General features: G+C 70.0%; 103 protein-coding genes (1 of these 103 only partly in view). 35 read left to right on the forward strand and 68 right to left on the reverse strand.

Annotated features, from left to right (window positions below; all coding sequences use genetic code 11):
• Positions 1–48: 48 nt before the first annotated feature.
• The 5 genes from gnd to GGR04_RS01665 all read right to left on the reverse strand — a co-directional run bounded on the left by gnd (position 49) and on the right by GGR04_RS01665 (position 5112).
• A complete protein-coding gene (gnd, locus tag GGR04_RS01645) occupies positions 49–1485 on the reverse strand; it encodes an NADP-dependent phosphogluconate dehydrogenase (RefSeq protein ID WP_183197197.1) in 1437 nt (478 codons plus the stop codon).
• Between the two features lie 128 nt (positions 1486–1613).
• On the reverse strand, positions 1614–2456 hold the full coding sequence (fghA, locus tag GGR04_RS01650) for an S-formylglutathione hydrolase (protein WP_183197199.1): 843 nt from the start codon (positions 2454–2456) through the stop codon (positions 1614–1616).
• Between the two features lie 43 nt (positions 2457–2499).
• Positions 2500–2970, reverse strand: a complete 471-nt coding sequence (locus tag GGR04_RS01655; protein ID WP_183197201.1) for a GNAT family N-acetyltransferase — start codon at positions 2968–2970, stop codon at positions 2500–2502.
• Positions 2971–2978: 8 nt separating this feature from the next.
• Complete coding sequence (locus GGR04_RS01660) at positions 2979–4091, reverse strand: S-(hydroxymethyl)glutathione dehydrogenase/class III alcohol dehydrogenase (protein WP_183197203.1); 1113 nt, start codon at positions 4089–4091, stop codon at positions 2979–2981.
• Positions 4092–4218: 127 nt separating this feature from the next.
• Complete coding sequence (locus tag GGR04_RS01665; RefSeq protein WP_183197205.1) at positions 4219–5112, reverse strand: glucosamine kinase nucleotide-binding domain-containing protein; 894 nt, start codon at positions 5110–5112, stop codon at positions 4219–4221.
• Positions 5113–5351: 239 nt separating this feature from the next.
• Between GGR04_RS01665 and GGR04_RS01670 the strand changes: the two genes are divergently transcribed.
• Entirely contained in the window at positions 5352–5837 is a 486-nt protein-coding gene (locus tag GGR04_RS01670) for a phosphatase domain-containing putative toxin (RefSeq protein ID WP_183197207.1), read from the forward strand.
• A gap of 21 nt (positions 5838–5858) precedes the next feature.
• Here GGR04_RS01670 and GGR04_RS01675 read toward each other — a convergent pair whose 3' ends face one another.
• The 8 genes from GGR04_RS01675 to GGR04_RS23820 form a co-directional block, all read right to left on the reverse strand.
• Entirely contained in the window at positions 5859–7193 is a 1335-nt protein-coding gene (locus GGR04_RS01675) for a c-type cytochrome (protein WP_183197210.1), read from the reverse strand.
• Positions 7190–7891, reverse strand: coding sequence for a cytochrome c oxidase assembly protein (locus GGR04_RS01680; protein WP_312857381.1), 702 nt, complete (start codon positions 7889–7891; stop codon positions 7190–7192). The genes GGR04_RS01675 and GGR04_RS01680 overlap by 4 nt, the downstream gene beginning before the upstream one ends.
• Entirely contained in the window at positions 7888–8268 is a 381-nt protein-coding gene (locus GGR04_RS01685; RefSeq protein ID WP_183197212.1) for a transmembrane prediction, read from the reverse strand. The genes GGR04_RS01680 and GGR04_RS01685 overlap by 4 nt, the downstream gene beginning before the upstream one ends.
• A 7-nt stretch (positions 8269–8275) precedes the next feature.
• Complete coding sequence (ctaD, locus tag GGR04_RS01690; protein ID WP_183198978.1) at positions 8276–10804, reverse strand: cytochrome c oxidase subunit I; 2529 nt, start codon at positions 10802–10804, stop codon at positions 8276–8278.
• Between the two features lie 23 nt (positions 10805–10827).
• A complete protein-coding gene (locus tag GGR04_RS01695; protein ID WP_183197214.1) occupies positions 10828–11880 on the reverse strand; it encodes a cytochrome c oxidase subunit II in 1053 nt (350 codons plus the stop codon).
• A 253-nt stretch (positions 11881–12133) separates the two neighbouring features.
• Positions 12134–15670, reverse strand: a complete 3537-nt coding sequence (locus GGR04_RS01700; protein WP_312857382.1) for an error-prone DNA polymerase — start codon at positions 15668–15670, stop codon at positions 12134–12136.
• On the reverse strand, positions 15667–17301 hold the full coding sequence (locus GGR04_RS01705) for a Y-family DNA polymerase (RefSeq protein WP_312857409.1): 1635 nt from the start codon (positions 17299–17301) through the stop codon (positions 15667–15669). Before GGR04_RS01705 ends, GGR04_RS01700 begins: the two co-directional genes overlap by 4 nt.
• Positions 17282–18370, reverse strand: a complete 1089-nt coding sequence (locus tag GGR04_RS23820) for an ImuA family protein (protein WP_246392616.1) — start codon at positions 18368–18370, stop codon at positions 17282–17284. Before GGR04_RS23820 ends, GGR04_RS01705 begins: the two co-directional genes overlap by 20 nt.
• Before the next feature lie 297 nt (positions 18371–18667).
• Between GGR04_RS23820 and GGR04_RS01710 the strand changes: the two genes are divergently transcribed.
• Positions 18668–19090: a metallopeptidase family protein gene (locus tag GGR04_RS01710; RefSeq protein WP_183197218.1), complete on the forward strand. Its 423-nt coding sequence runs from the start codon at positions 18668–18670 to the stop codon at positions 19088–19090.
• A 9-nt stretch (positions 19091–19099) separates the two neighbouring features.
• Here GGR04_RS01710 and GGR04_RS01715 read toward each other — a convergent pair whose 3' ends face one another.
• The 3 genes from GGR04_RS01715 to GGR04_RS01725 all read right to left on the reverse strand — a co-directional run bounded on the left by GGR04_RS01715 (position 19100) and on the right by GGR04_RS01725 (position 21019).
• Positions 19100–19804: a TIGR02117 family protein gene (locus tag GGR04_RS01715; RefSeq protein WP_312857383.1), complete on the reverse strand. Its 705-nt coding sequence runs from the start codon at positions 19802–19804 to the stop codon at positions 19100–19102.
• 112 nt (positions 19805–19916) lie between these two features.
• Positions 19917–20123: a DUF1737 domain-containing protein gene (locus tag GGR04_RS01720; protein WP_183197220.1), complete on the reverse strand. Its 207-nt coding sequence runs from the start codon at positions 20121–20123 to the stop codon at positions 19917–19919.
• Positions 20120–21019, reverse strand: coding sequence for an HpcH/HpaI aldolase/citrate lyase family protein (locus tag GGR04_RS01725; protein WP_183197221.1), 900 nt, complete (start codon positions 21017–21019; stop codon positions 20120–20122). Before GGR04_RS01725 ends, GGR04_RS01720 begins: the two co-directional genes overlap by 4 nt.
• Before the next feature lie 162 nt (positions 21020–21181).
• Between GGR04_RS01725 and leuD the strand changes: the two genes are divergently transcribed.
• Positions 21182–21787, forward strand: coding sequence for a 3-isopropylmalate dehydratase small subunit (gene leuD / locus GGR04_RS01730; RefSeq protein WP_183197223.1), 606 nt, complete (start codon positions 21182–21184; stop codon positions 21785–21787).
• Between the two features lie 11 nt (positions 21788–21798).
• Entirely contained in the window at positions 21799–22197 is a 399-nt protein-coding gene (locus GGR04_RS01735; RefSeq protein WP_183197225.1) for a RidA family protein, read from the forward strand.
• Between the two features lie 65 nt (positions 22198–22262).
• Here the strand turns inward: GGR04_RS01735 and GGR04_RS01740 are convergent, their stop codons facing one another.
• Positions 22263–24359: a HAMP domain-containing methyl-accepting chemotaxis protein gene (locus tag GGR04_RS01740; RefSeq protein WP_246392618.1), complete on the reverse strand. Its 2097-nt coding sequence runs from the start codon at positions 24357–24359 to the stop codon at positions 22263–22265.
• 358 nt (positions 24360–24717) lie between these two features.
• Between GGR04_RS01740 and leuB the strand changes: the two genes are divergently transcribed.
• Complete coding sequence (gene leuB, locus GGR04_RS01745; protein ID WP_183197227.1) at positions 24718–25833, forward strand: 3-isopropylmalate dehydrogenase; 1116 nt, start codon at positions 24718–24720, stop codon at positions 25831–25833.
• A gap of 88 nt (positions 25834–25921) precedes the next feature.
• Here leuB and GGR04_RS01750 read toward each other — a convergent pair whose 3' ends face one another.
• On the reverse strand, positions 25922–27577 hold the full coding sequence (locus tag GGR04_RS01750) for an MFS transporter (protein ID WP_183197229.1): 1656 nt from the start codon (positions 27575–27577) through the stop codon (positions 25922–25924).
• 655 nt (positions 27578–28232) lie between these two features.
• Here GGR04_RS01750 and GGR04_RS01755 point away from each other — a divergent pair.
• On the forward strand, positions 28233–29264 hold the full coding sequence (locus tag GGR04_RS01755; protein WP_183197231.1) for an aspartate-semialdehyde dehydrogenase: 1032 nt from the start codon (positions 28233–28235) through the stop codon (positions 29262–29264).
• Positions 29265–29326: 62 nt separating this feature from the next.
• Here the strand turns inward: GGR04_RS01755 and GGR04_RS01760 are convergent, their stop codons facing one another.
• Positions 29327–31960: an AAA family ATPase gene (locus GGR04_RS01760; protein WP_183197233.1), complete on the reverse strand. Its 2634-nt coding sequence runs from the start codon at positions 31958–31960 to the stop codon at positions 29327–29329.
• A 5-nt stretch (positions 31961–31965) separates the two neighbouring features.
• Entirely contained in the window at positions 31966–33090 is a 1125-nt protein-coding gene (locus tag GGR04_RS01765) for a metallophosphoesterase family protein (protein WP_183197235.1), read from the reverse strand.
• 202 nt (positions 33091–33292) lie between these two features.
• Between GGR04_RS01765 and ku the strand changes: the two genes are divergently transcribed.
• The 3 genes from ku (at position 33293) to GGR04_RS01780 (ending at position 38104) form a co-directional block, all read left to right on the forward strand.
• On the forward strand, positions 33293–34225 hold the full coding sequence (ku, locus tag GGR04_RS01770; protein ID WP_183197237.1) for a non-homologous end joining protein Ku: 933 nt from the start codon (positions 33293–33295) through the stop codon (positions 34223–34225).
• Positions 34226–34232: 7 nt separating this feature from the next.
• Positions 34233–36932, forward strand: coding sequence for a DNA ligase D (ligD, locus tag GGR04_RS01775; protein ID WP_183197239.1), 2700 nt, complete (start codon positions 34233–34235; stop codon positions 36930–36932).
• A gap of 71 nt (positions 36933–37003) precedes the next feature.
• Complete coding sequence (locus GGR04_RS01780; protein ID WP_183197241.1) at positions 37004–38104, forward strand: pyridoxal phosphate-dependent aminotransferase; 1101 nt, start codon at positions 37004–37006, stop codon at positions 38102–38104.
• A gap of 6 nt (positions 38105–38110) precedes the next feature.
• Here the strand turns inward: GGR04_RS01780 and GGR04_RS01785 are convergent, their stop codons facing one another.
• Positions 38111–38383 (reverse strand): hypothetical protein, encoded by a 273-nt coding sequence (locus tag GGR04_RS01785; RefSeq protein ID WP_210291604.1) that lies wholly within the window; start codon positions 38381–38383, stop codon positions 38111–38113.
• A 339-nt stretch (positions 38384–38722) separates the two neighbouring features.
• Between GGR04_RS01785 and GGR04_RS01790 the strand changes: the two genes are divergently transcribed.
• From GGR04_RS01790 to GGR04_RS01800, 3 genes are all read left to right on the forward strand, one after another.
• The gene (locus GGR04_RS01790; RefSeq protein ID WP_183197243.1) at positions 38723–39070 is read left to right on the forward strand and encodes a DUF2147 domain-containing protein; all 348 of its coding nucleotides are present in this window, start codon (positions 38723–38725) and stop codon (positions 39068–39070) included.
• 235 nt (positions 39071–39305) lie between these two features.
• Positions 39306–39644 (forward strand): DUF2147 domain-containing protein, encoded by a 339-nt coding sequence (locus tag GGR04_RS01795; RefSeq protein WP_183197245.1) that lies wholly within the window; start codon positions 39306–39308, stop codon positions 39642–39644.
• Positions 39645–40115: 471 nt separating this feature from the next.
• Positions 40116–41333, forward strand: a complete 1218-nt coding sequence (locus tag GGR04_RS01800) for a porin (RefSeq protein WP_183197247.1) — start codon at positions 40116–40118, stop codon at positions 41331–41333.
• A gap of 175 nt (positions 41334–41508) precedes the next feature.
• Here the strand turns inward: GGR04_RS01800 and GGR04_RS01805 are convergent, their stop codons facing one another.
• A complete protein-coding gene (locus tag GGR04_RS01805; RefSeq protein WP_183197249.1) occupies positions 41509–42216 on the reverse strand; it encodes a glutathione S-transferase family protein in 708 nt (235 codons plus the stop codon).
• Between the two features lie 155 nt (positions 42217–42371).
• On the opposite strand from GGR04_RS01805, the gene GGR04_RS01810 reads away from it, so the two are divergent.
• From GGR04_RS01810 to GGR04_RS01820, 3 genes are all read left to right on the forward strand, one after another.
• The gene (locus GGR04_RS01810; RefSeq protein WP_183197251.1) at positions 42372–42530 is read left to right on the forward strand and encodes a hypothetical protein; all 159 of its coding nucleotides are present in this window, start codon (positions 42372–42374) and stop codon (positions 42528–42530) included.
• Positions 42531–42643: 113 nt separating this feature from the next.
• Complete coding sequence (locus GGR04_RS01815; protein ID WP_246392737.1) at positions 42644–44104, forward strand: AMP nucleosidase; 1461 nt, start codon at positions 42644–42646, stop codon at positions 44102–44104.
• Positions 44105–44109: 5 nt separating this feature from the next.
• Complete coding sequence (locus tag GGR04_RS01820) at positions 44110–45123, forward strand: endonuclease/exonuclease/phosphatase family protein (protein ID WP_183197255.1); 1014 nt, start codon at positions 44110–44112, stop codon at positions 45121–45123.
• Between the two features lie 212 nt (positions 45124–45335).
• Here GGR04_RS01820 and GGR04_RS01825 read toward each other — a convergent pair whose 3' ends face one another.
• Positions 45336–46994 carry an electron transfer flavoprotein-ubiquinone oxidoreductase gene (locus GGR04_RS01825; RefSeq protein ID WP_183197257.1) on the reverse strand — a complete coding sequence of 553 codons (1659 nt, stop codon included), beginning with the start codon at positions 46992–46994 and terminating at the stop codon, positions 45336–45338.
• Positions 46995–47220: 226 nt separating this feature from the next.
• Here GGR04_RS01825 and GGR04_RS01830 point away from each other — a divergent pair, with 226 nt between their 5' ends.
• Together GGR04_RS01830 and GGR04_RS01835 are read left to right on the forward strand one after the other, a co-directional pair.
• A complete protein-coding gene (locus GGR04_RS01830; RefSeq protein ID WP_183197259.1) occupies positions 47221–48126 on the forward strand; it encodes a uracil-DNA glycosylase in 906 nt (301 codons plus the stop codon).
• A gap of 123 nt (positions 48127–48249) precedes the next feature.
• Complete coding sequence (locus GGR04_RS01835) at positions 48250–49515, forward strand: MFS transporter (RefSeq protein WP_183197262.1); 1266 nt, start codon at positions 48250–48252, stop codon at positions 49513–49515.
• Between the two features lie 64 nt (positions 49516–49579).
• Here the strand turns inward: GGR04_RS01835 and GGR04_RS01840 are convergent, their stop codons facing one another.
• On the reverse strand, positions 49580–50524 hold the full coding sequence (locus GGR04_RS01840) for a DMT family transporter (RefSeq protein WP_246392620.1): 945 nt from the start codon (positions 50522–50524) through the stop codon (positions 49580–49582).
• Between the two features lie 237 nt (positions 50525–50761).
• On the opposite strand from GGR04_RS01840, the gene pepN reads away from it, so the two are divergent.
• Positions 50762–53404, forward strand: a complete 2643-nt coding sequence (gene pepN / locus GGR04_RS01845; protein WP_183197263.1) for an aminopeptidase N — start codon at positions 50762–50764, stop codon at positions 53402–53404.
• 207 nt (positions 53405–53611) lie between these two features.
• Positions 53612–55960 carry a PAS domain-containing sensor histidine kinase gene (locus GGR04_RS01850; RefSeq protein ID WP_183197265.1) on the forward strand — a complete coding sequence of 783 codons (2349 nt, stop codon included), beginning with the start codon at positions 53612–53614 and terminating at the stop codon, positions 55958–55960.
• Between the two features lie 13 nt (positions 55961–55973).
• Here GGR04_RS01850 and GGR04_RS01855 read toward each other — a convergent pair whose 3' ends face one another.
• The 32 genes from GGR04_RS01855 to GGR04_RS02010 form a co-directional block, all read right to left on the reverse strand.
• A complete protein-coding gene (locus tag GGR04_RS01855) occupies positions 55974–58955 on the reverse strand; it encodes a bifunctional [glutamine synthetase] adenylyltransferase/[glutamine synthetase]-adenylyl-L-tyrosine phosphorylase (RefSeq protein ID WP_183197267.1) in 2982 nt (993 codons plus the stop codon).
• Positions 58930–60360 (reverse strand): sensor histidine kinase, encoded by a 1431-nt coding sequence (locus GGR04_RS01860; RefSeq protein WP_183197269.1) that lies wholly within the window; start codon positions 60358–60360, stop codon positions 58930–58932. The genes GGR04_RS01855 and GGR04_RS01860 overlap by 26 nt, the downstream gene beginning before the upstream one ends.
• A gap of 6 nt (positions 60361–60366) precedes the next feature.
• Positions 60367–61080, reverse strand: coding sequence for a response regulator transcription factor (locus tag GGR04_RS01865; RefSeq protein ID WP_183197272.1), 714 nt, complete (start codon positions 61078–61080; stop codon positions 60367–60369).
• Between the two features lie 78 nt (positions 61081–61158).
• A complete protein-coding gene (locus GGR04_RS01870; protein WP_183197274.1) occupies positions 61159–62682 on the reverse strand; it encodes a Do family serine endopeptidase in 1524 nt (507 codons plus the stop codon).
• A gap of 101 nt (positions 62683–62783) precedes the next feature.
• Positions 62784–63284, reverse strand: coding sequence for a cytochrome c-type biogenesis protein (locus GGR04_RS01875; RefSeq protein WP_183197276.1), 501 nt, complete (start codon positions 63282–63284; stop codon positions 62784–62786).
• Positions 63281–65266, reverse strand: coding sequence for a heme lyase CcmF/NrfE family subunit (locus GGR04_RS01880; RefSeq protein ID WP_183197278.1), 1986 nt, complete (start codon positions 65264–65266; stop codon positions 63281–63283). The genes GGR04_RS01875 and GGR04_RS01880 overlap by 4 nt, the downstream gene beginning before the upstream one ends.
• Entirely contained in the window at positions 65263–65742 is a 480-nt protein-coding gene (gene ccmE, locus GGR04_RS01885) for a cytochrome c maturation protein CcmE (protein WP_183197280.1), read from the reverse strand. The genes GGR04_RS01880 and ccmE overlap by 4 nt, the downstream gene beginning before the upstream one ends.
• Positions 65739–66899 (reverse strand): c-type cytochrome biogenesis protein CcmI, encoded by a 1161-nt coding sequence (gene ccmI, locus GGR04_RS01890; RefSeq protein WP_183197282.1) that lies wholly within the window; start codon positions 66897–66899, stop codon positions 65739–65741. Before ccmI ends, ccmE begins: the two co-directional genes overlap by 4 nt.
• Before the next feature lie 120 nt (positions 66900–67019).
• On the reverse strand, positions 67020–67427 hold the full coding sequence (locus tag GGR04_RS01895) for a hypothetical protein (RefSeq protein ID WP_183197284.1): 408 nt from the start codon (positions 67425–67427) through the stop codon (positions 67020–67022).
• A gap of 61 nt (positions 67428–67488) precedes the next feature.
• On the reverse strand, positions 67489–68877 hold the full coding sequence (locus GGR04_RS01900; protein WP_183197286.1) for an ATP-binding protein: 1389 nt from the start codon (positions 68875–68877) through the stop codon (positions 67489–67491).
• 30 nt (positions 68878–68907) lie between these two features.
• Positions 68908–69570 (reverse strand): response regulator transcription factor, encoded by a 663-nt coding sequence (locus GGR04_RS01905; RefSeq protein WP_183197288.1) that lies wholly within the window; start codon positions 69568–69570, stop codon positions 68908–68910.
• 43 nt (positions 69571–69613) lie between these two features.
• Positions 69614–69922: a hypothetical protein gene (locus GGR04_RS01910; RefSeq protein ID WP_183197289.1), complete on the reverse strand. Its 309-nt coding sequence runs from the start codon at positions 69920–69922 to the stop codon at positions 69614–69616.
• Between the two features lie 89 nt (positions 69923–70011).
• A complete protein-coding gene (locus GGR04_RS01915; RefSeq protein WP_183197292.1) occupies positions 70012–70218 on the reverse strand; it encodes a hypothetical protein in 207 nt (68 codons plus the stop codon).
• Between the two features lie 43 nt (positions 70219–70261).
• Complete coding sequence (locus GGR04_RS01920) at positions 70262–74161, reverse strand: baseplate multidomain protein megatron (RefSeq protein WP_183197294.1); 3900 nt, start codon at positions 74159–74161, stop codon at positions 70262–70264.
• Between the two features lie 3 nt (positions 74162–74164).
• Positions 74165–74605, reverse strand: coding sequence for an NlpC/P60 family protein (locus GGR04_RS01925; protein ID WP_183197296.1), 441 nt, complete (start codon positions 74603–74605; stop codon positions 74165–74167).
• Positions 74605–75480, reverse strand: coding sequence for a phage/gene transfer agent baseplate hub protein (locus GGR04_RS01930; protein WP_183197298.1), 876 nt, complete (start codon positions 75478–75480; stop codon positions 74605–74607). The genes GGR04_RS01925 and GGR04_RS01930 overlap by 1 nt, the downstream gene beginning before the upstream one ends.
• On the reverse strand, positions 75477–76109 hold the full coding sequence (locus GGR04_RS01935; protein WP_183197300.1) for a DUF2460 domain-containing protein: 633 nt from the start codon (positions 76107–76109) through the stop codon (positions 75477–75479). The genes GGR04_RS01930 and GGR04_RS01935 overlap by 4 nt, the downstream gene beginning before the upstream one ends.
• Before the next feature lie 66 nt (positions 76110–76175).
• Complete coding sequence (locus GGR04_RS01940) at positions 76176–76742, reverse strand: phage tail tape measure protein (protein WP_376769820.1); 567 nt, start codon at positions 76740–76742, stop codon at positions 76176–76178.
• 17 nt (positions 76743–76759) lie between these two features.
• On the reverse strand, positions 76760–76990 hold the full coding sequence (locus GGR04_RS01945) for a rcc01693 family protein (protein WP_183197303.1): 231 nt from the start codon (positions 76988–76990) through the stop codon (positions 76760–76762).
• Positions 76987–77331 (reverse strand): gene transfer agent family protein, encoded by a 345-nt coding sequence (locus tag GGR04_RS01950; RefSeq protein ID WP_183197305.1) that lies wholly within the window; start codon positions 77329–77331, stop codon positions 76987–76989. Before GGR04_RS01950 ends, GGR04_RS01945 begins: the two co-directional genes overlap by 4 nt.
• Positions 77331–77744, reverse strand: coding sequence for a phage major tail protein, TP901-1 family (locus GGR04_RS01955; protein ID WP_183197308.1), 414 nt, complete (start codon positions 77742–77744; stop codon positions 77331–77333). The genes GGR04_RS01950 and GGR04_RS01955 overlap by 1 nt, the downstream gene beginning before the upstream one ends.
• Positions 77745–77848: 104 nt before the next feature.
• Complete coding sequence (locus GGR04_RS01960; protein ID WP_312857384.1) at positions 77849–78313, reverse strand: DUF3168 domain-containing protein; 465 nt, start codon at positions 78311–78313, stop codon at positions 77849–77851.
• Between the two features lie 34 nt (positions 78314–78347).
• Entirely contained in the window at positions 78348–78497 is a 150-nt protein-coding gene (locus tag GGR04_RS01965; RefSeq protein WP_183197309.1) for a hypothetical protein, read from the reverse strand.
• A 35-nt stretch (positions 78498–78532) separates the two neighbouring features.
• Positions 78533–78865, reverse strand: coding sequence for a phage head closure protein (locus GGR04_RS01970; protein ID WP_183197312.1), 333 nt, complete (start codon positions 78863–78865; stop codon positions 78533–78535).
• Entirely contained in the window at positions 78865–79416 is a 552-nt protein-coding gene (locus GGR04_RS01975; protein ID WP_183197314.1) for a head-tail connector protein, read from the reverse strand. Before GGR04_RS01975 ends, GGR04_RS01970 begins: the two co-directional genes overlap by 1 nt.
• 84 nt (positions 79417–79500) lie before the next feature.
• Positions 79501–80769 (reverse strand): phage major capsid protein, encoded by a 1269-nt coding sequence (locus tag GGR04_RS01980; RefSeq protein WP_183197316.1) that lies wholly within the window; start codon positions 80767–80769, stop codon positions 79501–79503.
• 30 nt (positions 80770–80799) lie between these two features.
• Positions 80800–81336, reverse strand: coding sequence for an HK97 family phage prohead protease (locus GGR04_RS01985; protein WP_183197318.1), 537 nt, complete (start codon positions 81334–81336; stop codon positions 80800–80802).
• Positions 81333–81719, reverse strand: a complete 387-nt coding sequence (locus GGR04_RS01990) for a DUF6107 family protein (RefSeq protein ID WP_183197319.1) — start codon at positions 81717–81719, stop codon at positions 81333–81335. The genes GGR04_RS01985 and GGR04_RS01990 overlap by 4 nt, the downstream gene beginning before the upstream one ends.
• 23 nt (positions 81720–81742) lie before the next feature.
• Positions 81743–82966 carry a phage portal protein gene (locus GGR04_RS01995; RefSeq protein ID WP_183197321.1) on the reverse strand — a complete coding sequence of 408 codons (1224 nt, stop codon included), beginning with the start codon at positions 82964–82966 and terminating at the stop codon, positions 81743–81745.
• Between the two features lie 33 nt (positions 82967–82999).
• Positions 83000–84220 (reverse strand): DNA-packaging protein, encoded by a 1221-nt coding sequence (locus GGR04_RS02000; protein WP_183198985.1) that lies wholly within the window; start codon positions 84218–84220, stop codon positions 83000–83002.
• A 95-nt stretch (positions 84221–84315) separates the two neighbouring features.
• Positions 84316–84702, reverse strand: coding sequence for a hypothetical protein (locus GGR04_RS02005; protein ID WP_183197323.1), 387 nt, complete (start codon positions 84700–84702; stop codon positions 84316–84318).
• Between the two features lie 111 nt (positions 84703–84813).
• Positions 84814–85326, reverse strand: coding sequence for a YcgN family cysteine cluster protein (locus tag GGR04_RS02010; protein WP_183197325.1), 513 nt, complete (start codon positions 85324–85326; stop codon positions 84814–84816).
• Positions 85327–85487: 161 nt separating this feature from the next.
• Between GGR04_RS02010 and GGR04_RS02015 the strand changes: the two genes are divergently transcribed.
• The 3 genes from GGR04_RS02015 to GGR04_RS02025 all read left to right on the forward strand — a co-directional run bounded on the left by GGR04_RS02015 (position 85488) and on the right by GGR04_RS02025 (position 88925).
• Positions 85488–87680 (forward strand): transglycosylase domain-containing protein, encoded by a 2193-nt coding sequence (locus GGR04_RS02015; RefSeq protein WP_376769821.1) that lies wholly within the window; start codon positions 85488–85490, stop codon positions 87678–87680.
• A 65-nt stretch (positions 87681–87745) separates the two neighbouring features.
• On the forward strand, positions 87746–88333 hold the full coding sequence (locus tag GGR04_RS02020) for a DUF1214 domain-containing protein (RefSeq protein WP_183197329.1): 588 nt from the start codon (positions 87746–87748) through the stop codon (positions 88331–88333).
• Positions 88326–88925: a DUF1254 domain-containing protein gene (locus GGR04_RS02025; RefSeq protein ID WP_183197331.1), complete on the forward strand. Its 600-nt coding sequence runs from the start codon at positions 88326–88328 to the stop codon at positions 88923–88925. Before GGR04_RS02020 ends, GGR04_RS02025 begins: the two co-directional genes overlap by 8 nt.
• 39 nt (positions 88926–88964) lie before the next feature.
• Here GGR04_RS02025 and GGR04_RS02030 read toward each other — a convergent pair whose 3' ends face one another.
• Entirely contained in the window at positions 88965–89153 is a 189-nt protein-coding gene (locus GGR04_RS02030; RefSeq protein ID WP_183197333.1) for a hypothetical protein, read from the reverse strand.
• A gap of 276 nt (positions 89154–89429) precedes the next feature.
• Here GGR04_RS02030 and GGR04_RS02035 point away from each other — a divergent pair, with 276 nt between their 5' ends.
• Positions 89430–90488, forward strand: coding sequence for a hypothetical protein (locus GGR04_RS02035; RefSeq protein ID WP_183197335.1), 1059 nt, complete (start codon positions 89430–89432; stop codon positions 90486–90488).
• 19 nt (positions 90489–90507) lie between these two features.
• Here GGR04_RS02035 and GGR04_RS02040 read toward each other — a convergent pair whose 3' ends face one another.
• From GGR04_RS02040 to GGR04_RS02050, 3 genes are read right to left on the reverse strand one after another with little or no spacing between them, the layout of a single operon-like run.
• A complete protein-coding gene (locus GGR04_RS02040) occupies positions 90508–90843 on the reverse strand; it encodes a DUF1491 family protein (protein ID WP_183197337.1) in 336 nt (111 codons plus the stop codon).
• An 18-nt stretch (positions 90844–90861) separates the two neighbouring features.
• Positions 90862–91593 (reverse strand): peptidoglycan-binding domain-containing protein, encoded by a 732-nt coding sequence (locus tag GGR04_RS02045; protein ID WP_183197339.1) that lies wholly within the window; start codon positions 91591–91593, stop codon positions 90862–90864.
• A gap of 13 nt (positions 91594–91606) precedes the next feature.
• Complete coding sequence (locus tag GGR04_RS02050) at positions 91607–93289, reverse strand: sensor histidine kinase (protein WP_183197341.1); 1683 nt, start codon at positions 93287–93289, stop codon at positions 91607–91609.
• 433 nt (positions 93290–93722) lie between these two features.
• On the opposite strand from GGR04_RS02050, the gene GGR04_RS02055 reads away from it, so the two are divergent.
• The gene (locus GGR04_RS02055; RefSeq protein WP_183197343.1) at positions 93723–94211 is read left to right on the forward strand and encodes a DUF5330 domain-containing protein; all 489 of its coding nucleotides are present in this window, start codon (positions 93723–93725) and stop codon (positions 94209–94211) included.
• An 80-nt stretch (positions 94212–94291) separates the two neighbouring features.
• A complete protein-coding gene (locus GGR04_RS02060; protein WP_183197344.1) occupies positions 94292–94714 on the forward strand; it encodes a SufE family protein in 423 nt (140 codons plus the stop codon).
• 42 nt (positions 94715–94756) lie between these two features.
• Here the strand turns inward: GGR04_RS02060 and GGR04_RS02065 are convergent, their stop codons facing one another.
• Both GGR04_RS02065 and GGR04_RS02070 read right to left on the reverse strand, forming a co-directional pair.
• A complete protein-coding gene (locus GGR04_RS02065) occupies positions 94757–95230 on the reverse strand; it encodes a DUF6456 domain-containing protein (protein ID WP_183197347.1) in 474 nt (157 codons plus the stop codon).
• A 2-nt stretch (positions 95231–95232) separates the two neighbouring features.
• On the reverse strand, positions 95233–95646 hold the full coding sequence (locus tag GGR04_RS02070; RefSeq protein ID WP_183197349.1) for a helix-turn-helix domain-containing protein: 414 nt from the start codon (positions 95644–95646) through the stop codon (positions 95233–95235).
• A 207-nt stretch (positions 95647–95853) separates the two neighbouring features.
• Between GGR04_RS02070 and GGR04_RS02075 the strand changes: the two genes are divergently transcribed.
• Positions 95854–96315, forward strand: coding sequence for a hypothetical protein (locus GGR04_RS02075; RefSeq protein ID WP_183197350.1), 462 nt, complete (start codon positions 95854–95856; stop codon positions 96313–96315).
• Here the strand turns inward: GGR04_RS02075 and GGR04_RS02080 are convergent.
• A complete protein-coding gene (locus GGR04_RS02080; RefSeq protein WP_183197352.1) occupies positions 96285–96944 on the reverse strand; it encodes a TetR family transcriptional regulator in 660 nt (219 codons plus the stop codon). The genes GGR04_RS02075 and GGR04_RS02080 overlap by 31 nt on opposite strands.
• Positions 96945–97038: 94 nt before the next feature.
• Between GGR04_RS02080 and GGR04_RS02085 the strand changes: the two genes are divergently transcribed.
• Together GGR04_RS02085 and GGR04_RS02090 are read left to right on the forward strand one after the other, a co-directional pair.
• Positions 97039–98244, forward strand: a complete 1206-nt coding sequence (locus GGR04_RS02085; protein ID WP_183197355.1) for an efflux RND transporter periplasmic adaptor subunit — start codon at positions 97039–97041, stop codon at positions 98242–98244.
• Positions 98241–101402, forward strand: coding sequence for an efflux RND transporter permease subunit (locus GGR04_RS02090; RefSeq protein ID WP_183197357.1), 3162 nt, complete (start codon positions 98241–98243; stop codon positions 101400–101402). Before GGR04_RS02085 ends, GGR04_RS02090 begins: the two co-directional genes overlap by 4 nt.
• Before the next feature lie 54 nt (positions 101403–101456).
• On the opposite strand, the gene GGR04_RS02095 is transcribed toward GGR04_RS02090, so the two are convergent.
• The 3 genes from GGR04_RS02095 to GGR04_RS02105 form a co-directional block, all read right to left on the reverse strand.
• A complete protein-coding gene (locus GGR04_RS02095) occupies positions 101457–101663 on the reverse strand; it encodes a TOBE domain-containing protein (protein ID WP_183197359.1) in 207 nt (68 codons plus the stop codon).
• Positions 101664–101785: 122 nt separating this feature from the next.
• Positions 101786–102547, reverse strand: coding sequence for an inositol monophosphatase family protein (locus GGR04_RS02100; RefSeq protein ID WP_183197361.1), 762 nt, complete (start codon positions 102545–102547; stop codon positions 101786–101788).
• Positions 102544–103422, reverse strand: coding sequence for a glycerophosphodiester phosphodiesterase family protein (locus tag GGR04_RS02105; protein ID WP_183197363.1), 879 nt, complete (start codon positions 103420–103422; stop codon positions 102544–102546). Before GGR04_RS02105 ends, GGR04_RS02100 begins: the two co-directional genes overlap by 4 nt.
• Before the next feature lie 304 nt (positions 103423–103726).
• On the opposite strand from GGR04_RS02105, the gene GGR04_RS02110 reads away from it, so the two are divergent.
• The 5 genes from GGR04_RS02110 (at position 103727) to GGR04_RS02130 (ending at position 109017) form a co-directional block, all read left to right on the forward strand.
• A complete protein-coding gene (locus GGR04_RS02110) occupies positions 103727–105073 on the forward strand; it encodes an extracellular solute-binding protein (RefSeq protein WP_183197365.1) in 1347 nt (448 codons plus the stop codon).
• Between the two features lie 76 nt (positions 105074–105149).
• On the forward strand, positions 105150–106034 hold the full coding sequence (locus GGR04_RS02115; protein WP_183197367.1) for a carbohydrate ABC transporter permease: 885 nt from the start codon (positions 105150–105152) through the stop codon (positions 106032–106034).
• Between the two features lie 7 nt (positions 106035–106041).
• On the forward strand, positions 106042–106956 hold the full coding sequence (locus GGR04_RS02120; protein WP_183197370.1) for an ABC transporter permease subunit: 915 nt from the start codon (positions 106042–106044) through the stop codon (positions 106954–106956).
• A gap of 10 nt (positions 106957–106966) precedes the next feature.
• Positions 106967–108079 (forward strand): sn-glycerol-3-phosphate ABC transporter ATP-binding protein UgpC, encoded by a 1113-nt coding sequence (gene ugpC / locus GGR04_RS02125; protein ID WP_183197372.1) that lies wholly within the window; start codon positions 106967–106969, stop codon positions 108077–108079.
• Between the two features lie 14 nt (positions 108080–108093).
• On the forward strand, positions 108094–109017 hold the full coding sequence (locus tag GGR04_RS02130; protein ID WP_183197374.1) for a TIM barrel protein: 924 nt from the start codon (positions 108094–108096) through the stop codon (positions 109015–109017).
• Between the two features lie 40 nt (positions 109018–109057).
• On the opposite strand, the gene GGR04_RS02135 is transcribed toward GGR04_RS02130, so the two are convergent.
• Positions 109058–110299: a putative DNA modification/repair radical SAM protein gene (locus GGR04_RS02135; RefSeq protein ID WP_183197376.1), complete on the reverse strand. Its 1242-nt coding sequence runs from the start codon at positions 110297–110299 to the stop codon at positions 109058–109060.
• Between the two features lie 183 nt (positions 110300–110482).
• On the opposite strand from GGR04_RS02135, the gene GGR04_RS02140 reads away from it, so the two are divergent.
• Both GGR04_RS02140 and GGR04_RS02145 read left to right on the forward strand, forming a co-directional pair.
• Positions 110483–110893 carry a BA14K family protein gene (locus GGR04_RS02140; protein ID WP_183197378.1) on the forward strand — a complete coding sequence of 137 codons (411 nt, stop codon included), beginning with the start codon at positions 110483–110485 and terminating at the stop codon, positions 110891–110893.
• 550 nt (positions 110894–111443) lie between these two features.
• Positions 111444–111944: a BA14K family protein gene (locus GGR04_RS02145; RefSeq protein WP_183197380.1), complete on the forward strand. Its 501-nt coding sequence runs from the start codon at positions 111444–111446 to the stop codon at positions 111942–111944.
• 341 nt (positions 111945–112285) lie between these two features.
• On the opposite strand, the gene GGR04_RS02150 is transcribed toward GGR04_RS02145, so the two are convergent.
• A protein-coding gene (locus tag GGR04_RS02150) for an FAD binding domain-containing protein (protein ID WP_183197381.1) crosses the window boundary here: on the reverse strand, positions 112286–112903 show its 3' portion. It continues 186 nt past the right edge of the window; only the last 618 of its 804 coding nucleotides appear in the window; its start codon lies off the right edge, out of view; the stop codon is at positions 112286–112288.

The raw sequence follows: 112903 nt of genomic DNA on the forward strand, positions 1-112903 counted from the left end.
GTCCGGGATCGACCGACGACTTGCCGGTCGATCGCTTCTTTGGCCGTATCAGCCGACGGCGGGCCACTTGTGGTGGAACGTGCCCTCGCGGTCGAGGCGCTTGAACGTGTGGGCGCCGAAGAGGTCGCGCTGGGCCTGCGTGAGGTTGGTGGTGCCGCGGGCCCGGCGGTAGTCGTCGAAATAGGCGAGCGCGGCCGAGAGCGCGGGCACCGGCAGGCCGGCGAGCACGGCCTTCGCGACGACGCGGCGCAGCGAGGCCTGCCCCTCTTCCACCAGCGTCTTGAAGCTCGGCGCCAGGAGGAGGTTCACCACCTCGCCGCCGCCGGCCTCGTAGGCCTGCGTGATGTCGTCGAGGAAGCGCGAGCGGATGATGCAGCCGGCGCGCCAGATGCGCGCGATCTCGCCGAGCGGCAGGTTCCAGCCGAACTCCTTCGAGGCCTCCGCCATCGTGGCGTAGCCCTGCGCGTAGGCGATCAGCTTGGCGGTCTCCAGCGCCGCCTCCAGCTCCTTTAGGCCATCGGCGTCGGCGTGGAATTCGGCGCGCGCCGTCGCGACGGCACCGAAGAGCTTGGCGGCCTCCGCGCGCTCGGAGCGGCGCGAGGAGATGCCGCGCGCTGAGACGGCGGCCTCCAGCGTGGTGGCGCCGATGCCGAGCTTCTGCGCCTCGATCACCGACCAGCGCCCGGTGCCCTTCTGCCCGGCCTCGTCGACGATGACGTCGACCATCGGCTTGCCGGTCTCGGGGTCGGTCTCGGCCAGCGTCACAGCCGAGATCTCGACGAGGTAGGACGAGAGGCCGCGCGTGTTCCAGTCGGCGAAGATGTCGGCCATCTCGCCGGCCTTCAGCCCGACGCCGTCGCGCAGGATGCCGTAGATCTCGGCGATCATCTGCATGTCGGCGTATTCGATGCCGTTGTGGATGGTCTTGACGAAATGCCCGGCGCCGCCCGTGCCCAGCCAGTCGACGCAAGGGGTGCCGTCGTACTTGGCGGAGATCGGCTCGAGCAGCGGCTTGAGGCGCTCCCACACGGCCTCGTCGCCGCCCACCATGATGGAGGGCCCATGGCGCGCGCCCTCTTCGCCGCCCGAGACGCCCATACCGACGAAGTGAATGCCAGTGTCCTTCACGGCCGCGTCGCGGCGCACCGTGTCGTTGAAGTCGGCATTGCCGGCGTCGATGAGGATGTCGCCCTTGTCGAGATGCGGCAGCACCAGCGCCATCTGCTCGTCCACCGGCTGGCCGGCATTGACCATGAGCACGACGACGCGAGGGCTCTTCAGCGTCGAGATGAACTGCTCGATCGTGTCGGTGGGCACAAGGCGCTCGGCGAGCGCCGGGTTGTCGTCGCGCACCCCGTAGGCCTTGGCCACCGTGCGGTTGAAGAGGGCCACCGTGAAGGCGCCGTTGTCGGCGAAGTTGAGGGCGAGGTTCGCGCCCATCGTGCCCATGCCGAGGACGCCGAGGTCCGCCTGTCCGTCACTCATGCCCGTCTCCCCCTGTGGCGCCCGCTCGGCCTGCGCATGGCGCGGACTCGGGGGGCCTTCATCGTCGGTGGCTAGCGATAGCCGCTCGCGAAACGGTTGAAAAGGCGGCGCGCGCCGCCCTTCCCGCCTTAGCGGTGCAGATGCCCCGCATGGTAGGCGACGTGATCTCCCATGAAGGTCGAGATGAAGTTGTAGGAGTGGTCGTAGCCCTCGCGCATGTTGAGGGTCAGGCGGATGCCGGCCTTCTCGCAGGCGTCGCGCAGCAGCGTCGGGCGGAGCCCCGTGTCGAGGAACTCGTCGGCCGTGCCCTGGTCGACGTAGAATTCCGGGTAGCGCCGCCCGTCCTGAATCAGCAGCGTCGCGTCGTATTCGCGCTGCGCCTTGGAGCCGACGCCGAGATACTTGTCGAACGCGCCCTTCGACCAGTCGGCCGTGGTCGGCTGCACGATGGGCGCGAGGGCCGAGGCGCTGCGGTAGCGATCGGGGTTCTTCAGCACGATCGTCAGCGCGCCATGGCCGCCCATCGAGTGGCCCATGATCGACTGGCGGCGCATGTCGGCCGGAAAGTGCGTCGCGAGATAGCCCGGCAGTTCGTCGGTGACGTAGGAATACATGCGATAGTTCGCGGCATAGGGCTCGCGCGTCGCATCGAGATAGAAGCCGGCGCCCGAGCCGAACTGCCAGTTGCCGGCCTCGTCGGGCACGCCGGCGCCGCGCGGGCTGGTGTCGGGCAGCACGATCATCACGCCGTGTTCGGCGGCGGCCTTGCGATACTCGGCCTTGTCCATCGCGTTCTGGTGCGAGCAGGTGAGGCCCGACAGATACCAGAGCACGGGCACGCGGCCGGTCTCGGCCTGCGGCGGCGTGAAGACCGCGAAGGTCATTACCGTGTCGGTGGAGCGCGAGTGGTGGCGGTAGACGCCCTGCGTGCCGCCATGGGCCTTGGAGGAGGAGACGATATCGAGCGGCATCGGAGAAACATCCTTGTTCGGTCGGGAGGTCCGGGTCGTCGGGTCAGGCCGCCACGGAGGCGGCCCGACGCATGTCGACATGCGCGATGTCGTCTTCCAGATAGGCGTCGGAGACCGAGGTGAAGCCGTGGCGCCCGTAGAATGACGCGAGATGGGCCTGCGCCGAGAGATCGACGGCGCTCGCGGGCCAGCGCTCCGTGCAGAGGCGCAGCGCCTCCGCCATCAGCCGGTGGCCGAGGCCGGCGCCGCGAAAGGCACGGGCCGTCGCCACGCGGCCGATCCGCGCCGCGCCGCCCGAAGCCTCGGGCGCGAAGACCCGCAGGCATCCGGCCAGCTCGCCATCGATCTCGCAGAGCAGATGCAGCGCGGCGGGGTCGCGCCCGTCGATCTCGGCGAAGGCGCAGGCCTGCTCGACCACGAACACGTCCGCGCGCAGCTTCAGAAGATCGCGAACCTCCCGGCCACCGAGCGCATCGAACGCGGCCCAGCGCCAGGTTTCCCCCGCCCGGTCCACGGCGCGGCTCAGTAGACCACGACGGAGCGGATCGACTTGCCCTCGTGCATCAGGTCGAAGGCGGTGTTGATCTCGTCGAGCGGCATCGTGTGGGTGATGAGGTCGTCGATGTTGATCTTGCCGTCCATGTACCAGTCGACGATGCGGGGCACGTCGGTGCGCCCGCGCGCGCCGCCGAAGGCCGTGCCCTTCCAGACGCGGCCGGTGACGAGCTGGAACGGGCGCGTCGAGATTTCCTTGCCGGCCTCGGCCACGCCGATGACGATCGACTCGCCCCAGCCGCGATGGCAGCATTCCAGCGCCTGGCGCATCACGTCGGTGTTGCCGGTGGCGTCGAACGAGAAGTCGGCGCCGCCTCCGGTCAGATCCTGGATCGCCTGCACCACCTTGTCGCTACCGATTTCCTTAGGGTTGACGAAGTCGGTCATGCCGAACTTGCGGGCCATCTCTTGCCTTGCGGGATTGACGTCGACGCCGATGATCTTGCCCGCGCCCACCATCCGCGCGCCTTGGAGCACGTTGAGCCCGATGCCGCCGAGGCCGAAGACCACGACGTTGGCGCCCGGCCAGACCTTGGCGGTGTAGATCACCGCGCCGATGCCGGTGGTGACGCCGCAGCCGATGTAGCAGATCTTGTCGAAGGGAGCGTCCTCGCGCACCTTGGCCACCGCGATCTCGGGCAGCACGGTGAAGTTCGAGAAGGTCGAGCAGCCCATGTAGTGGAAGACGGTGGATTCGTCGCAGCGGAAGCGCGACGTGCCGTCGGGCATCACGCCCTGCCCCTGCGTCGAGCGGATGGCAGTGCAGAGGTTGGTGCGCTGCGACAGGCAGCTTTTGCACTGGCGGCATTCCGGCGTGTAGAGCGGGATCACGTGGTCGCCGGGCTTCACCGAGGTGACGCCGGCGCCCACCTCGCGCACGATGCCGGCGCCCTCGTGGCCGAGGATCGCGGGAAACTTGCCCTCCGAGTCGAGGCCGGACAGCGTGTAGGCGTCGGTGTGGCAGACGCCGGTGGCCATGATCTCGACCAGCACCTCGCCGGCCTGCGGCCCGCGGATGTCGACGGTCTCGATCGTGAGCGGCTTGCCCGCTTCCCAGGCGACGGCGGCGCGTGACTTCATCGAAGGTCTCCTCGGGAACGGGCCGCGACGCGGCGGGCCAGGATGGGAGCGGCCGGGCGCGGCGCTTCCGTTGCCGTGCTGAATACAACGGGACGCCCCCCGGACGCCACCGTCGCCGCGGGCGGACTCATGCGTTTTGCGCGGTCCCGTTCAACGCCGTCAGTCGCTGCTTCGCAAGACCAAGCGCGCCGTCCAGCGCATCGCCGAGCGCCGGCGACAGGCGCGCGCTCGCCGACGGCGGCAGGAAAGGCTGCATCGGCGCGGCGAGACCGCCGAGCAGCGCGATCCGCGCGCAGCCGGCCTGCGCCAGCGCCTCCGCCAGCCCGCCGATGGCAAGGCCAGCCTCCGCGAGGAGTTCGGCCGCCGCGGGATCGCTCGGGGCGGTGGCGAGCACGAGCGGCGCGAGCGCCGCGTAGTCGGCCGGGGAAGCGCGCTCCATCCAGGTCGTCATCGCGCTCGTGCGGTCGGCGAAGCGTTCGAGGATCGCGGCCGCAAGCGGCCCGCGCAGGCGACGGCCGTCCACGGCCTGAAGGCTCAGGCCGAAGGCGGCAAGCCCCAAGCGCGCGCCCGATCCTTCGTCGGAGGCAGGCAGCCCGTAGCCGCCGAAGCGCAGGGGCTGGCCGTGCAGGAGGCCCACCGCGATGGTGCCGGTGCCCACCACCACCACGCCGCCCTCCGCGCCCCCGTGGGCGCCGAGGCAAGCGATCGTGCCGTCGTCGGTGAAGGCAAGATCCGCGAAGGGGTGCGGGCGCCCGGCGAAGGCCTCGGCCGCCCCCTCGCGCCGGAAGCCGGCGACCCCGGCCACCGCCACGGCGCGCGAGAAGGCGAAGGGGCCGAGCCCTGCCGCGCCCCACGCGCCGCGCACGGCCTCCATCATCGCGTCGAAGGCCGGGGCGACCCCGAGGCGCGCCGAGGCCGGCCCGCCATGCCCCTCGCCGATCGCGCGACCGTCGGCGAGCGCCAGCCGCGCGCGACAGGAGGAGCCGCCGGCATCGATGCCGAGAAGAAGCGCGTCGCTCATCGGCGGCCTTTCGAGGACGGGAAAACGGCGGGACCGGCGCCGCTCGGCGGCACTGTCGATCGAGGGGCTTTCGGCCGCATGGCGACCGGCAACAAACCCTCGCTGCCGTCGATCGAATCGCATATCGGTGTCGCGCCGTGAAGAGGCCGTGCACTTAGCTCGAGGTCGTTCGAGACGGGTCGCCGTCGCTTCGCGGTCCGCCGGCCGACGCGCCCATCCCGACACCGGAGCCTTCCCGCATGGCGGCCCTGCCGCACTCCCCCTCCCCCGAAGCCTGGCGCCACGGTGCCTTGCTGATCCTTCCCTGCCCCGGCCGCCGCCGCCCGTTCCGCGAGGATGTCGGGTCGCTGCGGCTGCTGCGCGTCTCCTGCCTTCTCGGCTTGGCAGAACCGCACGAACTGGCCGACGCCGACTGGCTCGGCACGGAACTCGCCGAGGCCGGCATCGAATGGCTGCAGATGCCCGTTCCCGACTTCGGCACGCCACCGAGCGAGACGGCGTGGCGGGCGGCCGCCGCGCGGATCCACGCGCGCCTTGACCGGAACGAGACGGTGGCGGTTCATTGCTGGGGCGGGCTCGGGCGCTCCGGCATGGTCGCGGCGCGGCTGCTGCGCGAGCGCGGCCGCACGCCGGCAACGGCGCTGGCGCGCGTTCGCCGCGCGCGTCCCGGCGCGGTCGAGACGGCCGAGCAGGAAGCCTGGATCGCCGCGGACTCCGCGCCCTGAAGCTCGTCGCATCCGCCGGCTTCACCCGCCGGCGGGACGGCTCGCGTACCAGAGAGCGACGGCGTCGATCTGCTCCTGCGTCATGTTGATCGCGATCGGCCGCATGACGTGGGCCATCGCCGTGCCGCCGCGCTCGTCGTCCTTCCAGAGCTGGAGATTGGTGGCGATGAACCATTCCGGCTGGCCCGCCAGATAGGGGTAGAGCGCGTTCTTGCCGCGTCCCGCGGAGCCGTGGCAGCTGTCACAGGCCGCGATCTTCTCGGTCGGCAGGCCCTCTTCGGCGAGGCGCCGGCCGAGCGCCATGAGGCCCTCGACGCTGTAGGGCGGACCGTTCGCCGCAGCGTGATCGACCACGGCCGCGGCGCCGACCGGCGTGGGCTCGGCGGCGGGCGCGTCCGCGCCGATGGTGCCGCGGGGTGCCCGCGCCTTGTGCTCCTCGCCGATCGCGACGCCCACCGGCGCGGGGACGGCGTGTTGCGCAGCGGGATCGGAAGCGGGTTGCGCCGCGTAATGCGCGGCCAGCCGGCGCAGCGTCGCCTCGTCGTGAATGCCGGCGGCGGGCGTCATGATGCCGCTTTCGCGCCGGCCCGCGGCATAGGCGAGAAGCGTCTCGGCGAGATAGGCCTCACTCTGGCCGGCGATCACCGGGAAGGCCCCGGCCGCGCCGACGCCGCGACCGTTCTCGCCATGGCAGCGGGCGCAGTCGGCCAGCGCGGGATCGCCGGCCTGCCCCATCGCGCTCAAGCCCAGCGTCTGCGGCGAGGCGCCCTCGCCCGTCGTCGCGTCGGCAGCCCGCGTCGCCGGGTCGGCGTTTTCCGTTTCCATCGGCCGTCCACCGAGGGCCAGCCGGCCGTAGGTCGCAGCGTCCATGGTGGGCAGCGCGCGCAGGAAAGCGACCATCGCCCAGACCTCGTCGGGCCGCTTCTGCGACACCCAGGCCGGCATGCCCGAATATTTCACGCCGTGCTGGCCGATCCAGAACAGCTCGCGATCCTTCCACTCGCCGACCTGCCCCTCCAGACGCGGCGGCCAGGGCATCATCTCCTTCACCACCGGCGACTGGAGCTCGCCCGGCGCCCCGTGGCAGGGCGCGCAGCCGCTGGCGAAATGGCCGGCGGCGCGCTGCACGAGGCTGGCATCCGTGAGATCGACGCCCTCGGGCACGGAAATGGCGAGGGACTGCGTGTCGACGGCGTTCTCGAAGGTCCAGTGCAGGAACCACTCCACCGGGGCGAAGTGGCCCGACGAGGCGGCGATCGAGACGAGGCCGGACCAGCCGACCGCCAACGCCCCGACCACGCCGACCACGGGCACAAGCGCCAGGCGCTTCCAGGTGATGGTGATCGTGCGCTTCATGGCCGCGAATGTCCCGAAGATGCGAGACCGCCGCCGGCGCGGCGGTCGTTGAGAAGGCCGGCGAGCAGAACGAGGCCGCCGACGAGATAGGCGGAACCGCCGATCGCCAGCATCAGGACGCCGCCGAGCTGCTGGTCCTCGTGCGCGGTGAGGGTCGAGAAGGGCGTGCAGAGCTGGGCGCAGGCATAGAGCGCGCGCGGGGCGAGGAGCAGCAGCGCGCCGAGCAGCGTCATGTGCATGGAGGTGACGAGCAGCCCGGCGGCGCCGGCGGCGCGCGCCTCCGTCCGGTTGCCGTCCGCCGCCGCGCCGAAGGCGGTGAGCCAGACGAAGAGACCGGCGGCAAGGAACGAGGCCTGCTCGAGCAGCAGAAGGGACAAGCTCTGGCGAGCGGCATCGTGCAGGGCCGGCGCGTGCCAGCCCCAGACGAGCAGGAACTCGGCGAGCGCGGCGAGGAGCGCGAAGCGTCCGGGCACGCGCCGCACGAGGCCGGGAAAGGCGCGGGCGAGACCGAAGGCGGCGAGCGGCGCGGCGAGCGCCACGACGCCCATGTGCATCACCATATGCGCGGCGAACGAGCCCTCCGCGCGCTCGGGCAGTGGCCCGCCCCAGAGCAGGGCGAGCAGCAGCACCGCCGACCCAAGCGGACCGAAGCGCGCGAGCAGCCCCGAATGCCGGCGGTCGAGGGTCGCGCCCGTCACCGACAGTCCGCCACGAGCAGCACCGGCAAGGCGGTGAAGACGATCGCCAGGAAGGACAGCGCCGAGAGGAGCACCGAGGCGAGTTCCATCTGCCGCTCGCGGTCGTGTTCGGTCGGCTTGTCGTGCGGCGGCTTGCCGCCGGCCGCCTTCCACTCACGCCAGGCGCGTAGCCCCGCGAAGAAGCAGAAAGCGAGGCCCGCCGTGGTCGCGATGGCGATGCTGATGCGCGCGCCATTGATCGACTTGAACACGTCGGCATTCGGGGCGCAGGCCACCGCCACCAGAATGTAGCAGAGCAGGAAATGCAGCGCCCAGACAGTGGGCGCCGCGATCATGGTGACGAGGGAGTCGGTGGTGCCGCGGCGAAGTCCGAACATCCCAGCCTCAGACCGTCAGAGGGAAATAGGCGATCGTCAGCACCGTGACGAAGCCGGTGGCGGCGGCGAAGTGCCAGTAGAGCGCGACATTGGCGATATCGATGTCGTAGCGCGGGGTCAGCTTGCCGGCGAACGAGCGGGCCAGACAGTAGGAGAGCATCAGCGTGCCGACGCCGGCATGGAGAGCCGTCCAGATGCAGAGCACCCAGACCGTGGCCGGATAGACGTGGACGCTCGGCTGCAGGCCGCTGACGTGCGGCGCCCAGATCAGCGCGGCCGCCGCGCCGACCGAGGCGACGATGCCGACGATCATGAGAAGGCGCGACAGCATCACCCCGCCGCGCCGCAACTCGCGCCGCGCGAAGACCGCGCCCGCCCAGGCGGCCGCGAAGAGCCCGAGCGACACGCTTGGCCAGAGGAGGCCCGGACCGGTGGCGCCGGGCGGCGGGAAATCGGCATGGATGGTGAAGAAGAAGTAGTAGCCGAAGACGAGGCTGAGGAAGGCCGTGGCGTCGCCGATCATGGTGATGAACATCGCCCACCACGACACCGAATGCGGCCCGGAGACGTAGATCGGCAGCGTCAGGCCGAGGCCGACATATTTCTCGTCCTTCTCGGGAATGACGGCGGTGGCCTTCCACAGCCAGAACATGATGACGGCGATGGCGACCACGAGCGAGGCGAGCGTCAGGGTCCAGTAATGGAAGGTCGCGGCGATGAAGCAGCCGCCGAGGAAGAAGGCCGCGGCCATCGGCACGAAGGAGGGGCCGGGCACGCGCAGGCACTGGATGGGCTCGGCGTCGAGCACCGTCGTCACCATCGTCTCGCGCTTTCCCTCCTGCGCGTCCGGCAGGTAGAAGCGCCCCTTGTCCATGTCGTCGACGAGGCCGGGCTGATCCCAGAGCGGATAGCGCGACTTGATGATCGGCACGGAGCGCACGCCCCAGGGCTGGTCCGGCACCTCGCCCGACCATTCGAGCGTACCCGCGTTCCAGACGTTGCGGCTGGCATAGGGGTCCTTGCGCGGGCGCAGGATGTCGGCGACCACGATGAGGAAGCCGGCGGCGAAGACGAAGGCGCCGACCGTGGAGATGAGGTTCGGCAGTTCCAGCCCAAGGGCTGAGGGATAGGTGTAGACCCGGCGCGGCATGCCGATCATGCCGGAATAGTGCATCGGGAAGAACGCGACGTTGAAGCCGACGAACATCAGCCAGAACGCCACCTTGCCCCAGCTGTCGTGCAGCTTCCGCGACGAGACGATCGGCCAGTAGTAGTAGAGGCCGGCGACGATCGGAAAGAGCACGCCGCCGAGGATGACGTAGTGGAGATGCGCGACGATGAAGTAGGTGTCGTGCACCTGCCAGTCGAAGGGCGCGAGCGCCACCATGACGCCGGTGAGCCCGCCGAGCACGAAGATCGCGAGCGAGCCGGAGACGAAGAGCATCGGCACGGAATAGACGATGCGGCCGGCGAGACAGGTGGCGAGGAAGACGAAGATCTGGACGCCGGTGGGAATGGCCACCGCCTCGGACGCCGCCGAGAAGAAGCCGAGCGACATGGCCGGCAGGCCTGTCGTGAACATGTGGTGGACCCAAAGGCCGAACGACAGGAAGCCGGTGCCCACCGCCGCGAGCACGATCCAGGAATAGCCGACGAGCGGGCGCCGCGCGAAGGTCGGGATGATCATCGCGAAGAGCGCGATGGTCGGCAGGAAGATGATGTAGACCTCGGGGTGGCCGAAGATCCAGAACAGATGCTGCCAGAGCATCGGATCGCCGCCGCGCGTCGGGTCGAAGAACGGCCAGTCGAACAGGCGCTCCAGCTCGAACAGGATGTCGCCGGCGATCAGCGGCGGGAAGGCGAAGAGGATCATCGCCGCCACCACCAGCACGTACCAGGCGTAGAGCGGCATGAGGTTGAGGCGCATGCCCGGCGGGCGGCACTTCAGCGCCCCGACGATCAACTCGACCGCCGCGGCGATCGAGGCCACCTCGATGAAGGAGAGGCCGAGCAGCCAGATGTCGGCGCCGTAGCCGGGGGTGAAGCGCTCCTGCGTCGTCAGCGGCGGATACATGAACCAGCCGCTGTTCGGCGCCTGCCCGAAGAAGATGGAGCCGCAGACGAAGATGCCGCCGATGAGGAAGCACCAGTAGCCGAAGGCCGAGAGGCGCGGGAACGGCAGGTCGCGCGCGCCGAGCATCTGCGGCAGCAGGATCACCGCCACCGCCTCGAAGATCGGCACGGCGAAGAGGAACATCATCACCGTGCCGTGCAGCGTGTACACCTGGTTGTACATCGTCGCCGACAGGAAGTCGTTGTCGGGCACCGCCAGCTGCACGCGGATCATCAGCCCGAGCACGCCCGCGAACAGCATGAAGGCGAAGGCGGTGGCCGTGTACCAGACGCCGACCGTGGTGTTGTTGACGTCGGACCAGTAGCGCCAGCCCTTCGGCGTCTCCCAGACGCGGATCAGCCGCTCCTGCTGGCCGCGGCGCACGGCCTCGTTTTCCTGATCGGGATCCTCGGGGCGGCGCATCGCCAGAAGCTCGGCGGCGGCGCTCAACGAAGGGCTCCCAGCCAGGCTGCCATGTCGCGAAGCTCGGTCTCGGGCAGCATGCCGAAATCGGGCATCTGCACGCCCGGCTTCTCGTGTTCGGTGAACGCGACGAAGCGTGCGATGTTCTCAGGCGTCACGGGCAGGATTCCGGCGCCGAGCGTCTGGCGCGCGGCGAGATGGGTGAGATCGGGCCCGACGAGGCCGTTCGAATCGGTGCCGCGCACCTGATGACAGGCGCCGCAGCCGTTGCGCTCGAAGGCCGCGCGGCCGGGATGGTCGAGGACGGCCGCGGGCGACGCTTCCGCCGCGACCTTCTCGGCATAGGCCTCGCGGCTGACGACGCGCACGCGAAATCCCATCTGGGCATGCGCCGTGCCGCAGAACTCGGCGCAGATGCCGTTGTAGACGCCCTCGCGCGTCGGCTCGACCACCAGCCGGTTGATGCGGCCGGGAATGGTGTCGGTCTTGCCGGCGATGTTGGGCACCCAGAAGGAGTGGATGACGTCGGGGCTGCCCAGCAGGATCTCGGAGCGCTGGCCGACCGGCAGCCAGACCTCGTTGGCCGAGGGCACGCCCTCGCCCGACAGCGCCTTGGCGACGCCCGGCTGATCCGGCGTGTCGTAGTGGACGCGCCACCAGAAGCGCTCGCCCGAGACGGCGATGCGCGGCCCGTCGGCGGGGGCGCGGAAGTCCGGCATCATCCGTAGCCCGAAGACGAGCAGCGCCGTCAGCACCACCACGGGAAAGGCGACGCCGCCCCAGAGGATGAGGCGCAGACCGGATTTCTCGCTATGGGCTTCCGGATGCGCCTTCGTGGCATAGACGGAGATGCCCATCACCACGAGCCAGATGGCGGTGGCGCCGGCCAGCATGACCCAGAACAGATCGAGCACCCGCGCGGCCTCGGTGCCGGCGGGATCGAAGGTGGATTGCGGGCCCTGGCAGGCGGCGAGCGTCGCCGTCGCGATCAAGGCGAAGCCGAGGCGGGCGCGACGGCGAGTCGGTCCGCGGGATCGGTTGCAGAATGTCAGAGTCAGCCCCTCAGCTGAAGGCATGACGACCGTCCCGTCGCCCTGCCCCAGTCGTCAATGATCCCCGATGCCTCCAACGGCGACGGCCATCGCCTCGGTTTGGCCTCATTCTAAACAAGCTAAGCCAACGCCGAATTTTAGCTAGCACCGAATGGGTAAAACTCGCCTTATCACCTTCCTTTGATCGCGATCGAATGGTGCGCGGTCGTTTCCCGTCGTCCGTTACCAACTTTTCCCATGGTCGCGCGGGGCAGCGAGGCAACCCGACGGCCTGCCTTCAATGAAAGTTGCGGCCCTTCGGCAGCACGGCATGCACGTCGCGCGGGCCGGCGACATCCGCCGGAGGCGCCGGGAGAGACCGGGCGCGACCCTGGTCGAAGAGCGAGCGCACCGGCCCGGCCTCGCGCACGGGACGGCGCACCTCGTCGGCCCTCGCGAGAGCCGCGGCGAGAGCGCCGGCCGCGGACGCGATGGCGTCGGGCACCGGCGCGCCAGAGCCACGCGGGGTGACGTGCGAGCGCAGCGGCTTCTTCACGTGGTCGGTGGGACTGAGGATGCGGGCACCCTCCAGGCCCGCCGAGGAGAGCTGCGAGAGCAGCGGCGACAGGTCCTCGATCGATTCGGCGACGACGTGGATCACGTCGCGCTCGCTCTGCAGGCGCCCGCGCACCCGCACGAAGCGCGCGCCGAGCACCACCGGCCGGAAGCGCTCGAAGGTGGCGGGCCAGACGATGACGTTGGCGATGCCGCCCTCGTCCTCGATGGTCATGAAAATGGTGCCCTTGGCCGAGCCCGGACGCTGGCGGATGAGCACGAGGCCGCACACGTCCACCCGCCGGCCCGAACGCAAGCTCGCCAGCGCGGCGTTCGGCGCGATGCCGAGCTTGGCCAATGCGCTGCGCAGGAACGAGACCGGATGGGCCTTCAGTGACAGCGACAGGAACCGGTAGTCGTTGACCACCTCCTCGCCCATCGGCATCGGCGGCAGATGCACCGCCGCCTCGGGCCGCAGGTCGCCCCCCATGGCGCGCTCGAAGAGCGGCAGCGCGTCGGCGGCGGGGTCCAGCGCCTCCACCGCCCAGAGCGCGTCGCGCCGCGACAGGCCGAGCCCGGCGAAGGCGTCGGCGTCGGCCAGCCGCTCCATCGTGCGGCGGGGAAGCCCGGCGCGGCGCTGGAGATCCCAGACCGAATCGAACGGGCCGGACGTGTCGCGCACCCAGACCATGCGGCGCATCTCGCCTTCGGGAAGCCCCTTCACCTGCCGGAAGCCGAGGCGCACGGCGTGGCGGCTGCGCATCGCGTCGGCCATGGCGCGGTGGCGCGGGTGGATGCGATCCCGGTGCAGCGCGTCCGGCTCCAGCGCCTGGTCCCAGCGCGAGGCGTTGAGGCAGAGCGGCCGGATCTCGACGCCGTGCTCGCTCGCGTCGCGCACGATCTGCGCGGGCGCGTAGAACCCCATCGGCTGCGAGTTGAGGAGAGCGGCCGCGAAGACGTCGGGATAGTGGCACTTGATCCAGCAGGAGGCGTAGACGAGGAGCGCGAAGGAGGCCGCGTGGCTCTCGGGAAAGCCGTACTCGCCGAAGCCCTCGATCTGCCGGAAGCAGCGCTCGGCGAAGTCGCGCTCGTAGCCGTTCGCGACCATGCCCTCGACCATCTTGGCCTTGAAGCTCTCCACCTTGCCCGTGCGCTTGAAGGTCGCCATGGCGCGGCGCAGCTTGTCGGCCTCGGCGCCGGTGAAGCCGGCGGCGACCATGGCGATCTGCATCGCCTGCTCCTGGAACAACGGCACGCCCCAGGTTCGCTTGAGCACGGCCTTCAGTTCGTCCTTGGGATAGTCGACCTTTTCCAGCCCCATGCGGCGCTTGAGATAGGGATGCACCATGTTGCCCTGGATCGGGCCGGGCCGCACGATGGCGACCTGCACCACGAGATCGTAAAACTCGTTCGGCCGGAGCTTGGGCAGCATCGTCATCTGCGCCCTCGACTCGATCTGGAAGACGCCGAGCGTGTCCGCTCGGTGCGTCATAAGCCAGACCGGCTCGTTCCCGCGCGGAGCCTTGGGAAGCGTGTCGAGCGAGATCGGCCGGCCGTCCTGCGTGACCTCGCCGGGATAATGCGTCTCCAGCATCGCGAAGGCGCGGTAGAGGCAGGAGAGCATGCCGAGCGCCAGGATGTCGATCTTCAGGATGCCGAGCTCGTCGAGGTCGTCCTTGTCCCATTCGACGATGGTGCGCCCCTTCATGCCGGTGTTGAGCAGCGGCACGACCTCGTCCACCCGGCCGCGCGTCAGCACGAAACCGCCGACATGCTGGGAGAGATGGCGCGGCGATTCCATGAGTTCGGACGAGAGTTCGAGGACGTGGCGCGTGGTGACGTCGGTCGGCGAGAGGCCGGCGGCGCGGGCCTCGCGCTCGCCGAGGTCGGAGGGCGAATAGCCCCAGACGGAGGCCGCCAGCGCCGAGATCGCGTCGTCCGACAGGCCGAACGCCTTGCCGACCTCGCGCGCCGAGGAGCGCGTGCGGTAGCTGATCACGGTGGCCGCGATCGCGGCGTTGTCGCGGCCGTAGGTCTCGTAGATCCACTGAATCACCTCCTCGCGCCGCTCGTGCTCGAAGTCGATGTCGATGTCGGGCGGCTCGTCGCGATCGGGCGAGATGAAGCGCTCGAACAGGAGGCCGGTGATCTGCGGGTTCACCTCGGTGATGCCGATGCAGTAGCAGACGGTGGAGTTGGCGGCCGACCCGCGCCCCTGGCATAGGATGCCCTTTCGCCGCGCCGCCTGGACGATGCGATGCACGGTGAGGAAATACGGCTCGTATTTCAGCGTTTCGATGATCGCCATCTCGTGCTCGATCTGCGCCGACACTTTCGGAGGCACGCCGGTGGGGTAGCGCCAGCGCGCGCCCGCCTCGGCCAGCGCGCGCAACTCGGCGGCAGGGCTGCGGGTGAGGCGCAGGCCCTCGTCGGGATATTCGTAGCGCAGCGACTTCAGGTCGAAATCGAGCTCGCCGAAGAAGCGCCGCGCCTCGGCGATCGCTCCCTCGTGCCCCCGGAACAGGCGCAGCATCTCGCCCTCGTGCTTGAGACGGCGCTCGGCGTGCGGCCCCAGCCTGAAACCGGCCTCCGCGATCGGCACGTGCTCGCGAATGGCGGTGACGACGTCGGCCAGCCGGCGGCGGTCGGCGACGTGGTAGAACGCGTCGTTGGTGGCGAGCATCGGCGTGCGGGCGTCCGCCGCCAGCCGCGCGGCGCGCCCGAGCCGCCGGGCGTCGCCGCCGTCGTGACGCGGCGCCACGGCGAGCCGCACGGCGCGCGGGAAGGCCGCCCGCAAGGGACCGAGCGCGGCGCCGAGCCGGCGTTCCGCCTCCACCGGCGCCGCCCCCTCGCCGCCGAGCCCATCGGGCGCGAGCACCGCGAGGTTGATCCCCTCCCCCCATTCGAGGAGATCGGCGAGCCGCAGATGGCACTCGCCCTTGGCGGCGCGCAGGTTGCCGACCGTGAGCAGCCGGCAGAGCCGCCCCCAGCCGGCGCGGTCGCGCGGATAGGCGAAAATGTCGGGCGTCTCGTCGGCGAAGACGAGCCGAGCGCCTGGCCGGAAGGGAAAGCCGTCCTCGCGCGCCTGCCCGTAGCCGCGCACGACACCCGCCAACGTGTTGCGGTCGGCAAGGCCGAGGCCGCCGAGGCGCAAAGCCTTCGCCGCCGCCACCAGCTCGCGCGGATGCGAGACGCCGCGCAGGAACGAGAAGTTGGAGGCCGCGCCGATCTCGCAGAAGCCGGCGCCGGCGGGGATCACCCGCGGCTCGGCGGGACTCACGCGAAGAGGCCGTGCAGGAACCAGCCGGGCACCGGGCCGGCGGCGGGCGCCTCGCGGAAGAGCCAGTAGCGCCGGCCGTGGTCGTCCTCGACCTGAAAATAGTCGCGCTCGGGATGGGCCCCCTCGCGCCACCATTCGGGCGCGATGCGCTCGGGCCCTTCGATGCGCCCGACGCGGTAGAAGGCGCGGCGCCAGCGGAACTGGCGGATCGGCCCGTCCGGCACTTCGGCGGTGGCCTCCACGCGCTCGGGCGTCTCGAACAGGCGCAGCGGACGGGGGCCGAGCGCAGGCCGCAGGATCGGGACGGCGGCGGCGGCCGGGGCGCGGCGCGCCTGCGCCCGTTCGGGCCGGTGCGAGGCGACGTCGCCGAGGCCGAAGACGCAGGCCTCGCCGAGGCGCGTGCTCAGCCGGTCGAGAAGCTGCGTTAGGGTCTCCTCCGGGGCGCGCGGATCGTCGGCGAGATCGCGCTGGCGCTCCGCCATCGCCTCGCTCGCCAGCACCGAAAGGCGCACGAGATCGTAGCCGAAGCCCGCGTCGATCTCGTCGTCGGCCGCCTTCAGCCGCTCGGCGAAGAGGCGCTCGATGCGGGCGGCGTCGCGCAAGGGGGCGCCGGTGCGCACATGCAGGCGCTCGACCCGCCCGTCGACCCGGAAGAGCGCGAGTTCCACCAGCCGCGCCCCCTCGCCGCGCCGCTCCAGATCCTCGCGCAGCCGCGCGGCGAGATGGCCGACGAGGCGCAGGATGTCCTCCACCAGGCTGACCGGCTCGAAGAGGCGGCGCTCGTGGATGAGGAGCGGCACCGGGCGGCGCGGACCGATGGGCCGGCGCGCCGCGCCCGTAGCTTCGTCCAGCCGCCGGGCGAGATCGGCGCCGAAACGGCGCACGAGGCCGGCGCGCGGTAGGGCGAGGAGATCGCCGACGCGCACGAGGCCGAGGCGGCGCAGCGTGGCGGCAAGCGCGGGGTCCAGACGCAGGGCGCCGAGGCCGAGCGGCGCGACGGCCTCGCGCTCGGCGCCGGGCGGCACCTCCCTCCGCCCGCCCGCCCCCACGAGCGCCATCGCCGTGCCGGCGCAGGAGGCGAGCGCAGCCTCCGCGGCGAAACCCTGCCGGGCCAGATTGGCGAGGAGATCGGCGGCCAGCGCCGCCTCGCCGCCGAAGAGATGGGCGCAGCCGGACACGTCGAGCATCAGCCCGTCCGTGCCGTCGAGGGCGACGAGCGGCGTGTAGCGGTCGCACCAGTCGGCGACGGCATCGAGAAGGCGCGCGTCGGCGGCGGGGTCGGCGGGCTGCAGGTCGAGCGCGGGAAAGCGCGCCCGTGCCTCCGCCACCCCGAGGCCCGGCTGCAAGCCAAGCGCCTCGGCCTCCTGCGACAGGGCGACGATCCGGTCGGCGCCGGCGATCCGCTCGTACAGGGCGAGCGGCGTGAGCCCGGCGCAGGCGGTGTCGGCTTCGGGCCAGCGCGCGGCCGGGAGACCATGGCCGAGCGATCCCGCCCGTGCCGGCGGCCGGTGGGCGCTGCCGGCGGCGACGGGTACGGACAGGAGCCCCCCCGGCGCGGCGACCGAGGATGCCACGCCCCCTCCTCCCCGGATGCCGGTCGCCGGGCCCGCCTCAGCCCGCGCGGCGGGCACCGGGCCACGCCACGACCGGCCCAGACGCTCGCGCCGGATCCGGTCCGTCGACAGGCGCGGCAGCAGAAGCGCCAGGAAGCGCTGCGGCGGGCTCGAGGAAACGTCGGTCATGTCTGTTCCATTCGAGGAGCATGTGATCGGGGCGGCCGTCGCGCGATTTCTCGACGGCCAGACGAAAGCGGGGCGGACCGATGAGCCGGGGATCGGCGAGGCCGGGCACGGGCGCCGCGCGATGCGGCGCCACGTGGAGGCGCAGCGGCGCGGCGGTGGACTCGGCGAAGGCGCCCTGGCGCAGCAGGAGCACCGGCCGGCCGGCGTCGCGCGCGCGGGTTTGCAGCCGCCGCGTGCCCTCCAGCGAGAGCCGGGCCGGGTTTCCCTGCAGCTCCAGAAGGGTGAGCGCGGCCGCGCCCGAGCGCACCGCCTCCTCGGCCGCCCAGGCCGCCTCGTCCAGCCGGCGCGTGCGCACCATCACGAGCGCGTCGGGGTCGAGGCCGAAGCCGGCGAGGCCGGGGCGATAAGGCCAGCCGGCCTCGCCGAGCATCGGCGCCGCCGCGATCCAGATCACGGGCCGGCGGGCCGAGGCGCCGAAGAGCGCGGCGAGCGCCAGCGCGAAGCCGAGCGCCGCGCCGCCGTCGCGCACCGCATCGACGCGGATCTCGCTCAGCGCCGCCGCCGGAAAGCCGCCGCCGAGCAATCGGTCGGCGCGCTCGAGCCCGAGCGAGAGACGCTCGAACGACGCGGAACCGGACGAGGCGACGTGCGCGCGGATCGTAGGATCATTCTCCTTCGTCCGGGCGCCGCCGGCCTGCCGGTCCGGCTCCTCCATGCGGCAGGCCGGCTGCCCTTCGATCCGCCGGATCGCGCCCCGAAGCGCGGCGAGAGCGACGGGGCGGGGCTGCCGCGAAGGCTCGGCCGGCACGAGGTCTCCAGCGTCGTCGTCGCCCGCCTCGCCCTCATCGAACACCTCGGGCGCGCCGTCTTCGTCCTGTGAAACCGGCCAGTCGGAATGCCGATGCGACGAGGGCTTGGCGCGGCGTGACGCGTGATCTCCCATCCATTCCGACGCCATGACCGATCCCTTCGCCGATGGATGCCATCGTCGTCACAGCCGGTGGGATACCGACATATGTTCCACTTATGTTCCTATGGATTCCAGAGACGGCAGGGTGAGTCAAGAAAGGCGGAAGGGGATTATTTTCCTGTGGAAAAGGAACGAAATCTTGAGGACAAGTTCGCGGCGTCCCTCGCCGCAGGGGTTCGGCTGGGGATCGTGCGGACGAACGGTTGACGGGCGTGGGCGCGACCCGAATGTGTGGGAACCTGAGAGTCGGGCTCGCACCAGCCCCGGCGTCACGAAGGGGATCTCATGGGGCAACTCGATCAGACGAGCGACTGGGGCCGGCGACTGGCGCCGAGCCTGGAGGAGATCGAGGCGCTGGCGCTCGACGCCTATGCCTTGCTGCCGGACGCGTTCCGCGCCTTGTCGGGCGAGATCCGATTCCACGTCGCCGATTTTCCCGAGGACGACGTGGTGGAGGAAATGGGCCTGGAGACCCCCTTCGACATTCTCGGCCTCTTCGAGGGGCGTGCGGTGGCCGCGGTGGGCACGCCGCAGACCGGCGAGTTTCCCAACCGCATCCTGCTCTACCGCCGGCCCATCCTCGACTATTGGGCCGAGCACGAGGAGAGCCTCGGCACGCTCGTCGGCCATGTGCTCATCCACGAGATCGGCCACCATTTCGGCCTGTCGGACGAGGACATGGAAGCGCTGGAGGCGGCGGCCGACTAGCGTCCGCGCCTAGGAGCTCGTTGCCACGGGCGCGTGGAGCCGCAAGCCCCAGAGGAGAGAGGGCGGCAGGGGCGACCAGAGGCCGGTGGGAAGGCCTGCCGCGCGCAGCGCCGCCGCGGTCCAGGTGTTGCAGCCGAGAAGCAGGTTAAAGCGCCCGCGCGCCTCGTAGAACCGGTCGAAAGCCCCGTAGGCCGCGCCCGGCAGCACACGCGGCGTGCCGTCCGCGCCCGGCTCGAAGCTCTCCTCGACGAAGCCGACGAGCGCTGCGAAGGCGGCATCCGAGAGGTCCAGCCGCAGGAGGCCGGGCTGCTCCTCAGAGACCCGGCCGCCGAGCGAGACATGCAGCACCGAGCGGTCGAGCGTCACCGAGCGCCAGACGGCATCCATCGTGAGATCGGCCCAGGTCGGGGTCTGCGTGTAGAAGGCCCGGCCGCCCCAGCCGACGACGATCGTGGCGAGGTCGGGATGATCGAGCGGCAGGCCGTCGCGCGCCAGGAAGCCGAAGCGCGCCAGCATCTCCGGCGTCGCCGGCAGGAGGATGTCGGTGTGGATCGGGTTGGCCGCGAGATAGACCGCCGTTCGGCCCGTGGCCGTTCCGGCCGGCGGAAAGTCGCGGTCGGCGGCGCGCGGCACCACGATGCCGAGCAGAGCGAGGCTGAGGAGGACGCATACGAGCGCCGCCAGCCCCGCCAGCGCATGGCCGAGCCGCCTCACCGCCGCGTGCCCAAGCGCCCGCAGCCTTCGCTGCCACGCCGGGTGCCCGGCACGGGACGCGCCCTCCCTGCGACGCGGCGCGCGGGCCCTGCCGCAGCGCGCCGCCGGGCGCTCACTGCTCGCCGAGCTTCATGTCGGAGGCGTAGGTCTTGCCTTCCACGGTCTTCACCACGGCCTGCGCGCATTTCATCACGCCGGCCGCGGCGTCGAACCCGTAGGCCGGGCTGCCCTGCAGCTCCCAGCCCTTGGCGAGAGCATCGCAGATCCGGTGGCAGAAGGCGGCGTCGTCGGGGCCGGTGATCAGGCGGTAGAGCTTCATGACGGGAGGTCTCCTCGGCGTTGCGCGATGGTTCGGGCCCACGCCAGCAGCGCCTCGGCCCGCATGAGATGAAGGCGCTCGACCATGCGGGCGCCGATGCGGATGACGCCGCGCCCGGCCGCGATGGGCTCGGCGAAGCCGGCGACGATCGCCTCGGCCTCGGCGATCTCCTCGGCGCTCGGCGAAAAGGCGGCCTCGGTGGCTTCGATCTGCGCGGGATGGATCAGCGTCTTGCCGGCGAAGCCGAGCGCCCGCCCCTGCCGGCATTCGGCGGCGAAGCCCTCGCGGTCGGCGACATCGTTGTAGACGCCGTCGAGAATGGGAATGCCGGCGGCCCGGCCCGCGACGAGCATCGGCCCGAGCCAGGGCATGAGTTCGGGCCGGCCGGGCGAGAGGCGCAGGCCCGCCTCGGCGACGAGGTCGTTCGGCCCCGCGACCAGCGCGCCGAGCGCATGGTGCGGCGCGGCGTCGGCGATCGCCTGGACGTTGGCGACGCCCCGCGCCGTCTCGACCATCGCCCAGAGACGCATCGCGGCCGGCGCGTCGGTCTCGACCAGCGCGCGGCTGGCCTCGTGCAGCCGCGACGGCCCGTCGACCTTCGGCAGGACGATGACGTCGACGCGCGCGCCCCGTGCCATGAGCAGGTCTTCCGTGCCGTGGCGGGTGTCCAGCGGATTGATGCGCACCGCTCGCAGCGGCCCTGTGGGGGCGCCCCGCAGCGTGAGGAGGTGGGTGCGCAGCGCCTCGCGCGCGGCGTCCTTCTCGTCTTCGGCCGCGGAATCCTCGAGATCGAAGATCAACGCGTCGACGGTGAGGCTCGCGGATCGGGCGAGCGCGCGCGGGTTGGCGGCGGGAACGAAGAGGACGGAGCGCAGGAGCGGATCGGCGGACACCATGGCCGCTGATCTGCCCGATCTCGCACCGTCCGGCAAGCCGGTGGACGGATCGCCCCGGCGCCGCCCTTTCGCCGCCGGGGCGATCGGGTGTAGGACGGCGCATCGCCCCTCGCCGTCTCGCCGCTCGTCGTCTAGCCCCTCGTCGTCAGAAGGACCGGTTCCATGCAGAAGTTCGACCACCTGACCGGCGTCGCCGCGCCGCTGCCCATCCTCAACGTCGACACCGACATGATCATTCCCAAGGACTACCTGAAGACGATCAAGCGCACGGGGCTCGGCGTCGGCCTCTTCGCCAACCTGCGCTACCGCGAGGACGGCTCGGAGAACGAGAGCTTCGTGCTCAACCGGCCGGCCTACCGGCAAGCCGAAATCCTCGTCACCGGCGACAATTTCGGCTGTGGCTCCTCGCGCGAGCACGCGCCCTGGGCGCTGCTCGACTTCGGCATCCGCTGCGTGATCTCCACCTCGTTCGCCGACATCTTCTATAACAACTGCTTCAAGAACGGGATCCTGCCGATCCGCGTGACGCAAGGCCAGCTCGACGCGCTTCTGGCCGACGCCGAGAAGGGCGCGAACGCCACGCTCTCGGTGGATCTGGAAGCGCAGGAGATCCGCCGGCCGGACGGCGGCACGATCGCCTTCGAGATGGACCCGTTCCGCAAGCATTGCCTGCTCAACGGGCTCGACGATATCGGCCTGACGCTGGAGCGCGAAGGCGACATCACGACGTTCGAAGAGAAGCTCGCCTCCGAGCGTCCCTGGGCCTGAGGGCGGGCGAGGTGAGCGACCGGAAGGACACGGGACGGCGGCTCGTCTCCACCGGCTCGCCCTTCGAGCGGCAGGCCGGCTACTCGCGCGCGGTGGCCGATGGCCCCTGGTGCTTAGTTTCGGGCACCACCGGCTACGACTACGCCGCGATGACCATGCCCGGCGACGTCGGGGCGCAGGCCGAGAACGCGCTGCGAACGATCGAGGCGGCGCTGAGCGAGGCCGGCTTCTCGATGACGGACGTGGTGCGCGTTCGCACCATCGTCACGGACGCGGCGTTCCAGGACGCCGTCTTCGCGGTGACCGGACGCTGGTTCGGCGAGATCCGCCCGGCCGCCACCCTGCTCGTCGCCGGGCTGATCCGGCCGGAGATGAAGGTCGAGATCGAGGCGACGGCCTTTCGTCGATGACCCCATAAGAGAATGGCCCGGCTGCGGGTGCAACCGGGCCATTCTCGTCACGAGGCGTGCTGGGATCAGGAGCTCATGCGCTCGAAACCGCCGCCGCCGAGGTCGAAGTCGAAGCCGTCGTCGGCCTTCGGCTTGGCCGGAGACCGCGCGGCGGCGAAGCTCACGGCACTCGCCTGAAGGCGATGCACGGGGAGTTCGCTCACCGCCGCCGGTGCCCGCGCCTCGTTCGGGATCGCGACGGGAACCCCGACGCCGACACCCACACCGACCGGCGTCGTCTCGCCCTCGGCCAGCTTGAAGAAGGCGGCGCGTTCGTTCAGACGGCCGGCTTCCGCGGATAGCTGTCCCGAAGTCGCCGACATCTCGTTGGCGGCGCCGGAATTGGCCTGCGTCACCTGGTCGAGCTGCTGGATCGCCTGGTTGATCTGCTCGACGCCGATCGTCTGCTCGCGGCAGGCCGCCGAGATCTCGGTGATGAGTTCGGCCGTGCGCTGGATGTCGGGCACCAGCGCCGAGAGCATGCGGCCGGCATCCTCCGAGATGACCAGCGTCTGCGAGGACAGCGTGCCGATCTCGGCCGCGGCCTGCTGCGAGCGCTCGGCGAGCTTGCGCACCTCGGACGCCACCACCGCGAAACCCTTGCCATGCGGGCCGGCGCGGGCCGCCTCGATCGCCGCGTTCAGCGCCAGAAGGTCGGTCTGGCGGGCGATCTCCTGCACCACCTGGATCTTCTGGGCGATGGTGCGCATCGCCTCGACGGAATGGGCCACCGCCTCGCCCGTCTTCTCGGCGCTGATGCTGGCCTGCGCCGCGATCTTCTCGGTGGTAGAAGCGTTGTCGGCGTTCTGACGGATGTTGGCCGTCATCTCCTCCATCGCGGCCGAAGCCTGCTCGGAGGCCGCGGCCTGCTCGGTCGAGCCCGACGAGAGCTGGTCGGCGGTGGCGGCGGACTGCGCCGAGCCGGAGGCCACCTGTCCCGCCGAGACGCGCACGTCCGAGACGATCGAGGCGAGATGCAGGCGCATCGCGTTCATCGAGCGCAGCAGGTCGCCGATCTCGTCCCGGCCCTTCGCTTCGACGGACGTGGTGAGATCGCCGCCGCCGATGGCATCGGCGAGATCCAGCGAGCGCTTCAGCCCACGCGAGATCGACACCGCCATGATCGCCGCCGCGAGGGCGCCGAGGATCGCGGCCGCGGCGACAAGCGCCGTCAGCATCAGGCGGGTCGAGGCGTAGGACTGGGTGGTCGCCGCTACGAACTCGGCGGCGACGCCGCGTTCCGCGTCGAGCTGTTCGCGCAGGCGCGCCTCGAATCGCTGCGCCACCGGCATCACCTTCTGCGCGTTGAGCTCGGCGGCGCGGGTGTTGTCGTTGGCGAGGCCGCCCGCCACCCACTCGTTCATCGCCGAGCGGAAGGCCGCCCAGTTCTTCTCGACCTTCTCAAGGCGCGGCAGAAGATTGGGGCTGACGGCACCGCGAACCTGATTGAGGAGCGAGTCCATCTGCGTGGTGGCCGCCTTGACGTTGCGGGCGATGGCGGCAAGCTTGGCGTCGTCGCTTTCGAGCAGCGCCTGCGCCGACATCATCTTGAGCTCTGGGAACCGGACGCGAATGTCGGAGATGACCTGCTGGGCGATGGCGCTGAGCGGCGTCTGCGTCGCATTCTTGATCGCGCTCTGCAGCTGCAGAAGATCGCCCGAGATGCCGCGTGACAGCGGCTCGGCCTTCGCCATGGCCTCGATCGCATCCGACCGCCGGGTCGTCATGGCCAGCGGCAGCGCCTCTCCGAAGCCCGCCTTCAGCTCCGTCAGCGTGGCCTGCAGATCGGCGGCCTGGGCCCGGCGCGCCTCGGGAAGACTGGCGAGATAGGCTTCGAGCGACGTCGCCATCGAGGCGCTGGCGGCTTCGAACTCGCCGACCAGTGCGTTCGTTCCCGCCTCGTCCTCGCTGAGGACGATCTCGACGAGAGCCCGGCGCGAAGCGTTCTGCAGGGTCAGGAGATCGGACAGACGCTGGACCTGCTGGAACGGACCCGTCGCGAAGTCGTCGGCCCGCTCGTTGGCCGCACCCAGACTTTGGATTCCCGCCCAGCCCGCCACGGCCGACAGGATGACCACGGATGCGAAGGACGCGGCGAGTTTGGTTTTGATCGACAGTCGCATGGGAGCCTTCGACGCTTTGATCCGAGACTGTCCGGATCGTCGTCGTCACCGTGCGCCGAACCGCTGAATCGCCGATGAATCCGGTTCCGGGAAAAGCACGCTATTGGGCTAGATGGTAAAGCAATTGATACACCTGCCTTGCCATTCCCCTGCCGCCGCGGAATGATCCCGCCTGCGCCCGTCCGTTCTGCGCAGACCGGGAGCCTTCGCCCGAGGGCCGCGCGAGCTTCGGGACCGTTGCGGAGCCCGCGGGCAAAAAGGCTTTGGCCCACGGCACGACGCCGTTGTACGACGCTGGGAAACGACGACCGGACGGGATCGCCCCGACCCGCACCGCCCCAGCGAAGGACGAACGCCGATGACGACGCGCAAACTGCTGCTCCTGCCCGGCGACGGCATCGGCCCCGAGGCCATGGGCGAGGTCTCGAAGATCATCGCGATCCTCAACGACGAGGCGGCGGCGGGCTTCGAGACCGAGACCGGGCTCGTCGGCGGCGCGGCCTACGACGCGCATGGCGCGGCGATCTCGGACGCCGACATGGCGCGCGCCACGGCAGCCGACGCGGTGCTCTTCGGGGCGGTTGGCGGACCGAAATGGGACGCGGTTCCCTACGACCTGCGTCCCGAGGCGGGCCTCCTGCGCCTTCGCAAGGAGATGGCGCTGTTCGCGAACCTGCGCCCCGCCATCTGCTATCCCGCGCTGGCCGAGGCCTCGTCGCTGAAGCGCGAGCTGGTGGACGGGCTCGACATCCTCATCGTGCGCGAACTCACCGGCGGCGTCTATTTCGGCTCGCCGAAGGAGATCGTCGATCTCGGAAACGGCCAGAAGCGCGGCGTCGACACGCAGGTCTACGAGACCTACGAGATCGAGCGCATCGCCCGCGCCGCCTTCGAGGCCGCCCGCACCCGCCACGGCAAGGTCACCTCGATGGAGAAGCGCAACGTCATGAAGACGGGCGTTCTCTGGAACGAGGTGGTCAGCCGGATCGGGCGCGACGAATATCCGGACGTGCGGCTCGAACACATGCTGGCGGACGCCGGCGGCATGCAGCTGGTGCGCGCGCCCAAGCAGTTCGACGTCATCGTCACCGACAATCTCTTCGGCGACATGCTCTCCGACATCGCGGCGATGCTGACGGGTTCGCTCGGCATGCTGCCCTCCGCCTCGCTCGGCGCGGTGGATGCGGCGACCGGCACGCGCAAGGCGCTCTACGAGCCCGTGCACGGCTCGGCGCCCGACATCGCCGGAAAGGGTATCGCCAACCCGATCGCGATGATCGCCTCCTTCGCGATGATGCTGCGCTACTCCTTCGCGATGACGCGCGAGGCCGACGCGCTGGAGGCGGCGATCGCCGGCGTGCTCGAAGCGGGCACGCGCACCGGTGACATCATGGCGCCCGGCTGCCGGCAGGTGGGCACCACCGAGATGGGCGACGCGGTGGCCGCGGCGCTGCGCGGTACGCTTGCGGCCTGACCCTCTCCTCCTTTGCGGGTTCCAACGAAAAGGGCCCCGGCGTCGCCGCCGGGGCCCTTTTCTTGACGAGGGGACCGCTCGGTCCCGTTCAGTCCGCGAGGTCGACGCCCTTCTTCTCACGCACGAAGATGACGCCGATCACGACGGTCAGCAGCGCGAAGATCACCGGGTACCAGAGGCCCGCGAAGATATCGCCGGTGGAGGCGACGATCGCGAAGGAGGTCGCCGGCAGCAGGCCGCCGAACCAGCCGTTGCCGATATGGTAGGGCAGCGACATGGCGGTGTAGCGGATGCGGGTCGGGAAGAACTCCACCAACGCGGCTGCGATCGGACCGTAGACGATGGTGACGTAGACGACCATGATCGTCAGGATCGCGATGACCTTCAGCGCCTGCCCGTTGCCGAGCGCCGAGAAGAACCCATCGATCTTGACCTTGGCCGGATCGGTGGCCGACGGATAGCCGGCCGCCACCATGGCGGGGCCGAGCGCGGCAGTGAAGCCGGCCGCGTCGGTGAAGGCGATCGGCGTGCCGCCGTTGACGACGAGCTGGGCAGGGGTCCCGGCCGGCGCCGAGGTCTGCGTGTAGCGATAGGCCTGCTGCGACATGGTCCGGCGCATCACGTCGCAGGGGCTGGTGAAGACCCGGATGCTCACCGGATCGAAGAGCGATCCGCAGGTCGCGGGGTCGGCCACCACTTCGGCGCGCACCGTTTCGATGGCGTTCGAGTAGGTCGGGTTGGCGGCCGAGGTGAGCGCCCCGAAGAGCGGGAAGTAGGTCAGCGCGGCCAGCAGGCAGCCTGCCAGGATCACGGGCTTTCGCCCGATCCGGTCCGACAGGCTGCCGAAGATCAGGAAGCCGGGCGTCGCGATGATCAGCGCCCAGGCGATGAGGACGTTCGCCGTCAGAAGATCGATCTTCAGCACTGTCTGGAGGAAGAACAGCGCGTAGAACTGCCCGGTGTACCAGACGACAGCCTGACCGATGACGAGGCCGAACAGCGCGATCAGCACGATCTTGCCGTTCTTCCAGTTGCCGAAGGCTTCGGAGAGCGGCGCCTTGGACTGGGTGCCCTCCTCCTTCATCTTCTGGAAGATCGGCGATTCGTGCATCTGCAGGCGGATGTAGGTCGAGATGATGAGGAGCACGATCGACAGGAGGAAGGGAATGCGCCAGCCGCCCTCGAGGCCGAGGAAGAGCGGCTGCGAGGTCTGGAAGGCGTCCTCGCCGAGGTTGAGGCGCAGCGTCACGATGACGGCGAGCGACAGGAGCAGACCCATCGTGGCGGTCGTCTGGATCCAGGCCGTGTAGAAGCCGCGGCGGTTGCGCGGCGAATGCTCGGCCACGTAGACCACTGCGCCGCCGTATTCGCCGCCGAGGGCCAGACCCTGCGCCATGCGCAGGAGCACGAGGATGATGGGCGCGGCGACACCGATCTGGTCGTAGCTCGGCAGCAGGCCGACCGCGAAGGTCGACAGGCCCATGATCAAGATCGTCAGGAGGAACGTGTACTTGCGGCCGACGAGATCACCCAGGCGGCCGAAGACGAGCGCGCCGAACGGGCGCACGAGGAAGCCGGCGGCGAAGGTGAGCAGCGCGAAGATCGCCTGCGTGGCCGGCGGAAACTGCGAGAAGAACTGACGACCGATGATCGTCGCGAGCGTCCCGTAGAGATAGAAGTCGTACCACTCGAAGACGGTGCCGAGCGAGGAGGCGATGATCACCTTCCTCTCCCGTTTCGTCATCGGGGTCCTGGCCGGTTCCCCTGCCGCACTGTGCTGATAGCTCGCCACTCTTTCCCTCCCGGTCTGCCATGCGTAGGGCAGCATCGTGCCTTGGTGGCACAACCCGGACGCTAACGGTTTTCAACGAAATGGAAAGCATCATTCGCCGCGGTTCGGCCACAATCTCGCCCCCTCGCCTCGCTTTTGCGTGAACGGGGGAACTCGCGGTCGTCTCGATCCTTGTTGCTGGCAGAGAGCAATCGGAGAGACGATCATGATCCGCGGTATCATCAAGGCCCTGTTCGTTGGTTGGGTGACGAAGAAGTTCGCCGAGCGCAGCGCGCGCCGCAACGGCACCGTGGCGGCCAACAGCTACCCGGACCGCCGCGTCTGAGACGACGCACCGACGACGTGATGCGACGAGGACCGGCACCGAAAGGTGGCCGGTCTTTTCGTTCATGGGGCCTTTTGGCTCATCGGCGGCACGAACCCTCCGCCCTGGCGACCCCGGCTCTGGCCCGATTGACTCCCGGGCCGCGCGGGCGCATATCGCGTTCCCATGTTCACGCGCTCCACCACCAAAACTGCGATTATCTGATCCCTCGTCCCGCGCTCCCCCGGGACGGGGTTCCGAGCGCATGACGAGGTCGCGGGGGGCGAAGGACAGGGTCACACCATGGGTTACAAGGTTGCGATCGTCGGCGCGACGGGCAATGTCGGCCGCGAGATGCTCAACATCCTCGAGGAGCGCGGGTTTCCCGCCGACGAGGTCGTGGCAATCGCGTCGCGCCGCTCTCAGGGCACCGAGGTCTCGTTCGGCGACAAGACGCTGAAGGTGAAGGCGCTCGAGACCTACGACTTCGCGGGCACCGACATCTGCCTGATGTCGGCGGGCGGTTCGGTGGCGCTGGAATGGGCCCCGAAGATCGCCGCCAAGGGCTGCGTCGTCATCGATAACTCCTCGGCCTTCCGCTACGACCAGGACGTGCCGCTGATCGTGCCGGAGGTGAATGCCGACGCGGTGGCGGGCTTCACGCGCAAGAACATCATTGCCAACCCCAACTGCTCCACCGCGCAGCTCGTGGTGACGCTGAAGCCCCTGCACGACCACGCCACGATCCGGCGCGTCGTCGTCTCGACCTACCAATCGGTCTCGGGCGCCGGCAAGGACGGCATGGACGAGCTGTTCCAGCAGTCGCGCGCCGTGTTCGTGGCCGATCCGACGACCAACAAGAAGTTCACCAAGCGCATCGCCTTCAACGTCATTCCCCATATCGACGTCTTCATGGAAGACGGCTCGACGAAGGAGGAATGGAAGGTGATGGTCGAGACCAAGAAGATGCTCGACCCGAAGATCAAGGTGACCTGCACGGCGGTGCGGGTGCCCGTGTTCATCGGCCATTCCGAGAGCGTCAACATCGAGTTCGAAAACCCGATCACGGCCGACGAGGCGCGCGCCATCCTGCGCCAGGCGCCGGGCTGCCTCGTCGTCGACAAGCACGAGGACGGCGGCTACATCACGCCGATCGAGACGGCCGGCGAGGACGCGACCTACATCAGCCGCATCCGCGAGGACCAGACGATCGAGAACGGCCTCAACCTTTGGATCGTCGCCGACAACCTGCGCAAGGGCGCGGCGCTCAACGCCGTGCAGATCGCCGAGCTCCTGATCAACCGCAAGCTGATCGGCACCAAGAAGGCGGCCTGATCGCTCAACTCATGCTTTGTCGAAAAAGGGGTCGCCGGTGGCGGCCCCTTTTTTCGTGGGGGCTACAGGCGGAAGGTCCGGCCGCCGAGATGGCGGAAGTCGCGCTCGCGGCAGGTGAGCACGATGATCTGCAGGCCCTCGGCCGCCTGGCGCAGCACCTCGTGCATGCGCCCGAGGCGCACCTCGTCGGTGTTGACGAGCGCGTCGTCGAGGATCACCGCCGCGGGATGCCCGCCGCGTTTCAGGACGTTGGCGAGCGCCAGACGCGTGACCACGGCCACCTGCTCGCGCGCGCCCGAGGACAGGCGCCGGAACTCCTCCTCGACGCCGCGCCGGTGCAGGCTGCGGATCTCCAGCGTCGTCTCGTCCAGCTCGATCTCGCTCTCGGGATGGATGATGCGCAGATAGGGCGCGACCTGCGCCTTGATCGGCCCGAGCCAGTGCTCGCGCGCCTCGCGCTGGGCGGCGATGAGCGTCGCGTGCAGGAGCTTGGCGGCCCCCGCCTCCAGCGTCAGGCGCGCGACGCGCGGCTCGGCGGCCTCGATCTCGTCGCGCAAGCGCGACAGGGTTTCGCCGAGCTGCGCGGCACCGCGCACGCCGAGTTCGGTCTCGAGCGCGATGATCTCGTCGCGCAGCGCCCGCACCGTGCGGTTGAGTTCCTCCAGCGCGCGCTTCGATCCGGCCAGCGCGCGCGCCGCGCCGTCCGGGTCGGCGCCGCCGAGCGCGGCGCGGCGTGTCTGCGCCACCGCCTCCTTGGCCGCGCGGTCGAGTTCCGTGGCGGAGAGGTCCTCGGCGAGCGCAGCCGCGGCACGCCGAGCTTCGGCATCCCCGAGTTCGGCGCGCAGGCGATCCGCCTCCTCCGCGCGGTGGCGTGCATCGGCCTCCAGCCCGGCGCGGCGCGAGGCGAGCGCGGCGGCGGCGCGGCGGGCGGCCTCCAGCAAACGGGCCGCCTCTTCGGCGCGCTCCTGCGCGGCGCGTCGGCGGGCCCGCAGCGCCTTCGCATCGGCGTCGGCGTCGGCGGCGCCCTCGTCCGCCGCCGGCAGTGCTTCGAGCGTGGCGCGCGAGGCGGCCAGCGCCTCGCCCGCCGACGCGAGGCCTTCGGGCAGGATGGCCTGAAGTCGCGCCGTCAGCGAGCCTGCCTCCATCCGCCGCTCCTCGGCGCGGGCGGCGAGGCGCCGGGCCTCGTCGAGCGAGGCGACGCGGGCCTTGGCGAGGCCGGCGCGCATCGCATCCTCGGCGGCGCGCTGGCGGCCCGCGAGTTCCGCCGCGCCGGGACCGGGATCGACGCCGATCCAGCCGAAGCCTTCGAGATGGAAACGCCGGGGCGAGGCCACGGCGAGCGGCTCCCCGGACGCGAGCGTCCGCCCGGCGTCGTCGGTGACCGACGCTCCGCCCTCCGGCTCGAAGCGGATCGTCGGCGCAGTGGCGGCGACGGCCGCCGAGGCGGCGCGGCGATCGGCCTCCAGCGCTTCGAGGGTCTTCAGCGCCTTGGGGTCGAAAGGCTGCGCGGCGGCCTCGGCGCGAAGGGCGGCGAGCGCCATCTCGACCTCCCGCGCCTCACAGACCCGCCCTTCGACGCGGGCGATCTCGTCGGCGAGGCGCCGTCGCTCGGTCGCGGCGACGGCGCGCTCGTCGTCGCGCTCGGCGGCGGCCAGCGCCTGCAGCGCCTCGGCGCGGGCCGCCTCCAGCCGCTCGATGCCGGCCTCCCCGCCGGCGGCGTCGGCGGCGATCTCGGCGAGCGCGGTGGCGGCCTTCGTCTGCGCGTCCGCCGCCCGGTCCGCGGCCTCCGCCAGCCGCCGGCGCTGCGCCACGCGCTCGCCCGCCGTGTCGCGTCGGTTCGTGGCGAGCGCCAGTTCGCGCTCGGCCTCGACGAGATCGCGCTCCCGGCCGGCGACCGCGCGGGCGCGCTCTTCGGCGACTTCGAGCGCGCGCTCGGCCGCCGCCACCGCGTCGTCGCGCTCATAGCCGGCGAGGATCTCGCGGCGCCGCGCGAGCTTCTCCAGCCGCTCCTCGTCGTGGCGATGGGCGTCCTCCGCCTCCGCGCGGTCGCGGCGCAGCGTCTCGAGTTCGTCCTCGGCGATCTTCAGCGGCGAATCGGATTTCGGCCGCAGCGTGTTGGTGAAGAAGCGGTCCTGCAGCGCCTTCGAGGCCGCCAGCAGCGCCCGGCCGCGCTCGCCACCGAGGATCACGCCGACCTCGCCTTCCAGCGAGGCGGTGACGGCGTCCTTGCCGACACCGAGATCGAGCCCATGCGGCGAGCGACCCTGCTCGACCCAGAGAAGGCCGAAGGCGCCCTGATGCTCGCCGAGCTTGGATTCGCCCCGGCCGGGATGCGAAAAGCGGAACAGTTCGGCCAGCCGCTCCTCCACCGCGTCTCCCGCCAGCCGGCCGCCGGCCCAGGCGAGTTCGGCGTCGGGCCGCTGGAGGAAGGCCTTCTTGAGCGAATAGGCGGTGCCGTTCAGTTCGAACTCGACGGCGACCTCGGGCCGCACCTGCCGCCCGTAGGGGGCGAGCGCCTTAGCGGCCTCGCCGGTGGCGCGGTGCTTCTGGAAGAAGGCGGCGCGCAGGGCGGCGAGCAGCGTCGACTTGCCGGCCTCGTTGTCGCCGACGACGACGTTGAGGCCGCGGTCGAAGTCGAGGATCTCGGCCGAGACGGTGCCGGCGAGATCACGCACGGCGAGGGATTTCAGATACATCGGGGTCAGCCCTCGCCGCCGGCGAGCCGGGCGTGTTCGACGTAGGCGATGCGCAGCGCCATCGCCGCCGCTTCGCGCTCGGGATCGGCGGGATCGGCGGCCTTCTCGCGCAGGCGCTCCACCGCCACGCGCACGAAGCCGGCGAGGTCGATCCGGTCCAGATCCTCCTCGTCGGGCTCGTCGAGGAGATCGGCGTCGCGAATGCGCAGGTCGAAGAGCCGCGCGTCCCACTCGTCGAGCCGCGCCTGCAGCGCCACGCGGTCGCGCAGCGCAAGGCTGCCCGTGAGCGTCAGATCGACCAGCGTGTCGCGCGGCGCCGGCAGCGCGGCGAGCGCGTCGTCGAGTGCGGCGATGTCGCCCTGCAGACGCAGGGAGAGGGCGCGCCAGCGATAGCGCGCGGTGGCCACACGCTCGACGCGGGGGGCGGCGCCGGGGGCGTCGATCTCCACCAGCGCCGCGAAGCCCGGCTCGTTGGCGGGGTAGCGATCGGGCTCGGGCGTGCCGGCATAGACGGTGCGCTCGGCTATGGCGAGGAAGCCGTGCCAGTCGCCGAGCGCCAGATAGTCGAGCCGGGCGCGGGCGGCGCGGTCGTCGGCGATCGGATTGCCGCTCTCGGCCTTCTCGGGCAGCCGGTTGGCGACCGAGCCGTGGGCGAGGCCGATGCGAAAGGCGCGCGGCGGGGTCTCGGCATGGTCGAACCAGGCGGTGAGGTCGGCGCCCTCGTGGCGGCGCGTGAGGGGCGCCGGCAGCACCACCGCCTCGCCACCCAGAAGCGCGATCGGCTCCGGCCGGTCGGCGACGACGATCTCGCATTCGCGCCGCATGCGGGCGAGCCGCGTCCAGACGGAGACGCTGAGCGCGGCGTCGTGATTGCCGGGCAGCAGGATCCAGGGGCCGCGAAAGCCGGCCATCGCGTCGAGCGTCCGCTGGATCTCGCGCTCGGACACGGTGTTGGCATCGAAGGCGTCGCCGGCGACCAGCACGAAGGCGGCCTCGCGCTCGGTCGCCAGCGCGGCGAGGCGCTCCACGGCCCGGAACCGTTCCGCGCGCAGTTCACCCCGCTTGTCGTCGCCGTAGCCGCCGAAGGGCTTGCCGATCTGCCAGTCGGCGGTGTGGAGGAAACGGATCATGGCGGTCCTTCGGGCGATGCCGGGTGATGGCGGCCTCGCCGCGGAGGCTGGGGATCGCGGCCCCAAGCTTCAACCCCCGCCGGACTCAAGCCCTCGTTTATCCAAGGGTTTCTGAATCGAGCCGATGCGGGAACGGCGGGTCGGGATCGGCGTTGCCCGAGTCCACGCGCCCCCGGGGTGTGCGCGTCGCAGGAGCATCGCCATGGCCCGCCGTCCCGTCTGGAAAGGCCAGATCCGCCTCTCGCTGGTGTCGATCCCCGTGGAGATCTTTGCTGCGACCAAGTCGGGCGCGACGATCGCCTTTCACCAGATCCACAAGGAGTCGGGCAAGCGCATCCGCTACGAGAAGGTGGCGCCGGGCATCGGCCCGGTGAAGAAGGAGGACATCGTCAAAGGGTTCGAGGTCTCCAAGGGCAACTACGTGCTCCTCACCGACGAGGAGATGGAGGACGTCAAGCTCGAGACGCGCAAGACGCTGGAACTCGTGCAGTTCGTCGACCAGAGCGAGATCTCGCCGCTCTACTACGACAAGCCCTATTACGTCGTGCCGCAGGACGAGCTGGCCGAAGACGCCTTTCGCGTGGTGCGCGACGCGCTGCGCCAGTCGAAGAAGAGCGGGCTCGGGCAGCTGACGATGCGCGGCAAGGAATATCTCGTGGCGCTGCGCCCCTGCGGCACCGGGCTGCTCTTGGAGACGCTGCACTACGCCGAGGAGATCCAGAAGGCCGACGATCTCTTCTCCGACATCGAGGAGGGCAAGACCGAGGACGACCTTCTCGACGTCGCCCGCGCGCTGATCGCCAAGAAGTCGAGCGCCTTCAAGGCCGAGACCTACAAGAACCACTACACCGCCGCGCTGAAGGCCCTGATCGAGGAAAAGCGCAAGACCGGGAGCGTCTCCGACCCCGACGATGACGGCGCCGACGAGGCGCCGACGAAGGGCGGCAAGTCCAACGTCATCGACCTCATGGCCAGCCTGAAGAAGAGCCTGGAAGGCGCCAAGGGCGGGGCGGAGGACGAGGAGGACGACGACGCGGACGACGAGGACGAGAAGCCGCGTCGCAAGGCAACCGCGAAGGCTCCCGCCAGAAAGGCACCGGCGAAGAAGGCCGCGCCGAAGCGCAAGAGCGCCTGAGGGAGCGATGGCGAGCAAGGCCGAAACCCTCCTCGAGAGCTACCGCCAGAAGCGCGACTTCGCGCGCACCAGCGAGCCCTCCGGCGGCGCGGCCAGCGCCGAAGGTCTCGCCTTCGTGGTGCAGAAACACGACGCGACGCGCCTGCACTACGACTTCCGCGTGGAATGGGAGGGCGTTCTCAAGAGCTGGGCGGTGACGCGCGGGCCGAGCCTCGACCCCGCCGACAAGCGGCTGGCGGTGCGCACCGAAGACCACCCGATGGACTACGGCGACTTCGAGGGCACGATCCCCGCGGGAGAGTATGGCGGCGGCACCGTGATGGTCTGGGACCGCGGCACATGGGAGCCGGAGGGCGACGCCGAGAGGGGCCTGGCCGACGGCAATCTCAAGATGATCCTGCACGGCGAGAAGATGCGGGGACGCTGGGCGCTGATCCGCATGAAGCCTCGGCCTAAGGAGAAGCGCGAGAACTGGCTGCTGATCAAGGAGAAGGACGGGGAGGTGCGGATCGGCGAGGATTTTCTCGCGGCCGACCGCAGCGCCAAGACGGGCCGCGACATGGCGGCGATCGCGGCCGGCGACGAGACCTGGAAGCGGCCGACGGGGAAGAAGGCCCCGAAGGTCGTGCCGGTGACCCACAAGGCCGCGCCGCACAAGAAGGCGCGGGACCCCAAGGCGTCGGACGGCGAGACGCCCTCCCCCCGTCGTCGGAGCGGACGCGCCGACGCCATGCCGGCCTTTCGCCCGCTGCAGCTCGCCCGCCTCGTGGACGAGGCGCCGGCCGGCGACGACTGGCTGCACGAGGTGAAATACGACGGCTACCGCGTCCTCATCGCGATCGGCGACGGCCGGACGCGGCTCTACACCCGCAACGAACTCGACTGGACCGACCGGTTCGGCCGTCTGCCGGAGGCGGCGCTGGCGCTCGGCTGCCGCAGCGCGCTGATCGACGGCGAGGTGGTGGCCTTCGACAAGGACGGTCGGAGCGACTTCTCCTCGCTACAGGCGGCGCTGAAGGAAGGAGGCGAGCTCTCCTGCTTCTGCTTCGATCTCCTGCATCTCGACGGGGAGGATCTCACCGGCGAGCCGCTGATGACCCGCAAGGAGAAGCTCCGCGCCCTCGTCGGCGCGGCGGAGGGCACCCCGCTCCAGTACAGCGATCACGTGCGCGGGCACGGGCCCAAGGTCTTCGCGGGCATCTGCAAGGCGGGCGAGGAGGGCATCGTTTCCAAGCGCGCCGACGCGCCCTATGCGGGCGATCGCAACGGCGACTGGCAGAAGACCAAATGCACCCGGCGCCAGGAATTCGTCATCGGCGGCTTCGCGAGTTCCGACAAGAAGGGCCGCGCCTTCGCCTCGCTGCTCGTCGGCGTGCGGGAGGGCGACGGCCTTCGCTATTGTGGCCGGGTCGGCACCGGCTTCGACGACGAGACGATGCAGGACCTCGCCGCGCGCTTCGAGCGCCTCGCGCGCAAGACCTCGCCCTTCGACGCCCCCCTGCCCGGCCCGATCCGGCGCACGGCGCGCTTCGTGACGCCGGACCTCGTTGCGGAGGTCGATTTCGCCGAGTTCACGGCAGACGGGCAGATCCGCCACGGGGCGTTCCAGGGCCTGCGCGAAGACAAGCCGGCGGACGAGGTGGTGGACGAGACGAAGGCGGACACCAGCGATGACGATGGCGCGGCGTCGAGCGTGGGCGCCAAGCGCAGCCGATCGAAGGACGGCGGATCGAAACCCGCCAAGCCCACGAAAGGCGAGGCCCCGGCGAATGGCGGCGAAACGGCCGGACGGCGCGAGGAAGAGGGCGACGATCCGATCGAAATCGCGGGCGTGCGCCTCACTCACCCTGGCCGCGTGCTCTTCGAGGACCTGCATCTCACGAAGGGAGATCTCGGGCGCTACTACGAGATCGTCGCGCCGCGGCTTCTCGCCCATGCCGGCGAGCGACCGCTGTCGATCCTGCGCTGCCCCGGCGGGCCATCCGCACAGCGCTTCTTCCAGAAGCATGCCGGCGAGGGCTTTCCCGAGGCACTCGGCTCGGTGGAGGTCGAGGAGAAGCGCGGCGAGAATGCCACCTACATGAGCCTGGCGGATGCCGGCAGCCTCATCGCAGCGGTGCAGATGGGCGCCGTGGAGTTCCATGTCTGGGGCGCCCACAACGCCTCGCAGGATCGGCCCGACCGGCTCGTCTTCGATCTCGACCCCGACGAGGCGCTGGGTTTCGCCGACGTTCGCTCCGCCGCCGTGCTGATGCGCGACGCCCTCGACACGCTGGGCCTGCGCAGCTGGCCGATGGTGACCGGCGGCAAGGGCGTCCATGTCGTGGTGCCGCTCGACCGGCGACGCGACGTGGAGGGGGTCGCGGCCTTCGCGCGGGGGCTCGCGAACCGCGTGGCGGCAAGCGACCCCGACCGCTTCGTCGCCGTGATGTCGAAGGCCAAGCGCGAAGGCCGCATCTTCATCGACTGGATGCGCAACGGCCGGGCGCAGACGGCGATCGCGCCCTATTCGACACGCGCCCGCGCCGGCTGCCCGGTGGCGGTGCCCGTCTCCTGGGAAGAGCTGGAAACTCTCGATCGGGCCAACGGCTTCACGCCCGACCGGGTGATCGAGCGCCTCGGCGAGCCCGACCCGTGGGCGGACTACGGCACGGTGCGCCAGTCCGTGACGAAGGCGATGATCGCGGCCGTGGCGGACGCGGACTGAAAGCCGCCGTTTCGCGGGAGGCCGAAAGGCTCTATGACGGCGCTCGATGTCCCGAACCGCCTGAGGCCGTCATGCCCTTCACGCCCCGTGCGCTCGCTCTTCCCGCCACCGTGCCCTTCGTCGGGCCGGAGGCGCTGGAGCGCCGGTTCGGCCGCCCGTTCGTGGCGCGGCTCGGCGCCAACGAGAGCGTCTTCGGCCCCTCGCCGAAGGTCGCCGAGGCGATGGCCCGCGCCGCCGCCGAAAGCTGGGCCTATGGCGACCCCGAGCATCACGACCTGAAGGCGGCGATCGCCGCGCATCACGGTCTGACACCCGAAAACATCGTGGTCGGCGAAGGCATCGACGGGCTGCTGGGGCTGCTCGTGCAGCTGACGATCGATCCCGGCGACGCCGTGGTCACCTCGCTCGGCGCCTACCCGACCTTCAACTACCATGTGAACGGACGCGGCGGCCGGCTGGATTTCGTGCCCTACCGGGACGACCGCGAAGACCCGGAGGCGCTGGCGGCGCGGGCGCAGGAGATCCGGCCGAAGTTGATCTACTTCGCCAATCCCGACAATCCGACGGGCTCCCGGCACGATCGGCAGACGGTGGAGCGGCTGATGGAGGGTGTGCCGGATGGCTCGATCCTCGTGCTCGACGAGGCCTACGCCGATCTCGCGCCGGCTGAGGCCCTGCCGGAGATGTCGCGCCTCGACCCCAAGGTCCTGCGCTTTCGCACCTTCTCCAAGGCCTACGGCATGGCTGGCGTGCGCGTCGCCTATGCGGTGGGCACGCCCGAGACGACCCGCCATTTCGACAAGGTGCGCAACCATTTCGGGGTGTCGCGCATGGCGCAGGCCGGAGCGCTCGCAGCGCTGGGCGACCAGGGGTTTCTGAGTGAGACGGTGGGCCGCATCGCGGCGGCGCGCGACCGGCTGGCGGAGATCGCCCGCGAGAACGGGCTGACGCCCCTGCCCTCGGCCACCAACTTCGTTGCGATCGACTGCGGGCGGGACGGCGCCTTCGCGCGCGCGGTGCTGGACGGCGTGCTCGCGCGCGGCGTCTTCATCCGCATGCCCGGCGTCGCGCCGCTGGATCGGCTGATCCGCGTGACGGTGGGGCGCGACCGGGAGATGGACCTCTTCGCGCAGGCCCTGGCGGGCTCGCTCCGTGATCTCGCGGGCGCTTGAAGAGCGTCAGTTGGTGGCGAGCCAGGTGCGGGCGGAGCGGAGGGCGCGTCCGATCTCGGCCTTGGTCATCGCTTCGGCCGCCTGGAAGCGGTGACGGGCGGCATCCTCGACGCCCATCTGGTCGGCGAGATTGAAGTACATGTGGGCGGAGACGAGATCGATCGCGCCGTCGCGGCCGGCGGCATGACGCAGCCCCATCGCGAACAACGTCTCGCCGATCGGCGCCGACGTGCCGAGCGCGGTGCCGAAGTCTCCATCCTGCCAGTCGAAGCGTGCCATGACCCTATCTCCATCGCCCACCTGCCCGGGCTCTGACAGCAAGATGCCATCGCCACTTGAACGGACCGCTAAAGATCTTGGCTAATTTGAGTTAAATACAGTCATTCTCTTGCGGCTCGCCGAGTGTTGCATCCTTGCCGCAGATCTGGACTTGCCGGGACCGCTCGCATGCGTTGACGCGTTGTTTGCCATGAGCCCTCCCCACCCGCGAGAGGCGTAGGGGTGCCGATCTCGCGGGCGCGCCGCTTGAGCGCGTGCCGCATTCCCCTTACGTTTGCGGAAGGGCAACCGGTATCGCGCGATCAGAGGCGAACGGACCCGATTCGGGAGGATGACGACATGCGCAAGGCAGGATGGATCTTGGCCGCCGCGGCGGCGATGCTGGCGGGGCCGGCCCTCGCCGACCCGATCGAGGGAACGTGGCGCATGCCCTCGGGCAACAACGCGGCGATCGCGCCCTGCGGCCCCGAATTCTGCCTGACCTACGTGAACGGCCCGAACAAGGGCAAGACCTTCGGGCGCCTGAAGGCGGCGGGCGCGGGCGCCTACGCGGGAACGGTGACCGACTACACGCGCGGCGGCAAGGAGTTCACCGGCAAGGGCAAGCTGGAGGGCGACATGCTGTCGGTCTCCGGCTGCATCCTCGGCGGCCTCATCTGCCGCTCGCAGGAAATGCGCCGGGTCTGAGCGAGCGAAGGATGGTCGCCGCGCATCGGCACGGCGGCCCCGCGCCGCGACCGTGGGCGCGAAACGGACCTGCCGTGCGGTGGGCGATCATCGCGCCGGTGCGCCCAAGCCCGCAGGCGCACTCGGGGACGAGATGCCAGTGCGGGCCGCGCGCGTCTGATCGGCGTTTGCCAGTTGACCGCTGCGTTCCGATCGCCGAAGGCAGGGGATCACCTCTCCTGCCGGACGCCTTGCCATGCTTCGTCGCTCTGCCCTCGCCCTCTGCGCGCCGCTCTTCCTGGTGTCCGCCGCCTCCGCGGCCGAGCCGATCCTGGGAACGTGGCGCGTCGAGAACGGCGAGACGGTGACCTATTCCGCCTGCGGGACGGCCTTCTGCGCGACGGTCGACACCGGCCGCTACAAGGGCAAGTCGCTCGGGCGGGTCTCGGGCACGGGCGGGCGTTACACGGGCAGCGTCGTCGACCCGTCGAACGACAAGACCTACGAGGGACGGGCGGAGGTCAGCGGCAACATCTTGAAGCTGACGGGATGCGTGGCCAAGGTGTTCTGCCAGACCCGGACCTGGACCCGCTGACAGGCGACGTTGGCCCGACGAAAAGCTCGACGCGCGTCGCATCCCGGACCAGCCCGTTCTCTCAGACACCCCTCGCGCCTGGACATAGGACGGGAGGCCGCCTCGAGCGGTGGACGTGCTCGCGCGCCACGCCCAATCCTGGGCGGGTGCCGCTTCGCGATCACCTCGACCGGTGTCTCGCCTGCCGTGAAGCCGGCGGCGACGATGATGCGGCAATCGAACGATGCTGCGGTGCCGCATGAGATGTGCTTGGATTGATGCAGAAATATGACAAGGCTACCTTGTGTTTTTGACGCAACAACAAGCAACCAGATAGCCACAGTGCAGGACGCCTCGCTTCTTTCCCATGTTTTGCGACATAGCCGCATGCTAAGCCTGTCTCCGAGGGCTTTCGCATCGTGTCTAAGCTTTCGCCAACAGTATATAGAGCCCGGAAACAAGGGCTTGCTGTCATTGTTGACTGGAGATCAAATGAACATCAAGAGCCTCCTTCTCGGCTCCGCTGCAGCCCTCGTTGCAGTTTCCGGCGCTCGTGCGGCTGACGCGGTCGTCATGGCCGAGCCCGAGCCCGTCGACTACGTCCGCGTCTGCGACGTGTACGGCAAGGGCTTCTACTACATCCCCGGCACCGAGACCTGCCTGAGCGTCGGCGGTTACGTCCGCTTCCAGGTGAACGTCGCCGGCGACCCGATCATCAACTTCGAAGGCGACGACTACCAGGTCGCGAGCCGCGTCCGCGCCCGCCTCAACTTCGACGCCCGCGAAGAGACCGAGCTCGGCACCCTGCGCGCCTTCGCTCGCCTCCAGGCCACCAACACCGGCGGCGCCAACAACGGCGTCAACATCGACCAGGCCTACATCCAGCTGGGCGGCCTGCTCATGGGTTACCGCGACACGCTGTGGTCGTCGGGCATCGGCGGCCTGGAAGACGGCCTGCTGACCGACACCGATCTCGTGGTCGGCGACATCAACACCAACCAGGTGTCCTACACCTTCGCCGCCGGCGGCTTCTCGGCCACGATCGGCGCCGAAGACGACGGCACGGGCGACGTCGTTCCCGACGTGCACGCCAAGCTGGTCTATTCGGGTGCCTGGGGCGGTGCCTACATCTCCGGCGTCTACGACGAGACGTTCAACCGCGAAGACCTCAACTCGGTCACGCTGAACGGCGTTGCGATCAACCTCTTCGGCGCCTACCCGACGCGCCTTCAGGACGGCGACAACGACGCCTTCGCGCTGAAGGGCGGCGTGCTCCTCAAGGACCTCATCGCGCCGAAGTCGCAGCTGAAGATCGAAGGTCACTACGCCTTCGACCCGACGATCTACGCCGGCATCACCGGCATCAACTCGGTCACCTCGATCTCGGCCTCGCAGTTCACCACGGGCGGCGTTCCGATCACCCTCGAGTGGGCCGCTGGTGCGGGCTACGCGCAGGCCTTCGGCAAGCTCGGTCTGGCCGTGTCCGGCCAGTACGGCGAGACCTTCGACGTCTCGCTGCTCAACCGCCGCACGGGCATCACGACGATCGACAGCGGCGAGTACTACGCCGGCGTCCTGAACGTCGGCTACCAGATCACGAACAACTTCGCGACGCTGGGTGAAGTCTCGTACAAGAACGTCGATTTCGGCGGCCCGGTCGGCGAGACCGATCAGGTCTCCGGCTTCCTGCGCTTCCAGCGCAACTTCTAAGACATGATACGTGCGGCAGGGCTTCGGCCCTGCCGCACCCGCCTCCCCTCCATGCCTCCGTCATACCGGCTGCAGGCTTCGTCCACCGGTAGCCACCTTCGACGAAGAAAGCCGCGCGGCAGGCCGCGCGGCTTTCTTCCGTTTGTCGTTCATCACCCTTCGGCAAAGGGCGGCGTCAGCGCGCCTTCTGACCGAACAGGACGCTCTGCGCGGCCTTGTCGTTCGCCAGTTGCAGCTTCTCGCGCTCGGCCTTGCCGACCGCCAGCCCCCGCTCCACCGCGGGGCGCGCGTTCATCGTCTCGAACCAGCGCTTCAGATGCGGGAAGTCGTCGAGGGTCTGCCCCTGGTTGGCATGCGGCACGATCCAGCCGATCGCGGCCATGTCGGCGATCGAATAGTCGCCGGCGAGGAAGTCGCGCCCCTCCAGCCGGCGGTTCATCACGCCGTAGAGGCGGTTGACCTCGTTCGTGTAGCGCTCGATCCCGTAGGCGATCTTCTCGGGCGCATATTGCCGGAAATGATGGGCCTGGCCGGCCATCGGCCCGAGGCCGCCCACCTGCCAGAACAACCATTCCTCGACCGCCACACGCTCGCGCTCGGCCGCTGGATAGAAGCGTCCGAACTTGCGCCCGAGATATTGAAGGATCGCGCCGGACTCGAAGACCGAGATCGGCTCGCCGTCCGGCCCTTCGGGATCGACGATCGCCGGCATCCGGTTGTTCGGCGCGATCGCCAGAAAGTCCGGCTTGAACTGGTCGCCGGCACCGATGTTGACGAGCTTGACCTCGTAGGGAACGCCGAGTTCCTCGAGGAGAATGCTCACCTTCCAGCCGTTCGGCGTCGGCCAGTAGTGGAGTTCGATCGGTCGGGTCTGTTGCGGCATGGTGTCCCCTTCGCTTTCGGTCGAGGGACAGATAGGGCGCCGACCGCCGCGCCGCACCTGCGAACGATCTCCCTTGGTTGCCGTCTCAGCGCTTCAGCCCGGGTCCAGCTTCGCTGCGCAAGGTTCGGCGGTCACCTTCCCTTGAGGAATGCCGCATGGTTCTTCGACTGTCGATCATGACCGCCACGATGGCCGGCTTCGCGCTGGGCTTTGCCGCGCTCGTCCATTCCGAGACGCGCACGCCGACCCCTTGGGCCCCGAGCGCCGGGTGCTACGACCAGGGCGCGGTCTGCGCCCGCCCCGCGGGATACTGAGCCTCGCCGGCCGGCCGCAAATTTCGCGCCGTCGTCATTCCCGAGGGCTTTGCGCTTCTGTATTGAAGGCCATGAGCCAACTTCCCCATCGACCGACGCCGCCCCACCTCGTCATGCAGACGCCCGAACCCGGCCGCCTCTTCGAGGAGGCCGGCGCGGCTGTGGCGGAACTCGCGCGTCTCTACGACGGGTCCGTCGGGTTTCTGCGCGAGCGCTTCGACGCGGTGCTGGGCTCGGGCGACACCACGCATCGCTACCGCGCCTTCTATCCGGAGGTGTCGATCCAGACGATGGGCCATGCGCGGGTCGATTCCCGTCTCTCCTTCGGCTTCGTGCCCGGGCCCGGCCACTACGCCACCACCATCACGCGGCCCGACCTCTTCGGCTCCTATCTCCGAGAGCAGTTCGAGCAGCTCTTGCGCAATCACGGGCGGCCCATCCATGTCGGCCCGTCGAAGACGCCGATCCCGCTGCATTTCGCGCTGCCCGAGGGCAGCCATGTCGACGGCGCGCGCGCCGAGCGGCTGGACAAGCCGTTGCGCGACGTCTTCGACGTGCCCGATCTCGCGGCGACGGACGACCGCATCGTCAACGGCAATTTCGAGCCGCAGCCCGGCGAGGCGATGCCGCTGGCGCCCTTCACGGCGCAGCGCGTCGACTATTCGCTGCTGCGCCTGACGCACTACACGGCCACCAGCCCGCGCCATTTCCAGAACTTCGTTCTCTTCACCAACTACCAGTTCTACGTCGACGAGTTCTGCATCCTGGCGCGGCAGATGATGAGCGAGGGCGGACGGGGTTACGAGAGCTTCGTGGAGCCCGGCAACGTCGTGACGCGGAGCGGCGCGCAGGCGCCCGAGAGCGGCGTCGCCCCGCCGCGCCTGCCGCAGATGCCGGCCTACCATCTGACCAAGCCCGACGGCAGCGGCATCACGATGGTCAATATCGGCGTCGGCCCCTCCAACGCCAAGACGATCACCGACCACGTGGCGGTGCTGCGCCCGCACGCCTGGCTGATGCTCGGCCATTGCGCCGGCCTTCGCAACACGCAGGCGCTCGGTGACTACGTGCTCGCCCACGCCTATGTGCGCGAGGACCACGTGCTCGACGCCGACCTGCCGGTCTGGGTCCCGATTCCGCCGCTGGCCGAGGTGCAGGTGGCGCTGGAAAAGGCGGTGGCCGACGTCACCGGCCTCTCGGGCTACGATCTCAAGCGCATCATGCGCACCGGCACCGTGGCGACCATCGACAACCGCAACTGGGAGCTGCGCGACCAGAAGGAGCCGGTGGAGCGCCTGTCGAAGTCGCGCGCCATCGCGCTCGACATGGAATCGGCGACGATCGCGGCCAACGGCTACCGATTCCGCGTGCCCTACGGCACGCTGCTCTGCGTCTCCGACAAGCCGCTGCACGGCGAGCTGAAGCTGCCGGGCATGGCGACGGAGTTCTACAAGCGGCAGGTCGCTCAGCATTTGGAAATCGGCATGCGCACGATGGAGAGCCTCGCCGAGATGCCGCACGAGACGCTGCATTCGCGCAAGCTGCGCTCGTTCTTCGAGACGGCGTTCCAGTAGGGTCCATGTCCATGACTCCGCGCCGGGCACCCGGTCTCGTCACGCGCCTCTTCCAGCTGATGGTGGCGTGCACGATCCTCGCCGTCGTCCTTGGCGAGTTCGGCTTCGTCCAACATGCTCTCGACAGCCTCGCGCATTTTCGCGCGCATCTCGCCGCGGCACTTGTCGTGCTCGGCCTGCTGGCGTTCGCGCGCCGCTTCTGGGCGACCGGCCTCAGTGCGATTCTTGGGGCGGCGCTCGGTTTCGGCACGTCGCTGCCGGTGCTTCTCGGCGACCCCCGCGACGATGCCTTCGCCACGGCTGGCGCCTACACGCTGCTGCAGATGAACCTGCGCTACGACACCGCCGACAAGACGGAGGCGCTCAAGCGCATCGCCGACACGCGGCCCGACGTCGTGACCCTGCAGGAGGTGAACACCGAGTGGCAGGCGCTCTTCGCCAATCTCTCGGTGGCCTACCCCTACCAGGCCTATTGCGGCACCGAGAACCGCGACGGGGTGGCGATCCTCTCGCGCCGCCCCTTCTCGCCCGATCCGGCTACCGAGCGGTGCCGCAAGGTGGAGGGGCTGATCACTCGCAGCGTCGACTTCAACGGACAATTCGTCGGCGTCTCGTCGCTGCACCTGGAATGGCCCTGGCCGCGGCCGCAATGGGTTCAGATCGATCGGCTGCCGGGTGTTCTCGCAGGCCTTGCCCAGCCTTCGCTTCTCGCCGGCGACTTCAACGCCACGCCGTGGAGCGCAGCGGTGAAGGCCGTGGCGGCAGCGGGTGGTTGGCGCGTCGTTTCCGGCGTTGGCCCAAGCTGGATGGCGCTGCAGCTGCCCTTCCTGCCGGCGGCGAAGGTCGGGCTTCCCATCGACAACCTTCTGGTGTCGCCCGCGGTAGCGGTGGGCGAGGTGCGCACGCTCGAAGCCACCGCCTCGGATCACCTGCCGGTGCTGATGCGCTTCTCGCTGGTGCGCGAGTCGGACGCGCCGCCGGTGGCGGTGGTAGGCCGACCGGCTGTCCCCGCTTCCTGACCGCATTGCGATAGGTTCTCAGGGCGTCAGGCCTCGGGAGATGGGCAGCGCGGCACGGTGCGCCCGCCATGTCCGCACCGTCCCTTCTTGCCCCGCCTTCGCTTCCCCACCGTGTTTCCACGGGCAGCGATCTGCATCGCCTTCGGCACAGGTCCGAGTGCAATCTCAGCACCCGGCTCCACAACGGTTCGTAACGACGAGCGGCGCTCGCCTCACATCGTCTGATACACCGGCCCCTCGCCGCCCTGCGGCACCGTCCAGGTGATGTTGCCGTTGGGATCCTTGATGTCGCAGGTCTTGCAGTGGACGCAGTTCTGCGCGTTGATCTGGTAGCGCGGCGCGCTTGCGCCCTCCTCCACCCACTCGTAGACCGCGGCCGGGCAGTAGCGTTGCGAGAGGCCGGCGAAGACGTCGTGCTCGGAGGTCTTCTGCAGGCCCATGTCCTTCACGCGAAGATGCACCGGCTGGTCCTCCTCGTGGTTGGTATTGGACAGGAAGACCGAGGAGGTCTTGTCGAAGGTCAGGACGCCGTCGGGTTTCGGGTAGTCGATCCGCTTGTGGTTCGCCGCCGGCTCGGTCGATTCCGCGTCGGTCTTGCCGTGCGCCATCGTGCCGAAGAGCGAGCGGCCGAGAAGCTGGTGCGCCCACATGTCGATGCCGCCGAGCGCCACGCCGAGGCCGGTGCCGAAGCGCGACCAGAGCGGCTTGACGTTGCGAACCGCCTTCAGGTCGTCGCCGATCGGCGAGGCGCGCCAGCCGTCCTCGTAGGCGCTCAGGCGATCCTGCGCCCGGCCGGCCGCGATCGCCTCGGCCGCGGCCTCGGCCGCCATCATGCCGGAGGTAATCGCGTTGTGGACGCCCTTGATGCGCGGCACGTTGACGAAGCCGGCCGAGCAGCCGATGAGCGCGCCGCCGGGGAAGGCGAGGTTCGGCACCGACTGCCAGCCGCCCTCTGTGATGGCGCGCGCGCCGTAGGCGATGCGCTTGCCGCCCTTCAATAGTTCGGCGATGTCGGCATGGGTCTTGAAGCGCTGGAACTCCTCGAACGGCGACAGATACGGGTTCTTGTAGTTCAGGTGCGTGACGAAGCCGACGTAAACCTGATTGCCTTCCAAGTGGTAGAGGAACGAGCCGCCGCCGGTGGCGAGATCCAGCGGCCAGCCGAACGAGTGCTGGATGAGGCCGGGCTTGGCCTTGGCGGGATCGATCTGCCAGAGCTCCTTGATGCCGAGGCCGAACTTCTGCGGCTCGCGGCCCGTGGCGAGGCCGTAGCGCTGGACGAGTTGCTTGGCGAGCGAGCCGCGCACGCCCTCGCCGACGAAGACGTACTTGCCCATCAGCGCCATGCCGCGCTGGTAGTTGGGCCCCGGCTCGCCCGAGCGATCGATCCCCATGTCGCCGGTGGCGACGCCGATCACCGCGTCGTTCTCGTCGAACAGGAGCTCGCTCGCCGCAAAGCCCGGATAGATCTCGACGCCGAGCGCCTCGGCCTTCTCGGCCAGCCACTTCGCGACGAGGCCGAGCGAGACGACGAAATTGCCGTGATTGCCCATGAGCTTGGGCATCAAGGCGTTGGGCAGGCGCAGCGAGCCCTGCGGCCCGTAGAAATAGAAGCGGTCCTCGGTCACGGGCTGTCGGATCGGCGTCTCCTCGCCGCGCCATTCCGGCAGCAGGCGATCGAGCGAGGAGGGATCGAGCACGCAGCCCGAGAGAATGTGCGCGCCGACCTCGGCGCCCTTCTCGAGCACCACGACGGCGAGCCCGGGATCGAGCTGCTTCAGCCGGATGGCGGCGGCGAGACCGGCCGGGCCGGCACCGACGATCACCACGTCGAATTCCATCGACTCGCGCTCGGGCACCGTCTCGCTCATCGCTCTCGTCTCCATGCTGGCTCGCGAAGCCCCGCAAACCGGGGCCGTTTCATCCTTGTCGGAACGGTTCTAATCCGAATGCCCGCCCGGCGTCTTCGCCAAAGCGTCACGGAGAGCTTGTATCGCGACATTGACGTAAACGTTAGAGGCAGACGATCGTTCGGTTTCACCGCGACGGGTTCGGCAACCGGTTCTCGCCGACGACGCGATGCCGTAGAGTGAGGACATGAGGACCGACACCCCTTCCCCGCCAGCAAACGACCCCGCCGCCGCGCTCGCCTCGCTGCTGCGCTGGTACGAGACGGCCGGCGTCGAGCGGTTCGTGGGCGACACCGCGCGGGATCGGTTCGCGGAGACGGCGGCGGAGGCCGATCGCCGGCGTCCCGCGGGCGGGGCAGCGGCGGCGCGCGCTTCGGGCGAGGCAGGTGCGGCGGCCGCACCGTCGCCCGGCCGGCGCCCGTCATCGAGCGTCGAGCCGCCGTTGGCGCCGCCGCTGCCGTCCGTGCTGCCGCTCGTCTCCGACGACGTAATCGCGGCAGAGGCGCGCGAGCGCGCTTCGCGCGCCGCGTCGCTGACAGAGCTTCGCGCGATCCTCGCCGAGTTCACGGGCTGCGGGCTGCGGGCCACCGCGAAATCCCTTGTCTTCGGCAGCGGGCCGGACGAGGCCGCGCTGATGCTGGTGGGCGAGGCGCCGGGGCGCGAGGAGGATCTGGCGGGCGAGCCCTTCGTCGGTCGATCCGGCCGGTTGCTCGACCGCATGCTGGGCGCCATCGCCCTGCCGCGCGAGAGCGTGCGCGTCACCAACACCGTGCCCTGGCGCCCGCCCGGCAACCGGACGCCGACGCCGGCCGAGACGGAAATCTGCCTGCCCTTCACCTTGCGCCAGATCGAGCTGGTGAAGCCGCGGGTGCTGGTGTGCCTCGGATCACCCGCGACGAAGGCGATCCTGCGCTCCGACGAGGGCATCATGCGGCTTCGCGGCCGCTGGAGCGAGCTGACCCTGCCGAACGGCACGGTGGTGCCGACCATGGCGATGCTGCACCCCGCCTATCTACTGCGCCAGCCCGGCCAGAAACGGCTGGCCTGGCGCGATCTGCTGCTGGTGCAGGCCCGGCTCGCCACTGAGGGCTGAGTTTCTCGGCGCGCCGGGCCGCGATGTCGGAATGGCGACATGAACGGTCGGTAAGGCGCGCGCAGGCCGGATCGTTCATCGCTACGACGAACCGGCAGCCCGTGCGAAAGGCCGACCATCGCCATGCGTGCCGAGATCCTGCCCATCGTCGCCCTGCTGCTCTCGACCTTCTTCCTGATGGCGGGAGCGGGCATGCAGGGCATCCTCTTGCCGGTGCGCGCCTCGATCGAGGATTGGAGCTCCTACGAGATCGGCCTGATGGGCACGGCCTATGCGGTGGGCTTCACCATTTCCTGCGTGGTGATGCCGACGATCGTGCGCTCGGCCGGCCATGTGCGGGCCTTCTCCTCGCTCGCGGCCCTTCTGGCGATCTCGGTGCTGCTCAACGGACTCGCGGTGCATCCCCTCGCCTGGATCGCGATCCGCGGCCTTGCGGGCTTCGCCCTCGCGGGCGCCTACATGGTCATCGAGAGCTGGCTCAACGAACGCGTGACCAACGAGACGCGCGGGCGCGTCTTCTCGCTCTACATGGTGATCTCGATGGCGGCGATGATGGCGGGGCAGTTCGCCATGCCGCTGGCGCGCCCCGAGCTCGCGGCCTCCTTCATGGTCTGCGCCATCTTCTACGCGTTCGCGGTGATCCCCAACGCCCTGTCGCGGGCGGAGAGCCCCCGGCCGTTGACGCAGGTGCGGCTCGACCTGCCGGCGATCTACCGCAACTCGCCCGCCGCAGTGGTCGGCGTCTTCCTCGCCGGCGTCCTTTCGGGCGCATGGGGCAACATGGCGCCGGTGCTCGGGCAGAAGATCGGGCTTTCCACCACCGAGATCTCGACGCTGCTCGTCTGCACCATGGCAGGCGGCCTCGTCTTCCAGGTGCCGCTCGGGCGCATCTCCGACCGCATCGACCGGCGGGCGGTGATGATCCTCGCCGGCTTCATCGGCTTCGGCGCCGCGCTCGCCGCGCTCACCCTCTGGTCGACGAGCGTCCTCGGCCTCTTCGCCATCGCCTTCGTGATCGGTGGGGTGATCTATCCCGCCTATTCGCTCACCGTCGCCCATGCCAACGACTATGCCGACCCCGCCGACTTCGTGAAGATTTCCGGCGGCCTCCTCATCCTCTACGGGTTCGGCACGATGGGCGGGCCGATGCTGGCGGCGTGGCTGATGGAGACCTATGGCCCGGACGGGCTGTTCCTCGCCACCGGCGCGGCCCACGCCGCCTTCGGCACCTACGCGGGCTACCGGATGCTGCGACGCACGGCCAAGCCCGCGGCCAGTCGCGACGCCTTCCAGGCCGTGCCGCTGGCACGAGCCCAGACACCGGCATCGTTCGAGCTGGATCCGCGCTCGGACCCGGCGACGTCGGGACGCGCGGCGGCAGGGCGGTGAGGGCGGACAGGGAGCCGACGAGCCTCCCTCTCAAGCGCGCCGGGCCTCGCTGCCGCGTCGTCCATCAGCCCTGCGGCGTTCCCGCCTGCCTGGCGCGGCGGCGCTCCAGCCCGAGCCGGTGCTCGCGAAAGATGATGAACACCCCCGCCGCGATCACGATCGCCGCGCCGAGCAGCGTCGTCGCGCTGGCGCTCTCGCCGAAGAGCAGCGCGCCGACGACGATCGCGAGCAGCATCGAGGTGTATTCGAAGGGCGCGATGGTCGAGGTGTCGGCGTAGCGGTAGCAGGCGGTCAGCAGGAGCTGGCCGACGCCGCCGCAGAGGCCCGCCAGAACCAGCAGCACCATCTGCTGCGGCGTCGGCCACACCCAGCCGAACACGAGCGTGACGAGGGCGAGGAGGCTCGACGTCAGCGAGAAGTAGACGACGATGGTGGGCGTGCGCTCGGTGCGGACCAGCCGGCGGATCTGGATCATCGCCACGGCAGCCACCGCCGCCCCGCCGAGCGAGGCGAGCATGCCGATCGCGTATTCGGGGCGCAGCGTTTGCGTGCCCAGCGTGAAGTTGGGCACCGCGACGACCACGATGCCGCAGAGCCCGACCAGCACGGCCCCCCATCGATAGGCGCGCACCCTCTCCTTCAGGAAGATCGCCGCGAACACCACCGAGAGCAGCGGCGAGGCGTAGGAGATGGCGATCCATTCGGGATAGGGCAGCCGCGCCAGCGCGTAGAAGCCGAGACCCATCGAGGTGACGCCGATGGCGCCGCGCAGGAAGTGGCCGCCGAGATCGTCGGTCTTCAGCGCCGTCTTGAGGTCGCCGAGATAGAGAAGGTAGATCGCGACCGGCACGAGCGCGAAGAACGAGCGGAAGAACACCAGCTGCCCGGCCGGAAGCCCCTCGCCCACCGACTTCAGCGACGTCTGCATGCCGACGAAGACGACGACCGAGACGATCTTCAGGCCGATCCCCAACATCGGGTTGGGGGCGGACGCAGGAACGGAGGACATGGCGGCACTTCGCGGGACGGGACGGCGCGGGGGCGATGCGAGGGGCGGCCCGCTCCCCGTCCCCTTCCCGCCCGGTCATAGGGACTGCGATCCGGCGCGTCGAGCGCCAGGGGCGCGCCCGCCAACACGTTCGGTTCCCTTTGCAATGATCGCGTGATCCCGCGCGGCGCCGAGTTGGCAAGCTTCGGGTTCGACGCTATCGGGTTGGCACCCACAGGCGAGGCAAAGGGACGAGACATGCGCAACGACGATGGACAGGTGATCCGCCTCGAGGACTACCGGCCGACGGATTTCGCGGTCCATCACGTCGATCTCGTGTTCCGCCTGGGATCGGAGACCACCGAGATCGAGGCGCGGCTGACGCTGGAGCGCCGCGCCGGCACCGACCCCGCCGCGCCGCTCGTGCTCGACGGCGACGACCTGACGCTGACCGGGGTGTGGCTCGGCGACGAGGCGCTCGCGCCGCCGCGCTTCGATGCGACGCCCGACCGGCTGACGCTGCGCGAGCTTCCCGCCGCCGGCCGCTTTCAGGTGACGATCGCGACGCGCCTCGATCCGGCGGGCAATACGCAACTGATGGGGCTCTATCGCTCCGGCGGGGTCTGGTGCACGCAATGCGAGGCAGAGGGCTTTCGCCGCATCACCTATTTCCTCGACCGGCCGGACGTGCTGGCGACCTACCGGGTGCGGGTCGAGGCGGACCGGGCGGCGGCCCCGGTGCTCCTGTCGAACGGCAATCCGCAGGACGCTGGCGATCTCGGCGGGGGACGGCACTTCGCGGTATGGGACGATCCGCACCCCAAGCCCTCCTACCTCTTCGCGCTCGTGGCCGGCGATCTCGACGTTCTCACCGACCGCTTCGTCACCGCCTCGGGCCGCGACGTGGCGCTGGCGATCTACACCGAGACGGGCTTGTCGGCGCGCGCCGCCTACGCCATGGACGCGTTGAAGCGCTCGATGCGCTGGGACGAGGCGCGCTTCGGCCGGGAATACGATCTCGACATCTTCAACATCGTCGCGATCTCGGACTTCAACATGGGGGCGATGGAGAACAAGGGGCTCAACGTCTTCAACCACAAATACGTGCTGCTCGACCCCGACACGGCGACGGACGGCGACTATGCCGGCGTCGAGACGGTGATCGCGCACGAGTATTTCCACAACTGGACGGGCAACCGCATCACCTGCCGCGACTGGTTCCAGCTCTGCCTGAAGGAGGGCCTCACGGTCTATCGCGACCAGGAGTTCTCGGCCGACGAGCGCTCGGCGGCGGTCAAGCGCATCGCTTCGGTGCACGGTCTGAAGGCTCAGCAGTTTCCCGAGGACCAGGGGCCGCTGCAGCATCCCGTGCGCCCGACGCGCTACCGCGAGATCAACAACTTCTACACGGCCACCGTCTACGAGAAGGGCGCCGAGCTCGTGCGCATGATCGCGACGATCCTCGGGGCCGAGCGTTTCCGCGCGGGAATGGACCTCTATTTCGCGCGCCACGACGGCGACGCGGCGACGATGGAGGACTTCCTCGCCTGCTTCGAGGAGGCGGGCGGGATCGACCTCTCGCAGTTCGCGCTCTGGTATCATCAGGCGGGGACGCCGACGCTGACGGTGCGCGAGCGGTTCGAGGACGGCCGCCTGACGCTCGGGCTGGAGCAGGATCTGCAGCGGGGTGCGGCCGGCACCGGCACGCAGCCGATGCACATTCCCGTGCGCTTCGGCCTCGTGAGTGAGGGCGGCGCGGACCTCGTCGCCGAACCGGCCGCCGGGGGCGCCGAGATCGACGGCGACGTCATCCATCTGACGACGCCCTCGGCCGAGATCGTCTTCGAGGGTCTGGCGGAGCGGCCGCTCGTGTCGGTGCTGCGGGGGTTCTCGGCGCCGGTGACGCTGCGCTTCGAGCAGCGGCAGGAGGATCGCCTGCGCCTCGCGCGGCTCGACCCCGACGCCTTCAGTCGCTGGCGCGCGCTGACCGATCTCGTGGGCGAGCATCTGCGGAACGCCTCGATCGCGCGAGCGGCCGGCGAGAGCGCCGCCTTCGACGCGCGCATCGTCGACGCGATCATCGCCTCGGCCGAGGACGAGCGCCTCGAGCCGGCGCTGCGGGCGCAGATGATCGCGATGCCCGGCGAAGCGGAGATCGCGCGGCTCGTCGGCCAGAACGTCGATCCCGAAGCCGTGCACGAGGCGCGTGAGGCGGCCCTGACGACTCTGGCCCGGCGGGGCGAAGCGACGTTCGCGCGAGTGCACGAGGCGCCTGCGGCGACGGGTCCGTTCAGCCCGGACGCCGCCGCGGTCGGCCGGCGCGCCCTGCGCAACGCGCTTCTCCTGCCGCTGTCGATCGCCTCCGGCTCGCCGGACCTCGCCCACGCGGCGTTCGCGGCGTCCGACAACATGACCGACCGGCTGGCGGCGCTCACCCTCCTCGCCCATCGATTCGCGACCGAGGCGCGCACCCGCTCGGCGCTCGACGCCTTCTTCGAGCGCTATGAGCGCGACGCGCTCGTCATCGACAAATGGTTCACCCTCCAGGCGACCGCGCCGGTGCCGGAAGCGGTGGAGGCCGCCGAGCGGCTGATCGGGCATCCGCTGTTCCAGCTTGCCAACCCCAACCGCGCCCGCGCGGTGATCGGCGGCCTCGCCACCGGCAACCAGCGCGCCTTCAACCGGGCGGATGGCGCCGGATACCGCTGGGTCGCCGACCAGCTCGTCGCGCTCGACCGGCTGAACCCGCAGACCGCGGCGCGCCTCGCCACGGCGTTCCGCTCGTGGCGCTCCTTCGAGCCGCGGCGGCAGTCTCTGGCGATGGAGGCGCTCCGGAGCCTGGCGGCGCGACCGGACCTGTCGCGCGATCTCGCCGACATCGTCGAGCGGACCCTCGCTTGATCGCGGCGTTCACGTTTCATTAACGACGCGAGAGGAAAACCGGGGAGAAGTCCTGTGGATCGGGGGCAACAGCAAGATCTGAGGATTGCCCTGCGCTGACGATGCCGACTCGCGGTTCTGGACAAGCGAGTCCCCCTCTGATTCATTGACCCTCGTGGTTCGAGCTGGCGGAGTTCGGATCCACGGGCGGTCGAGGGGTCGGTGAATATGGGTTTGAACGCGACAGGCGTTCCGACGAGGGCGTTCGCGTCTCTCGTTTCAGGAACCGGCAAGACGCTTCAAGCCGCCCTCGGGCGATCGCCTGGTCCGATCGGCGAACAGATCGCACGCTTCGAACCCGGCATCCGCGCCACCATCCCGTATCTCGTGATCGGATTCCTGTTTCTCCTGGCCTTCACGCGCGTTCTCGCGCTCGTCGAGGAGCGCCAGGACATCGAGGCGCGTGCCACGAACGAGCTTCGCATCGCCGCCAGCCTGGTGCGGGCGGAAGACGCCGCGATGGGGCCCGAGGTCGCGGACATGGCGACGCGCGCCAACATCCTTCTCACCAGCGCCCTGCCGCTCTTCCTTCGAGACGAAGGGCTGGCAGCCTTCATTTCGGACGACGACGGCCGCATCGTCGAGACGACGCCAGGCTTCGAGGCGCTGCTCGGGCGCGAGCTCGACGGGATGCTGGACGGCAGCCAGCCGCTCGTCGTCTTCGGCGAGCGCGCGGGGGTGATGACGGTCAGTCTCAACCAGCACAGCGCGCTGGCCTCGGCGGCCCTTCTCAGCGGCCCGCTCGGCAGCGTCGTGCTGGCGCGCGACGAGACCGCGCTCTACGCCGAATGGCGTCGCTCCGTATCGCTGAACGTCACCCTGTTCAGCGTGACCGCCCTCGTGCTCCTCACCATTCTTCTCGGTTACTTCCGGCAGGCGACGCGCGCCTCGACCGCCGACGAGATGCTGGTCGAGCAGCACCGGCGCGTCGACACGGCGCTGTCGCGCGGGCGCTGCGGCCTGTGGGACTGGGATCTGGCGCGCGGGCGCATGTACTGGTCGCGCTCGATGTACGAGATCCTCGGCATGGCGCCGCGCGACGGCATCCTGCCCTTCGCCGAAGTCGCCGCGCTCCTGCACCCCGACGACGGGTCCTTCTTCGAGTTCGCCCGGCAGATCGCGTCCGGCAATGTCGGCCATTTCGAGCGCTCGTTCCGCATGCGCCGGGTCGACGGGCAGTTCCTCTGGCTGCGAGCCCGCGCCGAGGTGGTGCGCAACCGCGACAACGAGATCCACCTCATCGGCGTCGCCGTGGACGTGAGCGAGAACCAGATCCTCGCCCGCATGACCGACGAGGCGAACACCCGCCTGCAGAGCGCCATCGAGAACATTTCCGAAAGCTTCGTGCTCTGGGATGCCGACGACCGGCTCGTGCTCTGCAACTCCAAATATCAGGAGGTGTTCGGCCTCACCGATGCGGACGTGGAGCCGGGAACCTCCTTCGACATGGTGCGCGCGCGCGCCCGCAAGCCGATCGAGGAGCGCAAGCTGACGAGCCCGAGCTTCGTGCTCGGCGAGCGCGCCGCCGAGGCGCGGCTCGCGGACGGCCGCTGGCTGCAGGTGTCGGAGCGACGCATGGGCGACGGCAGCCACGTCTCGATCGGAACGGACGTGACGCAGCTCAAGGTGCACCAGGAGCGGCTGAGCGACAGCGAACGCCGGCTGATGGCGACGATCAACGACTTGTCGGCCTCGCGGCGCGACGCCGAAGCGAAGGCCCGCCAGCTGGCCGAGCTCAACCGCAACTATCTGATCGAGAAGGACCGCGCCGAGGGCGCCAACCAGGCCAAGACCACCTTCCTCGCCAACATGAGCCACGAGCTGCGCACGCCGCTCAACGCCATCATCGGCTTTTCCGAGATCATGCACGAGGAGAGCTTCGGGCCGATCGGCAACGCCAAATACACCGAGTACGCCTCCGACATCCACCAGAGCGGCCATTACCTGCTGAAGCTCATCAACGACATTCTCGACATGTCGAAGATCGAGGCCGGCCGCATGGCCATCGCCAGCGAATGCGTCGATCTGCCGGCGATCCTCGGCGAGGCGATGAAGATCGTCGAGGTGCAGGCGCAGGCCAAGAACCTGCATCTCTCCATCGAGACGCCGGGCATCCTGCCGCTTCTCGGCGATCGCCGCGCGACGAAGCAGATCCTTCTCAACCTCATCGCCAACGCCGTGAAGTTCACCGACGACCACGGCACCGTGCGCATCCGCGCCCGCCGCCAGGGCGAGACGGCGGTGATCACCATCGTCGACGACGGCATCGGCATTCCCCGCAAGGCGCTGAAGAGCCTTGGGCGGCCGTTCGAGCAGGTCGAGAACGAGCTGACGCGAACCCACAAGGGCACCGGCCTCGGCCTTGCCATCGCCCGCTCCCTGATCGAGCTGCAGGGCGGCACGATGCGCATCGCCTCCTCGCCGGGGCGCGGCACCGCGATCTCGTTCCGCCTGCCGGCCTTTGCGCGGGAACTCGCCATCGAGGCGACCCCGATGCCTCTCTCCCGCGCCGCCTGACGCGGCCGCCGGTTCAGTCCGGCATACGTTCGCCCGCACCTTGAAACGGCACCAGTTCGGCAAAGGCGGCTCGCACGCGCTCCCCGGTCTCGCGCAGGTGCGGCTCGATCGCCTCGGGCACCGCGAGATCGAGCGCCCGCGCGATGCGCTCGGCGAGGCCCTGCGGGAGCGAGCCGACGCCATAGGCCTTTTCCGGCCCCAGCCGCAGCAACTGCATCACCCGCGTCGTGTCGCGCTCGGCGCTCGCCAGCCCCTCGACGAAGGGTCGGTCGCGGTGGGCCGCGACGACGTCCGCCAGACCGTGCGAGGTCGGCTCGCCAATGCGGTCCAGCGGCACGAGACCGGCGATCAGGCCCCACTGTGCCAGGAACTCGATGTCGGTGGCGCCGCCGGGCGAGCGCTTGAGGTCGAGGGGCCCGCGGGACGGCTTCTGCCCGTCGAGCCGGGCCCGCATGTCCGCGACGTCGAAGCCGAGCAGGGGATCGCCGACATGCGCCGAGATGGCGTCGCGCACGGCCAGCGCGATCTCGGCCCGAAGGCCTTCGTCGCCCGCCACTGCGCGCGAGCGCGTCAACGCCATGCGCTCCCAGGTCCAGGCTTCCGCCTGGTACTTGCGGAAGGCGTCGATATGGGTGGCGAGCGGACCCTTGTTGCCGGAGGGGCGCAGGCGGAAGTCCACGGCGTAGAGCACGCCCTCGGCCATCGGCGCGCTCAACGCGGCGATCAGGCGCTGCGTCAGGCGCATGTAGTAGGTCGAGACCGGCAGCGGCCGCTCGCCGTCCGAGGCCTCGGCGTCGGCATCGTGGTCGTAGAGCAGCATCAGGTCGATGTCGGAGGTCGCCGTCAGCTCGTGCGAGCCGAGCCGCCCGAGGCCGAGCACCGCGAGCCGCCCCCCGGCGACATGGCCATGCGCGCGCCGGAACTCGGCCTCGACGCTGGCGAGCACCGACCGCAGAACGGTCTCGGCCAGCTCGGAATAGGCCGGACCGGCCGCCTCCCCCTCGATGGCGCCGGACAGGAGACGCACGCCGATGAGGAAGCGCTGCTCCGAGGCGAAGATGCGCAGCCGCGCGAGCCGCTCTTCGAGATGCCGGGCGTCGGCGAGGAACGCTTCGAGACGCGTTTCCAGCACCTCGCGCGTCGGCATCTCGCGGTAGAAGGCGGGATCGAGCAGCGCGTCGAAGACGTGCGGGCGCCGCGCGATCGTCTCGGCGAGATTGGGCGCGGCGGTGATGATCAACGCCAGAAGATCGAGCAGGCGAGGATTGGAGGCGATGAGCGAGAAGAACTGAAGGCCGGAGGGCAGCCCGTCAAGGAACCGGTCGAAGGCCGCCACCGCCTCGTCTGGCGCTGGGCCCTTGGCGAAGGCCTGGAGCAGCGAGGGGAGGACGCGCGCCAGATGCTCGCGCGCCGCTTCCGCCCGCGTGGCGCGGTAGCGCCCGGCGCCCCAGCGATGGACAATGCGCCCGATGTCGGACGGGCGGGTGAAGCCGAGCGTTCCAAGCCAGTGCAGCGCCGCCGGATCGGCCTCGTCGGCGATCAGGGCGGCCGTTTCGGCGCTGACGGTCGCCTCGCGCGCGCCTTCGGCGAACAACGCCGAGAACCGGGCCTCGACCCGGCGCAACCGATCGAGCAGCGCGTCCTCGAAGGCCGGCAGCGTCTCGAAATTGCAGAGGCGCGCCACGCGCAGGAGATCGTCGCCCCCGCCCGGCAGCGTGTGGGTCTGCTCGTCCGCCATCATCTGCACGGCGTGCTCGACTCGGCGCAGGAACCAGTAGGCTTCGGTCATCTCGTCGGCGACCGCGGCGTCGATCCAGCCATCCGCCGCCAGCCGCCGCAGCGCCTCGTCGGTGCGGCGGACGCGAAGACCGGGCGTGCGGCCGCCGGCGATGAGCTGCTGGGCCTGCGCGAAGAACTCGATCTCGCGGATGCCGCCGCGTCCGAGCTTCACGTTGTGGCCGGCGACGGCGATGCCCTCGAACCCGCGATGGCGATCGATGCGGGTCTTCATGGCGCGGATGTCGCCGATCGCGACGAAATCGAGGTAGCGGCGCCAGACGAAGGGCGCGATCTCGCGCGCGAAGGACACCGCCGCCGCCGGATCGCCCGCGACCGCCCGTGCCTTGATCATGGCGGCGCGCTCCCAGTCACGCCCCGCGCTCTCGTAATAGACGAGCGCCGTCGGCACGGGGATCGCCAGCGGCATGGCGGAAGGATCCGGGCGAAGGCGCAGGTCGGTGCGGAAGACGTAGCCGTCCTTGGTGCGCTCGCCGATCATCTTCACGAGCCGGCGCGCCAGCCGGGAATAGAGATCGACGCTTTCCGCGGGGTCGAGAATCGCCTCGGCGTCGGGATCGAACAGGATGACGAGGTCGATGTCGCTGGAATAGTTGAGCTCCTCGCCGCCGAGCTTGCCCATGCCGAGAACGAACAACCCGCTTCCGCGCTCGGGATCGGCGAGATCGGGCAGCGCGAGCTTGCCGCGGCGGTAGAGATCGGCGAGGCAGAAACGGACGGCCCGGCGCACGCAGGCCTCGGCGAGCGCAGAGAGATCGCGCGTCGTGCGGGCGGCATCCGCGGCCCCGAAGAGATCTCGCAGGGCGATGAGGAACGACGCCTCCACCTTGGCGTGTCGCAACTCGGCCGAGAGATCGGCTTCCGTCGCCGCCGCCGGGACGGCGGCGCCGAGCTCCACCACGATCGCCGTGATCCGCTCGCCCGCGTCCTCCTCGCGCAGGCGATCCAGCCATTCGGGATGGCGCTCGGCCACGGACGCGAGATGAGGGCTCAGCGACAGCACCGCGCCGAGCCGTGCGGTCTCGGGGTTGTCCGCACGCAGCAGGGAGGAGAGCGACGCCAGACCCGCTTCGTCGGCACGCCGGGCGAGATCGGCGAGCCGTTCGAGCGCCGCCGAAGGCGAGAGCGGCCAGATCGGCCGATCGCCGCCGACGAGAAGTTCCCCGCCCCGTTCAGATGCGCTCGTCGACGGACTCATGGGCGGTCACCGGAAACTCGAGTTCGACCTTGAGCCCCGGTTCGGCATCGGCGAGACTCAGCGAGCCCTCATGAATACCTGCGATCGCCTGCACGAGCGAGAGGCCGAGCCCCGATCCCGGCTTGGAGCGGCTCTGGTCGAGGCGGTAGAAGCGCTCGAGCACCCGATGGCGGCGATCGGCGGGAATGCCCGGTCCGTTGTCGCGGACCGACAACACCGCATTGTCGCCGCGCCGTGCCAGGGCGACGCTGACGACGAGCCCGCGATCCGGCGTCTCGCCGTATTTCAGGGCGTTGTCGATGAGGTTGGAAAGCGCCTGCGCGATCAGCTCGCGGCTGACGGAGGCGACGATGGGCTCGGCCTGCGAGAGCACCAGGACGGCGCCGGCATCCTCGGCCAGCGGTTCGTAGAGTTCGACGACGCCGCCCACGATCTCGGAAAGGTCGACCTCGGTCTTGAGAGCGGGATGCGACCCCGCTTCGACACGGCTGATCATCAGCAGCGCGTCGAAGGTGCGGATCATCCCGTCCGCCTCGGCCAGGATGCTTTCGAGCGCCGGCCGGGCATCGCGGCCCGCGCCGCTCTCGGTGAGCGAGGCCTCGATCCGGTTGCGCAGCCGGGTCAGCGGGGTCTTCAGGTCGTGGGCGATGTTGTCGGACACCTGCCGCAGGCCTTCCTGCAGAAGCGAGATGCGGGCGAGCAGCAGGTTGAGGTTCTCCGACAGGCGATCGAACTCGTCGCCGGTGCCCGACACCGGCAGCCGCTCGCCGAGGTCGCCGCCCATGATGCGGGCGGTGGAGGCCGACATGCGGTCGAGGCGATGCAGGGCCGTGCGCCCGACGAGGAACCAGGCGACGAGCGCGCCCACCATCATCAGCCCGAGCGCCAGGATCAGCGCGTTGCGAACCACGAGGCGGATGCGGTCCTGATCGGTCTGGTCGCGCCCGACGAGGATGCGCATGCCGTTGGGCAGTCGCACCACCTGGGCCACCGCCAGATGATAGCGGTTGGCCTCGTTCTCGGTGAAGCGGGCGTAGCGGAAGGGTCGCACGGTGAAGCCGGGATCGTCGAGAATGCCGGCCTCGATGCTCTCGACATTGCCTGCGAGAATGCGCCCGGTGACATCGGTGACGAGGTAGAGCGAGGCGCCGGGCTGGCGGGTGCGCCGGTCGATCGAACGCACCAGTCCGGCGATGCCGGTTCCCCCGTAGATCCGCCCGAGTTCCGAGATCTCCTCGGAAATGGTCTCGCGGTTCTGCGTCTGGAGGATCGAGGAGGCGGTGCCCGTGACGTAGACGAGGAGAATCGCGGCGAAGACCGCGAACAGCGCCAGATAGACCGCCGAAAGGCGAACGGCGGTGACGCGCGTGAGATCGCGCAGGCGCGGAAGACCCTTGGCACGCAAGCGCGGTCAGTCGCCCGCGCGCATGATGTAGCCGGAGCCGCGCACGGTGTGGAGCAGCGGCTCGCCCATCTCGCGCTCGATCTTCGAGCGCAGGCGCGAGATGTGGACGTCGATCACGTTGGTCTGCGGGTCGAAATGATAGTCCCAGACGTTTTCGAGCAGCATCGTGCGGGTGACCACCTGGCCTGCGTGCTTCATCAGGTATTCGAGCAGCCGGAACTCGCGTGGCTGCAGCACCACGACCTTTCCGGCGCGCCGGACCTCGTGGGACAAGCGATCGAGCTCGAGGTCGCCGACGCGGTAGACGGTCTCGATCTCCTTGCCGCCACGGCGCCGGCCGAGGATCTCGATGCGGGCGAGGAGTTCGGAAAAGGCGTAGGGCTTGGGAAGGTAGTCGTCGCCGCCGGCGCGCAGGCCCGTGACGCGATCGTCGACCTGGCCGAGCGCCGAGAGAATGAGCGCGGGGGTCGTGTTGCCCTTTTCGCGCAGTGCCGAGATCACCGACAGGCCGTCGCGCTGGGGCAGCATGCGATCGACCACGAGCACGTCGTAGTCGCGCGTATCGGCCATGTGGAAGCCGCTCTCGCCATCGACCGCGTGGTCGGGCACATGGCCGGACTCGCGGAGCGCCTTGAGCAGGTAGGAGGCCGCTTCGCGGTCGTCTTCGATGATGAGAATGCGCATGGGATCGGATGTAGGGGAAAGAGCGGCCATCGTCATCGTCGGATCCCGTCGCGATCGGTTGAAGGAAAGGACGGGCGAGTTCGATGAACTCGCCCGTGCGCCGGATCGAAGCGATCAGCTGCCCGAGATCGGCAGCGCCACGAAGCGGTTCTGGTCGCCGTTGCGAAGCTGAAACAGCGCGGCCTTGCGGCCGGACGTCTGCGCCCCCTTCATGGCGGTCTCCACGTCGCGCTGCGACTTCACCGCCTGGCCGTTGACGGCGACGATCGTGTCGCCCGCCGAGACGCCGCGCGTCGCGGCCTCCGAGTCGGGATCGACCTCCGTCACCACCACGCCGTTGCCGTCGTCCGAAGGCGTCAGGGTCAGGCCGTAGCCGCTGAGCGCCGAGGGGTTGACCGGCACCTGCGAGCCGCCGCCCGAGCTGTTGGACGCCTCGTCGAGAGACGAGAGGTTCCCGAGTTTCACCTGCACCTGCTTGGCGGCATTGTTGCGCCAGAGCGTCACGTCGATCGTCGTGTCCGGGCGGTACTCGGCGACCTTGCGCGCGAGCTCGCGCGGGGTGCCGATCGTCTCGCCGTTCACCGCCGTGATGACGTCGCCGGTCTGGATGCCCGCCTTCGTCGCCGGCGTGTCGGTGTCGGGCAGGGTGACGATCGCGCCCTTCTCGTTGGCGAGGCCCAGCGCTTCCGCGATGTCCTTGGTGACCGGTGCGATCTGCACGCCGAGCCAGCCGCGCTGCACGTTGCCGTTGTCGCGCAGCGACTGGATCACGGTCTTGGCGGTGGAGGCGGGAATGGCGAAGGCGATGCCGACGCTGCCGCCCGAGGGCGAGTAGATCGCGGTATTGATGCCGACGACCTGTCCCTGGAGATTGAAGGCAGGGCCACCGGAATTGCCTCGGTTCACCGCCGCGTCGATCTGGAGGAAGTCGTCGTAGGGGCCGGCGCCGATGTCGCGGCCACGCGCGGAGACGATGCCGGAGGTCACCGATCCACCGAGGCCGAACGGATTACCGACCGCCACGACCCAGTCGCCGATCCGCACCTTGGAGTCGTCCGCGAAGTCGACATAGGTGAACTTCACGTTGGCCGCGTCGACCTTCAGGAGGGCCAGATCGGTCCTCGAGTCCGCGCCGATCAGCTTGGCCTCGTACTCGGTGCCGTCGTCCATGACGATCGTGTAGGTCGTTCCACCTTCGACGACATGGTTGTTGGTGACGAGATATCCGTCTTCGGAGATGAAGAAGCCAGAGCCCTGCGCCATGCCCTCACGGGGGCGGCGGCGCTGCTCGGGCCGCTGGCCGGGCATCGTCGGACCGTTGGGATTGCCGAACTCGAAGAAGCGGCGGAGCGGATGACCTTCCGGCAGGTTCTCGAAGGGCGAGGCCTCGTTGGTGGCATCGTTGGCGGTCTGGCGCACCGATTCCTTGACGCGCACCGACACCACCGCCGGCGACACCTTCTCCACCACGTCGGCGAAACCGGGAACCTGCGGCGGCTGTTCGATGCGGACCGGCTCGGCGAAGGACGGCACGATGTTCATCAGCACGCCGCCCGAGAAGGCGAGCCCGGCGACGCCCGCGGCCAGGACCGCGCCCGACAGGCGACGCTTCGTCTTGTTGTGGATGTCGATGCTCATGGGAGACCTCGTTCGCTTCGATTTCGCCGGCGGCGCCCCGAGGTGCCGTGCCGTCTGTGATGCGAACCTAGTGTCTCCAACGTTACGGCAAGTTTTCAGCCTTATGAAAGCTTGGTAAGGTGCGCGTCCGTCTCAGAATGCCGGTTCAGGGCGGCGACGAGGCGCTCCTCCTCTGCCGGCGACAGCGGCACGGCGTCGGCACGACCGGACCGGCGCGAGGCGGCCAGCGCGAAGCCGGCACCCAGCGTGAGCAGCAGGACCGGCGTCCCCCAGAGCGCCACCGTCTCCCATTCGAGCCGGGGCCGTAGCAGCACGAACTGGCCGTAGCGCGACACGAGATAGTCGAGCACCTCGCCGTCGCTGTCACCGGCGGCGAGCCGCTGGCGCACGAGAACACGCAGGTCCTTGGCCAGCGGCGCATCGGAATCGTCGATCGACTGGTTCTGGCAGACCATGCAGCGCAGGCCGCCGGAAAGGGCGCGCGCGCGCACCTCGAGCGCGGGATCCGCCAGCACCTCGTCCGGCTGGACCGCGAGCGCGGATGTGGCTCCGCCCAGCGTCGCCAGACCCAGCATGACCGCAAGGACCGTCGCGCGGATCATGGCGCGAGCGCCGCGGTCGCCGCTCCGCGCCGGCGCGACGGCGCCCCGACCCGAAGCCGTCGATCGCTGAGCGAGGCGACGCCGCCGAGCGCCATCACGACGGCACCGAGCCAGATCAGCGTCACCAGCGGCTTGAACCAGACGCGCACCACCGTGCCCATGCCGTCGGCAGCGGTGTCGCCGAGAGCGATGTAGACCTGGCTGAAGAAGCGTGTGTGGATGCCGGCTTCCGTCGTCGGCATCTGACGGACGGGGTAGAAGCGCTTGGCGCTCTCCATCGTCCCCGCCTCGGCGCCATCTCGCAGCAACGTGAAGCGACCGACGTCCTCGCGATAGTTCGGACCCTCGCGCGGCGTCAGTCCATCGAACCGGACCGTGTAGCCACCGGCTTCCAGCGTATCGCCAGCGCGCATCGTCGTGATCGTCTCAGTGTTGAAGGCGCCGACGCCGACGATGCCGAGCAGCATGACGCCCAGGCCGAGATGGGCCAGCGCCGTGCCGAACGCCGATCGCGGCAGACCGGCAAGCCGCCGCAGGGCAACCGTGGGCTTGACGCGCGGCAGGCCGGAGCGCGCGGCGAGATCGACGAGACTGCCCGTCATCACCCAGACCGCCAGCCCGACGCCGAGGGCCGAGAGGATCTTGGCGCCGTGCGTCAACGCCAGCACCACCACGACCGCAACGAGCGCGGCACCGACTGCCGCGTAGAGACGCTGCGCCGCCGCCAGAAGATCGCCCCGCTTCCAAGCGAGCAGCGGCCCGAACGGCACCGCGAACAGGAGCGGCAGCATCAGAGGTCCGAAGGTGAGGTTGAAGAAGGGCGCGCCGACCGAGATCTTCTCGCCGGTCAGGACTTCGAGCACCAGCGGATAGAGCGTTCCCGTCAGCACGGTGGCCGCCGCCGTGGTCAGGAACAGGTTGTTCACGACGAGCGCCCCCTCGCGCGAGATCGGCGCGAAGAGCCCGCCGCCTTCGAGCGTGCCGGCCCGCAGCGCGAAAAGCGCCAGCGAGCCGCCGATGAAGACGCAGAGGATGCCGAGGATGAAGACGCCGCGCTCGGGATCCACCGCGAAGGCGTGCACCGAGGTGAGAACGCCCGAGCGCACGAGGAAGGTGCCGAGCAGCGAGAAGGAAAAGGTGAGGATCGCGAGAAGCACGGTCCAGATCTTCAGCGCCGAGCGCTTCTCCATCACCACGGCGGAATGCAGCAGCGCCGTGCCCGAGAGCCAGGGCATGAAGGAGGCGTTCTCGACGGGATCCCAGAACCACCAGCCGCCCCAGCCGAGCTCGTAATAGGCCCAGTAGGAGCCCATCGCGATGCCGGCGGTAAGGAACACCCAGGCGACCAGCGTCCAGGGCCGCACCCAGCGCGCCCAGGCGGCGTCGATGCGACCGTCGATCAGGGCGGCGACCGCGAAGGAGAAGGCGATCGAGAAGCCGACATAGCCGAGATAGAGCATCGGCGGGTGGATCGCGAGGCCGATGTCCTGGAGGATCGGGTTGAGATCCTGCCCCTCGAAGGGCGCGGGCACCGCGCGGATGAAGGGGTTGGACGTCAGGAGGATGAAAAGGAGGAAGGCCGTGAGGATCCAGGCCTGAACCGAGAGGACGTTGGCCTTCAGCGTCGCCGGCAGATCCGTCCCGAACAGCGCGACGAGGGCGCCGAACAGGGCGAGGATCAGCACCCAGAGCAGCATCGAGCCCTCGTGGTTCCCCCAGACGCCGGTGATCTTGTAGAGCATCGGCTTCAGCGAATGCGAATTCTCGACGACGTTGACCACCGAGAAGTCGGACGTCACGTAGGCGGCGGTGAGCGCCCCGAAGGCCAGCGCCAGCATGGCGAGACAGGCGATCGAGGTGACGCCGCCCGTCTCCATCAGGCGGGCGTCGCCGAGGCGCGAGCCGAGGATCGGCAGCACCGACTGGACGAGGGCCAGCGCGAGCGCGAGCACGAGCGCGAAATGACCGAGTTCGACGATCACATGCCCGCTCCCGCAGCGACGCCTGCGCCGCTCGCCACCACCGCGCCGTCCTTCCAGAGGCCGCGCTTCTTCATGTCGTCGACGACTTCCTTCGGCATGTAGGTCTCGTCGTGCTTGGCCAGCACCGTGTCGGCGACGAAGACCTGGTCCGGCCCGAGCATCCCCTCGGCCACCACGCCCTGCCCCTCGCGGAAGAGATCCGGCAGCAGGCCGGCATAGGTCACCGGCACGCTCGACACCGTGTCGGTGACGCGGAAGTGCACGGGCTTGCCGGCTCCGCGATCGAGCGAGCCCGTCTCGACGAGCCCGCCGAGCCGAATTCGCTGTCCGCCGCCGGGAACCTGTGCCACGAGATCGGTGGGCGAATTGAAATAGGCCACGCTGTCCGACAGCGCGGTGAGCACGAGTCCTGCGGCCGTGCCGACGACGGCGAGAATGCCGAGGAGCGAGGCGAGGCGCTTCTGCTTGCGGGTCATCGGTCGCTCGTCTTTTCCGGTTCCACCCATCCGAGCCCCCCGGCGAAGGCCTCGATCTCGCCGCGCTCCCGCGAGCCCGGCGGGAACGCCGCCTCAGCCCGTCCCTTGGCCGCGCGCGCGGCGTCGACGTCGCCCAGCACCGTGTAGGATCGCATGAGACGTTTCCACCCCTCGACGTCGTTCGGGGCGGTTTGGAGGCGGGCGGCGAGTTGCGACACCATGCCCTCGATCATCGCGTTCCGGTCGTCCGGTGCCAGATCCTGCGCGGCAGCGACGTCGGCGGCACTCGGGCCGGGCTGGGCGGCGCTCGGCGGCTCGCCGGCGAGCCGCGACGTCGCGTCCGCGAGGGCGGCTCGGGCGATGGTCAGCCACGGCGCATCGGCCGGCGAAGCGGCGATCAGCGCCGACCAGGCGTCGCGCGCCTCGGGCAGCCGGCCTCCCTGCGACAGTTGCAGCGCCAGATAGAAGCGGGCCGGCGGCCATTGCGGGTCGAGCGACAGGGCCTCGCGGAACGCCGCCTCCGCCTCCGGCGTCACGATCCCGTCGGCCTGCTGCACGAGCGCCTCGCCCAACCCTGCCTGGGCCTGCGCCGTGGCCGGGGCGAGCCGCAGCGCATTGCGGAAGGCCACGACTGCCTTCTCGGACTGACCGCTCTGCAGATAGATCGGGGCTACGAGGCTCCAGCCGCGACCATCGTCGGGCGAGGCGGCCAACCGACGCTCAACCTCGGCGAGGACGGTGGCAAGGCTCGTCGCCGGAGCCGCTTCCGGCTCGCGGGAGGCGAAAGGCTGGTCGGGAATTTCGGGAGAGCCCGCGCGGTCGTAGAAGAGAAAGGTGCCGACCGGCAGCAGCAGCGCCACCGTGAGGCCTGCGGCGGCGGCGGTGCGCGCCCGGCGCGGTGGGGACGCCGCGTCGCCCGTCTCGCCGGCAGCTCTCAGCAGGCGCCGCCCGATCTCGGCGCGCGCCCCCACCGCATCCTCCGGGCGAACGACGCCGCGGACGAGATCTGCGTCGAGTTCTGAGAGTTGCGCCCGGTAGACTTCGGCATCATGACGCTCTCGCGCCACGGCGTCGCGCGGCCCGCGCCGAAACAGGGGGGCGACGACGCAGACGGTCACGATGAGGGTCAGCGACGCGGCGATCAGCCAGAACAGCATCGAATTCTCGTTTGGCCTGCCGTCGCAGCGGCGCGGTCGGATGGAGCGGACGACGGGAGCCTTAGCAAGCCCGCAGCGTCAAACCCATTCAATTCCGCATCAAGGCGCGGCGACGAGGCGTCACGCCACCGGCGTCCAGAGGTCGTCGCCGGAGCGGCAGGCGCTGCCGACCTGCTTCACCCGCGTTCCACCCTTCGAGATCACATGCGTGAACCCACGGCAGTCCTGCGAGCCCACCCGGTAGAGCTGGGTGGGGATGAACTGCCCGGTGACGCCGTCGGACTGCCAGTCTACGGGCTGGCCCACCGCCCCGAACTGCAGCGCCTGATACTCGGCATCGAGGGCCGCCTGCTCGGCGCGCGAGGAGAGCTTGATGCTCGCCACCGGCGCGATGCTGCCGCGCAGCGCCTGCACCTTCGGCGAAACCGGCAGGGGCGCAGGGGTCGACAGGCCCGCGCGCGACGTCAGGCACCCGCCGAGAAGGGGGACGAGAAGGAAGAGGGCAAGGCTTGGGCGGGCACCGCGCATAGGAAGGTCCACTGTCATCGCCGCGTCACGGCCGTGCGATGCTGCCCCACGAGATCGTCGCCTAGGGCGCGCGAGGCAAGATGACCTCGGCCCGCAATCCCCCGATTTCGGCCGGACCGAGACGAAAGTCGCCGCGGTATTGCAAAACGGTATCAGCCACGATCGAAAGACCGAGACCGCTGCCGGCCGTGGTCTCGTCGAGCCGACGCCCCCGCTTCGTCGCCTCCGCGATCTCCTCGCTCGACAGTCCCGGCCCGTCGTCCTCGACGGCGATGGACAGGAGACCGGCCTTCGGCGCGCGCAGCACAAGCCGGAGCCGGCTTCGGCCGTAGAGCGCGGCGTTCTCCAGGAGATTGCCGACCGCCTCCTCGAGATCCTGCGCCTCGCCCGCGAAGACGATCGCCTCGGCATCGTCCGGCCAGTCCGCCTCGACGTCGAGCCGAGGGTTCAGCCGCTCGATCACACGCAGGAGCCGTTCCAGCAGCGGCACGACCGGCGCGCGCGCGATCGCGAGATCCCCCGTCGCCGCCATGCGGGCCCGGTCGAGATAGTGCTGCACCTGAAGGCGCATCGCCTCGGTCTGCTCGGCGACGAGGCGGCCCTTTTCGCCGCCGATGGCGTCGGCCTCGTTGCGCAGGACGGCGAGCGGGGTCTTCAGCGAATGGGCGAGATTGCCGACCTGCGTGCGCGCCCGCTCCACGATGCGCCGGTTGCTGTCGATGAGGGCGTTCATCTCCAGCGCCAGGGGCCGGATCTCGGCGGGAAACGAGCCGGGCAGCCGCTCCGCGGCCCCACTTCGCACCGCGGCCAAGGCGCGGCGCACGCCCACCAGCGGATGCAGGCCGAACAGGATGGCGAGCGCGTTGACGACGATCGAGCCGAGCCCGAACAGCCCGAGATAGAGCGCCAGCATCCGGTTGAAGTCGGCGATGTCGGCATCCACCACGCTGGCATTGCCCATCACGCGAAATCTGGCGGCATGGTTTTCGGAGTCGAGCGCGACCTCCGCTTCCTCGACATAGAGCATCTCGCCGTCGAGCCCCTTCATGCGATAGTCGCGGCGGTATTGCTGGTCGAACGGATCGGCGTCCGTGGTCGGTGCGTCGATCCGGCCCGGCCCGAGCGAGAAGGACGCAAGGCGTCCGGTGGTGTTGCCGCTCGCCGGCAGAACCTCCCAGTACCAGCCCGAGAGCGGCTGCGAATAGGCGAGGTCGCCGAGGTCGGGAACTCCCTGCAGCAGGCCGTTCTCGTCGACGGTGATGGCGTTGATGAGGTTGAAGAGCTGCGCGCGCACCACGGCCTCGAAGCCTGATTGCGCGGTGCGCTCGTAAAGGTTGGAGATGAGCCCGGCGACCACGAGGAAGGCGGCGATGGCCCACAGGCTGGACAGGGCGACGACGCGCGCCGCGAGGCTTTCGGTCCAGCGAAAGTCGCGGCGGCGGCGCTTCAAGCCGCCGCCCTCAGACGTGACGATCGCGGGTCAGGCTCCATGCTGCAGCCGGTAGCCGAGGCCGCGCACCGTCTCGATCAGGTCGTTGCCGATCTTGCGGCGAAGGCGACCGACGAAGACCTCGATCGTGTTGGAGTCGCGATCGAAATCCTGGTCGTACATGTGCTCGATCAGCTCGGTGCGCGAGACGATCTGCCCCTGGTGGTGCATGAGGTAGGACAGCAGCCGATACTCGTGTGAGGTGAGCTTCAGCGGCGTGCCGTCGACGCTCGCCTTCGAGGCTTTCGTGTCGAGGCGCAGCGGACCGCACAGGATCTCCGACGAGGCATGCCCAGCAGCGCGCCGGATCAGCGCTCGAATGCGCGCCAACACCTCTTCGAGATGAAACGGCTTGGCGACGTAGTCGTCGGCGCCGGCATCGATGCCCGCCACCTTGTCGCTCCAGCGGTCGCGCGCCGTCAGCAGCAGCACGGGCATGGTGCGGCCCTCCCGCCGCCAGCGTTCGAGAACGCTGATCCCGTCCATCTTTGGCAGGCCGACGTCGAGAACCACCGCGTCGTAGGGTTCGGTATCGCCGAGAAAATGCCCCTCCTCGCCGTCGAAGGCGCGATCCACCACGTAGCCGGCGCCCTGAAAGGCCTCCTCCAGCTGGCGATTGAGATGAGGGTCGTCCTCGACGATCAAGAGGCGCATCGTTGGGTCGCTTCCGTGGGCGGATGTCCGGGCGTCTGGCGTTCTACTGCGGAACCGTGATGGTTTGTCGGCGAGGCCGGTTGCCGTCCTGCGCCGGAATGAGAACCGTGACGATGCAGACGGTCTGGCCGCCCCTCTGCGCGGTCTGCACCGAGAGGATCTGGCCGCCGCTCTGCGCCGCCGCCTGCGAGGCCGCCGCAGAGCACCCGCCCTGGGCGATCTCGTAACGGCCGTCGTTCGTCTGCGTTGCCGGCGCGTCGCTTCCCGAGAGCCAGCTCGCATTCGCCGAGCCGAAGGTCGCCGCGAAGGCGAGCAGCGCGATCGTCGATCGTCGAGAAAGGTGGGCGAACATGGCGATCCTGCATTCCGATGCCGTTCTTTCTAGCGGCACCACGCTGAATGTCGAATGAATGGGGGCGACCCGCCCCCCATTCGCCGCCGCTAGCGCAGCGTCGCGCGGGCGTCGAAACGGCCGAAGATCGCGACCACCGCCCCGATCGCGCCCGCCGCCTCGATCAGCGCCGAGACGAGATTGTCGTTCAACGACCCGTCGATCTCGAGGCCGAACAGGCTTGCGAGACCACCGCACAGCGCGACGAGGCCGCCCCAGACGGTCTTCGAGGCCCACCAGTTCTTCGTGTCGGTCATGTCGTTTCCCTTCCTCGACGTTGCACTCTGTCTCGCGCCGCCCTCAAGGCCGGCGCACGACCTCGATCCGCGCGGCCGTGCCCGGCCCCGCGGTCAAACTGATTTGCGACACCGCGACGGTGAGCCGTTCGGGAAGCCCGCCGAAGCGCTCGCTCAGGGTTTGCGCGTCGATCACGATCTTCGGGGCGGGTGCCTCCACGACCAGCGCGTCGGAGCGCCCCTCCCCGATCGTCACGCGATAGGTCTCGCTCGCCTCGCCCAGCGGCACGTCAGCGCCCTCCCAGGCCTCCACGGTCGATCGGGTCCGCCGGATCCATCGCAGCGCGAGCCCGGCGGGCGAGAGCCGCCCGGCCAGATGCACAGGCGCCAGAGGCCGCAGCCGCCTCATGCCCAGCACCGCCGGGCGCCGAACCACCGCGTCGTCGTCGAGCGCGCGGCCCGCGGGCACCACGAGCCAGGACCGCTCGGACCCGACATCCGCCGCCTTCAGGGGAAGCGCGCCGGTGGCGCCGTCGAGCAGCACGAACCCGGCGCCCGCCCGAGCCCCGCCGCCGGCCAAGGCATCTTCCGTCCCGCCGAGCGCCCGCACGAGTCCGGTCATCGCGAAGCGCCCCGGCGCGATCTCGCGGGCCTCGCGGAACTGGATCACCTCCCACGCCCCGCCGGGGCCCTCGACCGCAGCGAGATTGGCGCCGCCCCAGAGGTCGAGCTCCGCGGCGGACGAAAGCCCGCCCGACACGAGATCGACGACGAGGCGATGGCTCCGGTCGAGCAGGGCCTGCGATCCCGCCCCCCACGGCTCCGCGAGCCGCCCCACCGTCGCCGGCCTCGCGGCACGCGCCCGCGCCTCGAACCCGCTGCCGCCCGCCGAGACCAAAAGCTCGTAGGGAAGCCACGGCACGGCCGACACCGCGAAGCGCGCGCCCTCGCCGTCCGGGAAGACGCCGAGATCCGGCAGATCGAGGAAATGCACCACGGGTCGGGACGCGAAGACAGGCGCGGGTGCCCGCGGCATCGTCGGCTCCGACGGGCTGCGCCGCGGCGCGCCGCCCGGCGTGCGCCGGCGTGCCTCGATGCGCCGCGCTTCGCCGTCCTCGATCCGCTCGATCTGCCAGCATCCCGTTGTTTCCGGCAGTTCGATCCAGTCGCCGGGAACGAGGTCGAGCCGCGTCGGCGCGAGGGCAAAACTCGCGACCTCGCGCTCGCCCCCCTCGCGGCGCAGCAGCCTCTCGGCCCATTGCCGCGCCTCGCCTTCGGCCATGACGACGGGCAGTTCGAGAGTGGTCTGGCGCGGCAGCGCGGCGGTGCCGAGCACGGCGTCCGCGGTGGCCGGCTGGTAGGCGCGCGCGGGATCGCTGAAGCCGAGAAGCATCTCGTCGGCGCTTGCGCCGGCCTCGCCACGCCGGATCTCAATGAGCGCCCGCTCGTCGTCGTCCACCACCGCGTCGATCACCGTGACGGGCCGGGCCCTGTCGACCGATCGGAAGCGAAGGATGCCGCCCTCGCTCCAGGCCTCGATCCCGCAGAGCCGCAAGAGGTCCTCGATCTCGCTGCGCACCGATGCGAGCCCGCCCGCGAGATAGCCGCCGATCTCGCCATCGACGGCGGAGACATCGAACGCCTCGACGCCATGGTCGTCGAGGATCTGCGCCAGCGTCGCGTCGAGCGGCGCGCGGCCGAGACGCCCCGTCAGCCAGTGGCCCCGCTCCCAGTTGCCGCCGTCGCGCCAGAGGTCAGCCCGCTCAGGAAAGGCGGGTGCCGGACGGGCGTCCAAGCACCAGAGGTGGATGGCGTCCGCGGCCACCATGCGCCCGCCATAGACCGGCGAGACCGGATTGTCGGCGTCGCGAAAGCCGGGTGCCTGCGGGTTCCAGTAGGCGAGATGCGCTTCGAGAAAGCGGCGCTGCGCATGGTCGTCGCGCGCGCCGGCCGAGAAGTGCGGAAACGCGCTCTCTGCCGATTTCGGGTCCACGAAGACGTTCGGCTGGTTGGCCCCGCGGTCGATCGCGGGGCAGCCGAGTTCGGTGAACCAGATCGGCTTCGAGCGGGGCACCCAAGCGCTCGACGGGCCGGTTTCGACCCCGCCGCGACGCTCCACATGGCGATGGCTCCACCAGCCCCGGAGATCTTTCGGGCGGTAGACCCAGGACTCGCCGAGCCCATCGGTGACGGGCGTCCGGCGCCCCGACCGCCGGTCCTGCGGGCTGGCATAGTACCAATCGAACCCTTCGCCGCCTGCGATGGCCGCGGCCAGTCCCTCCCGGTCGTAGGGCGAGGTCATCGCATCGCGACCGCCCGCCTCCGCATCGCCGTCGCGCCAGTCCGCGAGCGGCAGGTAGTTGTCGATCCCCACCACGTCGATCGCCGGATCGGACCAGAGCGGATCGAGATTGAAGAAGACGTCGCCCGAGCCGTCGTCCGGCTGGTAGCCGAAATACTCGCTCCAGTCCGCGGCGTAGGTGACGGTCGCCCGCGGCAGCATCGCCTTCACGTCGCGGGCCAGCGAGACGAGCGCCTCGACGAAGGGGAAGCGCCCGGCCTCGTCGCGCAGCCGCGTCAGCCCGCGCATCTCGGAGCCGATCACGAAGGCGTCGCAGCCGCCCGCCAGCCGGGCGAGCGCGGCCTGATGCAGCACCATGCGCCGGTACGACCATTCGGACGGCCCGCGGTAGCGCACCTCCCCGCCCTCGACCGCGAAATCGCCGGGAGCGGCGCGGCCGACGAAGCGCGCGATCTCGGCGCTCACGCCCGCCGTCCCGTCGAGCGAGCCGGGCTGCCCGGGTTCGAGATCGAGCGTCATCCGGCCGCGCCAGGGATAGGCAGCTTGCCCGCCGCCGCCATAGGGGTCCGGCAACGCGTTCCCCGCCGGCACGTCCATCAGCAAGAACGGGTAGAGTGTGACCTTCAGCCCCCGCGCCGCCAGCGCCTGGATCGAGCGCACGACGCCGGCATCCGAAGGCGTCCCGCCATAGGCCGGGCCGCCCTCCACTTGGCTCACCGTCCGCGCCTCGGCGCGCGCCAGACCGCCGACCCGCCAGGGCACGGTCTCGTCGCGGATCGTGGTCTCCACGCCCGGCCACACGCCGGCATGCCCCACCCGCAGGTCGTCGCAGAACCACGACACGACGAGCGCGGCGCGCTCCAGCTGCGGGCACAGCGCCGTCAGCTCGTCGATCGAGGCGGTGACGTCGTTGGCGCCGTGCAGGACGTTGCGGTTGATCAGGCGGTCGTGCCCCGGCGCCAGCCTCTCGCGCACCGTCAGCGGGTCGAGCCCGTGCTCGGTGGCGCCGGGAATGACCGTGACGGCGCGCATCGCGCGCTCGAGTTCGCCCACAGGGCGCAGCACCTCGCAGGCGATGTTGGGAATGCGGTTGCCCCAGCGCTCCAGCGCCAGGCGTTCGACCACGACATAGGCGAGCCCGCGATAGGCCGGCGCGTTGCCACGCCCCTGTTTGGCCTCGATCAGCGGGTCGGGCTGCTGGCGCTCGTCGCCCCGGTGCAGCCGCCAGTTCACCCCCGCGAGGTCCATTTCCTCGCCGTCGGCCCAGATCCGGCGCACCCCCGCGACCGGACCTTCGCAGAGGCCGATCGCGACATTGCCGAAATAGCTGTAGGTGGTCGTCTCCGTGCGCGCCGCGCCGCCGCCGCCCTTCCCGCCCGAGCGATCGGTCGTCGAGACCTCCTCGAAGCGCGTCGTCCAGATCACCTGCCCCGCGATCCGTGCGGTGCCGTAGAGCCGGGCGATGCCCGCCCCCTCGTCGGCGTCGAGCACCCGGCTGGCGCCGAGGCGCGGCCCCTCCCGGCGCTGCGTGCGACCCCCGAGCCGGCTGTCGATCGCATAACCACCGAGCGCACCCAGCGCCCGCCCCGCGACCGCGCCGAGCGGTCCGCCCACGAGCCCGCCAAGGGCCCCGCCCGCAGCCTGCAGAAGGATCGTCGCCATCGGTCAGTCTCCTTCGGGAAATCGGAAGGCCGCGGTGATCCGTGACGCCCAGCCCGGCGTCAGCGGCGAGGACACCACTGCCACGCCCTCGTAGGCGTGGAGAAGGCGCGGCGAGCCGTCCGAATCGGGGTGGCCGAGGATGCCGCAATGCTTCGCCGCGCCGCCGGCGCGCCAGCGAAACAGCACGAGATCGCCCGGCATCGCGTCGGCGATCGCGACCGGCAGGAAATGCCGCCGCGCCGCCGCGAGCAACGGGTCGCCGGGCTCGGTCTCCGCCCAGTCCGCCGCGTAGGGGGCCGGGCTTTCAGGCTCGGCTCCGTAGAGTTCGCGCCAGACGCCGCGCACCAGCCCGAGGCAGTCGCAGCCGACCCCCCGCGTGGAACCCTGGTGCCGGTAGGGCGTGCCGAGAAACGTCGCGGCGACCGCCAGAACCCGCGCGCGCATCACGCCACCACCGGCGTGCCGTCATGCGCGGCGTCGCGCTTGGCGACGCCCAGCGCAATGTCGGTGCCCGGCAGATGCGGAAAGCCGCGAAAGTTCACGCCGTTGGCGAAGCGGTCGCGGCAGGTGCGAAAGCTCCGGTCGCATCCGGCAACGAGCCGGACAGTCGCATCCGACGTCGCTCCGGCAGGCTGGCGAACCGGCGTGACGCGCCAGCACCCGTCTTCGGCAGCCGGCGCGAGATCGCGGATATCCGCCGGCTCGCCATTCTCCCCCAGCGCGATGCGTCCGCGCTCGAACAGCGCTCGGTCGAGATCGGGCAGGCCGGCCACGATGGTCGCCTCGCCCTCGCGCCGCACCAGCGTCCCCCGCCGCGTCCACGCATGGAGATCGACGCCGCAGCGGCGGTCGCCGAGCGCGGCGTCGCAGCGGCGCCGGTAGGTACGGCCATGGATGCGGTCGAGCCGTGCGGCAAGGGAGCGCAGTTCGGCCGTGAAGCCGCCGCGCCCGCGCGTCACCTCGCCGAGATCGCAGACCTCCACGAGCGCCGCCGCCGCCGGCATCCGCCAATCGACCCGGAAGATCTCCACCCGCGCGCCGTCGAAGAGCCCCGCCGCGATCTCGGCTTCGTCCAGCGCGTCGGAGGACAGCGCGCCCTCCACCCCTTGCGTCCCCGCCGCCAGACCCAGCGCGCTCTCGGCCTCGCCGGCCGTCCAGCCGGTCGCCGCGCGAAACGTCGTTCCCGCGAACACGAGATTCTCGTCGTGGTCGGTGAAGCCATCGATCCGCCCGTCCGGACGCCGCAGCCGCCAGGCGTTCGCCAGCGTCGTCGCCGGCTCGGCCAGCCGGCGCGCGAGATCCTCCCCCAGCACCCTCACGGCCGCACCTCCACGAGCGGGATCGTCGGAATGTCGCCGGCCTCGAACGCCGCCATGTTGACGGACAGATGGTCGGTATCGAAGCGCACGGGCACGTCGAACTCGAAGCCCGCCGTCACCGCAACGCCGATGGCGGGCGCAGCCCCAAGCGTCACGAGCCCCGTCGCCGCGTCGAGCGTGAACGCCGCGGCCGGCGTGCCCGCCACGGCGACGAGCACCGAACCGGCCACCGGCTTCATCACCGGTCGTCGATAACTGTCCTCGCCGGCGCCGTATTGCTTGGCGAGTTGGAACGTCCGCGTCACCCCGTCGCCGGTCCCGATCGCCTGGTCGAAGGCGGTCTGCGGCAGGCCGATGCGCGAGGAGCGAGCATCGAACGGATCGCGGAACCGGAAGGCCACGAGCCGGCCGCGGCGCGCCTCGAAAAAGTCGAGCACGGCGACGAGGTCTGCGAGGCTCTTCACCCCCGACCCCGCGTCGTAGCGGCGCGTGGAATGGCGCGTGCGTTGGTTGCGGTTCTCGAAGCCGTTGGAAAGGCGGACGATGTCCGTCCGCCGCTCCGGCCCGCCGCTCGTGCCGAAGGCGACGCGCAGCGGAAACCGCTCCTCGCTGAAGGAAGCGAAGCTCATGGGATCGGTCCTCTATGGGTGGGATGACGGGGCGAAACCCCGGCGGGCAATCCGCCGGCGGCGGCTTCAGAGCCCGCGCTGGCCGCGCTGCGCGGCGCGCGCCAGCATTGCCTGGATCTGCACCTCGGCGCGGCGAAAGCTCGGCGCGTCCGGCGTCGAGACGTTGAAGACGATCGAGGGCCCGCTCCGTCCCCCGCCCCCCTGCAGCGAGACGCCGAGCGAGCCATCGGCGCCGCGCTGCAGCGGCAGAATGGCCTCCGCCCCCGCCTCGCCCATCAGCCCCATTTGCCCGCCCGCTGGAAAGAACGAGGGCGTTCGCACCACGCCGCCCTTGGCGAAGGGCAGGATGGAGGGCGCTGCGGCGGAGGCAGCGGAGCCCCCGCCGCCGATCCCGCCGAGAAGCTGGCCGAACAGGCCGCCCGCGAGGTTGGTCAGCGGCTTCAGCGCCGCGTCCAGCGCGATCGTCGAGATGCGCTGCCCGAGCTGGCGCAGCACGCCGTCGAACGACTTGCCGCCGCCGACGCCGCCGCGAAACGCCGCCGTCAGCGCCGAGCCGAAGCCGTTGGCGCGCGTCGTCAGATCGCCCAGCGCCCGGTCGAAGCCGCTCGTGTCGGCCTCCACCGCGATGCGCATCGTGTCCACCGTCTCGCTCATCGCTCGCCTCCATCGGGAAATCGCCGCATCAGATCGGTGAGCCCGCCCCGGCTCGGCGCCCCCGCCGTTCGCGCCACCAGCGGCTTCACGGCACCCGCGAGTTCACGCGGCGTCATCCGCCAGAAGTCGCGCGGCGAAAGGCGCAGCAGGCCGATCCCCACGCTCATCGCCTCGTCCCAGGGAAACGCCGCCGCGCCGCCGGGCTCCCCCGGCGCGGCCGCGCTCAAGGGCGCGCGGGGCCTTCCCCCGCCGGCTCCCCCTCGCCGAAGGCCGCCCGCAGCAGTTTGCCGCAGATCCGCGCCGCGCCCGCCGCGCCATCGGTGATGCGCATCCCCGCCACCTCCTCGTCGGCGACGCTCTCGCCGGCCCCGCGCAGCCCGGCGCCGAGAATGCGCGTGAGATCGCGCGCCGAGAGCCGGCCCGATCCGAAGCGCTCGGCGAGCGCCGCGATGTCGTCGAGCGCGAAGGCGTCCTCCAGTTCGGCGAGCGCGCCGAGCGTCAGGCAGAGCGTGCGTTCGCGCCCGTCGATCTCGGCCGAGACCTCGCCGCGTCGCCGGTTCGCCGCCATCAGAGCGCCTCGAAGGCGAGCGCGCCGGCCGATTCCAGCGTCACCTCGAACGAGACCTCGCCATTGTGCTCGCCCCCATATTCGAGCGCCGTCACCTGGAACGGCCCACTCACGCTGCCGAAATCCGGGATCACCGCCTGGAACGGCGCGACGCGCCCCTCGAAGAACAGCCGCCGGACCGCCGCATCCGATGCCGCGTCCTTGAAGATGCCCGAGCCCGACAGCGCCGCCCGCTGCACGCCGGCCCCGCCCAGAAGCTCGCGCCAGCGCCCGGCGCTCTCGCTGTCGGTCACGTCCACCGGCTCGGCGTTGAACGAGAGGCGCCGCGAGCGAAGCCCCGCCACCGTCTGGAAGGCGCCCCCCTCCTCCGGCTTCAGCTTGAGAAGAAAGTCCTTGCCCCGCTGCGCACCCATGTTGGTCTCCTTGGGTTCGATCCACGAAAAAGGGCGGCCCGAACGGACCGCCCCGAAATTTTCACCGATGTCGACGATGCCGGCCTCGCGCCGGCGCGAGCCCGTTATGAGGCCAGCGGCTCCGTCACCGCGCGAAACCGCAGGATGCCGTGATAGGTCGGCGAGTCCGGCTCCTGCCGCGCTTCCGCGAACTGGAGCTGCAAATTGACCAGCCGGTGCGAGTGGAGCGGCAGGTTCGCGTCGTGGAGCTTGGCCGAGACCTTGTGCATGATCTCGTAGGTCTCCTGCTTCGAGCCGCCCTTCGCCCAGACATGCAGCGTCAGGATATGTTCGACCCCGTCCTCGGTGCCCGTCGACCAATCGATCACGGCGGTGCGCCCGAGCGTGAGATAGGGAAATGCGACGCGTTCCGGCACGCGGTCGAACACCTTCGGCCCGCCCAGAAGCGCCGTCAGCCCCGCGTCGCCGGTCAGCGCCGTCACGATCGTCGTCTGCAGTTCAGCACTGGGATGCCCCATGCCGCTCTCCTCCGTGATGTCGAAATCGGCTGGAATGATATATCCAGACATATGGCGTGAACATCGCCGGGCGACGAGCCGATGGTTAAGATTTCGTCAGGATCGGCGGATCGGCGATGCCGGGTCGCCCCGCCTCTCCGAACGCCGCCTGCTCGCCATCGTCCAGCCGTGGATCATCGAGCGACGCCTCGCGCGACATGCGTTCGCGCACCCGCCGCTTCATCGCCTCGCGCAATCCCTCGCGCCTCAGGCGGACGCGCACGGACGGCGTCACGCCTCCTCCTCGCAGCGGCACACGAGGTAGCGCCCGGTCTCGTCGGGGTCGTGCAGCCAGCGGATCACCAGTCGCCGCGCTCCGAGCCGGAACGCGTCGCCCCGGTCGAGCCCCACGCGCTGGCGCAGCGTCACGCGATGCGTCACCGTGCCGATCCGCTGCGAGAAGCGCTCGCGCACCTCCGCGCTCAAGGGCTCCACCCGCGCCGCCGTCTCGCCGATCTCCGTCCAGGCGTCAATGAGGCCGCCCGCGCCGTCGGGACGGCCGAGATTGCGCTCGATCGCGACGCGCCGGTTGAACAGGCCGGGATCGAGAAAGGCCGGCGCCATCAGAGCCGCACCCGCCGCAGCGGCGCCAGCAACCCGCGCACGAAGGGCGGCATCACCGCCGGCTGCATCGCGGCAGGCACGGCGGCGCGCGTCTCGAAGGCCGCCGCCACCAGCCGCAGGATCGCCTGCCGCACGCCCTCCGGCACCGCGGCGGGGTCGAGCCCCAGTTCGAGATCGAGCTCCAACCCGTTCGGCGCGGCCATCGCCGGCAGTCGCAGCGAAGCACCGAGCGGCTCGTTGCGCACCGCGATCCCCGCGGGATCGATCGTCATCGCCTCGCCCGCCACGTCGAACGCCTCGGCCGCCACCACCCGGCGCACCGGCCGCCGCGAGAGCTCGATCCGCCCGCCGCCCGCCGGCGGCTCCAGCGCCAGGCGTGCGCGCGCCACGCGCAGCACCAGCCCCGTCTCGGCCTCCACCGCCTCGCGCGCCGCCGCGATCAACCGGGTCACGAGCGCGTCCTCGCCGTCGTGTTCCAGCCGCAGGAAGCCCTTCGCCTCGGCCAGCCCCACCGGCTCCGCCGCGCCGGTCTCGGTTTCCATCCAGATCATGTCGTCTCCGATCCTCGCCGCTCGAAACGGAAAAGGGGTGGGCGTCGCCGCCCACCCCCTCCCCATCTCCGTCTCCTCGCCGTGTCAGGCGGCGAAGCGCAGGAACTTCGCGGCGTCGAAATCCTGGATCCCGCCGCCGACGCGCTTGGTCGTGTAGAAGAGGACGTAGGGCTTGGCGGAATAGGGATCGCGCAGCACGCGCACCCCCTGCCGGTCCACCACGAGATAGAAGCGGGCGAAGTCGCCGAAGGCGACCGAGAGGCTGCCGGCCGCCATGTCGGGCATCGCCTCTGCCTCGACCACGGGAAAGCCCATCAGCGTCGCCTTGGCGCCCGCGATCGTCGGCGGCTGCCAGAGGTAGTTGCCGTCGGCATCCTTCAGCTTGCGCACGGCGCTCTGCGTGCGCCGGTTCATCACGAAGGAGGCGTTCTGCCGGTAGCCCGCCTTCAGCGCATAGACGAGATCGACCAGCGCGTCGGCCGGCGCCGTCGCGGCGAAGTTGGCGCTGAGGCCGGTCGAGACCGTGCCGACCTTGCCCCAGGCCCAGGCCGTCTCCTGCACCGCCTCGTAGCGCATAAAGCCCTTGGGCTTGGCGACGCCGTCGCCGTTCACGAAGGCGGCGCTTTCCTGCGCGGCGAAGGCCTGCTCCACCTCCTCGCCGATCCAGGCGTCGATGTCGACGGCCGCGTCGTCGAGCAACGCGTTCGTCGCCGCCGGCATGGCGTAGAGCTCCATCGTCGGGAAGGTCAGCTCGGCCAGCTGCGGCGCGTTGGTCTGCGGCCGGGCGTCGGTCTCGCCCACCCAGCCGGCCTGCGCGCCGTTCACCGCGAAGGGCTTCTTCAGCACCGCCGAGGAGACAGTGCGCAGCCCCGCAATGGCCCGGATCGGCGAAACCGCGGCAAGGCGCCGGCCGATCTCGGTCTCGGTCTCGCTCGGCACGAGGAAACCGCCGTCGGCACCCACCAGCCCCGACATCGCCTTTTCCTCCAGCCGACGCAGCCGCGTCTCGTCGCCGCCGCGCACATAGGCCTCGAAGGCCGAGCGGTGCTCGCTCGGCGCCGCCGCCGCGCCCTCGTTCGGCCCGCCCACGGGCGGGCGCAGGCTCTTCAGCGTCAGGCGCTCGATGCGCCGCTCCTGCTCGTCCATGGCGCGCGAGATGCGGTCGGCCTTCTCCTCGGTCAGCACGTCGGCGCCCATCCGCTTCTCGATCTGCGACAGTCGGTCGTCGTTGGCCTCGCGGAAGGCGTCGAAGGCGCGCATGAACTCGCCGAACATCTCGCCGCCGCCGGTGCCGGCGCCTTGAGCGCCACCGGCCTTGATCTCGGGCGCACCCTGGTGGTTCGTGGTGGACATGGTGGTTCGCTCCATCGTTGGGAAAAGAAATCAGACGCCGAAGCGCGGCGTCGGACGGGCCATCCGCCGCGTCGCCTCGGCGATGCGGTCGAGAAGTTCGAGCGGGCGCGAGCGCGTCTCGGCGACGCGCGCGGCCTCCTGCATGGGAAAGGTGACGACCGAGATCTCCCAGAGATCGATGTCGAGGAGCAGCCGCCGTGCGCCGGCCTCGCGCACCGCCTTCGCGCGCCGCGCCCGGAAGCCGATCGACAGCCCGTCCACGGCTTTGGCCTTCAAGAGCTCGAAGACGTTGCGCCCGCCCGCGGTGCCGAGCGCCAGCCGCCCTTCGGCGTAGAGCCCGTGCCAATCCTCGGCGAGCCGCGTCCACACGCCCACCGGCTGCGCCGGGTCGTGCTGCCAGAGCATGCGCACGCCCGCCACGCCCCGCTCCGCCAGCGATCGCTTGAAGGCCCACGGCGCGATCCGGTCGCCCGAGAGGTCGGTGCGCCCGAAGAGGCTGGCATAGCCGCGCACGATGCCGGTCTCGTCGAGCACCGGCAGCGGCAAGGCCGCCCCGCCCCCGCTCATCGGCGCTCTCCGGCACTCTCGCCTCGCTTGGCGTCGTCGCCCCCGCCGCGGGCCCGGTTCGCCACGGTGAACAGCCCGTCGGCGAAGCGCTGGATCACGCCGAGCGCCCACCAGGCGCAGAGGCTGGCGGCGGCGGATCCCATCAGCGCCACCTCCGCCGCGCCGAACTTGGCGGCGAAACCCAAATGCTCGGCGATGGTGACGCCGGCCGGGCCACCGAAGACCAGCCCGGTCACCGCGCCGGTGAGAAAGCGCACGGCGGCGTCGCGCCGCCCGTTCGGCAGGAGATAGGCGATCGAGATCACCGATCCGCCGATCGCGCCTGCGAATTTCGCCGTCAGCAGCGCCAGCGGCGAGACGATTTCGCCCGTCATCGTGTCCATGGGAACCTCCATCGGTCGGGGTGTCAGCTTGCGCCGGCAGCGCGCGGGCCGTAGCCCACCGCCTCGCGCTTCTCGTCCTCGTCGAGGAAGCCGGCGGCGCCGACGCGCGCCCACAGGGCTTCGCGCTCCAGCGCCAGTCCCTCGATCCGGTCGTGGTCGAAGCCGAGCCGCAGCCCGGTCCCGCCCTCGTAGAACCCCGCCAGCCAGTCGCCGACCGCACCGCAAATGCGCGTCAGCAGCGGCAGCACGGTGAGGCGGAAGAGGGCGCGGTTCGCCTCCTGGTAGTTCGCATAGGTCGCGTCGCCGGGAATGCCGAGCAGCATCGGCGGCACCCCGAAGCTCAGGGCGATGTCGCGCGCCGCGCCGTTGCGCGCTTCCATGAAATCCATGTCGCGCGGGCTCAGCGCCATCGCCTTCCAGTCGAGCCCGCCCTCCAGCAGCATCGGCCGCCCGGCGCGCGCCGCCCCCGCATAGCCGCTCTCGAGTTCGGTCTTCAGCCGCTCGAACTGGTCGGCCGAGAGGTTCGCCCCGTCGCCGGGCTGGTAGACGAGCGCCCCGGAGGGACGCGCCGAATTGTCGAGCAACGCCTTGTTCCAGCGCGTGGCCGCGTTGTGCAGGTCGAGCGCCGTCTGCGCCGCCGCCACCGGCGGGAACCCCTCTCCGTCGCTCAGCGGGTGGAACAGCCGGATCGCCAATCCCCGCGCCGGGCGCGCGTCCTCGCTCTCCAGAGACACCCGTCGCACCGAGGATCCCGCCCGCACCTCGATCGCCTCCGGCCAACCGTCGCCGCCCGCCAGCGTTCGCACGCGGTCGGGTCGCAGCGCGTGCACCAGCCGCGGCTCGCCGTCGATGAGCCCCGCTTCGAGATGCGCCGCGCCCGCCAGCAGCAGATGGCCGCACACCGCCTCCAGCAGCGCCGCGCCGTCCTGCCCGCCGTTCGGGCGCCGCAGCAGCGCCAGCATTGGATGTGCCTCCACCTCCGCCGCGCCGTCGTAGAGCAGCAGCGGCACGCTCGCGGCGTTCTCCGAGATCAGCCGCACGCAGCGGTAGACCACGGGGTTCTGCAGGAAGCCCGCCCGCGACAGCGCGCCGTAGGAGCGCTCGCTCCACTGCGCGCCCTCCGTCTGCCCGCCCGCGAAGACGAGCGATCCCCCGCCATATCCGCCGCCCGCCGCCTTGGCCTCGGGCACGCTCGTGCGATCGTCGCCAAAGCCCGCGAGAGCCTTCAGCCGCGTTGCCAATCCCATGATCGGTCTCCGATTGTTGTCAAGAATCGTCGCTCAGAGGCCGCGCACGCGCGGCTCCGCCACCGGTTGCGTCAGCGCCGTCACCGCCCAGACGAGGGCGTCCAGCCGGTCGGGCGAACGCCCGTTCGAGAGCCCGTCCGGGCCGAAGTCGCAGAGTTCGTCCTCGAGGGCGGCGAAGCTGCCGGCGTGGCGCACGCGCCCCTGCTCGTAGAGCGCGGCCACCGGCTCGGCCCGCACCCACTTGCCGCGCGTCGCCCGCACCGCCGTCACCGGCACGCCGGGCGCGACCGTGCGGATTACCGCCTCCACCATGTCGCCGCCCTGGTTGACCTCCGCCACGATGCGGTCGGCTTCGAGATCCTGAAACAATCGCACCGCCGCACCCGCCCATTCCGGCGGCCGCGCGCCGCGCCGGCTGCGGTCGGCCAGCACGTAGATCGTGCCGTCGGCCGCCAACCCGGCGGCGACGATGCCGCAGGCGTCGGAGCGCCGCGTCGCCGTCGCCGGCGGGTCCACCGCCACCACGACGCGCCGCAGCTCCGGCGCGGCGCGCACCCGCAGCCGGTCGATCGTTCCGCGGTCGAACAGCGCGTCGTCGCGGGCCTCGATCAGTTCGCCGTCGAGTTCCTGGCGCGCCAGACGCGACCCGCCGTAGCGGCTTTCCATCGCTTGCACGAAGCCGGCGGCGAGATTTGCCCGGTTCTCGGCGGTACGCATGCGCGTCACCGCCGTTCCCGGCTCCTCCAACAATCGTTTCAGGAGCGGCACCGCGCGCGGCGTCGTCGTCAGCACCATGCGCGGCGCGGCGCCGAGGCGCAGCGCCAGCTGCAGATTGTCGAAACAGGCGTCGGCATGTTTCCACTTGGCGAGCTCGTCGCCCCAGGCGGCGTCGAACTGGTAGCCGCGCAGGGCATCCGGGTCTTCCGACGAAAAGATCTGCGCCACCGCGCCGTTGGCGAAGACGAGGCGGCGGCGCGTCGCCTCGAACACCGGCCGCACCGCGTAGTCCAGCGCCCGCAGGCCACTCTCGCCCTCGATCATCACCTCGCGCGCGTCGCCCAGCGTCTCGGCCACCAGCGCGATGCGCCCGTGCACCTGGCCCGCCAGAGGCGCCTGACCCAGCGCCAGCGCCCGGATCCACTCGGCCCCGGCGCGCGTCTTGCCCGATCCCCGCCCGCCGATCAGCAGCCATTGCCGCCAGTCGCCCGCCGGAGGAAGCTGCGAGCCCCGCGCGCAGCGAGACCAGTCCGGCATCGCACGGCGCAGCACCCGCGCCGGCTGCCTCGCCAGTTCCGCCTCCACCAGGGTCCAGAACGCCTCGTCGGCCAGCGCATCGGATCGCACGCCGCTCAAGCCTCCGCTCCGCTCGCATCGGCCACGGCGAAGAGGCCGCCCCCTGCGACCCGGCGCTCTTCCAGCGCCCGCAACCGCTTCAGCATCTCCGCGCTCAGCCGCTCGGTCTCGGCCGCGTCGGCTTCCGCCGCGCCGGCCCGCTGCAGCGCCTCGAGCTGCTTCAGCTCCAGCAGCTTCTCCAACGTGCGCGTCAGCTGCGTGATCGCCTCGATCCGCGCCTTCGCGCCGACCTGAATCTCCCCATCCCCCTTCGGCGACACCGCTTCGGTCGAAGCGGCGTGCGCGGCCTTCGAGGCGATCTCCAGCGCGCGCACCTCGCGCGTCAGCGCCCGCAGCAGATGCGCCGAAAGCGGCGCGCTCCTCTCCCCCGAAGCCGCAGCCATGAGACCCTCCCCCAACGCGAGAGGCGGCCGTCCCTTCCGGAACCGCCGCCTCTCGTCGCAACAACTCGACTGTGCCTGAACCCTACCCGACCACCGTCACGCAGTCAATGACTATTTTCCTATTATGGATTTTATTCCTGCGTTGCTGGCGACCTGCGGTCTGATCCCCGCCCCCGGATCCTCACCGGGCCAGTCCACCAGATGGTCCTCGAACGCCTCCGGCTCGATTCCCGCCTCGCTGCGCGTGCGCCCGCGCGCCGAGACGCCGGCCTGATGGACCGTGTCGGGATCGCCCGAGACGAGCGGATGCCACCAGTAGAGATCGCGCCCCTCCGCCACGAGGCGATAGCCGCAATTGGGCGGCAGCCAGCCGATCGAGCGCACCGTCGGCGCATCCAATGTCACGCAGTCGGGAATGGTGGCGTGCCGGTCCTCGTAGTCCGAGCAGCGGCAGCTCTCGCCGTCGAGCAGCCGGCAGGCGAGGTTCGTCCACACGATCTCGCCGGTGTCCCAGTCCTCCAGCTTGTTGAGGCAGCAGCGCCCGCACCCGTCGCAAAGCGATTCCCACTCGGCCGGGCTCATCTCCTCCAGCGTCTTGTGCTTCCAGAAGGGAACCATGCTCATGCCACATGTCGATCGTTGAAGGGGAACGTCGCGGCGTCTGCCGAAGGGCGCAACCGAAACTGCACGCTTCTTGCACCAGAATGGCGGGGAACGCGAACCGGCTCGATTGTCTCTCCCTCGGGTTGCTGTAAAATGATCGGGGCGCCTTCGTGGCTGACCGGGTGGAAGAACTGACCTTGCCGAACCTGTTTGACAGAAAGCCGTCCCCCCGGCGCTCCCCCACACGCCTCATCGAGGTGGATGCCTGGGTGGATTCCACGCTGTGGCGCGCGGTTCACGGTTTCTCGTCGGCCTGGGAGAGCCTCACCGTCTTCTCGCGGCGGTTTCGGGTGCGCGGTTTCAACCGCGTCGTCGTCGAGCTCACCTGCGAGGCGATGACCCTCGGCGTCGCCGGTTTCGTTCTGCTGCTGCTGCTCGCCCAGCCGGCCATGCAGAAGACCGTGAACGGACTGCCCGAGCAGGCCGACTTCTCGATCCAGTTCCTCGATCGCCACGGCAACGAGATCGGGCGCCGCGGCATCCTCAAGGCCAACGCCGTGCCGATCGATGAGCTGCCCGATCATTTCGTCAAGGCCGTGCTCGCCACCGAGGACCGGCGTTTCTTCGAGCATTGGGGCATCGACTTCCTCGGCCTCGCCCGCGCGGTCGGCGAGAACGCGCGCGCCGGCGGCGTCGTGCAGGGTGGCTCCACCCTCACCCAGCAGCTCGCCAAGAACGTCTTCCTGTCGAACGAACGCTCGCTGGAGCGTAAGGTCAACGAGGCCTTCCTGGCGCTCTGGCTGGAATCGCACCTCACCAAGCGCGAGATCCTCGGCATGTATCTCGACCGGGCCTACATGGGCGGCGGCACCAACGGCGCGGCGGCGGCCGCCGAGTTCTACTTCGGCAAGAACATCCGCGACGTCAGCCTCGCCGAAGGCGCGATGCTCGCCGGCCTCTTCAAGGCGCCCACCCAGTACGCCCCGCACAAGAACCTGCCGGCCGCGCGTGCCCGCGCCAACGTCGTCCTCTCGGCCATGGTCGATTCGGGCTTCATGACCGAGGGCCAGGTCGTCGCCGCCCGGCGCCACCCGGCCGTCGCGGTCGATCGCTCGGTGATCCAGTCGCCGGATTACTTCCTCGACTTCGCCTTCGAGGAGGTACAGCGCGTCGCCGCCAACCTGCCGCAGCGCACGCTGGTCGCCCGCACCACCGTCGACATGGGCCTGCAGAAGCTCGCCGACGAATCCGTCGACTTTCACCTCCGCCAGTTCGGCAAGTCCTACGGCGTCGAAGAAGGCGCCATGGCCGTGCTCGACGACGATGGCGGGCTCGTCGCTCTCGTCGGCGGGCGCGACTACGGGCTGTCGCAGTTCAACCGTGCCACCCGCGCCCTTCGCCAGCCCGGCTCGTCGTTCAAGGCCTATGTCTACGCCGCGGCCATGGAGAACGGCCACAAGCCGACCGATTTCGTGATCGACCGTCCGATCACGGTCGGCAACTGGAGCCCGCAGAACTACGGAAACTCCTTCGCCGGCCGCATCCAGATCCAGGACGCCATGGCCCGCTCGCTCAACACGGTGGCCGTGCAGCTCAGCCAGGAGAAGGGCGTCGGCCCCGGCCGCGTCGCCGCGCTCGCCAAGTCCTTCGGCGTCGAGACGCCGCTGCGCGGCGACAAGACGATCGCGCTCGGCACCAACGAGGTCACGGTGCTCGATCAGGCGACCGGCTATTCGGTGTTCCCCGCCGGCGGCCTCGCCTCCCATCGCCATGCCATCCAGCAGATCAGCGGCGCCGACGGCACCGTCCTGTGGGACGCGAACCGCGACATGCCACCGCGCGCCCGGGTTCTCTCGGAAGAGGCGACGAAGAGCATGAACGAGATGTTCGTGCGCATTCCCGAGGTCGGCACCGCCCGGCGGGCGCGTCTTTCGATGACCCGTGCCGGAGGCAAGACGGGCACAACGCAGGGCTATCGCGACGCCTGGTTCGTCGGCTTCACCGGCAACTTCACCGCCGCCGTCTGGTATGGCAACGACAGCTTCAAGCCCACCAACAAGCTCACCGGCGGCGGCCTGCCGGCGATGACGTGGCAGCGCTTCATGGAGGCGGCGCATCAGGGCATCGAGCTGCGCCCCATCCCCTTCATCGACGATCCCATTCCTGCCCCCGGCTCGATCGAGGTGGCCAAGACCGAAGGCGACGAGGGGGGGCCGCGCATCGCGCGTCCGGAAACCGTCACCGCCTCGACCCAGAAGATCCTCGCGGACATCGAGACGATGCTGGCGGCGACGCAGCCGATCGTTGCCGAAAAGTTCGCCGCGGCCGGCGCGGTGAGCCTCGTGCCGCCCGCCGCGGTCACCACCCGGCGCTGATCTTGCGGGCCCCCTCCTTCGTGCCCGGCGCTGGCTTCGGCGCGCATTCGGCGCAATAGAGACGCATGCGCTTCCTCGTCCAGACCCTCCTCGTCATCGTCATCGCGCTCGGCCTCGGAAGCTGGTCGGCCGCCTACGTGCTCGATCGGTTCGAGAGCGCCGACACGCTGGTGGTCGGCGCCTGGCATGCCGACCGCACGGCCGGGGCGCCCGACGCCGATCCCTATTCCAAGGCGCGGCTGGCGCGCTCGGGCCATCTCGGTCTCGGTCTCGGCGAGGGCGTCGCCTTCCAGGCCCGCACCGACAGCCAGGGGCGCGAGCTTCGCCGCGAATGCACCTACCGGCTCGAGGGCGCCTACCCGCCGGCGCGTATCGCGACGCTCGCGGCCTACGATTTCGGCGGCCGCCTGATCGCACCCGGCGAGGGCCGTCCCGATCGTCTCGTCTCGCTCGACTGGATGCGCGAGGACGACAATTCCGCGATCGTGCGGATCTCCTCGCAGGCGCAGCCCGGCAACTGGCTGCCGCTCGTGGGCGACGGCGGGTTCGTGCTCGCGATCACCTTCTACGATTCGCCGATCAGCACCGACAGCGGCGCGGCGCCGATCGCCATGCCGCTGATCGTCAGAACGGGATGCCTCGTCGATGGGTAAGCTCTTTCTGGCGGTCGTCACGGGGCTCGTCGGCGCCGCGATCGTCCACATCGCCATCGTCTTCGCCATTCCCGGTCAGGCGGAGAACGACGCGTGGAGCCGCCTGGCCCGGCGCGGCGATCTGTTCGCGCCGGTGCGCGTCGGTGAGGCACAGGCCGGCGCCCCCATGCAGGACGAGACGGACGAAAGCGACGGTTTCCGCTTCGTGGACCCCGCCTTCATCGTGCTCGCCTGCCGGTTCTCGGTGGCCGATGGTCCGGTGCGCCTCTACGCCGAGGAGACCACGCCCTTCTGGACGGCCTCGATCACCGCCCGCAACGGCGACAACCTCTATTCGATCGGAGAGCGCGTGGCGCTCGATGGACGGCTGGATCTCCTCGTCGGCACGCGCGAGCAGCTCGATCTCGCCCGTCTCGAGGGCACGGCCGACGAGCCGCAGTCGATCCCCGTCGAGTTTGCGGCGGACGAAGGCTATCTCACGGTGCGTGCGCTGGTCGCGTCCGAGAGCGAGCGCCCCTTCGTGGAGCGTTTCGCCCGCTCCGTGACCTGCCGTCCGGGCACGGTCGAGGAAAGCGGCCGCCCGGCGAGCTGATCGCGACCTCGCCGGCGCACCCGCGCGTCGCCGTCCGCGTCAGGAGGGCTGTTCGTCGCCCATCGAGGCCGGGTTCGGCCCGCCGCGCTCGGCCAGGCTGCGGATCGCCGCGATCTCGAACAGTCGTTCCCGCCGCACGCAGGGCAGGATCACGACGTCGGCCATGCCGTCGCGCGGCTGTCGGCTCGGCGCGGTCGGATCGCGAATCAATCGGTGCACGGTGGCCATGGCAGTCTTCCCCGTTCGCCGGCGGCTTCCGCCGGCCCGTCCGTTTTCGAAGTCCATTTCCAGTTCGCCGGCTTCATCGCCGAAGACGCGGCATGAGGAGCCCTAGCGCCGAGACCTGCCGTCAGGCTGACGCGTCGAGATCGTGCGGGCGGCATGCCGGAAGCCTTCGAGCCCGCGAAACGCCAGTGAAGCGGTTTGAGGTTAACAGCTTGCTAAGAGATTGGGCGGTATTCTTTCCATCCGTGCTCCGATCGGCCCACCAACGCCTGGAATGTCATGAACGACGCCGCACCGCGGATCTTCCGATCCCTCGAACGATCGTCCGGACAGCAGGAATTCGATCTCGTGGTGACGGCGGCCGTCGCCGCCTACAGTTCGCTGCGCCATCCCAATCCCTCGCAGGCCGAGGATCTCGGGCGCCTCGTGCAGCCGCTCTGGCCGCGCGTCGCCGCCGAGACCCGTCGCAACGCCGCCGCCGCGCTGTCCCACACGCCCCGGCTGCCCCGCGTGCTGGTGGAGGCGCTCCTCGCCGAACCGCTCGAGGTCGCCGCCCCCTTCCTCGTCTCCAGTCCGACGCTGACCGGCGCCGACATCGCCGGTCTCGCCGCTTCGCCGGACGAGCGCATCGTGCGGCTGGTCCGCAACCGAACGAACCGCCCGGAGGCCCCGGCGCCCCGCGCCGCCCTGCAGATCGAAGCGCCGCTTCCGGCTGCGTCGCTGCCCGCGCTCGATGATGCCGACGTCGCGTCTCCCTCGCTCAGCGCCGACTTCCTCGCGATCACGCCGCTGCGCGGCGACGAGCCGTCGGCGCCGCCCCTTCGCACCGCCGAGACGGTGCGCGAGACGCTGAAGCGGCTGGCCGGCGCCGGTCGCGGCCGTCCCACCGTCGCGCCCGCCTCGCCCGAGGCGGCCCCGACCTTCACCGCGCTCCTCCATCACGCCATGATGCGCGACGAGATCGCCTTCTACCGCACGCTGCGCGGCATCTTCGGCATGCCGGAGGCGACGCTTCGCGCCATCGAGGCCGACGAGGAGGGCGAACGGCTCGCCGTGTCGCTGAAGGCGCTGAAGGCCAGTTCCGCGGATGCGATGAGCATCCTGATGATGATGAAGCCCCGCATCGGCCTCGACGTCGCCGCCTTCGACGCGATGGCGCGCTTCTACAAGGCGTTGCGCGCCGAGGACTGCCGCGCCGCCATCGGTGCGGCCCGTGCCGGCGCCCTGCCCGAACACCGCCCCCTCACCTCGCCCGAGCGCTTCGACGCCGCGCCGCAGCCGCGGCTCGAGTTCGGCCGCCGCGGCGCCCGCCCCGCCGGACGCGAGGCCAAGGGCTGAGGCGCTTGCGTCCGTCCGGCTACGAAGCGTCGGCGATCGTCAGATAGGTTTCCGGCTGCTCGGTCTCGATCTCGACCACCCAGACGTCGGGATCGAACCGGACCTCTCCGGCGAGGCGCGCGCGCAGGCCCTCCGCGTCGGCTACCCGCTCCTCCACGAAGCGCCGGTCTCCGTCCTCGCTCGCGAGCGATTGCGGCGCCGGCCCGAACAGGCGCAAGCCGCCGGCGCGGTCGCGCGCCAGCACGAAAACGGCACCGGCCGCAGCCGCCCCCCGCCGCTCCACCGCCGCGAAGCCTCCATCGGAGAAGACGCGCCGCAACAGGAGCGAGGCGAAGATCTCGCTGGTCAGGCGCATGGCGTCCTCACTGCCACCTTAGCGCCCCGCGCTGACCGCTTCGAGACGCGCCAGCACCTCGCGCGTCGGCTCGCCCGTCACCTCGAGGCTCTCCAAGGCCTGGAAGGTGCGGATCGCGGCGCGCGTGCGCTCGCCGAGGATGCCGTCGGCGGTGATGTCGGCCACCTGCGCCTCGCTGAGCTTGGCCTGGATCTCGCGAACGAGCTCGGCATCGGAGCCGATGCCGGCCGTCGCGCCGGGATCGACGTTCACGAGGCTGGCGATCTCGTCGCGCGGCGGCGCGCCGGGCGGCTCGTTGGCGGCGCGGATCTGCGAGAGGAGCAGCGGCGTCGCCATGCCGTCGACGCGCAGACCGCGCTCGTTCTGGAAGGCGCGGATGGCGAGATCCGTCGCCTGTCCCGCCCGCCCGTCGATCCCCGACGTGTAGAGGCCGCGTTCGGCGAGAAGCGTCTGCACTTCGCGCACCAGCGGAAAGGCGAGAATGCGCGGATCGTTGGCGATCTCCACCTTTTCGGGCGCCGCCCGTCGCGCGGCGGCCGGGCGCGCCAGGATCGCCGCCACCTCGTCGGGCCGCGTGGCGAGCATGGGATGGGGATGGCGCCCCGTCTGCCGGTTCAGCGCGTTGTCGGCGACGACGCCCGAGAGCGCGGCGAACACCGCGACGCTGCCGAAGAACACGGGGCGGGCCGCCAGCACGCGGCCGCCCGCGACGAGGCCGCCGGCGACGCCGCGCAGCAAGGCGCGCGCCATGCGGTTCGACGGCTTAGGCCGAGAGGCGGCCCTGGTCGTCTTTCGGGAGGGAGCTGTCTTTTTGGCGGGCATGGGTCAGCGCTACGACGTTTTCGAGGAGGTTTCCACCGGCGCGCATGCGCTCGGCACAGTCGATGGGAATGCGGACCGTCACGGTGGTTCCCCGGCCCGGCTGGCTGCGGATGCGAAGCGAGCCGCCGTGCAGTTCGGCCAGACCCTTCACCAGCGAGAGGCCGAGGCCGGTGCCCTCGTAGCGCCGCGCGAGGCCCTGCGACAGCTGGACGAAGGGGCGGCCGAGGCGGTCGATGTCGTCGGCCTGGATGCCGATCCCGGTGTCGGCCACCTCGAACAACACGGCCCCGTCCTCGCTGCGGATGGCGAGGCACACCGTGCCGTGATGGGTGAACTTGACGGCGTTGGCTAGGAGGTTGACGAGGATCTGCTGGCAGGCGCGGCGGTCCGCCGTGAGAACGTCCTCGGCGGGCGTCGAGCGCACCACGAAGCGCAGGCCCTTGCCCTCCGCCTCGCCCCGGATCATCGCCGCCGAGCAGTCGGCCATCTCAGCGATCGAGAAGGGCTCCGGCAGGAGCTCGTAGCGGCCCGCCTCGAGCTTCGAGACGTCGAGCAGGCCGTTGACGACCTCCAGCAGATGCTGGCTCGAACGCCGGATGAGCGCGACATATTCCTTCTGCCGCGGGTCGGCGAAGGGACCGAACGTCTCCTGGTCGAGAAGGTCGGAGAAGCCGATGATGGCGTTGAGCGGAGTGCGCAGCTCGTGCGAGACGGTGGCGAGCAGAGCCGGTGTCTCGGGCAAGAGAGGTGCGATCGCGCCCGGCGCCGTCTCGTCGCGGTCGAAGGCGTCGACGCGCAGCAGCGTGCCCTTGCGGTCGCGCACCGGCACGAGATCGGCGCAGACCGGCAGGAAGGTCGCGCCGGCCGAGCCCGCCCGCTCCACCCGCAGATCCAGCTCGATCGCGGCGGCGCCGCCGCGGATCTCGTCGAGCGCCTTGAGGAAGGCGACGCGATCGAGAAGATGCAGGCGCTGGCTGAACCGGTCGGACGTCCGCATTCCCGCGGCGAGCGGCCCGCTGCCCGCGATCACCCGGCCCTGCGCATCGAGGCTGAGCAGGGGCTGCGCGGAGGCCGCGACCTCTCGGGAAGCCGCAGGGCGGACGGCGCGCCAGCCGACGAACCCGGCATAGGCGAGAAGCGCCGGCAGTGCGATCTGCCAGCCGGCGAGGCCCTGCTCGGCGGGGCCGATGCCATGCAGCGACAGATAGCCGACGAGGCCGATCGCCACGAAGACCGCCGGCATCATCAGCCGCACGAGCAGCGAAGCCCGCGCCAGCCACGCCTCCGCCGGCCCCGCCGCCAGCAGCGCGAGCGGCCACAGGCTGTCGAGGGAGACCGAGAGAACGCCGAGAAACACGGCGAGCATCGTAAAGGCCGAGGCCAGAACGAGGTCGCGCTCTCCGGTGACGGCGAGGAGAACGGCGGCGGCGAGAGCGGCGAAGGCCGCGACGCTCCATCCCAGCGTCACGCCGAGACCGTATCCGGCGAGAACGGCCATCGTGGTCGAGAGCGCCGCGCACAGCGAGAACCCGACGAGCCCAGCCAGAATGCCGGCCTGGACGCGGCGCTGCGCGTCGTCGGCGACCTGCGCGGCGACGAATGGCCCGAACGCGGACAGGAGCACGTCGCGGTGCCAGCCGCGGCTGGCCTGGGGTCGATTCCTCTCAACGCAAGTCTGGAGATTCATCGTCGACCCACACTCAGCGGCCGGGAGGATCGAAGCCGTCATGGCCTCCCCGAACCGTCATCCAACATGCTGCGACCTTGCCGCTTAACCTTTTAAGGAAGCCATAAACCCCGCTGACGGCCCCGCCCTCGGAGCCCGAACGGGGTGCGAAAACCGGCGGGAACGGATCAGCTTCGGAACAGGGTTAACATCCGGTCTTGAATTTTTCACGAAGCTCTATCAACGGCTTACGTTCATCTCGTCCGTCATGGAACGCCGTAGGATCGACCTTCCCGGCCACGTCGCGCTTCAAATTGATTCAAATCCGATTCAAGAACGAAACGAGCGTCTCACCCGTCTCGTTGAAGGTGGGACGGTGGCGCCGAGGCGCTTGCGGCAGACAGCAACGGGCAACCCGACGATGCGCTTCCTCTTCAAGATCGCTCTGCTTCTCTTCGCGGTGTCGTTCTTCCTTCCCCGCTCGCCGGTGGAGGCGGACGGCGGCAGGTCTGCGCCCTCGACGATGGCGCTGGTCTTCGGCGCGCAGCAGGCGATCAACGACCTCGGCAGCTTCTGCGAGCGGGCACCGGCGGCCTGCGCGGCCGGCGGCGAGACCCTGCGCTATGCCGGCGAGCGCGTCGGCGCGGGGTTCGCCTATCTGGCCGCCCTCGCCAACGAGCAGATGGCCGCAGGCTTCTCCACCCCCCCATCCGCCTCCGAGGCCGCGCCGGTTCGCGTCGCCGCGCCGTCGTCCCACACCCCCGCCCCCGTCGCGCCGCCGCGGCCGACGCCGATCAACACGCAGGCGCCGGTTCCCCGCCCCTACTCGCCGCCGCGCACGGTAGCCGAGAGCGAGACCCCCGTCGTCCTGCGTCCCTGAGCCCGCCTGACAAGCGCCGGGGGATCGCCTATATCCCGGCGGCGACCCCAAGCCGGATCGCTTCTCCGAGAGGCCCGTCCATGCGCGCGATCGACGACATCATCACCGATTTCGAACTGCTCGACGATTGGGAGGACCGCTACCGCTACGTGATCGAACTCGGCCGCGAACTGCCCGAACTCCCCGCAGACGCGATGAACGACGCGACGAAGGTGCCGGGATGCGTCAGCCAGGTCTGGCTGACCAGCCAGACGCAGGCCGGCGCCCCGCCGCGCCTCACCTTTTCCGGCCAGTCCGACGCCCATATCGTGCGCGGCCTCGTCGCGATCGCGCTCGCCTTCTATTCGGGGCGCACCGCGCCCGACATTCTCGAGGCCGACGCGGAAGCCCTGTTCGAGCGCCTCGGCCTTCGCGAGAATCTGACCCCCCAGCGCTCGAACGGCCTGCGTTCCATGGTGGCGCGCATTCGCAACGACGCCCGCGCCGCGCTCGAAACCGCCTGAGTCCTCGGCGCGGCCAGCCCTTCCCACGGCACGGGCGGCGGATCAGCCCTCCCCCTCCGGCCGCCACGCCCTCGTCGCCGCGCCGCCCGTGCCCGCCCGATGGGTCAGCCCGTAATGGCGCGCGAGAATACCGAGCCCCGCCTTCAGCAGCATCTTGGCAGAGCGCGCCGGCCAGCCCCGCTCGCGTTCCACCTGCTCGGTGCCCTTCAGGAAGCAGCAGACATCGACGAGGACGCCCGAAAGCTCCGGGCCGACCGCCGAGAGCGCGCCTTGGGTGCGGCGGCGGCAGTCCATCATGTGGTCGCTCCAGTCGCCCGGCCCCGCAGAGCCCGCGCCCGGCAGCCGGTCCCATCGCTGGGTGACGCTCGGCATCAGCCCGCCGCGCGTCCAGTCGGCGCGCAAGCGCTCGCCGGCCTCGCATTCGCCGGCGTCGAGAAACGGCACACCGCCCGCCACCCGGCGCGTGGCGAGGCGGGTGAGTGGCGATTCGTCGGCCGGCGTGCGTGTCGGCGCCATGGTCAGCGCTCCCCCGGCAAGGCGATCCCGCGCCCGGTCAGACGCCGGCACGACTGCGCCAGCGCCTCCATCTGCGACAGCAAGCCGTCGAAGACCTCGTCGTCGCGCGCGTCCTCGATCCGCGCGACGCCATGCGCGATGCTCGTCCGGTCCCGCGCGAAGCCGCGCGCCACGTCGCCGAGCGGCAGCTGAAAGGCGACATGCGCGAGATACATCGCGACATGGCGCGCCCGCGCCGCCGCGGATCGGGCACGGTGCGGCGTCAGGATCTCCGCCACCGGCACGCCGCAGAAGATCGACGCGATGTCGGCGGCGACCTCGCACTGGACGATCTCGGACCGAGGGCTCGCGCGCGCCGGCAGCGGGTCCGGCGGACCATAGGAGGCGGAAGGAAACGGGGAACGGGGCGTCGGCATGTCGATTCCTCGGGGCTGATGGCGGACCCCGAGCCTAGAGCGCCGGCAAAACTATAGGAATATTTTCTTTATCGACACCGGTTGGTCCAGCCCACAAGCCCCGCGCTTCTCGCCACTTATCCCCACAATCCACACGCGAATAAGGAATTCTATCCTCGGTCTTCGAGCCCGCCCCATGCTTGGCACCTTCTCCGCATCGAGGTGTCCATGTCCGCTCGTCCGCTCGCCTGCCACTTCCCCGCCGATCCGCCGCTCGGCCGTCTCGAAGCCGCGCTGCGCGCCGCCGCCGCAGCTTTCGCCCGGCATACGGCCGCAAAACGCGACGGCGGCGGAGCGGACATCGTCACGGCAACCGCCGCCCGCCTCGGACTAACGGTCGGTGCCGGCGGGTTCGGCGCGGCGGACCGGCGACGGCTGCTGACGGCGCTGCGCCTCGAAGACGCGCGTCGATTGCGCCGGCTGCGCGCCGGTCGGCCGGGACACGATCTCGGCGCGCATCTCGCCCTGCGCCGCGCCATCTGCGAACTCGACGGCGATGCCATCCCGCTCGACACGTCGCGCCTGCCCGGCCGCGTGCTGAACGACCGCTTCCGTCGAGGGAACGGGCGCCGGGATGGGGCCCCGGATCGCCGCCCGGTTCAGCCGGCGCGAGCGACGAGCGCGGGCTGAGGGGAGAGTCGCTCTGCCGCGCGTCCGAACCCCGCGAAGAGCGCGTCGAAGGTCAGCGTCGCCGCGGCGATGATGTCGAAGCTGTCGCGCGTGCGCAGCCATTCCGTGAACAGTCCCGTGAACACGCAGATGCAGGCGTTGGACGCCATCTGCGGCGTCCAGCCGGCGCGCAGATGCCCGAGCGACGCCGCCCGCTCGAAGACGGCGACGATCGTCTTCTGCATGTGATCCTCGGCCTCGCGGTGGCAGAGCATCGCCTCCTCCATCTCGCCCACGTATTCGCAGCGCAGCGTCAGGATCGTGTAGACCTTGCGGGCGCGCTCGTCGGCGACGAAGCGGTGGATGCTTTCGAGCGTGACGCGGTGCAGCGCAGCGAGCGGGTCGGCGTCGCTGAGGATGTTCTGCGAGTTGATGAACTCTTCCTGCGGCCGGTAGGCGCGATCCTGCATAGCGCGAAACAGCGCCGACTTGCCCGAAAAGTGCCAGTAGATCGCGCCGCGCGTCACGTTCGCCTCGGCGGCGATCTGCGACAGGCTCGTCTGGCTCACGCCGCGCTCGAAGAACATGCGCTCGGCGGCGTCGAGTATCGCCGATCGCGTTTCCGCCGCCTCTTCCTTGGTTCGCCGCACTGACCGCCTCCTTGAATACATCCATTTATGAATGTATGTATGGTGCGACGCAATACCCAACACCCGCGTTCTCGCACGGCCGGAGCTTCCCCACATGCGCCTCGATCGCCCCCTCCTGACGCTTCTGGCGCTTCTCTCCGTTTCCACCCTCGCGGCCGCGCAGCAGCCGGGCGGCGCCGCGCCGCCCCCGCCCGGCGTCACCGTGGAGACGCTGGCCGCCCGTCCCGTGCCCGTCACCTACGAATATCCCGCCCGCGTCACCGCCTCGCGCGTCGTCGAGGTGCGCGCCCGCGTCGGCGGCATCCTTCTCGACCGCACCTTCACCGAGGGCGAGCGGGTGAAGCAGGGCGATCCGCTCTTCAACATCGACCGCCGCCCCTTCGAGGCCGAGGTCGCGCTGGCCGAGGCGCAGCTGCAGCAGGCCAACGCCACGCAGGCCCAGGCCAGGCGCACCGAGGAGCGCGCCCAGGCCCTCGTTCGCAGCGGCGCCACCTCCACCGCCACGGTCGACGACGCCACCTCGCAGCGCGAACTCGCCGACGCCTCGGTGGCGCAGGCGCAGGCCCGCCTGCAGACCGCCACCCTGTCCCTCGACTACACCTCGGTCGAGGCCCCCGCGAGCGGCATCACCAGCCTCGAGCAGGTGCCGGAAGGTTCGCTCCTCACCTCCGGCGACCTCCTCACCCGCATCACCCAGCTCGATCCCGCCTACGTGAACTTCTCGGCCGCCGACACCGAGGCGGCGTCGATCCGCCAGCTCATCGAGAAGGGCGCCGCGCAAGGCTCGGTCGACGACCTGACGGTGACCGTGAAGTTCGGCGACGGCTCGACCTACGGCAAGATCGGCAAGATCGACTTCACCTCCTCCTCGATCGACCAGGAGACGGGCACGATCCTGTCGCGCGCCGTGCTCGAAAACCCCGACAGCCGCCTGCTGCCCGGCCAGTTCGTGCGCGTCGAGATCGAGGGCCTCGTGGTTCCCGACGCGCTGACGATCCCGACGGAAGCCCTGATGCAGGGGCCGCAGGGCACCTTCGTCTACGGCCTCACCGCCGAGAACGTCGCGGAGGTGCGTCCCGTCACCGTCGGGCGCGAGCTCGACGGCCAGTTGCTCATCGCCTCCGGCCTGAAGGTCGGCGACCGCATCGTCACGCGCGGCGTCATCAAGGTGCGGCCGGGCTCGCCGGTATCGCCGGTGGCCGAGGAGGCGCCGGGCGCTGCCCCCGCGTCCCCTGTCCCCGCCGCCCAAGCCGCGCCCGCGGCCGGTGCCACCAAGAGCGTCGCGGAGGCCGCCAAGTGAACTCGCGCTTCTTCGTCGATCGTCCGGTCTTCGCCGCCGTCATCTCGATCATCATCGTCATCGGCGGCCTCGCCGCCATGCGCGCCCTGCCGATCGAGCAATATCCCGAGCTCGTGCCCCCGCAGGTGCAGGTCGCCGCGACCTATCCCGGCGCCTCCGCCGAGACCCTCGCCCAGACAGTGTCGGCGCCGATCGAGCAGCAGGTCAACGGCGTCGAGGACATGATCTACATGACCTCGTCGAACTCCTCGACGGGTTCGGCCACGATCACCGTCACCTTCCGCTCGGGCACCGATCCCGACCAGGCGACGATCAACGTCAACAACCGGGTGCAGCAGGCCGTCTCCTCGCTGCCCTCCGAAGTGCAGCGCCTCGGCGTCACCGTGACGAAGCAGTCCTCGTCGATCCTCGCGGTGGCGACCATGTCGTCCACCGACCCGCGCTACGACGCGACCTACGTCTCGAACTACGCGCTGCTCTACGTGCTCGACGAGCTGAAGCGCATTCCCGGCATCGGCAACGCCCAGCTCTTCGGCGCCCGCAACTATTCGATGCGCATCTGGCTGCGGCCCGATCAGCTGGCCCAGTACAAGCTGACGCCCGGCGACGTCGCCACCGCGATCCGCGAGCAGAACGCCCAGTTCGCCGCCGGCCAGTTCGGCGCGCAGCCCTCCAACAATCCGCTCGCCTTCACCTATTCGGTGACGACGGCGGGCCGCCTGCCCGACGCGCAGGCCTTCGAGAACATCATCATCCGCTCCGACGCCAACGGCGCGGCGCTGTTCCTCAAGGACATCGCCCGCGTCGAGCTGGGCAGCCAGGACTACGCCTTCAACGCCACCTACAACGGCGACTCGACCGTTCCGATCGGCCTCTACCTGCAGCCGGGTGCCAACGCGCTGAACGTGCTCGCCGCCGTCAACACGCGGATGGAGGATCTGTCGAAGCAGTTTCCCGAAGGCATCCGCTTCGCCGTGCCCTTCGACACCACGAAGTTCATCGAGGCCTCCATCGAGTCGGTGATCCACACCTTCATCGAGGCGATGGTGCTGGTGCTGGTCGTCGTCTACCTCTTCCTCCAGAGCTTCCGAGCCACGCTCATCCCCATGATCGCGGTGCCGGTGTCGATCATCGGCACGTTCGGCGTGCTGCTGGCGCTCGGCTTCTCGATCAACCTCCTGACGCTGTTCGGCCTCGTGCTCGCCATCGGCATCGTCGTCGACGACGCCATCGTGGTGCTCGAAAACGTCGAGCGCATCATGCGCGACGAGGGGCTGCGGGCGAAGGACGCCACCGCCAAGGCGATGACCGAGGTGACCGGCCCCGTCATCGCCATCGTGCTCGTGCTCTGCGCCGTGTTCATCCCCGTCGCCTTCCTCGGCGGCCTGGCGGGCACGATGTATCGCCAGTTCGCCGTCACCATCGCCGTGTCCGTCACCATCTCCGGCATCGTCGCGCTGACGCTCACGCCGGCGCTCTGCGGCATCCTCCTTCGCGACGAGCACAAGGAGCCGATCGCGCCGTTCCGCTGGTTCAACCGGATGTTCGACAAGATCACCAACGGCTACGGCCACGGCGTCGCCTTCATCATGCGCCGGGCGTTCCTCGCGATGGTGTTGATGGCCGCGATGATCGGCGGCATCGTCTACTTCTTCCAGACGATTCCCGGCTCGCTCGTGCCGAACGAGGACCAGGGCTCCAACTTCGCCGTCGCGATCCTGCCGCCCGCCGCCTCGCTCAGCCGCACCACCGACGTGATGGATCAGGTCAGCGCCAACATCCGCAAGAACCCGGCGGTGTCCGACGTCGTCGCCTTCGCCGGCTTCGATCTTCTCTCGGGCTCACAGAAGTCGAGCGCGGGCGCCGTCTTCGTCACGCTGAAGGACTGGGGCGAGCGCACCGATCCGAGCCAGGACGCCCGCAACCTGCCGGGCGCCTTCATCGGCGCCAATGCCGGCATTCAGGACGCGATGGTGCTGGCCTTCTCGCCGCCCCCGATCCAGGGCCTGTCGACCACCGGCGGCTTCGAGCTCTTCGTGCAGGACCGCTCGGGCAACGGCAGCCAGGGCCTGATCCAGGCGACCGACGCGCTCATCGCGGCGGCCTCGAAGCGGCCGGAACTCGCGGGGGTGCGCACCACCTTCGTCGCCAACGTGCCGCAGTACCAGATCGACGTCGATCGCGAGAAGGCCAAGGCCCTCGGCGTGCCCATCACCTCGATCTTCGAGACGATGCAGTCGACCTTCGGCTCGCTCTACGTCAACGACTTCACGCTGCTCGGGCGCAACTACCGCGTCTCGCTCCAGTCGGAATCGGACTTTCGCGAGAAGCCGGACGACCTGCGCTTCGTCTACGTGCAGGCCTCCAGCGGCTCGATGGTGCCGCTGGATTCGCTGCTCATCACCAAGCGCGTGGTCGGGCCCGATCTCATCGAGCGCTTCAACGCCTTCAACTCGGCCAAGGTCTCCGGCGGCCCCGCCCCCGGCTACTCGTCGGGACAGGCGCTGGAGGCCATGCAGGCCGCGGCAGCCGAAGCCCTGCCCGAAGGCTACGAGGTGGCCTGGACGGGATCGGCCTATCAGGAGATCCAGGCCGGCGGCACCGGCGCCATCGCCATCGGCTTCGGCATGGTGATGGTGTTCCTCATCCTCGCCGCGCAGTACGAGCGCTGGTCGCTGCCCGTCGCGGTGCTGCTGGCCGTGCCCTTCGCCATGTTCGGCGCGCTGCTCGGCATCTTCCTGCGGGGCCTGGAAAACGACGTCTACTTCCAGATCGGGCTGGTGACGCTGGTGGGGCTGGCGGCCAAGAACGCCATTCTCATCGTCGAGTTCGCGGTTCTGAAACGTGAGGAGGGCCTCTCGGCCTTCGACGCCGCGCTGCAGGGCGCCAAGCTGCGCTTCCGCCCGATCGTGATGACGTCGCTGGCCTTCATCCTCGGCGTGGTGCCGCTGGCCACCGCCACAGGCGCCTCGTCGGCCAGCCGCCACTCGATCGGCACCGGCGTGATCGGCGGCATGCTGATGGCGACCTTCGTCGCGATCTTCTTCATCCCGCTCTTCTACAAGCTGCTGGCGCGCGACAAGAAGCCGAAGGCGAGCGACACGCCGCACCGGGCCGAACCCGCCGCCGCGGGCCCCCACCCCACACCCGCCGAATGAAGAAAGGGCGCCGCGAGGCGCCCTTTTTGCGTTGGCGAACCGGGATCGTCCGGATCAGTCGACGCCGATCATAACGTCCGAGGCCTTGACGATGGCGTAGGCGTCGCCGCCTTCCGCGAGACCGAGTTCGTCCACCGCCTCGTTGGTGATGGCGGCGGTCACGATCGTTCCGGCGACGTCGAGGCGCACATGCGCGGTGGTCGCCCCCTTCTCGACGGAGACGACGCGGCCCTTGAGGCGGTTGCGGGCGGAGATCTTCATGGGTCGCGGTATCCTCGTGCTGGAGCCTCGTCCGCCGTCGGCGACTCCACGCGCTATAGCCGAGCGGACATAACGCGATGTAGCGGAGACGATGCCGCGGCAAAGGGCATGCGCTGCGCGCGTCAGACGGGTCCGACCGCCTCCAGAAGCGCCGGCGTCCCGCACCAGATGCCGATCGCGCCGTCCGGTGAGCGGCGGATTTGGACGCCGAGCCCGAGCTCGCGGCAGATCGCGGCGCCGCCCGCGATGTCCCACATGGTCGTCACCGGCTGAAGGTGCCCGTCGAAGCGGCCGAGCGCCGCGAACAGCATCGAGACCGACGTGGAGTGGAACGCCTCGATCACCCAGCCGCCGCGCCGCAGCCGCGCCTGGAGCGCCAGGCTGGCGTCGAGATCGTCGTCCATGCTGTCGCCGATCGAGACGAGCCGCAGGTCGGCGAGCGGCTGGGGCCGCTCGAACGGCACGCCGCCCCGCAGCGTCCCCAGCCCGTCGGCCGCGACGAGGAGTTCGCCGAGCACCGGCGCCGCTACCGCGCCGACCACCGGCACGTCGTCCACGACATAGCCGAGCGACACGCCCCAGAGCGGCGATCCCGCGAGGAAGTTCGAGGTGCCGTCGATGGGATCGACGATCCAGTAGGCATCGCCCCCTTCGCCGCCCTCCTCCTCGCCCACCACTGCGTCGCCCGGAAAGCGGGCGGCGAGGCGCCGGCGCACGAGAGCCTCGATCTCGCGATCGGCAGCGGAGACGAAATCCTGCGGCCGCTTGGCGTCGATCGCGATGGTCTCGCGGCGCGCGAACGCGGCGAGCGCCTCGCGCGCGGCTTCCGCCACCAGCTCGGCCGCGGCGTCGCGGCGCGCCGCCAGATCCGGGGTCGCGCTCATGCCGCGCGCCGTCCACGGGCCGCGAGATAGGCGACGAGGTCCGCCGCCCGGTCCGTCTGGATGGCGCCGACGCCGGCATCGAGAAGCGCGCCCCACACGGCGTCCGGGTCGCCCGCCGCGCGGCTGTCGTCGTAGCCGGCGATGTGGAAGCAATCGAGGGAGTTGATCCAGAGGCGAATGCCGGCCTCTTCGAGAGCTTTGCGAGCCTCGTAGAGGACCTCGATATTCGGAGCATGGCCTTCCACCATCAACGGACGTAGCGGATGTAAACACGCGATATCCGCGGCGACGCGACCGGGAACGGCCTTGAGAATGGGCATGAACGGCACCGGCCCGAAGGCGGGATGATCGCCCGGCAACTCCGCCACGCGTTCGGGATCGACCGCCGCCTTCACCACCACCTCGTCTGTCATGCCGAGATCCTGCACCAGCGCCATGACGGCGGGAAGCTCGGCGGTGCTCTTCGTGTCGATGTTGACGAGAATGCGGCCGCGCGCCTCCTCCAGCGCCTCCGCGAGCGTCGGCAGCCGCTCGTCCGTGACGGGCGCGTCCGGCCCGCCCTCGCCCATCCGCAGCCGCGCGGACCGCTGGGCCCCGGCAGCGAGCGAGCCGACGCGTCCCGAAAGCCCGGTGGTGCGGTCGAGCGTCGCGTCGTGGATCACCACCGGCGTGCCGTCCGCCGCCAGCCGCGCGTCGATCTCCACCATGTCGAGCCCCAGCGCCACCGCGGCGCGGATCGCCGCCAGCGAGTTCTCCGGCGCGTCGGTCCACACCCCGCGGTGGGCGACGACGAGAACCCCGCGATGCGCGAGCGAGGCGGCGGCGAAGGAACGCGGCGGAACCACCGCAGGATCGGTCGCACGGGACAGGGACATGGCAGGCTCGGGAGTTCGGCGGGATGGGAAAGGCGCACCGCGCCGGCGTCGGTCGCCGGGCCCTCGGCCGGTCCGAGGCTCCCACGACACGGCCGCCCGTAACACGCCCCATGTGACGACCGGATGACGATCCTGACTGAAGTCTCACAATAGATATCCTTGCCCACAAGCATCCTCATAAACAACTGGCCGTTGTGACTGTCATGGAAACTTCATTGTACAGCGAGGGACCGGTCTCCTATTGCCCCGCCTCGACAGCCCCGGCGAAGGGGACGGTCTTTCCTCCTTCCGGGACAAGAGTTTCATGCTGACGAAGATCCTCGGCGCGGCGAGCACGCTCGCGCTCTTTGCCGCCCTGTCGGGCCCCGTCGTCGCCGCACCGGTCAAGATCGACTTCTGGTACGGCAACAGCGGCGACATCTCCAAGCGCGTGCAGGAGCAGTGCGAGCGCTTCAACGCCAGCCAGAGCGACTATCAGATCGTCTGCACCAGCCAGGGCTCCTACGACGCCTCGCTGCAGAACACGATCGCCGCCTTCCGCGCGGGCCAGCAGCCGACGATCGCGCAGGTCTCCGACGCCGGCACGCTCGACATCATGCTGTCCGGCGCCTTCTACCCGGCGAACAAGCTGATGAAGGACAACGGCTTCGACGTGAACTGGGACGACTATTTCTCGGGGATCAAGAGCTACTACGCGACCTCGAAGGGCGAGATGAATTCGTTCCCCTTCAACTCCTCGACCGCCCTTCTCTACTGGAACAAGGACGCCTACGCCAAGATCGGTAGGGATCACGGCCCCGCCACCTGGGAAGAGGCCGCCGCCGACTTCAAGGCGCTGAAGGCCGCCGGCTACAGCTGCCCGCTCGGCTTCAACGTCTCGCGCGACGAGGTCTGGCAGCTCGAGGAGCAGTTCCTCGCCGTCCACGGCGAGCCGAACGCCACCTTGAACAACGGCTATGACGGCCTCGGCGCCGAGATGGCCTTCAACAAGGGCAAGTGGGTCCAGTTCGTGCGCGACCTCAAGGGCTGGTACGATGCCGGCGAGGCCGTGCTGAAGTCCAAGGAAACCGGCCAGACCTTCGTCGAGGCCTTCGCCGCCGGCGACTGCCAGACCATCCTCACCTCGGTCGGCGACCACGGCAATATCGGCCGTACCGCCAAGGAAGGCATGAACTGGGACGTCGCGATGCTCCCGGTCTACGAGGGCACGGAGCGCAAGAACTCGCTGGTCGGCGGCGCCTCGCTCTGGACCATCGCCGGCAAGTCGCCTGAGGAATACAAGGCCGCTGCCGCCTTCTACAACTTCATCGCCAAGCCCGAGGAAGCGCTGACCTGGTCCACCGTCACCGGCTACATCCCGGTGCGCCAGTCCGGCTTCGACTATCTCAACGGCGAAGGCTTCTACGACAAGGCGCCCTACAAGGGCCGCGAGCTCGCCATCCAGAGCCTGACCTTCACGCCACCGACGCCGGTGACGCGCGGCCAGCGTCTCGGTGGCCTGCTGCAGATCCGCCAGGAGATCGCCAACGCGCTGCAGGCGATCGTCATCCAGAACGCCGACGTCCAGACCTCGCTCGACGACGCCGCGACCCGAGGCAACGCCATCCTGCGTCGCTTCGAGCAGACCTACGCCGGCAAGACGCTGCCGTAACCCGTCCCGATCCGCTGCCACGCCGCCCCGGCGCCAAGCGCGCCGGGGCGGATCTCATTCCAGGACGGGCCACCCCATGGAAAAACGCGCCACCTTCGGCTCGACCCGCGTCGGCCTGCTCTTCGCCGTGCCGATCCTCCTTCTGATCTTCGTGTTCTTCTACTGGCCGGCGGGCCAGGCCCTGTACTGGGCCTTCACGCTCGAGCAGCCCTGGGGCGGCGGCAACAGCTTCGTCGGCTTCCAGAACTTCGCGCGCCTCGTCCAGGATCCCGTCTACTGGAACTCGATCGCGCGCAGCCTCGTGTTCGGGGTCGGCTCCACCTCGATCGCCATGGGCTTCGCGCTGGTGCTGGCGCTCCTGACAGACCGGGAACTCGCCGGCAGCCGGATCTACAAGTCGGTGCTGATCTGGCCCTACGCCATCGCCGCGCCCGCCATCGGCCTCGCCTTCCGCTTCATCATGGCGCCCGAAGCCGGCCTCCTCGCCAATCTCAACCGGATCTGGCCCGGCGTCTGGAACCCCGCCCTCGACGGCACCGACGCGATGATCTCGGTGATATCAGCCTTCTCGTGGAAATATGTCGGCTACAACTTCATCTTCTTCCTCGCGGCGCTGCAGTCCATTCCGGCGACGCTGACGGAGGCCGCCGCCATGGACGGCTCGGGCCCGCTGCGCCGCATGCGCGACATCCAGCTGCCGCTGCTGATGCCGACGATCTTCTTCCTCCTGGTCATCAACATCACCGAGAGCTTCCAGGATTCCTTCGGCATCGTCGACATCATGACCCTCGGCGGCCCGGCCCGCGCCACCGAACTGATGGTCTACAAGCTCTATTTCGATGGCTTCAAGGGCCTCGACTATTCCGGGGCCGCCGCCCAGAGCGTCATTCTGATGCTGCTCGTGGTCGCCCTCACCATCGTTCAGTTCCGCTTCATCGAGCGGCGCGTGCACTACAAGTGAGAGCCCGATGATCGAGCGCACTCCCGTCTTCGACGCCGTCTGCCAAATCGTCCTCTTCCTCGGGCTGCTCGTCGCGGTGCTGCCCTTCGCGGTGGTGATCCTCGCGGCGACGCAGGACATCCGCGCCGTCAACCAGGTGCCCCTGCCGATCGTGCCCGGGCCCCACTTCCTCGACAATCTCGCGGAGGCCTGGACACGCGCCCATCTCGGCTCGAAGCTCTTCAACAGCTTCGTCTTCGCCAGCGCGGTGGCCTTCGGCAAGGTCGCCTTCTCGGCGATGGCCGCCTTCGCCATCGTCTATTTCCGCTTTCCCGGCCGCATCCTCATCTTCTGGGCCGTGTTCGTCACGCTGATGCTGCCGCTCGAGGTGCGCATCGTGCCGACCTATGCGGTGGCCGCCAACGTGCTGCAGCCCTTCCAGACCATCCTGAACGTCACCGGGCTGACGAGCCTCATCGCCTTCGTCACCGGCGTCGAGGTGAAGCTCAACTGGGGCCTCCTCAACTCCTACACGGGCCTCGCCCTGCCGCTCGTCGCCACCGCCACCGGCACCTTCCTCTATCGCCAGTTCTTCCTCACCCTGCCGGACGAGCTGGCGGAGGCCGCCAAGATGGACGGCTCCGGCCCCATCCGCTTCTTCTTCGAGGTGCTGCTGCCGGTCTCGCGCCCCACCATGGCGGCGCTCGCGACGATCATGTTCGTCTGGGCCTGGAACCAGTATCTCTGGCCGCTCCTCGTCACCACCGACCCCGCCTTCGGCACCGCGACGACGCAGCTGAAGGAGTTGATCCCCTCAGAGTTCGGCCTGCCCGACTGGAACGTCGCGATGGCCGGCACCCTCATCGTGATGGCGCCGCCGCTCCTCGTCATCATCCTCATGCAGCGCTGGTTCGTTCGCGGCCTCAGCGCCACCGACAAGTAGGGCCCGCCCGATGTCCGCCATCTCCATCCGCCAGGTCGCCAAGTCCTACGCCAAGTCCGCCGTCGTCCACGGCGTCGACCTCGAGATCGCCAGCGGCGAGTTCGTCGTCATCCTCGGGCCGTCGGGCTGCGGCAAGTCCACGCTGCTGCGCATGATCGCCGGCCTCGAAGCGATCACCGCCGGCGAGATCGCCATCGAAGATCGCGTCGTCAACAAGCTGGAGCCGCGCGAGCGCGGCTGCGCCATGGTGTTCCAGAACTATGCGCTCTACCCGCACATGAGCGTCGCCGAGAACATCGGCTACGCCCTGAAGGTCGCGGGCGTCGCCAAGACCGAGCGCCGTCGCCGCGTCGAGGCGGTGGCCGCGACCGTCGGGCTCACCGAGACGCTCGACCGCAAGCCCGCCGCGCTCTCCGGTGGCCAGCGCCAGCGCGTGGCGATGGGCCGGGCGATGATCCGCGAGCCGAAGATCTTCCTCTTCGACGAGCCGCTCTCCAATCTCGACGCGCTGCTGCGCGTCGGCATGCGCGCCGAGATCCGCCGCCTGCACCGGCGCCTCGGCACCACCTCGGTCTTCGTCACGCACGATCAGGTCGAGGCGATGACGCTCGCCGACCGGCTGGTGGTGATGCGCGCCGGCCGCATCGAGCAGGTGGGCACGCCGGCGGAGGTCTACGACCGGCCGGCCACGCGCTTCGTCGCCTCCTTCATCGGCGCGCCGCCGATGAACCTCCTCGAAGGCGAACTGGAACCCGACGACGCCTTCCGCCTCGCGGGCGGCGGGCGGCTCGCGCTTCGCGCCGGCGAGCGCGTGCGCTTCGGCGCGCGCCGCGTCACGATCGGCATCCGCCCCGAGCATACGATCCTCACCCGCCGCGGCGCCCCCGGCAGCCTCGATGCGGTGGTCGAGTTCGTCGAGGAGCTCGGCGCCTCGCGCGTCGTCTATGCCGATGTCGGCGCCGGCGCCAGCGCGATCGTCGCGGCCGTGGTCGCCGACGCGACGCCGGTCGCCACCGGCGATCCCGTCGGCCTGCTGCTGCCCGCCGACCGGCTCCACGCCTTCGACGCCGAGACAGGCGCGCGCGTCGAGACGGCTCCGATTCCGGCCCGCCAGGCCGCCTGACCGAGGATCGCAGCATGAGCGAACAGACGATCACCGCCGTCGGCTTTTCCGTCGATGCCGGGCGCGGCAGCGCTAGCGCCCTCGAAACCTCCTTGCGCCGCATCGCCGATCTCGGCGCCGATGTCGCCGAACTCTCGCTCTACGGCTACGACGTGATCGCCGGCGGCCGGATCGTCGAGGCGCGCGCCCGCGAGATCGCCGCGATCTGCGCCCGCGTGCCGCTGCGCTACACCGTGCACGGGCAGATCGTCTCCAACTTCATGGACGGCCCGCATCTCGGCCGGCAGAAGGCCGTGGTCTCCGCGATGCTCGACCTCTGCGGCCGGATCGGCGCCACCGTCCTCGTCCAACACGGCGGCCGGGCCCGGCTCGACGCCCGGCCGGGCCGCGAAGCGCTCGATCGCATGGAACGCGACGCGCTCGCCGAGATGGCGGAGGTGGCGCAGCGTCACGGCGTGCGCATCGCGCTGGAGAACATCTTCGGCACGAGCCCCGACGAATACCGCCAGACCCCGGCCGAGCTCACCGAGACCGTGCGCGCCGTCGACCACCCCAACCTCGTCGGCCTCGTCGACGTCGGCCACGCCTATATCGAGGGAACGCGCACCGGCTTCGACTGGCGCGCCGAGGTGAAGGCCTTCTCGCAGGTGGCCGGCCACCTTCATCTCCACGACAATTTCGGCCAGCCGCCCGCACCGACCCCGTTTTACCATCCGAGCGAGGCCGTCGCGCTCGGCATCGGCGACCTGCATCTGCCGCTCGGCTGGGGCGACATTCCCTTCGAGGCGGTGGCCGGCGATCTCGATGTGCTGCCGGGCACGATGATGATCCTCGAACTCGGCGAGCGCTTCGACACCGAGCGCGCGGAGAGCCTCGCGGAAGCCAGGCGTCTCGCAGCCATCGTCAACGCCCGCAGCGCGACCCGCACGGCGGCCTGACGAAAGGCTGCCCGTCGCGCGACGCGGCAGCATCCCTTCTTCAGAAGAGGCTGAGCTGTTCCGGCTTCTTCTCGCGCGGGGCGAAGCCCGGCAGCGTCTCGCGGTCGGAGAGCTGGCGCGGCGTCCAGTCGAGCGCGGTGACGAAGGGTCGGACCTTCTCGACGGACTGGCAGAGCCGCGCCACGTCGTCGAGCCGCAGCGTGCGGTGCCGGCGCGTCGAGAGGATGCGGTTCACCGCCTTGGTGCCGAAGCCGGGCACCCGCAACAGCATCTCGCGATCGGCGCGGTTGACGTCGATCGGGAAGCGGTCGCGGTTCTTCAGGGCCCAGGCGAGCTTCGGGTCGATCGCGAGATCGAGCATCCCCGCCTCGCCGCCCGAGACGATCTCGGTGCGATCGAAGCCGTAGAAGCGCATCAGCCAGTCGGCCTGATAGAGCCGGTGCTCGCGCATCAAAGGCGGCTTCAGCAGCGGCAGCCGGCTCGACGCGTCGGGGATCGGCGAGAAGGCCGAATAGTAGACCCGGCGCAGCTGGTAGTTGCCGTAGAGGTTCTCGGATCGGCCGAGGATCTGGTCGTCGCTCGACTGGTCGGCCCCGACGATCATCTGCGTCGACTGGCCACCGGGCGCGAACTTCGCGGGCTTGGCGCGGTCGCGCTTCTCGCCCTTGTGCTCCTCGATCTTCAGCCGCAGGTGCCCCATCGAGCGCTTGATGTCGCGCGGCTTCTTCTCGGGCGCGAAGCTCTCCAGCGAAAGGTCGGTGGGCATCTCGATGTTGATCGACAGGCGATCGGCGAAAAGGCCGGCCTGCTCGATTAGGATCGGCGAGGCGTCGGGGATCGTCTTCAGGTGGATATAGCCCGAAAAGTTCTGCTCCAACCGCAGCTTGCGCGCGATGTCGACCATCTGCTCCATCGTGTAGTCGGAGGAGCGGATGATGCCCGACGAGAGGAACAGCCCTTCGATGTAGTTGCGCTTGTAGAACTCCATTGTCAGCTTCACCACCTCGTCCACCGAGAAGCGCGCGCGCTGCACGTTCGACGACGAGCGGTTCACGCAGTAGACGCAGTCGTAGACGCAGAAATTCGTCATCAGGATCTTGAGCAGCGAGATGCAGCGCCCGTCCGGCGCATAGGCATGACAGATGCCCGACCCTTCCGTGGAGCCGATGCCCTTCGAGGCCATCGAGTCGCGTTTCGTCGTGCCGCTCGACGCGCAGGACGCGTCGTATTTGGCGGCGTCGCTGAGAATCGCGAGTTTTTCGATGAGCGTCAGTTGGGCCATGGGCCTTAACTAGCGTTCTCACTCCGTTCTCGCCACACCCCGCCGCGATTTGGTGGTGGACAGCGGTGGACCGATGCCATCACGGGTTGCGGAGGACGGGAACGAACGGGACCGGTCCCCATTTCGCAGGCTGGGACGAATGAGACCGGCCGAGCGAGGCCGGCTCGATACGAGGGTTACAACATGCGTCGATTCACCCACATCCTGACAGCGCTCGCCGTGCTCGGCAGCGGCGTCGCGACCTTCTCGGCGCCGGCCGAAGCGCAGAGCTACCGCCAGCAGCAGCGCTACGTCGAGCGCTTCTGTGCCCGCAATCCCGGCGCGCGAGACTGCCGCGAGTTCCGACGCGACGCGCGCCGCTGGGACAACCGCCGCTATCAGCGCTGGTATCGCGACAACGAGAGGCGCGACCGCCGCGACGCTGCCACCGCCGCGATCTTCGGCCTCGCCGCCGGGGCCGCGCTCGGCGCCGCCGCCTCGTCGGGCGGCAACAGCCAGGCCGCACGCTGCGCCCAGCGCTATCGCACCTACGACCCCCGTACCAACACATACGTCGCCAACAGCGCCGGCGAACGCCGGGTCTGCCGGCTCTGATAGGGCGGAGTTTTTCGACGGGCCGCATCTCCGGATGCGGCCTCTCGTTTTCAAGGTCAGTCGCGGAGGACTTTCTTCGTCGCGGATACGTCGTTCAGAGGGTGCGGTGATCTGAACGACCCGTCGATTCTCGTTTGACGCCGATATATATTTAAGTCGAACCTGAGGGCTTGGATGGCGGAGTTCGAACTCGTTCGTGCATCAACACGGTCTGCGCCCGGCCATTGCGAAACCGAAAGTCCCTCCCGATCCCCTGCCTTTTCCGGTCAGTCCCGCATCGCCCAGAGGATCATTCCGTCTGGCAGATGATACGCTTCTTGTCCTGAGCGGCTCGCAAGCCGCAATCGCGGCACCGTCTGCCGATGCGACTTCACTCTGGAACGATCGTTGGCGGGATATCGACCTGCCGCCACGGCCCGTGATGAGCTTCATGTCGGAAACCATCGCGTTCAGCCGACGTTCAACTGGCATAGTGCATTTTCGCGCTATGGGGACTCTCGTGCCGACCATCGGCATCCGGGGTCCGGCATTGACCATCGGGAGTTCGATCATGCGGAAATGGATCTTGACGGCCGCGACCTGCGCGATGGCGCTCGGTGTGGTGGCTCCTGCGGCCAAGGCCGATCCCTGGGGCTATGGCGGCCCGCAATATCGCGGCGGATATGGCTACGGCGAGCGCCACCATCGGCGCGGCTTCGACGGCGGCGACGCGCTGCTCGGCGGCGCCATCGGGTTGGCGGCGGGTGCGCTGCTCGGCTCGGCTCTCTCCCAGCCGCAGCCGGCCCCCGTCTACCGCGATCCCTATGCCCAGCCGTACGGCCGGCCGACCTATGCACGTCCGTCCTACGCGGCACCGGTCTATGTCGATCCGCCGTCCTACGAGGACACTGTGCCCCAGCGCGTCTACCGCGCAGCACCCCGCCGCGTCGAATACCGGGATCGCTCGGCCCGCGGCCATATCGAGGCCTGCGTCGACCGCTACGGGTCCTACGATCCCCGCTCCGACACGTTCCTCGGGTATGACGGCTATCGCCACCGCTGCAATCTCTAGCGTTCGAGTGAAAGCCGGGTCGGCTTTCACGTCTGGCAGGATGCGTCGAAGATGCGTTGAAAACGGGCCGGAGCCTCTCTGGTCGTCTTCGGTCCATCGAAGGGTTCAAGCGGTCACGAAACGGGCGGTCGGGGCGTCCGCCCGCTTCGCCGCGCCGGACCATAACACCACGTCGACAGACCGCGGCGCCTCACAACCGACTTGGTCCCACCGATCGACCATCACGACCGGCAACCGACTCATCCGGCAATCCAACGCGTGAAGAAGGCGCCCCGTCCGACGGGGCGCCTTCGTTCGTTCCTACGCTCGTTCACCGTCCGTACCCGGTGAAGGCTTCGCCGTCAGCCCCGTGCCTTGCGCACGGCGCGCTGCGTCACCACCGTCACGAGGTGCGCGCGATACTCCGACGTTCCGTGGATGTCGCCGATCATGTCGCCGGCCGGCACCGTCAGCCCGCTCACCGCCTCGGCGTCGAAGCGCTTCGAGAGCGCGCCTTCCGCCTCGCTCCAGCGGAACGCGCCGTTCGAGCCAGCGCCCGTCACCCCGACGCGAACCTCCGAGCCTCGTTTCGCGACATAGACGCCGCACATCGCGTAGCGCGACGCCGGATTGCGGAACTTCTCGTAAGCCGAGGCGTCCGGCGCCTCGAACGACACCGCCGTGACGATCTCGTCCTCCTCCAGCGCCGTCTCGAACAGGCCGAGGAAATAGTCGTCGGCGCCGATCTCGCGCCGGTCGGTGTGGATCGTGCCGCCGAGCGCCAGCAGCGCGGCCGGGTAGTCGGCCGCCGGGTCGAAATTGGCGACGACGCCGCCCATCGTGCCCATGTGCCGCACGGCGGGATCGCCGATGAGTTCGGCGAGCCCCGTGAAGCCCGGCGCGACGGCCGCGATCTCGGCGGAGGTCGCGACCTCGAAATGCGTGGCGCCGCCGCCGATCCGCACGTGCCGGCCGTCCAC

It is taken from the genome of Aureimonas pseudogalii, from assembly GCF_014196835.1.
GTDB classification, from domain to species: Bacteria; Pseudomonadota; Alphaproteobacteria; order Rhizobiales; family Rhizobiaceae; genus Aureimonas; species Aureimonas pseudogalii.

Bases quoted from the DNA above. Each gene is read 5' to 3' on its own strand.
- gnd (WP_183197197.1), bottom strand. From the start codon at position 1,485: ATGAGTGACGGACAGGCGGACCTCGGCGTCCTCGGCATGGGCACGATG.
- fghA (WP_183197199.1), bottom strand. From the start codon at position 2,456: ATGCCGCTCGATATCGTCTCCTCCTCCAAGGCCCATGGCGGCACGCAG.
- GGR04_RS01660 (WP_183197203.1), bottom strand. From the start codon at position 4,091: ATGAAGTCACGCGCCGCCGTCGCCTGGGAAGCGGGCAAGCCGCTCACG.
- GGR04_RS01665 (WP_183197205.1), bottom strand. From the start codon at position 5,112: ATGAGCGACGCGCTTCTTCTCGGCATCGATGCCGGCGGCTCCTCCTGT.
- GGR04_RS01670 (WP_183197207.1), top strand. From the start codon at position 5,352: ATGGCGGCCCTGCCGCACTCCCCCTCCCCCGAAGCCTGGCGCCACGGT.
- GGR04_RS01675 (WP_183197210.1), bottom strand. From the start codon at position 7,193: ATGAAGCGCACGATCACCATCACCTGGAAGCGCCTGGCGCTTGTGCCC.
- GGR04_RS01685 (WP_183197212.1), bottom strand. From the start codon at position 8,268: ATGTTCGGACTTCGCCGCGGCACCACCGACTCCCTCGTCACCATGATC.
- ctaD (WP_183198978.1), bottom strand. From the start codon at position 10,804: ATGCGCCGCCCCGAGGATCCCGATCAGGAAAACGAGGCCGTGCGCCGC.
- GGR04_RS01695 (WP_183197214.1), bottom strand. From the start codon at position 11,880: ATGCCTTCAGCTGAGGGGCTGACTCTGACATTCTGCAACCGATCCCGC.
- GGR04_RS23820 (WP_246392616.1), bottom strand. From the start codon at position 18,370: ATGGCGTCGGAATGGATGGGAGATCACGCGTCACGCCGCGCCAAGCCC.
- GGR04_RS01710 (WP_183197218.1), top strand. From the start codon at position 18,668: ATGGGGCAACTCGATCAGACGAGCGACTGGGGCCGGCGACTGGCGCCG.
- GGR04_RS01720 (WP_183197220.1), bottom strand. From the start codon at position 20,123: ATGAAGCTCTACCGCCTGATCACCGGCCCCGACGACGCCGCCTTCTGC.
- GGR04_RS01725 (WP_183197221.1), bottom strand. From the start codon at position 21,019: ATGGTGTCCGCCGATCCGCTCCTGCGCTCCGTCCTCTTCGTTCCCGCC.
- leuD (WP_183197223.1), top strand. From the start codon at position 21,182: ATGCAGAAGTTCGACCACCTGACCGGCGTCGCCGCGCCGCTGCCCATC.
- GGR04_RS01740 (WP_246392618.1), bottom strand. From the start codon at position 24,359: ATGCGACTGTCGATCAAAACCAAACTCGCCGCGTCCTTCGCATCCGTG.
- leuB (WP_183197227.1), top strand. From the start codon at position 24,718: ATGACGACGCGCAAACTGCTGCTCCTGCCCGGCGACGGCATCGGCCCC.
- GGR04_RS01750 (WP_183197229.1), bottom strand. From the start codon at position 27,577: ATGACGAAACGGGAGAGGAAGGTGATCATCGCCTCCTCGCTCGGCACC.
- GGR04_RS01755 (WP_183197231.1), top strand. From the start codon at position 28,233: ATGGGTTACAAGGTTGCGATCGTCGGCGCGACGGGCAATGTCGGCCGC.
- GGR04_RS01760 (WP_183197233.1), bottom strand. From the start codon at position 31,960: ATGTATCTGAAATCCCTCGCCGTGCGTGATCTCGCCGGCACCGTCTCG.
- GGR04_RS01765 (WP_183197235.1), bottom strand. From the start codon at position 33,090: ATGATCCGTTTCCTCCACACCGCCGACTGGCAGATCGGCAAGCCCTTC.
- ku (WP_183197237.1), top strand. From the start codon at position 33,293: ATGGCCCGCCGTCCCGTCTGGAAAGGCCAGATCCGCCTCTCGCTGGTG.
- ligD (WP_183197239.1), top strand. From the start codon at position 34,233: ATGGCGAGCAAGGCCGAAACCCTCCTCGAGAGCTACCGCCAGAAGCGC.
- GGR04_RS01780 (WP_183197241.1), top strand. From the start codon at position 37,004: ATGCCCTTCACGCCCCGTGCGCTCGCTCTTCCCGCCACCGTGCCCTTC.
- GGR04_RS01785 (WP_210291604.1), bottom strand. From the start codon at position 38,383: ATGGCACGCTTCGACTGGCAGGATGGAGACTTCGGCACCGCGCTCGGC.
- GGR04_RS01790 (WP_183197243.1), top strand. From the start codon at position 38,723: ATGCGCAAGGCAGGATGGATCTTGGCCGCCGCGGCGGCGATGCTGGCG.
- GGR04_RS01795 (WP_183197245.1), top strand. From the start codon at position 39,306: ATGCTTCGTCGCTCTGCCCTCGCCCTCTGCGCGCCGCTCTTCCTGGTG.
- GGR04_RS01800 (WP_183197247.1), top strand. From the start codon at position 40,116: ATGAACATCAAGAGCCTCCTTCTCGGCTCCGCTGCAGCCCTCGTTGCA.
- GGR04_RS01805 (WP_183197249.1), bottom strand. From the start codon at position 42,216: ATGCCGCAACAGACCCGACCGATCGAACTCCACTACTGGCCGACGCCG.
- GGR04_RS01810 (WP_183197251.1), top strand. From the start codon at position 42,372: ATGGTTCTTCGACTGTCGATCATGACCGCCACGATGGCCGGCTTCGCG.
- GGR04_RS01815 (WP_246392737.1), top strand. From the start codon at position 42,644: ATGCAGACGCCCGAACCCGGCCGCCTCTTCGAGGAGGCCGGCGCGGCT.
- GGR04_RS01820 (WP_183197255.1), top strand. From the start codon at position 44,110: ATGTCCATGACTCCGCGCCGGGCACCCGGTCTCGTCACGCGCCTCTTC.
- GGR04_RS01825 (WP_183197257.1), bottom strand. From the start codon at position 46,994: ATGAGCGAGACGGTGCCCGAGCGCGAGTCGATGGAATTCGACGTGGTG.
- GGR04_RS01830 (WP_183197259.1), top strand. From the start codon at position 47,221: ATGAGGACCGACACCCCTTCCCCGCCAGCAAACGACCCCGCCGCCGCG.
- GGR04_RS01835 (WP_183197262.1), top strand. From the start codon at position 48,250: ATGCGTGCCGAGATCCTGCCCATCGTCGCCCTGCTGCTCTCGACCTTC.
- GGR04_RS01840 (WP_246392620.1), bottom strand. From the start codon at position 50,524: ATGTCCTCCGTTCCTGCGTCCGCCCCCAACCCGATGTTGGGGATCGGC.
- pepN (WP_183197263.1), top strand. From the start codon at position 50,762: ATGCGCAACGACGATGGACAGGTGATCCGCCTCGAGGACTACCGGCCG.
- GGR04_RS01850 (WP_183197265.1), top strand. From the start codon at position 53,612: ATGGGTTTGAACGCGACAGGCGTTCCGACGAGGGCGTTCGCGTCTCTC.
- GGR04_RS01855 (WP_183197267.1), bottom strand. From the start codon at position 58,955: ATGAGTCCGTCGACGAGCGCATCTGAACGGGGCGGGGAACTTCTCGTC.
- GGR04_RS01865 (WP_183197272.1), bottom strand. From the start codon at position 61,080: ATGACGATGGCCGCTCTTTCCCCTACATCCGATCCCATGCGCATTCTC.
- GGR04_RS01870 (WP_183197274.1), bottom strand. From the start codon at position 62,682: ATGAGCATCGACATCCACAACAAGACGAAGCGTCGCCTGTCGGGCGCG.
- GGR04_RS01875 (WP_183197276.1), bottom strand. From the start codon at position 63,284: ATGATCCGCGCGACGGTCCTTGCGGTCATGCTGGGTCTGGCGACGCTG.
- ccmE (WP_183197280.1), bottom strand. From the start codon at position 65,742: ATGACCCGCAAGCAGAAGCGCCTCGCCTCGCTCCTCGGCATTCTCGCC.
- ccmI (WP_183197282.1), bottom strand. From the start codon at position 66,899: ATGCTGTTCTGGCTGATCGCCGCGTCGCTGACCCTCATCGTGACCGTC.
- GGR04_RS01895 (WP_183197284.1), bottom strand. From the start codon at position 67,427: ATGCGCGGTGCCCGCCCAAGCCTTGCCCTCTTCCTTCTCGTCCCCCTT.
- GGR04_RS01905 (WP_183197288.1), bottom strand. From the start codon at position 69,570: ATGCGCCTCTTGATCGTCGAGGACGACCCTCATCTCAATCGCCAGCTG.
- GGR04_RS01910 (WP_183197289.1), bottom strand. From the start codon at position 69,922: ATGTTCGCCCACCTTTCTCGACGATCGACGATCGCGCTGCTCGCCTTC.
- GGR04_RS01915 (WP_183197292.1), bottom strand. From the start codon at position 70,218: ATGACCGACACGAAGAACTGGTGGGCCTCGAAGACCGTCTGGGGCGGC.
- GGR04_RS01920 (WP_183197294.1), bottom strand. From the start codon at position 74,161: ATGGCGACGATCCTTCTGCAGGCTGCGGGCGGGGCCCTTGGCGGGCTC.
- GGR04_RS01925 (WP_183197296.1), bottom strand. From the start codon at position 74,605: ATGCGCGCGCGGGTTCTGGCGGTCGCCGCGACGTTTCTCGGCACGCCC.
- GGR04_RS01935 (WP_183197300.1), bottom strand. From the start codon at position 76,109: ATGAGCTTCGCTTCCTTCAGCGAGGAGCGGTTTCCGCTGCGCGTCGCC.
- GGR04_RS01940 (WP_376769820.1), bottom strand. From the start codon at position 76,742: ATGCGCATCGCGGTGGAGGCCGACACGAGCGGCTTCGACCGGGCGCTG.
- GGR04_RS01950 (WP_183197305.1), bottom strand. From the start codon at position 77,331: ATGGCGGCGAACCGGCGACGCGGCGAGGTCTCGGCCGAGATCGACGGG.
- GGR04_RS01955 (WP_183197308.1), bottom strand. From the start codon at position 77,744: ATGGGTGCGCAGCGGGGCAAGGACTTTCTTCTCAAGCTGAAGCCGGAG.
- GGR04_RS01960 (WP_312857384.1), bottom strand. From the start codon at position 78,313: ATGTCTGGATATATCATTCCAGCCGATTTCGACATCACGGAGGAGAGC.
- GGR04_RS01970 (WP_183197312.1), bottom strand. From the start codon at position 78,865: ATGGCGCCGGCCTTTCTCGATCCCGGCCTGTTCAACCGGCGCGTCGCG.
- GGR04_RS01975 (WP_183197314.1), bottom strand. From the start codon at position 79,416: ATGATCTGGATGGAAACCGAGACCGGCGCGGCGGAGCCGGTGGGGCTG.
- GGR04_RS01980 (WP_183197316.1), bottom strand. From the start codon at position 80,769: ATGTCCACCACGAACCACCAGGGTGCGCCCGAGATCAAGGCCGGTGGC.
- GGR04_RS01985 (WP_183197318.1), bottom strand. From the start codon at position 81,336: ATGAGCGGGGGCGGGGCGGCCTTGCCGCTGCCGGTGCTCGACGAGACC.
- GGR04_RS01990 (WP_183197319.1), bottom strand. From the start codon at position 81,719: ATGGACACGATGACGGGCGAAATCGTCTCGCCGCTGGCGCTGCTGACG.
- GGR04_RS01995 (WP_183197321.1), bottom strand. From the start codon at position 82,966: ATGGGATTGGCAACGCGGCTGAAGGCTCTCGCGGGCTTTGGCGACGAT.
- GGR04_RS02000 (WP_183198985.1), bottom strand. From the start codon at position 84,220: ATGCCGGACTGGTCTCGCTGCGCGCGGGGCTCGCAGCTTCCTCCGGCG.
- GGR04_RS02005 (WP_183197323.1), bottom strand. From the start codon at position 84,702: ATGGCTGCGGCTTCGGGGGAGAGGAGCGCGCCGCTTTCGGCGCATCTG.
- GGR04_RS02010 (WP_183197325.1), bottom strand. From the start codon at position 85,326: ATGAGCATGGTTCCCTTCTGGAAGCACAAGACGCTGGAGGAGATGAGC.
- GGR04_RS02020 (WP_183197329.1), top strand. From the start codon at position 87,746: ATGCGCTTCCTCGTCCAGACCCTCCTCGTCATCGTCATCGCGCTCGGC.
- GGR04_RS02025 (WP_183197331.1), top strand. From the start codon at position 88,326: ATGGGTAAGCTCTTTCTGGCGGTCGTCACGGGGCTCGTCGGCGCCGCG.
- GGR04_RS02030 (WP_183197333.1), bottom strand. From the start codon at position 89,153: ATGGCCACCGTGCACCGATTGATTCGCGATCCGACCGCGCCGAGCCGA.
- GGR04_RS02035 (WP_183197335.1), top strand. From the start codon at position 89,430: ATGAACGACGCCGCACCGCGGATCTTCCGATCCCTCGAACGATCGTCC.
- GGR04_RS02040 (WP_183197337.1), bottom strand. From the start codon at position 90,843: ATGCGCCTGACCAGCGAGATCTTCGCCTCGCTCCTGTTGCGGCGCGTC.
- GGR04_RS02045 (WP_183197339.1), bottom strand. From the start codon at position 91,593: ATGGCGCGCGCCTTGCTGCGCGGCGTCGCCGGCGGCCTCGTCGCGGGC.
- GGR04_RS02060 (WP_183197344.1), top strand. From the start codon at position 94,292: ATGCGCGCGATCGACGACATCATCACCGATTTCGAACTGCTCGACGAT.
- GGR04_RS02065 (WP_183197347.1), bottom strand. From the start codon at position 95,230: ATGGCGCCGACACGCACGCCGGCCGACGAATCGCCACTCACCCGCCTC.
- GGR04_RS02070 (WP_183197349.1), bottom strand. From the start codon at position 95,646: ATGCCGACGCCCCGTTCCCCGTTTCCTTCCGCCTCCTATGGTCCGCCG.
- GGR04_RS02075 (WP_183197350.1), top strand. From the start codon at position 95,854: ATGTCCGCTCGTCCGCTCGCCTGCCACTTCCCCGCCGATCCGCCGCTC.
- GGR04_RS02085 (WP_183197355.1), top strand. From the start codon at position 97,039: ATGCGCCTCGATCGCCCCCTCCTGACGCTTCTGGCGCTTCTCTCCGTT.
- GGR04_RS02095 (WP_183197359.1), bottom strand. From the start codon at position 101,663: ATGAAGATCTCCGCCCGCAACCGCCTCAAGGGCCGCGTCGTCTCCGTC.
- GGR04_RS02100 (WP_183197361.1), bottom strand. From the start codon at position 102,547: ATGAGCGCGACCCCGGATCTGGCGGCGCGCCGCGACGCCGCGGCCGAG.
- GGR04_RS02105 (WP_183197363.1), bottom strand. From the start codon at position 103,422: ATGTCCCTGTCCCGTGCGACCGATCCTGCGGTGGTTCCGCCGCGTTCC.
- GGR04_RS02110 (WP_183197365.1), top strand. From the start codon at position 103,727: ATGCTGACGAAGATCCTCGGCGCGGCGAGCACGCTCGCGCTCTTTGCC.
- GGR04_RS02115 (WP_183197367.1), top strand. From the start codon at position 105,150: ATGGAAAAACGCGCCACCTTCGGCTCGACCCGCGTCGGCCTGCTCTTC.
- GGR04_RS02120 (WP_183197370.1), top strand. From the start codon at position 106,042: ATGATCGAGCGCACTCCCGTCTTCGACGCCGTCTGCCAAATCGTCCTC.
- ugpC (WP_183197372.1), top strand. From the start codon at position 106,967: ATGTCCGCCATCTCCATCCGCCAGGTCGCCAAGTCCTACGCCAAGTCC.
- GGR04_RS02130 (WP_183197374.1), top strand. From the start codon at position 108,094: ATGAGCGAACAGACGATCACCGCCGTCGGCTTTTCCGTCGATGCCGGG.
- GGR04_RS02135 (WP_183197376.1), bottom strand. From the start codon at position 110,299: ATGGCCCAACTGACGCTCATCGAAAAACTCGCGATTCTCAGCGACGCC.
- GGR04_RS02140 (WP_183197378.1), top strand. From the start codon at position 110,483: ATGCGTCGATTCACCCACATCCTGACAGCGCTCGCCGTGCTCGGCAGC.
- GGR04_RS02145 (WP_183197380.1), top strand. From the start codon at position 111,444: ATGCGGAAATGGATCTTGACGGCCGCGACCTGCGCGATGGCGCTCGGT.